General features: G+C 63.4%; 93 protein-coding genes and 9 tRNA genes. 27 read left to right on the plus strand and 75 right to left on the minus strand.

Annotation, left to right across the window (positions count from 1 at the left end; genetic code table 11):
• Positions 1-674: 674 nt before the first annotated feature.
• The 21 genes from BBIA_RS07285 to BBIA_RS07385 form a co-directional block, all read right to left on the minus strand.
• Entirely contained in the window at positions 675-2,450 is a 1,776-nt protein-coding gene (locus BBIA_RS07285; RefSeq protein ID WP_033492291.1) for a hypothetical protein, read from the minus strand.
• Between the two features lie 37 nt (positions 2,451-2,487).
• Positions 2,488-4,995: a DEAD/DEAH box helicase gene (locus tag BBIA_RS07290; RefSeq protein WP_033492290.1), complete on the minus strand. Its 2,508-nt coding sequence runs from the start codon at positions 4,993-4,995 to the stop codon at positions 2,488-2,490.
• Positions 4,988-6,517, minus strand: a complete 1,530-nt coding sequence (locus BBIA_RS07295) for an Eco57I restriction-modification methylase domain-containing protein (protein WP_033492286.1) — start codon at positions 6,515-6,517, stop codon at positions 4,988-4,990. The genes BBIA_RS07290 and BBIA_RS07295 overlap by 8 nt, the downstream gene beginning before the upstream one ends.
• Complete coding sequence (locus tag BBIA_RS07300; protein WP_033492285.1) at positions 6,510-7,166, minus strand: hypothetical protein; 657 nt, start codon at positions 7,164-7,166, stop codon at positions 6,510-6,512. The genes BBIA_RS07295 and BBIA_RS07300 overlap by 8 nt, the downstream gene beginning before the upstream one ends.
• 113 nt (positions 7,167-7,279) lie before the next feature.
• Positions 7,280-7,564, minus strand: coding sequence for a hypothetical protein (locus BBIA_RS07305; RefSeq protein WP_033492284.1), 285 nt, complete (start codon positions 7,562-7,564; stop codon positions 7,280-7,282).
• 82 nt (positions 7,565-7,646) lie between these two features.
• Positions 7,647-8,714, minus strand: coding sequence for a GH25 family lysozyme (locus BBIA_RS07310; protein ID WP_033492283.1), 1,068 nt, complete (start codon positions 8,712-8,714; stop codon positions 7,647-7,649).
• A 90-nt stretch (positions 8,715-8,804) separates the two neighbouring features.
• Positions 8,805-9,164 (minus strand): hypothetical protein, encoded by a 360-nt coding sequence (locus BBIA_RS07315; RefSeq protein ID WP_033492282.1) that lies wholly within the window; start codon positions 9,162-9,164, stop codon positions 8,805-8,807.
• Entirely contained in the window at positions 9,161-10,456 is a 1,296-nt protein-coding gene (locus BBIA_RS07320) for a hypothetical protein (protein ID WP_033492281.1), read from the minus strand. Before BBIA_RS07320 ends, BBIA_RS07315 begins: the two co-directional genes overlap by 4 nt.
• A 9-nt stretch (positions 10,457-10,465) precedes the next feature.
• Entirely contained in the window at positions 10,466-12,481 is a 2,016-nt protein-coding gene (locus BBIA_RS13385) for a phage tail spike protein (protein ID WP_051923887.1), read from the minus strand.
• A 16-nt stretch (positions 12,482-12,497) separates the two neighbouring features.
• A complete protein-coding gene (locus tag BBIA_RS07330) occupies positions 12,498-13,346 on the minus strand; it encodes a hypothetical protein (protein ID WP_152600467.1) in 849 nt (282 codons plus the stop codon).
• A complete protein-coding gene (locus tag BBIA_RS07335; protein ID WP_152600466.1) occupies positions 13,346-16,159 on the minus strand; it encodes a phage tail protein in 2,814 nt (937 codons plus the stop codon). Before BBIA_RS07335 ends, BBIA_RS07330 begins: the two co-directional genes overlap by 1 nt.
• Positions 16,160-16,196: 37 nt before the next feature.
• Positions 16,197-16,616 (minus strand): DUF5361 domain-containing protein, encoded by a 420-nt coding sequence (locus BBIA_RS07340; RefSeq protein WP_238548464.1) that lies wholly within the window; start codon positions 16,614-16,616, stop codon positions 16,197-16,199.
• The gene (locus BBIA_RS07345) at positions 16,592-16,846 is read right to left on the minus strand and encodes a hypothetical protein (protein ID WP_033492279.1); all 255 of its coding nucleotides are present in this window, start codon (positions 16,844-16,846) and stop codon (positions 16,592-16,594) included. The genes BBIA_RS07340 and BBIA_RS07345 overlap by 25 nt, the downstream gene beginning before the upstream one ends.
• 100 nt (positions 16,847-16,946) lie before the next feature.
• Positions 16,947-17,672, minus strand: coding sequence for a phage tail tube protein (locus tag BBIA_RS07350; protein WP_033492278.1), 726 nt, complete (start codon positions 17,670-17,672; stop codon positions 16,947-16,949).
• Positions 17,673-17,685: 13 nt separating this feature from the next.
• Positions 17,686-18,042, minus strand: coding sequence for a hypothetical protein (locus tag BBIA_RS07355; protein WP_033492275.1), 357 nt, complete (start codon positions 18,040-18,042; stop codon positions 17,686-17,688).
• A 5-nt stretch (positions 18,043-18,047) separates the two neighbouring features.
• Positions 18,048-18,308, minus strand: a complete 261-nt coding sequence (locus BBIA_RS07360; protein ID WP_033492274.1) for a hypothetical protein — start codon at positions 18,306-18,308, stop codon at positions 18,048-18,050.
• Positions 18,309-18,311: 3 nt separating this feature from the next.
• Complete coding sequence (locus BBIA_RS07365; protein ID WP_033492273.1) at positions 18,312-18,656, minus strand: hypothetical protein; 345 nt, start codon at positions 18,654-18,656, stop codon at positions 18,312-18,314.
• On the minus strand, positions 18,653-19,033 hold the full coding sequence (locus BBIA_RS07370) for a Gp19/Gp15/Gp42 family protein (protein WP_033492272.1): 381 nt from the start codon (positions 19,031-19,033) through the stop codon (positions 18,653-18,655). Before BBIA_RS07370 ends, BBIA_RS07365 begins: the two co-directional genes overlap by 4 nt.
• Positions 19,034-19,178: 145 nt before the next feature.
• A complete protein-coding gene (locus tag BBIA_RS13390) occupies positions 19,179-19,619 on the minus strand; it encodes a hypothetical protein (protein WP_033492271.1) in 441 nt (146 codons plus the stop codon).
• The gene (locus tag BBIA_RS07380) at positions 19,616-20,533 is read right to left on the minus strand and encodes a phage major capsid family protein (protein WP_033492267.1); all 918 of its coding nucleotides are present in this window, start codon (positions 20,531-20,533) and stop codon (positions 19,616-19,618) included. Before BBIA_RS07380 ends, BBIA_RS13390 begins: the two co-directional genes overlap by 4 nt.
• A 27-nt stretch (positions 20,534-20,560) precedes the next feature.
• Positions 20,561-21,040: a hypothetical protein gene (locus BBIA_RS07385; protein ID WP_051923889.1), complete on the minus strand. Its 480-nt coding sequence runs from the start codon at positions 21,038-21,040 to the stop codon at positions 20,561-20,563.
• Positions 21,041-21,131: 91 nt separating this feature from the next.
• Here BBIA_RS07385 and BBIA_RS07390 point away from each other — a divergent pair, with 91 nt between their 5' ends.
• Complete coding sequence (locus BBIA_RS07390; protein WP_051923890.1) at positions 21,132-21,413, plus strand: hypothetical protein; 282 nt, start codon at positions 21,132-21,134, stop codon at positions 21,411-21,413.
• On the opposite strand, the gene BBIA_RS07395 is transcribed toward BBIA_RS07390, so the two are convergent.
• The 9 genes from BBIA_RS07395 to BBIA_RS07430 form a co-directional block, all read right to left on the minus strand.
• Positions 21,414-21,686 (minus strand): hypothetical protein, encoded by a 273-nt coding sequence (locus BBIA_RS07395; protein ID WP_033492266.1) that lies wholly within the window; start codon positions 21,684-21,686, stop codon positions 21,414-21,416.
• Complete coding sequence (locus BBIA_RS13395; protein WP_051923891.1) at positions 21,676-23,355, minus strand: VG15 protein; 1,680 nt, start codon at positions 23,353-23,355, stop codon at positions 21,676-21,678. The genes BBIA_RS07395 and BBIA_RS13395 overlap by 11 nt, the downstream gene beginning before the upstream one ends.
• Positions 23,282-24,760, minus strand: coding sequence for a phage portal protein (locus BBIA_RS07405; RefSeq protein WP_033492265.1), 1,479 nt, complete (start codon positions 24,758-24,760; stop codon positions 23,282-23,284). The genes BBIA_RS13395 and BBIA_RS07405 overlap by 74 nt, the downstream gene beginning before the upstream one ends.
• A 5-nt stretch (positions 24,761-24,765) precedes the next feature.
• Positions 24,766-26,214: a terminase gene (locus BBIA_RS07410; RefSeq protein WP_033492264.1), complete on the minus strand. Its 1,449-nt coding sequence runs from the start codon at positions 26,212-26,214 to the stop codon at positions 24,766-24,768.
• Positions 26,186-26,422 (minus strand): hypothetical protein, encoded by a 237-nt coding sequence (locus BBIA_RS07415; protein ID WP_033492263.1) that lies wholly within the window; start codon positions 26,420-26,422, stop codon positions 26,186-26,188. The genes BBIA_RS07410 and BBIA_RS07415 overlap by 29 nt, the downstream gene beginning before the upstream one ends.
• 130 nt (positions 26,423-26,552) lie before the next feature.
• Entirely contained in the window at positions 26,553-27,023 is a 471-nt protein-coding gene (locus BBIA_RS07420; RefSeq protein ID WP_338010486.1) for an HNH endonuclease, read from the minus strand.
• Between the two features lie 264 nt (positions 27,024-27,287).
• The gene (locus BBIA_RS13840; RefSeq protein WP_238548465.1) at positions 27,288-27,722 is read right to left on the minus strand and encodes a hypothetical protein; all 435 of its coding nucleotides are present in this window, start codon (positions 27,720-27,722) and stop codon (positions 27,288-27,290) included.
• Positions 27,723-27,756: 34 nt separating this feature from the next.
• The gene (locus BBIA_RS13845) at positions 27,757-29,091 is read right to left on the minus strand and encodes a tyrosine-type recombinase/integrase (RefSeq protein ID WP_081892151.1); all 1,335 of its coding nucleotides are present in this window, start codon (positions 29,089-29,091) and stop codon (positions 27,757-27,759) included.
• 5 nt (positions 29,092-29,096) lie between these two features.
• A complete protein-coding gene (locus tag BBIA_RS07430; protein WP_033492259.1) occupies positions 29,097-29,636 on the minus strand; it encodes a hypothetical protein in 540 nt (179 codons plus the stop codon).
• 110 nt (positions 29,637-29,746) lie between these two features.
• Between BBIA_RS07430 and BBIA_RS07435 the strand changes: the two genes are divergently transcribed.
• The 12 genes from BBIA_RS07435 (at position 29,747) to BBIA_RS14905 (ending at position 37,710) form a co-directional block, all read left to right on the plus strand.
• Positions 29,747-30,097, plus strand: coding sequence for a helix-turn-helix domain-containing protein (locus BBIA_RS07435; RefSeq protein WP_033492258.1), 351 nt, complete (start codon positions 29,747-29,749; stop codon positions 30,095-30,097).
• A complete protein-coding gene (locus BBIA_RS07440; protein ID WP_033492256.1) occupies positions 30,075-30,425 on the plus strand; it encodes a hypothetical protein in 351 nt (116 codons plus the stop codon). The genes BBIA_RS07435 and BBIA_RS07440 overlap by 23 nt, the downstream gene beginning before the upstream one ends.
• Before the next feature lie 22 nt (positions 30,426-30,447).
• Entirely contained in the window at positions 30,448-30,867 is a 420-nt protein-coding gene (locus tag BBIA_RS07445) for a helix-turn-helix transcriptional regulator (RefSeq protein WP_033492245.1), read from the plus strand.
• A gap of 164 nt (positions 30,868-31,031) precedes the next feature.
• A complete protein-coding gene (locus BBIA_RS14900) occupies positions 31,032-31,439 on the plus strand; it encodes a hypothetical protein (RefSeq protein WP_033492243.1) in 408 nt (135 codons plus the stop codon).
• Positions 31,440-31,590: 151 nt separating this feature from the next.
• Positions 31,591-31,926, plus strand: a complete 336-nt coding sequence (locus BBIA_RS07455) for a hypothetical protein (RefSeq protein WP_051923892.1) — start codon at positions 31,591-31,593, stop codon at positions 31,924-31,926.
• Positions 31,923-32,870, plus strand: a complete 948-nt coding sequence (locus BBIA_RS07460; RefSeq protein ID WP_081892153.1) for a hypothetical protein — start codon at positions 31,923-31,925, stop codon at positions 32,868-32,870. The genes BBIA_RS07455 and BBIA_RS07460 overlap by 4 nt, the downstream gene beginning before the upstream one ends.
• 9 nt (positions 32,871-32,879) lie before the next feature.
• Complete coding sequence (locus tag BBIA_RS13400; protein WP_051923893.1) at positions 32,880-33,575, plus strand: hypothetical protein; 696 nt, start codon at positions 32,880-32,882, stop codon at positions 33,573-33,575.
• A gap of 106 nt (positions 33,576-33,681) precedes the next feature.
• Positions 33,682-36,015, plus strand: coding sequence for a bifunctional DNA primase/polymerase (locus tag BBIA_RS07470; RefSeq protein WP_033492241.1), 2,334 nt, complete (start codon positions 33,682-33,684; stop codon positions 36,013-36,015).
• On the plus strand, positions 36,008-36,427 hold the full coding sequence (locus BBIA_RS14440) for a hypothetical protein (RefSeq protein WP_051923894.1): 420 nt from the start codon (positions 36,008-36,010) through the stop codon (positions 36,425-36,427). Before BBIA_RS07470 ends, BBIA_RS14440 begins: the two co-directional genes overlap by 8 nt.
• Positions 36,424-36,834 carry a hypothetical protein gene (locus tag BBIA_RS14445; RefSeq protein WP_033492239.1) on the plus strand — a complete coding sequence of 137 codons (411 nt, stop codon included), beginning with the start codon at positions 36,424-36,426 and terminating at the stop codon, positions 36,832-36,834. Before BBIA_RS14440 ends, BBIA_RS14445 begins: the two co-directional genes overlap by 4 nt.
• Entirely contained in the window at positions 36,827-36,958 is a 132-nt protein-coding gene (locus BBIA_RS15065; RefSeq protein WP_274518580.1) for a hypothetical protein, read from the plus strand. Before BBIA_RS14445 ends, BBIA_RS15065 begins: the two co-directional genes overlap by 8 nt.
• Entirely contained in the window at positions 36,955-37,710 is a 756-nt protein-coding gene (locus BBIA_RS14905; RefSeq protein WP_238548466.1) for a hypothetical protein, read from the plus strand. Before BBIA_RS15065 ends, BBIA_RS14905 begins: the two co-directional genes overlap by 4 nt.
• 64 nt (positions 37,711-37,774) lie before the next feature.
• On the opposite strand, the gene BBIA_RS07495 is transcribed toward BBIA_RS14905, so the two are convergent.
• The 4 genes from BBIA_RS07495 to BBIA_RS07510 form a co-directional block, all read right to left on the minus strand.
• Positions 37,775-38,191 (minus strand): tautomerase family protein, encoded by a 417-nt coding sequence (locus BBIA_RS07495; protein ID WP_033492235.1) that lies wholly within the window; start codon positions 38,189-38,191, stop codon positions 37,775-37,777.
• Positions 38,192-38,481: 290 nt separating this feature from the next.
• Positions 38,482-38,555 (minus strand) — tRNA-Pro (locus BBIA_RS07500).
• Between the two features lie 403 nt (positions 38,556-38,958).
• A complete protein-coding gene (gene der / locus BBIA_RS07505) occupies positions 38,959-41,094 on the minus strand; it encodes a bifunctional cytidylate kinase/GTPase Der (RefSeq protein WP_033492233.1) in 2,136 nt (711 codons plus the stop codon).
• Positions 41,091-41,867: a pseudouridine synthase gene (locus BBIA_RS07510; RefSeq protein ID WP_033492231.1), complete on the minus strand. Its 777-nt coding sequence runs from the start codon at positions 41,865-41,867 to the stop codon at positions 41,091-41,093. The genes der and BBIA_RS07510 overlap by 4 nt, the downstream gene beginning before the upstream one ends.
• Before the next feature lie 451 nt (positions 41,868-42,318).
• Here BBIA_RS07510 and BBIA_RS07515 point away from each other — a divergent pair, with 451 nt between their 5' ends.
• Entirely contained in the window at positions 42,319-43,227 is a 909-nt protein-coding gene (locus BBIA_RS07515; protein WP_033492300.1) for an aquaporin, read from the plus strand.
• Here the strand turns inward: BBIA_RS07515 and BBIA_RS07520 are convergent.
• From BBIA_RS07520 to BBIA_RS07605, 18 genes are all read right to left on the minus strand, one after another.
• The gene (locus BBIA_RS07520; RefSeq protein WP_033492228.1) at positions 43,144-43,428 is read right to left on the minus strand and encodes a DUF3017 domain-containing protein; all 285 of its coding nucleotides are present in this window, start codon (positions 43,426-43,428) and stop codon (positions 43,144-43,146) included. The two genes, BBIA_RS07515 and BBIA_RS07520, sit on opposite strands and share 84 nt — an antisense overlap.
• 42 nt (positions 43,429-43,470) lie before the next feature.
• Positions 43,471-45,102 (minus strand): bifunctional phosphoribosylaminoimidazolecarboxamide formyltransferase/IMP cyclohydrolase, encoded by a 1,632-nt coding sequence (gene purH / locus BBIA_RS07525; protein ID WP_033492226.1) that lies wholly within the window; start codon positions 45,100-45,102, stop codon positions 43,471-43,473.
• Positions 45,050-46,450, minus strand: a complete 1,401-nt coding sequence (locus BBIA_RS07530) for a cell division protein PerM (protein WP_033492224.1) — start codon at positions 46,448-46,450, stop codon at positions 45,050-45,052. The genes purH and BBIA_RS07530 overlap by 53 nt, the downstream gene beginning before the upstream one ends.
• Positions 46,447-47,376, minus strand: coding sequence for a succinate--CoA ligase subunit alpha (sucD, locus tag BBIA_RS07535; RefSeq protein ID WP_033492223.1), 930 nt, complete (start codon positions 47,374-47,376; stop codon positions 46,447-46,449). The genes BBIA_RS07530 and sucD overlap by 4 nt, the downstream gene beginning before the upstream one ends.
• A complete protein-coding gene (sucC, locus tag BBIA_RS07540) occupies positions 47,376-48,569 on the minus strand; it encodes an ADP-forming succinate--CoA ligase subunit beta (RefSeq protein WP_033492220.1) in 1,194 nt (397 codons plus the stop codon). Before sucC ends, sucD begins: the two co-directional genes overlap by 1 nt.
• Positions 48,570-48,633: 64 nt before the next feature.
• Complete coding sequence (locus tag BBIA_RS07545; protein WP_033492218.1) at positions 48,634-49,215, minus strand: adenine phosphoribosyltransferase; 582 nt, start codon at positions 49,213-49,215, stop codon at positions 48,634-48,636.
• Between the two features lie 107 nt (positions 49,216-49,322).
• The gene (locus BBIA_RS07550; RefSeq protein WP_420796692.1) at positions 49,323-49,715 is read right to left on the minus strand and encodes a preprotein translocase subunit YajC; all 393 of its coding nucleotides are present in this window, start codon (positions 49,713-49,715) and stop codon (positions 49,323-49,325) included.
• A 105-nt stretch (positions 49,716-49,820) separates the two neighbouring features.
• Positions 49,821-50,876, minus strand: a complete 1,056-nt coding sequence (ruvB, locus tag BBIA_RS07555) for a Holliday junction branch migration DNA helicase RuvB (RefSeq protein ID WP_033492214.1) — start codon at positions 50,874-50,876, stop codon at positions 49,821-49,823.
• A gap of 7 nt (positions 50,877-50,883) precedes the next feature.
• The gene (ruvA, locus tag BBIA_RS07560; protein WP_033492212.1) at positions 50,884-51,507 is read right to left on the minus strand and encodes a Holliday junction branch migration protein RuvA; all 624 of its coding nucleotides are present in this window, start codon (positions 51,505-51,507) and stop codon (positions 50,884-50,886) included.
• A 69-nt stretch (positions 51,508-51,576) separates the two neighbouring features.
• Positions 51,577-52,164 (minus strand): crossover junction endodeoxyribonuclease RuvC, encoded by a 588-nt coding sequence (ruvC, locus tag BBIA_RS07565; RefSeq protein WP_033492210.1) that lies wholly within the window; start codon positions 52,162-52,164, stop codon positions 51,577-51,579.
• Positions 52,165-52,171: 7 nt separating this feature from the next.
• The gene (locus BBIA_RS07570) at positions 52,172-52,927 is read right to left on the minus strand and encodes a YebC/PmpR family DNA-binding transcriptional regulator (RefSeq protein WP_033492208.1); all 756 of its coding nucleotides are present in this window, start codon (positions 52,925-52,927) and stop codon (positions 52,172-52,174) included.
• 156 nt (positions 52,928-53,083) lie between these two features.
• Positions 53,084-55,129, minus strand: a complete 2,046-nt coding sequence (thrS, locus tag BBIA_RS07575; RefSeq protein ID WP_033492206.1) for a threonine--tRNA ligase — start codon at positions 55,127-55,129, stop codon at positions 53,084-53,086.
• A 159-nt stretch (positions 55,130-55,288) separates the two neighbouring features.
• Positions 55,289-55,361, minus strand: a tRNA-Gly gene (locus tag BBIA_RS07580).
• Positions 55,362-55,392: 31 nt separating this feature from the next.
• Positions 55,393-55,465 (minus strand) — tRNA-Ala (locus BBIA_RS07585).
• 18 nt (positions 55,466-55,483) lie between these two features.
• Positions 55,484-55,556 (minus strand) — tRNA-Val (locus BBIA_RS07590).
• Between the two features lie 32 nt (positions 55,557-55,588).
• Positions 55,589-55,660: transfer RNA gene (locus tag BBIA_RS07595), tRNA-Val, on the minus strand.
• 40 nt (positions 55,661-55,700) lie between these two features.
• Positions 55,701-55,771, minus strand: a tRNA-Cys gene (locus tag BBIA_RS07600).
• Positions 55,772-55,800: 29 nt separating this feature from the next.
• Positions 55,801-55,873, minus strand: a tRNA-Gly gene (locus BBIA_RS07605).
• A 172-nt stretch (positions 55,874-56,045) separates the two neighbouring features.
• On the opposite strand from BBIA_RS07605, the gene BBIA_RS07610 reads away from it, so the two are divergent.
• Complete coding sequence (locus tag BBIA_RS07610) at positions 56,046-56,876, plus strand: PAC2 family protein (RefSeq protein WP_033492204.1); 831 nt, start codon at positions 56,046-56,048, stop codon at positions 56,874-56,876.
• A 48-nt stretch (positions 56,877-56,924) separates the two neighbouring features.
• Here BBIA_RS07610 and uppP read toward each other — a convergent pair whose 3' ends face one another.
• The gene (gene uppP, locus BBIA_RS07615; RefSeq protein WP_033492202.1) at positions 56,925-57,839 is read right to left on the minus strand and encodes an undecaprenyl-diphosphatase UppP; all 915 of its coding nucleotides are present in this window, start codon (positions 57,837-57,839) and stop codon (positions 56,925-56,927) included.
• A 152-nt stretch (positions 57,840-57,991) separates the two neighbouring features.
• On the opposite strand from uppP, the gene BBIA_RS07620 reads away from it, so the two are divergent.
• Positions 57,992-58,783 (plus strand): fructosamine kinase family protein, encoded by a 792-nt coding sequence (locus BBIA_RS07620; protein WP_033492200.1) that lies wholly within the window; start codon positions 57,992-57,994, stop codon positions 58,781-58,783.
• A gap of 201 nt (positions 58,784-58,984) precedes the next feature.
• Here BBIA_RS07620 and dnaJ read toward each other — a convergent pair whose 3' ends face one another.
• Positions 58,985-60,136: a molecular chaperone DnaJ gene (gene dnaJ, locus BBIA_RS07625; RefSeq protein WP_033492198.1), complete on the minus strand. Its 1,152-nt coding sequence runs from the start codon at positions 60,134-60,136 to the stop codon at positions 58,985-58,987.
• A gap of 51 nt (positions 60,137-60,187) precedes the next feature.
• On the minus strand, positions 60,188-61,339 hold the full coding sequence (hrcA, locus tag BBIA_RS07630; protein WP_033492196.1) for a heat-inducible transcriptional repressor HrcA: 1,152 nt from the start codon (positions 61,337-61,339) through the stop codon (positions 60,188-60,190).
• Positions 61,340-61,679: 340 nt separating this feature from the next.
• Here hrcA and tkt point away from each other — a divergent pair, with 340 nt between their 5' ends.
• The 3 genes from tkt (at position 61,680) to brnQ (ending at position 66,491) form a co-directional block, all read left to right on the plus strand.
• Positions 61,680-63,782 carry a transketolase gene (tkt, locus tag BBIA_RS07635; RefSeq protein ID WP_033492194.1) on the plus strand — a complete coding sequence of 701 codons (2,103 nt, stop codon included), beginning with the start codon at positions 61,680-61,682 and terminating at the stop codon, positions 63,780-63,782.
• Positions 63,783-63,875: 93 nt separating this feature from the next.
• The gene (gene tal, locus BBIA_RS07640; RefSeq protein WP_033492192.1) at positions 63,876-64,979 is read left to right on the plus strand and encodes a transaldolase; all 1,104 of its coding nucleotides are present in this window, start codon (positions 63,876-63,878) and stop codon (positions 64,977-64,979) included.
• Positions 64,980-65,123: 144 nt separating this feature from the next.
• Entirely contained in the window at positions 65,124-66,491 is a 1,368-nt protein-coding gene (gene brnQ / locus BBIA_RS07645; RefSeq protein ID WP_033492298.1) for a branched-chain amino acid transport system II carrier protein, read from the plus strand.
• 86 nt (positions 66,492-66,577) lie between these two features.
• On the opposite strand, the gene BBIA_RS07650 is transcribed toward brnQ, so the two are convergent.
• The 13 genes from BBIA_RS07650 to BBIA_RS07710 form a co-directional block, all read right to left on the minus strand.
• On the minus strand, positions 66,578-67,951 hold the full coding sequence (locus BBIA_RS07650; protein WP_033492190.1) for an MATE family efflux transporter: 1,374 nt from the start codon (positions 67,949-67,951) through the stop codon (positions 66,578-66,580).
• A 101-nt stretch (positions 67,952-68,052) separates the two neighbouring features.
• Complete coding sequence (locus tag BBIA_RS07655) at positions 68,053-68,829, minus strand: hypothetical protein (RefSeq protein WP_033492188.1); 777 nt, start codon at positions 68,827-68,829, stop codon at positions 68,053-68,055.
• 94 nt (positions 68,830-68,923) lie between these two features.
• Positions 68,924-70,120 carry a dual-specificity RNA methyltransferase RlmN gene (rlmN, locus tag BBIA_RS07660; RefSeq protein ID WP_033492186.1) on the minus strand — a complete coding sequence of 399 codons (1,197 nt, stop codon included), beginning with the start codon at positions 70,118-70,120 and terminating at the stop codon, positions 68,924-68,926.
• A gap of 85 nt (positions 70,121-70,205) precedes the next feature.
• Positions 70,206-71,192, minus strand: a complete 987-nt coding sequence (locus tag BBIA_RS07665) for a phosphatidate cytidylyltransferase (RefSeq protein WP_033492184.1) — start codon at positions 71,190-71,192, stop codon at positions 70,206-70,208.
• 132 nt (positions 71,193-71,324) lie between these two features.
• Positions 71,325-71,879 carry a ribosome recycling factor gene (gene frr / locus BBIA_RS07670; RefSeq protein WP_033492182.1) on the minus strand — a complete coding sequence of 185 codons (555 nt, stop codon included), beginning with the start codon at positions 71,877-71,879 and terminating at the stop codon, positions 71,325-71,327.
• A 69-nt stretch (positions 71,880-71,948) separates the two neighbouring features.
• Positions 71,949-72,689 carry a UMP kinase gene (pyrH, locus tag BBIA_RS07675; protein ID WP_033492180.1) on the minus strand — a complete coding sequence of 247 codons (741 nt, stop codon included), beginning with the start codon at positions 72,687-72,689 and terminating at the stop codon, positions 71,949-71,951.
• Positions 72,690-72,850: 161 nt separating this feature from the next.
• A complete protein-coding gene (locus tag BBIA_RS07680) occupies positions 72,851-73,549 on the minus strand; it encodes an alpha/beta fold hydrolase (RefSeq protein ID WP_238548468.1) in 699 nt (232 codons plus the stop codon).
• A 227-nt stretch (positions 73,550-73,776) separates the two neighbouring features.
• On the minus strand, positions 73,777-74,634 hold the full coding sequence (gene tsf, locus BBIA_RS07685; RefSeq protein WP_033492178.1) for a translation elongation factor Ts: 858 nt from the start codon (positions 74,632-74,634) through the stop codon (positions 73,777-73,779).
• A 74-nt stretch (positions 74,635-74,708) separates the two neighbouring features.
• The gene (rpsB, locus tag BBIA_RS07690) at positions 74,709-75,545 is read right to left on the minus strand and encodes a 30S ribosomal protein S2 (RefSeq protein ID WP_033492176.1); all 837 of its coding nucleotides are present in this window, start codon (positions 75,543-75,545) and stop codon (positions 74,709-74,711) included.
• 284 nt (positions 75,546-75,829) lie between these two features.
• A complete protein-coding gene (gene def / locus BBIA_RS07695) occupies positions 75,830-76,318 on the minus strand; it encodes a peptide deformylase (protein WP_033492174.1) in 489 nt (162 codons plus the stop codon).
• Positions 76,319-76,320: 2 nt separating this feature from the next.
• The gene (locus BBIA_RS07700; RefSeq protein ID WP_033492172.1) at positions 76,321-78,408 is read right to left on the minus strand and encodes an AMP-dependent synthetase/ligase; all 2,088 of its coding nucleotides are present in this window, start codon (positions 78,406-78,408) and stop codon (positions 76,321-76,323) included.
• 45 nt (positions 78,409-78,453) lie between these two features.
• Positions 78,454-78,939 carry a hypothetical protein gene (locus BBIA_RS07705; protein WP_033492171.1) on the minus strand — a complete coding sequence of 162 codons (486 nt, stop codon included), beginning with the start codon at positions 78,937-78,939 and terminating at the stop codon, positions 78,454-78,456.
• 200 nt (positions 78,940-79,139) lie between these two features.
• Positions 79,140-80,261 carry a GuaB3 family IMP dehydrogenase-related protein gene (locus BBIA_RS07710; protein ID WP_033492169.1) on the minus strand — a complete coding sequence of 374 codons (1,122 nt, stop codon included), beginning with the start codon at positions 80,259-80,261 and terminating at the stop codon, positions 79,140-79,142.
• 113 nt (positions 80,262-80,374) lie between these two features.
• Here BBIA_RS07710 and BBIA_RS07715 point away from each other — a divergent pair, with 113 nt between their 5' ends.
• The 5 genes from BBIA_RS07715 (at position 80,375) to BBIA_RS07735 (ending at position 87,065) form a co-directional block, all read left to right on the plus strand.
• On the plus strand, positions 80,375-81,592 hold the full coding sequence (locus BBIA_RS07715; protein ID WP_033492167.1) for an NADP-dependent isocitrate dehydrogenase: 1,218 nt from the start codon (positions 80,375-80,377) through the stop codon (positions 81,590-81,592).
• Between the two features lie 204 nt (positions 81,593-81,796).
• Positions 81,797-83,362, plus strand: coding sequence for a substrate-binding domain-containing protein (locus tag BBIA_RS07720; protein WP_033492165.1), 1,566 nt, complete (start codon positions 81,797-81,799; stop codon positions 83,360-83,362).
• A 177-nt stretch (positions 83,363-83,539) separates the two neighbouring features.
• The gene (locus BBIA_RS07725; protein ID WP_081892155.1) at positions 83,540-84,055 is read left to right on the plus strand and encodes a YraN family protein; all 516 of its coding nucleotides are present in this window, start codon (positions 83,540-83,542) and stop codon (positions 84,053-84,055) included.
• Complete coding sequence (locus BBIA_RS07730) at positions 84,055-85,590, plus strand: YifB family Mg chelatase-like AAA ATPase (protein WP_035138225.1); 1,536 nt, start codon at positions 84,055-84,057, stop codon at positions 85,588-85,590. Before BBIA_RS07725 ends, BBIA_RS07730 begins: the two co-directional genes overlap by 1 nt.
• Complete coding sequence (locus tag BBIA_RS07735) at positions 85,587-87,065, plus strand: DNA-processing protein DprA (protein WP_033492116.1); 1,479 nt, start codon at positions 85,587-85,589, stop codon at positions 87,063-87,065. The genes BBIA_RS07730 and BBIA_RS07735 overlap by 4 nt, the downstream gene beginning before the upstream one ends.
• Before the next feature lie 42 nt (positions 87,066-87,107).
• On the opposite strand, the gene BBIA_RS07740 is transcribed toward BBIA_RS07735, so the two are convergent.
• Positions 87,108-87,452 (minus strand): MGMT family protein, encoded by a 345-nt coding sequence (locus tag BBIA_RS07740; RefSeq protein WP_193786498.1) that lies wholly within the window; start codon positions 87,450-87,452, stop codon positions 87,108-87,110.
• Between the two features lie 75 nt (positions 87,453-87,527).
• On the opposite strand from BBIA_RS07740, the gene BBIA_RS07745 reads away from it, so the two are divergent.
• The 3 genes from BBIA_RS07745 to BBIA_RS07755 all read left to right on the plus strand — a co-directional run bounded on the left by BBIA_RS07745 (position 87,528) and on the right by BBIA_RS07755 (position 91,241).
• A complete protein-coding gene (locus BBIA_RS07745; RefSeq protein ID WP_033492114.1) occupies positions 87,528-89,429 on the plus strand; it encodes an FAD-binding protein in 1,902 nt (633 codons plus the stop codon).
• A gap of 162 nt (positions 89,430-89,591) precedes the next feature.
• Entirely contained in the window at positions 89,592-90,524 is a 933-nt protein-coding gene (locus BBIA_RS07750; RefSeq protein ID WP_033492112.1) for a succinate dehydrogenase/fumarate reductase iron-sulfur subunit, read from the plus strand.
• Positions 90,525-90,569: 45 nt separating this feature from the next.
• Positions 90,570-91,241, plus strand: a complete 672-nt coding sequence (locus tag BBIA_RS07755) for an O-methyltransferase (protein ID WP_033492110.1) — start codon at positions 90,570-90,572, stop codon at positions 91,239-91,241.
• A 119-nt stretch (positions 91,242-91,360) separates the two neighbouring features.
• On the opposite strand, the gene BBIA_RS07760 is transcribed toward BBIA_RS07755, so the two are convergent.
• The 6 genes from BBIA_RS07760 to BBIA_RS07785 all read right to left on the minus strand — a co-directional run.
• Positions 91,361-92,074: an LOG family protein gene (locus BBIA_RS07760; RefSeq protein ID WP_033492161.1), complete on the minus strand. Its 714-nt coding sequence runs from the start codon at positions 92,072-92,074 to the stop codon at positions 91,361-91,363.
• 88 nt (positions 92,075-92,162) lie between these two features.
• Positions 92,163-93,428, minus strand: a complete 1,266-nt coding sequence (locus tag BBIA_RS07765) for a Na+/H+ antiporter NhaA (RefSeq protein WP_033492108.1) — start codon at positions 93,426-93,428, stop codon at positions 92,163-92,165.
• Between the two features lie 170 nt (positions 93,429-93,598).
• Positions 93,599-93,672 (minus strand) — tRNA-Arg (locus BBIA_RS07770).
• Positions 93,673-93,706: 34 nt separating this feature from the next.
• Positions 93,707-93,780: transfer RNA gene (locus BBIA_RS07775), tRNA-Arg, on the minus strand.
• A 148-nt stretch (positions 93,781-93,928) separates the two neighbouring features.
• Positions 93,929-95,257, minus strand: coding sequence for an ATP-dependent Clp protease ATP-binding subunit ClpX (gene clpX / locus BBIA_RS07780; protein ID WP_033492107.1), 1,329 nt, complete (start codon positions 95,255-95,257; stop codon positions 93,929-93,931).
• Positions 95,258-95,362: 105 nt separating this feature from the next.
• Positions 95,363-95,985 (minus strand): ATP-dependent Clp protease proteolytic subunit (locus BBIA_RS07785; RefSeq protein WP_035138232.1); only part of this gene is annotated, 623 nt, incomplete at its 5' end.

Consider the following 95,985-nt stretch of genomic DNA (forward strand, 5'->3'; position numbering starts at 1 on the left):
CCCGGATAATCGGAGTGACCCGCCAGCGCGCACACGCGTTCCCCAAGATAGACTCCTTCCCCAAGCCCGTGATCGAAACCGCACAGGGGCCCCTGTATTCGGAGGCTGCGGTCAGAACATGGGCCGAAACGCGGGACGCCAGACCCGGACGGCCGAAAATAAACGCCTGACAAGAAAAGCGCCCCGCCAGTCTTCCGCAACGGAGGCCGGCGGGGCGCTTTTGCGTTCCGGGACAACGGTTTACGCCGCATATTCTTGCCCACATTTTGCCCACATTTTTCCGGTAAACCCCTCCAAAACGAGGTAAACGCCGGTAAATAGAAAAGCCGCTCAGTCCTACTCCCGTAAGGCAAAGCGGCTATTTCCCAATCTTCCCAAAAGTCGGACCAGCGGGATTTGAACCCGCGACCCCTTGCTGGTTTGAAGGGTTGATTCGCTAGTTTTCGCAAGCTTCGTTAGGTGCATTTTCGTTGCAATGAAGCCGTTTTAGTGACGTTCGTGAGATTCGTTGATTGCCGCTAATTTCGCCATTCTCCGCGGTCATTGTGTCCCGGTTGTGTCCACCATGACGCGGGTGTTCCCCAGTCGAATGAGACGAAATGACTGAGGAACAGCGTTGCACCAATCAATTTGTCCGATTCTCTCCTATGACTCTTGAAGCGGGGCATGTTGGCTTACCTACCATCCTTGTGTTCGCTTTCGTCGAGCGGGATTAGAGTAATGTGCGAGAAATCTATTACATCGCCGAAGAATACTTGTGATTCGTATTCCCGGACCTTGGCAGTGGATGTGACAATTTTCTTAGCCACCATGCCATTGACTCCATCCATAGGCAGCAACCTGTATTCTCCGGTTTTCTCGGAAATAGTTTTGCAGCCAGAGACGTTTGCGTACCACTGATAGTGTCCAAGGAAGACTTTCCGCTTTCCCACATAGGCATTCAGACGGCTGACTCCATGAATGCAAGAAGGGAAACTCACCTTGCGTATCGACATGCCTGAATTAAGGGTGAAGGATAGTCCGTCCCACTTGTGGAAGATATAAGCGTCCTTATGTTCCAACAGAGCCAGAGCGATAATGTCATTCTGGATGTCGAAGTCTCTGATTTCTTTGAACTCCGGGAACAAGATCTCTGACGAGGAACGCCGTTGAAGATCACTGTACAGCTGGGCAATTTCTTGCAGCTGCGCAAAGTCGGGAAGCTCATTAGTCGGCAAGTTGTCAATAGACAGGAAGGCTTCACCGTCAGGCGAGTGAAGGTTGAACTCCGATCCCTGCGACAGCTCTTGGCAAACGGTTATGGCGTCTTTGACCTTATCAACGGGCTTGCCCACTATATTTTTGATGGTGAAATTCATCTTGACTGTTGTGGTCGCATCACCATCAAAAATAAGCTGGACTCGAAGGCACTTGCTTTCATCCTCGCCAGTCCATTGAGCACCACCTTCAATTCCGTGAGTTCGCTCAACCTGTTTAAGCGACACGGAAGCAGAAGGCGAAGTCAGGATAAGCTCTAATTCATTCCCCTCATTCTGCGGGAGAATGAACGCCCGGCAGGATTGTATCTGCGTATCGGGCAACGCGCTCTTCAGAAATGGGATATTGCTGACATCCGCAAGACGAACAGGGAAATCAGCAAGTGAGGTGCCGTATTTCTTGAACGACTCAAGCTGCTCACGTTGCTCTTGGTTCTGCGGCACGAACTGCACGGGGAAGGTTATTTTCGCGAATGACGTCGCTTCCTTGTACTTGGCGATTACATCAACAGTGATTGACGACCCATCGGGCCTCTTTTCCAAAAAAGAGAAAACGAGGTTCGGTCTCGTAATGAAATACGAATGCTCGTCGAACTTGCTGGCGATGTTCACGGTATAGGCATAGTTGGGATCACGACTTTCCAGCATGCCACAAATCGAGTGAAGTTTCGACAGTAACGCTTTATCATCATGCAGATCGTCCACGCGAGCGGCCTCGATAAATGTATGGACCAGTCGCTCCACTTCGCGTATGCCGTTACCAAGGAAATAGTCATAGACTTCAGGCATATCGGTAGCCCAAGATTGGATGTTGGATAGTCCGACCCAATCACAGTGATATGACAGTTCCTTCGTTATTTCCTTGAACCACTTCAGATTCTGCGGAGTCGGGTCCAAGGGCAGGACCAGATACCAGTTCGCCACCTTATAGCCGGTTTCCCGGATATAGTTGTTCAACGATTTCAGCGATTTCTTAATCTGACTCTTCTGGCTTGTTTTAAGAGTATGGGCGAACTTCTTCACCTGATAAACGTCATAGGTGCCATCTTCGTTCCTCACCTGAAGATCTATCCCATTGTCGCCGGATGAAGGGCGAACGCGGTTTGCCTCAGGACGCTGCTTACAAATGAATACAGCAAGCAGCGTCTCCATATCCTCGCCGGACAGATTCCCCCATGGAATAGGATCTACCATTTCGCCCTTTCGCTTATGATGGTGAGACCGACGGGTCTCACATCTCCTCGAACTCTTGCGCCGGGATGGCGGTGTCGAACAGGCCGACCTGCGTATCCTGCTGGTGCTTGTCGATGCCGGCGTACGAGAGGCTGTCGTCCTCGTAGCGCTTGAACTTGTACACGGCGTCGTTCATACGCGCCGGGTTGAACACGTTCAGGCTCAGCAGCAGCTCGAAATCGTCCTTGGTCAGGCCCGTGACCTTCTTGAACAGTTCCGGCTCCAGCTTCGTGATGACGTCCTTCAACGTCTGCTCGCGGTAGTCGGTCAGGTACATGAAGATCGGGATGCGAGTGGCGAACTTGATGAGCTTCTCCTGCACCTGCTTGCGAAGGCTCTTGGTCTCCTTCTCCGCGTCGCGCAGCTCCTTCTTCTCCTCCTTGGAGGGCTTCTCGTCCTTGCTCTTCATCTCCTTGATCTGCTCGGACTTGTTGATGATCTTCTCCAAGTCGTCGTTGAGCTTACGGAAGCCCTCGATGCTCATAAGCGCGTCCATGGCACGCTGATTGTTCATCAGTTTGCGCAGGGTCAGGTCGTCCACGTTCACGAGCAGCGCGCTCTCCCAACGCTTCGCCAACAGGGTGGCCGAAGTGCCGGAGGACGCGATGTCGAGCACGTCGGTGGCATTGACCTGCTTCATGCTGCTGCCGTCATAGGCCAGCACCGGCAGGAAGTGGATGAACTCGCCCACGCTCTGCTCCGGCGAAATGGTCTGATCTGGATGCAGCGAGCAGCTGTAGTCAGCGATCTGCCGCAAAGCTCGCGTCGGCGCGAAATCGAACACGTAGCACTCGCGCTTGAGGATCGCGGTCTCGTTGGGGTGAAGTCCGTCGGGGTTGTCGATGGTCCACGGCGACTGCACGCGGAACGCCGCCTGGAAATACGTCTCCGGGCTCTTGAGGTTGCGCAGCATGAGGATGCCGGTCCACGGCTTGACGGTCACGCCCGTGGTCAGCTTGCCACACGACAGGGTTATGGTCTTCGACTCCAACGGATCCGCCATCGACTCACGCACCGGGCCCAACGCATCAAGGCCGATGCCTGCGGCGGTGCCGGCGCACACGTTCACCGTGTAGTCGTGATAGAACACGTTCTGCCGCTGCGCCAGCATGTTCGCCATCGCATAGCACGAAGCGACCGAGGGCATGAACCAGAACGTGTGCGTCAGGATGTTCTTCAACCGGGAGTCCGAGTACGGCATGGGCGGCTTCTTCGCGCCCATCTTGAGCATGTCCACCGTGGTTTCAGCGAAACCGCCGCGCAGCAGATCAAGCCACTTCTGCACCTCGCTGGGATGCTTGAACTCGGCATCCTTCCCGTCGCCCTTCGCGGCGAAGAACTCGTTCAGATCGAACTCATCGAACTCGCCGCCCGACGCGATCTCGCGGATCTGATCGGGCATCTGATAGGTCATCAGCACCATGCGCGGCAGCGACTCGTAAGGGTTCCTGCCGTCCGCCGGCTTCCAGCGTTCCTTGGCCCGCTGCTCGTCGGAGTACGTCCAGTTGAAGATCTGCTCTTCGATGAACTCGCCGTTGGCGATAGCGCGGAACGGCGTGCCCGACAGGAACAGGTACGCGCCCGTGGTGATGGGCAGGAAGTCGGTGTCGCCCTGCTCGAAGCTCTCGTCGATGATCTGCGCGACCGAGTTCATGTTGTCGTTCTGCTCGCGCTTGTCCTCCTCCTCGAAGAGTTCGCGCGCGCTGTCTCGCCAGGCGCCGAAGTGATACTCGTCGAAGATGACCAGATCCCAGTTGACCTCGTGCACCCACTCGTTACGGGCTTTGATGCCGCCGGACTCGTTCTTACCCAAGTAGTCCTGGAACGAACCGAAGCACACGATGGGACGGCTCTTGTCCGCGTGCTCGTAGTCGAGCTCAGTCTCACGGGAGATGAACTGCCAGCCGGCGAAGTCCTTGTGAGATTCCAGATCCTCACGCCATGAGTTCTCCACGGCCGGCTTGAACGTCAGCACGAGCACACGCTTGTAGCCCTGCGCCTTGGCGAACTCATAACTGGTGAACGTCTTGCCGAAGCGCATCTTCGCATTCCACAGGAAACGCGGCGGAACCCCCGGATTGTCCTTCTCGAACCGGGTAAAGAACGCCTGCGTCTTCTCCACAGCCGCACGCTGCTCCGGCCTCATGCCGAAGCTCTGCGTGCGCTGCGTCATCGAATCACGACGTTCGCGCACTGCCGCGATGGCGTTCTTCACGTCCTTGACCGTGCAGCGGTACCACTCGCCGAACTCGCAGGGGAATTGCTGGGCAAGCATCTTGTGTACGGCGTTGTCATCGAAGGCGGACCCGTCGTCACGCATCGCGCTTTCCTCCAGCACGATCCTGTAGCTGACATGGGCCGTGCCCACCTGTTCCTTGACACGAGTGGGTACATCACGTCCGGTATATCCGACCTTCAATAGCCCCTTATGAGTCGGAGCATCAATCGTGTAGGCATAGATGGTCGGAGTGATGTCGGGACGCTGCGGGAAGAAGTTATCAGGCATTGTTGGCTCCGTTCATCGGGCGGATGCAACTGGCGATGAAGTCCTGCTCTTCCTGAGTGATGCCATACTTCTCGTACAGCTTTTCGTCAGTCCACTCCTCTTTGCAGTCCTGAATCGGCACGAAGGCGAACCGGTCCTTTGTAATGTCCTGAGAGACCATGAATTGAGAAACAAGGAATCGGAAGAAGCGAGTCTCCATGTACTCCTTCAAGTGCAAGGCTTCTTCTTCTGTATCGAAGGCGCCAGCGACGAGATATGTCTCGGTACATACAACGTTTGGCTGCAGGATGTTGATCTTGGTGAAGACCTTCCTCATGCCGTTTTTGTCAGGACTGCCGGCATGATCGTAAGCCGTCTTAGCACAAATGACTTTGTACTTCTTGATCCACTCGCGGCCATTGGTGACTTCAGTGCTGGGGAACTTGCCTTCGCCATTCTGCCAATACAGGATAATGTCGCCTTTTTGCCGTGGCCGCACGTTGGTTGCAAGCCCGAACGGTTTACGACTGGATACTTGCGTGTTCATGGTTGGTTCGTGTTTGGCAAGCACCTTGCGGATGATCGGTACGGCACGGCTGTTGCGCACGAAGATGCTGAACTCGTCGAGGTCACGGACGCTGCGGTACTTCTCGCCGTTGATGACACTGGTGACGGCACACTGTCCGGGATTGTCTCGATCCCAAAGGAAATAGCAGACACCGCCGGCAAGATCCACGCCGGGGAAGCATTCGTTGGCGTTCTCGAAATCGACGATGCGGCGGAGGCGCTTGTCCGCAAGCATGTTCGCGCGGAACTCGTTCAGGCCCTTGCCTCCGCCGAACCATCGGGAGGGGATAATCATCGAGATGTAGCGTGGATTCATCTTTTCGGCCTGCTCCACGAACTTCTGGTAGATGGGGGCAGCGCTCTTGCCGAAACCGCCGTCGCTGAGCTGGTAGGGCGGGTTGCCGACGATGACATCGAACTGCATGTTGTTGAAGATCCTCTCCGGGTGGAAGGTGTGAATGAACTCGTACGTGTAGCTTTCCAGCTCGCTGCTGCGGTCGTACTGCTGCTTGGCAGCTCCGCAGTAAACGCAGTTCTTGCCATCCCAAGTGTGCTCGATGGCCTTGTAACGGATATGCCCGTCCGGGTCGTCGAACAGCGAGTCGATGGAGTATTTGCCGTTGGCCTTCTTCGAGCAGTACAGGGTGCGGCGCGACAGCAGCGCGGTCAGCTCGGTGATGGCGATGCCCCACACCTGATAGTTCAGGATGTGGTTGATGCGTTCCTGCAAGTCCGGGAACTCCGGCTCCAAACCAATCAGCAGACGTCGGGTGATCTCGCGCAGGAACACGCCGGTCTTGGTGAACGGATCAAGGAATGTGACCGAACTATCCGTCCAGATCTCCTCTGGCAGTAGATCGAGCACCCTGTTCGCAAGCTGCGGCGGAGTGAACACCTCATCGTTCGACAGGTTCGCCAGACATGACAGCACGTCCGGGTTGTACGACTTCTCGCCGAAATTCAGTCGGCTACTCATACTTGGCCACCTCCAGGAAACTCGTCAGAGGGTACTCCTTGATGGGCTTGGGGATGATCTTGCCCATCTCGTCCTCGTCGATTTCGTCCAGCATGTCGAATGTCGGCTCCTGTGTCGAAACGTTCAGCAACGCGGCGAACGTGAAGTCACGGCGCTTGACCTTGCTACCCATCACCAGCGACCACTCGGGGAACACAATCGGTTCACCCTTGCTGTCGGTCAGGGTCAGCGCGTCACCGCACAGGACGTTCTTCGAGAGCAGATACCGGATGGAATCCAGCACTTCGGAACGGCAGTCGGTCTTGAAGCGCCGCTCGTACTCGGCCTTCACGATGCCGAACAGTCGCTCGCGGCATTCCTCCACATTGTCCGCCATGATGTCCACGCCGTAGATGGAAGACACGGCCACGAACGCGTACCGCTCGTACTCCAGCTGGCTCTTGCCGTAGCGTTCGCCGACCACGGCGAGCTTGCGGCGCAGGACTTCGGACAGGAAGTTGCCGTCGCCGCACGCGGGTTCGAGGAAGCGGCTGTCGATGCGTTCGGTCTCCTGTTTGACCATATCGAGCATGGCGTTGACCTCACGCTCGTTGGTGAAGACCTCGCCGTGCTCCTCGACGCGCTGTTTCGACTTGACCTGTGCTGCCACTGGAAACCTCCTTGAAGTTCCATACTACGGGCAAAACGGGATGTTTCAGGGAAATACAGAAAAAGCCGGCACCCGGCCGCCATAAGTGGCGACGGGTGCCGGCAATAGCGGTATCACGCTGCGGCGTTGTCTTTGCTGAGCTTGCCGCCGAACGCTTGGTTCACCAAGGTGTAGACGGCCTGTGCGACGCCGATGACGCCGGTGAGGACGATGCCCCAGCCGTAGCCATGGAAGCCGTTGGTGGCGGCGATGGCGATGACTCCGAGCAGGATGCTCACGCCGAGACTGGTCAGGCCCACGTAGTCGGCGGGAATGTACTTCTTGAACGCCTGCACAAGTGCGGGCGCGATGAGGGCGACGATGCCGGCGGCGAGGGTGGTCGCTGCGGAAATATCCATGAATCTTCTCCTTAGGTTGGTTTGAGTACAGAAGCGGCGGCCTCCGGCGCGATGCCGAAGGCCGCAGACGGACGGCACGCGTCTAGTAGCGCAGCTGCTGTCCGGGGTAGATCAGGTTCGGGTTCCTGAGGTTGTTAAGCTGTGCGACGCGCTGCCAGCCGGAAGCGCCGAAGATGCCGCTCAGCGTCTCGCCGCTTCTCACGACGTGGATCCGCGTACCGGTGCCAGCGCTCGCGGTCGGAGAGCTGTTGCCACGGTAGGTGACGGTCTGGCCGGGCCAAATGCGGTGAATGTTGCCGGACGGCACGCTCCACGCGGTCACGGGCCATAGTCCGGTTCGTGCGGCGATGCCGCTGATGGTGTCGCCGGAACGCACCACCACGCTGTACCCGTTGCCCGTGTTCGGCCGAGACGGCTGCGGTGCGGGCTGGGGCTGCGGCGTCGGTGCCGGAGTGACGGTGGTGTTGCCGGGGTTGGCGTACTTGTTCCACTGTGCGGTGGTGCCGCGGAAGTAGTTCAGATCCAGCGGGCCCGCATAACCTGCAATGCGGCCGTTGCTGGTGTACTGGCGCATTGCCTCGCCGTAACGCCCGTAGTTCCACGGTCGCGTCTGGTATCCGGTGGCGTTGTTGTTGGCATACTGTGCGACCCACAGTCCGCAGTGGCTGCGCACGTCGGCCGGGATCTGGTACAGGTAGGCGGCGGATGTGTAGACGAGCGGCCATACGCCGGTCCTCGCGTGCACCCTGTTGACGAAGACGCGCACCCAGTTGGAATCGCCCCACGCGGCGTTCTGATAGCCTTCCCAGTCGAGCACGAGGATCGCGCGGCCGATGTAGGGGCGCACGGTGTTCACGAAGTAATCGGCTTCCGCGGTGGCGTTGCCGCCGCCGGCGTAGTGGTAGAAGCCGAGGCTCTTGCCCCGCTGCTGCACGCAGCGCGCCTGACTGGTCATGTATCCGTTGGTGAAACCGGTGCCCTGCGTGGCCTTGACCACGGCGAAGTCGTAGTCGGCGGTGCACGTGACGGTCGGAGACTGCCAGCTGCTTACGTCGATGCCGCGCATGTCGGCCATCGCGCTGGGCGTGACGGTGAGCATGGCGAGCAGCAGCGCCACGGTCGCGAGTAGTCGGTGCTTGATCTTGGACATGCCTTTGTCCTCTCTTATGGGAAAGCCCCAGTGCGATTGGCGTCGCATGGGGCTTTCCGGTTTTGACTGATCGGTCTGTTCTGTTGTTCTTCAGTTATGTGGCGTGTGGTGTGGTTGGTAGTTCCAGTCATCGGTGTCGAGCCGGTGCCGGTAGTCGTCTTCGAGCTGCTGGCAACGCACGTGGCCGGGCCCGTTGCCGCCGCGCTCGATATAGGCCTTGCCGGCGTCGAGCTGATGCTCGTGCTGCATACGGCTCGTGGTCGGCAGAAACAGGGACTGCCGGTAGATCTCCAGTTCGAGCCGGCGGATGGTCGCGGACTCGGCTATCACCTGTTCAAGGTTCCTGCGCTGGTCGATGCGTCGCAGGAACCATGAGACGAACGCGGTAAAAGCACCGGAGCCAAGCACTGAACAAAAGATGGTGAGGCTGATGGCAATACCCGAGTTCATGTGCTCTTCCTATCGACGCCGGTAAGCATGAACGAAAAAGGCGGGGACAAAATCTGGTTATTACGATTCGTCGCACTGCATAAGTTGAAAGGCTTGAGCATGGTGGGGCTCGCCGGATCCGTGAATGCAATCGTCACCGTACCGCTGTCTCTGACACTGGTAATTTTGGGAACCGTCCAGATGGAAGATGCGCCGCTCTCGGAGGGAGATGCCAGACATTGGACCATCGGGCAACTGGAACGCAGGCTAGACGAGGAGCCAAAGACATATTCATCAGGTAGTACTTGAACGGTCACTTCGGAGATACTGAAGGATGAATACAACTCATTGGGGAATAGCGTGACCATAACGTCGTAATGGATTCCCCGACCTGGATACAGCAAAACCGAAGCCACCTCAAATGGCTCTTCGTAATAGCCTTTGCGAGAATAGAATCTTCCGCTTTCTTTCAAAGACAACGTTCCGTCCGCCCATACGTTGAAATCATCACCCGGCTTGACGATGCCCGCCTTATCGGCAGTTGCGATGCCGCCGGCATCACCGGGGTCGCCTTTGTCTCCCTTCTCGCCTTGCTTGCCGCGCGGCAGACCCAACGCGATGATGGTGTCGCCGTTCGCGTCCGTACTGGTGTTCACGGTCGGCGTCGCAGCATCGAGCGCCGTGGCGGTCACGCTGCTGATCTTGCTGCCACGTGGAATGCCGAGATTGAGCTGGCGCTTCAGTCCGATGCCGGTCAGAGCGCTTGTGGCATTCTTCGCCGGGGTGAGCGTGGTGACAGTGCCGATGTCGATGCTCGCTTCGGCGATCATCTGTTTAGCCTCGTCGATGGTGTCGTGAAGATCCTTGAGCGGATCCGCGATCTCAGGGGCCTTCGGATTCACACGCGCCGGTTCGACCATAACGGGAATGTTGCGGCTGGAGATGATGCCGCCGTCTGCGTCCTCGATGTCGATGCCGAGCACGGTGCGCTCGCCAGCGTCCTGCAGCAGAGAGCGCGGCACAGGCGCGGTGAAGCTGACACGGTACACGCCGGCGGGGTTGTCGGTGCCGGCGGTTTTGGTCATGTCGGTGAATCCGCCGCCACTGTTCGGATTGGTGGGATCCCGGTTCCATGTCAGTCGTGCTGATAGGCCGTTGAGGTCGTCCACGTCATTGCCGCCGTCGGTGATGTTGAACTTGAGGATGCGCCCGTCCAAGTCGCCTGCGTTGAGCCGGATCGGTGGCGCGTAGTCGTTGGCGAGGTCGAGCGTGGCTTCGATGGTGCGGTATTTCTCGATTTCATAGCGTGCCACGATGGCTCCTTACTCAATGGGTTCCGGTTCCTGTTTGACGAACGCGCCGTCCTTGAACGTCCATGTGCCCGAAGCGTCGGTGAGGCTGATGGCGTCGCCCAGGGTGATGGCGAGGTCTTCATAGTGGAAGGTGACGCCGCTGGTCGATTGCTGGATGGCTTGGGCATGGTTGGCGGTGATGATGGCCGCATCGTCCCACGTCTTAGCTTTCGCGTTCACGGTCGCCGCGGTCGCATCCCAGACAGGTTGCTTGGCGGCGAGGGTCGTACCGGTGTTGTCCCAGCTCGGGGCTTTCTGTTCGAGGGTCCCGGCTGCGGTATTCCATCTGCCGCTGTTGTCCACGACGGTCTGGGCTACCTGATCCCATTTGGATGCGTTCTGCGTGACCTGTTGGCTTGCGCTCTGCCATGTGGCGGTTCCGGCAATCACCCGGTCGAGCCGTTGCTCGGCGCTGCGACTGGATGCGGTGAAGCGTTCGATGATGTTGCCGACGGTGATGACCGTGAGTGCCGGTTCGAGCAGGTCCTCTTCCAGTTGGAGCACACGGCCGGCCAGTCTGAGGTCGGGCGTGAAGGTGGTGTCCACGAGCAGCACGCGGTCGCCCAATGCGACTCCGATGGTGTTCATGCCGGCTTGCGTGAAGGTGAGCACGTCGGCCTCGTAGCTGACGGTGGGCGTGCTGCGGCGTTTCAGCTCGGCTTTGGTCTCGGCGAGCAGCTGGGCCTTGTCCTCGCAGTCGCCGTTCTCGTAGATGCCTTCGGCCGGGTGGATCGCCGTGGTGGTGACTTCGGTGATGTTCACGTCGTCCACGTAGATGACGGCGGTGGGGTTCTCGATCCACAGGCGCACGGCGCTGCATAGCCGGTGGGTGGTGAACTGTCGTGTGGTCTTCGTCCATTGCCCGGTGTTCTTCACAGGGTCAAGGGTGATGGTGGAGGTCGGATACATGTTCACGTTCTGCGACACCTTCAGCGTGAGTGTGGAGCCAACGGGACCGTGCGTCCAGAGGGTGAGCTGATGTTCCTTGCCGCCCTTCACGTCGGTGTGGTCGCAAATCGCGGACGTGGCGCACGTGCTGGTGTCGGTGCCCATGCGCAGCATGACCTTGCCTTCATGCGGGGTGACGGCACCGTCCTTCTTCACGAGCGCGTCGAGGAACGCGGCGGTCGGGCTGAAGAGCCATCCGTCACCGTATTGCTTCTCGAATCCTCCACCCACGACGAGGTTCTTGCCCATGGTGCTCACATCCGGGCCGGGCAGTCCCCATAATGCGGTGGCTTCCGGGTCTTCGACGTAGGGCTTGCCGTTGTTGATGTCGCTGAAGTCGATGCGGCGTCCGTAGCCGCCGGTTTCGTTGCCGTCCTCGTCGGTGCTCGGCAGTCCTTTGCCGTATCCGTAGAGACGGGTTTTGACTCCGGTGGCATCCACGGTGCGGGTGATGCCTTTGAGGTCGTGCCCGTACTCGAAACGGCGCGGCGTCGCACTGGTCTGGTCGCCTTGTGCTTTGACGAGGCTGATGGCCCGGTCGGTGATTGTGGTGTGGTCGGCGTCCATGAGGTAGCTGGCCGTGATCTCCAGACCGAACGTGTCGGCGATGCTTTCAACGGCTTCCAGGGCGCTGATGTGGTAGAAGCTCAGGTCCGCGGTGCCGGTGCCTTCGACGGTGCCGACCGTCCAGCGTGTGCCTTCCAGTGCCTTGGTCAGGCATTGCGTGGCGGTGGCGCCGCGGTTGCGTTTGTCCTCGATGAATTTGTCGTCGAGTTCGTTGACGCTTCCTTTGCATACGAGGCTGGTGACGATGCGGGCTTCCTCGCGCCGGTGTTCCGGCGAGACGACGACGGCTTCCTGAAGTCGTCCGCGTGGATCCGTGAACACGAGTCGGTCGCCCTTGCCGATGCCGCTTTCGCCGATGGCGGTGACTTCCAACGTTCGGGTGCCGTCCACTCCGCTTGTCCATTTGGCCGAGGTGATGCCGGTCAGGTCGGGTTTGGGCTGGTCCCATCGGTCGAAGCACGCGAACCGCATGAGTGGTCTCCGTTCTCTAGAGCAGCCATCGCGGCGTGTAGGTGACGTGCTGCGTGTACTTCTTCACGTTGGTTTTCGGGCTTACGGTGCCGCTGAACGTGGCGGGGCCGGGCGGCACGGTGGGATAGTCGTCGTCGATGGCGATGGCCCTTGCCTCGCCTCGCCATGTGACGTTCCGGTTTTCGCAGTCGATGACGAGCGGGTGCGGGTCGTCCCAGAGGCCGGCGCCGGTGAGCGTGTTCGCCACACGCACCTGCACGCCGTTGGCGGTGAACGTGTGCGTGGTGGCGACCGGGGTCACGTCGTCCACTTTTTCATCGATGAGCTGGTGGAACACGGGCGGGGTCGGCCGGTTGCCGAGGATCCGCGCGTGCGTCGTCCTGTCGTCGAGATTCAGGTCGATGCGCTGCTCGGGCCCGTAGGCGTAGGGATCCGCATCCAAGGCGAGCGTGCAGGTGCTCCACTGGAGTGCGCCGCCGGCGTCATATCGGTCGGCCCATGCTCCGACGGCGAGCCGGCCCCGGTATTCGCCGAGGCTCGTCAGGCCGCCGATGCGGATGCTGCGGCCGTTGCGGCCGCCGATGAGAGCTTTGGCTTCCTCGATCTCCATGGGGTCGCCGGTCGCCGCCACGGTGATGGTGATCTCGCGGCGTTCCATCGCCGGATACCCGTGTGCGTCGTCCAAGGTCATGTCCCAGCCGCCGGAACGGCCGGGAGCGGATTGGAACGAGGTGACGGGCTTCGTCTCGCCGATGGTGATGCCGCCGGCCGTGGCGAACACGGCGTAGTCGGAGAGGTGTTGTCCGTCGATGGTGAGGCGGCTCTTGTCGAGCGCGAGGCCGCGTAGCCGGTTCGTGTTCATCACTAGTAGCCTCGTGCCTTCCTGTTGCCGAGCGCCTTGTCGATCGCGGGCGCGAGCTCGCCGGCCATCACCCCGCTGTCAAGCAGCAGCCGCATCGCCGGCATGGTCTGAAGCGCTTCGGCGACGGCGATGATGATGTCGTCCTTGGTCAGCGGCTTCACGATGTTGCCGGTATCGGTGCTGCGGCGGCTGGTGTCGTCGGCGACGGTTTGGATGCGGGTGGTGCGGGTCACGTCCGCATCGGTTTCCAGCTGGAACGGGTGGTCGCCGATCGTGGCGTCGAACGCGTTGTAGGCTTGCCCCGCGAGGTTGGTGGCGGCACGGCTGACGGTCTTGGTGCTCTCGATGATGCCGTTGGCCAGGCCGCGGCCGACCATGACGCCCACGGTGTCGCGCATGAGCTTGGACGGGGATGCGATGCCGAAGAAGCTTTTGACCGCGCTCCATGCGTTCTTCGCGAGTCCGACTATCGCGTCCTTGATGGCGCCGCCGGCGTTCATCAGGCCGTTCTTGATGCCTTCGATGACGTTGCGGCCAAGTCCGCCCCAGTCCACGTTCGTCAGTCCGTCCCAGATGGCCTTGATGATTTGCGGCAGGGCCGCGATGAGTTGCGGGATGGCCTTGATGACGCCGACCACGAGCTTGCCCAGCAGGGTCAGTCCGGTTTCGATGATGCGTGGCAGGTGCTTGCCGATGCCGTTGACGAATCCGCTGATGATCTGCGGCAGCGCGGCCACCAGTTGCGGTATCGCGTCGATGATGCCGGTGATGAACTTCAAGAGGAGTTCCACGCCGGTCGTCAGGATCTGCGGGAGCATGGCGAGGATGCCGTCCACGAACCCGGTGATGATCTTGGGCAATGCCTCGATGAGCTTGGGCAGCGCATTGAGGATGCCTTCGACGAACTTCGCCAGAAGGTTCAGACCGGAGTTGATGATCTTCGGCAGGTTGTCGATGATGCCCTGCACGAGTGTGAGGATCATCTCCAGCGCGATCGGCAGCAATGTGGGCAGGGCGTTGGCGATGCCGTCCACCAGCGAGGTGAGGATGTCCGCGGCGACGGTCAGGATCTGCGGCAGGTTCTGGGTGATGCCCTGCAATACCGAGGTGAGCAGCGTCAGGCCGGATTGCATGAGCGCCGGCAGCTGGGTCGTGACCCAGTTCTGGAACTCGGTGATGTAGCCGGGCAGTTTGACGGTCAGGAACTCGGTGACGTGCGTCTGCAACTGTCCGCCGAGGCTCTGGTTCAACGCGCCCAGGGCGACGACGAGCGCGCCGATGATGGCGGCGATGCCGAAGTATTTCAAAAAGTTGGCCGGGTTGAAGAAGTTCAGGAACATGGTCCCGATGCCGCTCAGCCCTGACTGTATCGGGCCGGCCAGCGTGCTGCCGAAGCCTTGGAACGCGGTGTCGAACGCCGATGTGACCGGTGAGAGGAATCCTCCGACCTTGGCGGCGAGGGCTTGGAACGGTGCGGCGATCTTCGAGCCGATGCCGCCGATGCCCTGTTGCAGGGGCACGTAGATCTTGCTGTCGAACATGCCGACGAGGGTCGAGCCCACGCCGCTCAGGCCACTCTTCACTCGGTTGGACATCATGCCGAAAATGCCGCCGAAGTTCGCATCCACGAGCCCCAAGGCGTTGCCCCAGCGGGTGCCGAGGTCGCTGAAGATTCCGCCCGCGCCGGACACGATGCCCTTGAGTTTGCCGAAGTTGCCTTTGACCGTGGAGACGAGCGCGCCCGCGCCGTCGCCGGCGAGGGTGAATACGTCGAGGATCTGCGGCGTGTACTGGCCTATCGCGGTGAATCCGGCGAACGCGCCCACCAACAGGCCCGCCTGTTCGGCGATGTCCTTGATGGTGATGCTACCGTCCGCGAGTCCGTCGGCGAATTTCTGGATCCACGGGGTGACGCGTTCCACGGCGCCGGCGAGCTTGCTGCCGAGCTGGTCGGCCAAGGGTTGTATGGCAGTGTTCACCTTGTCGATGGCCGGGGTGAGCACGTTGAACACGTCGCGCAACGCGTTTAGCGCGGGGGTCGCGGCCTTCTGGCCGAGACGGCTCAATGCGGCCTTGACGTTGGACAGCGCGCCGCTGAAGGTTTCGCCGGCCGCCAACGCTGCGCCGCCGAGGTACTTATCCATTGCGGTGGCGAATGTCTGGAAATCGACCTTGCCTTCCGACACCATGTCGGAGACGTCCTGCGTGGAGACGCCCAGCTGGTCGCTCAACGCCTGCAGGACGGGCACGCCACGCGAGGTGAGCTGGAGCATGTCGTCGCCTTGCAGCTTGCCGCGGGCCATGACGGACGTGAAGATCGCGCCCGCGTCACTGAAGCCCATGCCAGCGATCTGCGCGGTGTCGCCCACGGTCTTGAGGACCTTGGTGAGCTGTTCGCCCGGCTTGATGCCTGAGGCGACCGCGCTGGCGGCGACGGTGGCGGCTTCGTCGAGCCCGTAGGCGGTGCCCTTGACGGCCGCGTTCGCGTTCGCCATGATTTCCGCGATGGATTCCGCGCTGTGGCCGAGGCCCTTGAGCTTGGCCTGCGCGTTCTCGATGTTCAACGCTCTGGCGAAGCCGCCCTTGGCGGCCAATGCGGTGATGCCGCCGCCGATGGTGCTCAGGGCGCCGAGGCCGATTTTGCCGATGGTGGCGAAGCCCTTGCCGGATGCCTTGACGAGGCTGGTCGAAAGGTTGCCGCCGAGCTTCTGACCGGCGGGCTTGAGGCTGATGCCGCCGAGTTCGGCGGCGATCTTGTTCTGCGCGCCCTTCAACGTGGGGACGATGTTCACCCAGGCGGTCGCCAATGTGGCCAAGTTCGTCCCCTCTCCGTTGAAGGTGTGCGCTGTTCGGTTATGTGAGGGCCACGCGCGGCCGGTTGAGGTAGGCGCGCAACTGGGTCTTGCTCATGCCGGTCAGCTCCGGGTCGCGTCTGCGTGACGCGGTTTCGGCGGGTGCGGGCGTGGGTTTCGGCTTGCCGCGGTTCTTCTGACCGTCTTTGGTCTTGGCCCATACGAGCCAACGCAGCGAGTATTCGATGCTCCGCAGCCACCAGTCGGTCGGCGTCCATGCGTTGCGTTCGTCCAGTACTGCTGCGAGCCGGCTGCCGGCGGGCGCGTTGGCGGCGATGAGCCACACGTCACGCCACGTCAGCAGCGGCCCGCCGAGCCATCTGAGCCGGACACCGTTTCGGATGAGCTCGTATTCGAGCTCGTCCCTATGTGTGTCGATGAGCCATTGGACGGCGGCTAGTCTTTTGGGTTGCCCGTCCACGCGGTGATGAAGTCGTTGAGCTGCTGCGGATGCAGTTGGTCGAGCAGCGGATGCGCTTCCTCGGGGAAGAGCGTGTAGAAGCGTTCGATGTCGCCATTCGTGATGGCCCTGAGGTCGCCGATGGTCAGCGAGTCCGAGGTCTTGACCTTGTAGCGGGTCTTCGAGCCGGGGAACTGCACTTCCACGAAGTCGTCGCCCTTGGATTGGTAGTCGTTGATGATGATTGCCATGATTGCCGTGTCCTTCCATGCCGTGCCGTGTCAGTGGGAGTGGATCCGGTGGCGGCGGACACGGCATCGGCACCGCCACCGGACTGGGAACAATGGAAGGTCAGGCGGTCTTCGCGGCCGTCGTCTTCGTGGTGGTCTTGCGCTTCGTCGCGGCCTTGGTAGCGGCCTTGGCGAGTGTGGGCACTTCCGCATCGGACAGCGCTGCCGGTTCGTTCGCGGCCTCGTCGGCGGCGGTTTCTCCACCGGTGACGTAGGCGATGTACTCGTACGCGGTGTTGCCGTTCATGTCGGGGAACGCGTTGATGGTGGGCGTGTAGGTGATGGCCTCGCCGTCGGCATAGGTCACGTCGTCCACGTCGCCGGTCTTGCCGACCGGTACGACGATGCGCTTGACCCTGTTGCCCGTCATCGCGAACTCGAACACGTACACGAGCTCCGGCGGTTCGGCCGAATTGTGTTTGACGGTGATCTGGTCCTTGCCGCCCACGGTCTTGGTCTCCACGTTGTCGGGTCCGTAGGTCACGGCCAGGGTCTCCGGCGTGGTCTCCAACATGCCGAACTGGAAACTCTCCGCACGGCTTGTGGTCACACTGAGCACGCGGTCTCCGCCGAACGCGTTGATGTCCTCGCTGTCACGGTCGATGGTGTTCGTCACGCCATCCTCCGACAGGTAGCCGAGGTCGTGGAACTTGTCCGTGAGAGCGGTGGTAGCGTCGGTGGGCGGGGTCGCCTCACCTACCTTGCCGTACCATGCGCCGCCCGCGTAGCGTCCGCCGTCACCGTGCGGCTTGCCGACGGACACCATCTGAGCATTGGGTTTGCCCATAGTCGTTTTCTCCTTACGTGTGTTTGTGTACCGTCAGTTCGGCGGTGATCTGATAGCGTGGCGACCGTTCGTCGAGCGGATAGTTGAGCGTGGATTCGATGCGCACCCTCGCCACGGCCGGGATCCGCGTCGCCCGCTCCAGCAGCACCTTCACCCGTTGCGCGAGGAATGCCGCCTGCACGCGGCTTGTGTCCCAGCATTGGATGGCGAGCAATGGCCGGTCGGTGAACGGGGATTCATCGCCGCCCACGCGTTCGATGGTCACGAACTGTTCCGGCCGTTTCGCCGGCACATCCGTGGATACCGGGATGCCGGACAGTTCGGGTTGGTGGTTGAGGAACTGCACGAGTGTGGTTTCTATGCTCAACATGTTGTTCAATTCCTTCCGGCGTCGAGGGATTTCAACAACGTGTTGTGCTTGGCGTTCGACCGTTTCGCGTACCGGGTGGTGGCTCGCACGGCTCCGTGGGGACGGTCGGTCTTGATGACGTCGCCGACGTATCCCTTGGCGTTGTGCATTCGATTCGCCGCGGCCGTGATTGCCTCGGTGCGACGTTCGATGTCATTGCGCACACCCGCGCTGTTGAGCACGTCCAGCACGCCGGAACTGTGAAGCCTGACCTTGACCTTCGCCATGGTTCAACCTTCCGAATAGGTGGCTTCGACGCTCATGTTCCATGCGGTCGGCTTCATGCCGCCGTCGAGCGGTATGGGATGTCCGACCACGCAGTACGGGTGCGCTTCGTCGCCACGGATGATGATTCGGCACCCGTCAAGCGGGCCACCCGCATAGTCGCGTGGGAAACGGAACACGGCGTCCACGGTCATGCCGTCGGGCCGGGTGGAATCGTCGGCGTTCGCCGTGTTCGGTGAATCCACGAGCACGTTTTCGACGGTCTTGCGCTCCCATTCATAGACGGGGTTGTTGCCTTCGTCCACGCCCGATTGGATGCGGCGCAATACGGTGACGGTTTCGCCCTTCACCTGTTGCCTCCGCTCATGTCGAGGTGGAACGCTCGCGCCTTGCCGCCTCCCAATCGGGTCTTCTCAGCCTTGGTCAGGTAGAGGTCGCCCATGGGATTCGAGTAGGTGAACGATTCGCTGAAGCTGCCGGCGGTCTGCTGCGCGTTCGTCACGCCCAGCCGCTCGTCGCCCACGCTCATCTTGCGGATGACCATCGCGCACGCGATTGCGGTCAGCGTGCGTTCGGATGCCTGAGACCATCTGGGGCAGGTGTCCATGATGATCTGGGTGGCGTCCTCCAATAACGTGGCCGCGGTGTCGCGCTCCGGCCCGGTGAGCGTATGCCAGCGTTTCTCCACGTCCGCGTAGGTGGCGAACGGTTTGAACTCGTCGGCCATGCGCCCCGCCTTACTTGGCGATGACGCCGAACGTACGCAACGCGGCGAACGCCTTGTTCACCGCCGTCACGATCGCGGCGGCATCGGCGCCGGCGGCAAGATCCGCGATGGCCGCTGCCGCGGTGGGCTTGCCGGAGATGTTTGCCTATGTGGGAGCGGTCGGAATGGTGGGCTTGTTCGTCAGATCCGTGTAGGAACCCGTGAAGCTGGAGGTTCCCGCGCCGATGGCCTTGCGCGCGGTGGCCGCGTCCGTGGCGGCCATTACGGCCTTGCCGACCGTAGTCGCCCCGGACAGAGTGGAAGCGGTCGGCATCGTGGGAATGGTCGGCTTGCCGGTAAGGTCGCCGTACGCGCCACTGAAGTTGGACGTGCCCGCGCCGATGGCGGTGCGTGCCTCGGATGCGCTCAACACGCGCAACAGGGTCTTGCCGAGTGCAGTAGCGCCGCCCAGCGTATCCACATGCGCGGCAGCGGAACCGGTGAACGGCGTGCCATCCGGGTTAAGCAGTCTGACCGGCTCGGCGAGCACTGGCACTCCGTCGTCGCCGGTCTGAACGACAAGGGTCTTGACCGGGGCCACGCTCAACGCTTCACCGCCTTCGCACGCGTGCCGGCCACGGGGCTCGTGGCCTTGAGCACCGCGATGGCGGTCGGGTCGATGATCGCGTAGGAGAACACGGCCTCACTGCGGTAGGCGATCTGGTTGCTGCCGGCGAGGTCCACGCCGGTGTTGTCGGGGTCGCCGTACGGGATGACCTCGGCCGTGATCGGACGTACGAGACGCCATTTGATCGTGGAGAAGTCGCCCATGAACGCGAGCACGTCGGTGGAGCCGTTCACGTACTGGCCTTCCACGGTGGTGCTCGTGCACGCGCGGATGCCGTCCAGAGTGCCCGCGTTCAGGCTCAGCGGGATCTCCGGGAAGAGGCGCCCGCCGGTGTTGGAGACGCGCAGCTTGCGAAGCTCGTTCGCGAGCGTGCGGGACAGGGCCACGCCGTTGATGTTCACGCGCAGCAGCTGGTCGGTGAGCAGGTCGAGGTTGGCGAGCTGGTCGTCCGTGCCCTTGACCTGCGTGGCGATCTTCGCCAGCGCCTCGTAGCCGGTCATCGCCTCGCCGGAAGCGGGGTTCACGCCGTGGTAGATCACATAGTCGAGGGCTTCGCCCAACGCGGCGGCCTGATCGGCCTGAATCGCGTCGAGAATCTGGAGCTGGTTGTCCTCGTCGGCCCACTGGAGCTGCTTGCTGACGCGCGTGGTGCACTGGACCGTGAACCGCTTGCCTTCCTTCGGAGTGATCGGCTGCTCATAGCCGCTCTTCTTCGCGCCCTCGGCCACAACCTCGGCGCGCGCCTTGCCGGTGAACACGTTGTACTTGTCATCCATGAAGCCGAGCTTGTCCGCCGGGCTCAGCGTGGCGATCGTGCTGGTGTCGTGCGCCTTGCCCACCACCGCGAGGCTCACGGACGTGGGCAGCGTCACCTGATTGGTCTGCAAAACCATATGTTTCCTTAACTCTTAGGTTGATGCTTACTTGCCGCCGAACAGCTGTTTGAGCAGTCCGACGTTCGGATTCGCCGCAGCGTCCGGCGTGCCCGCCGGATCCGCGACCTTCGCTGCGGAAGGTTTGGTCTGCGCGGCCATGTAGGTCTTGATGGCCTGGGCGTGCGCGTTGATCTCCTCGGCCGTCTCGCCGCGCAGCAGATCGACCGGAACTCCGGTCTTCTTGGCGGCTTCGTCGCGCCATGTGAGCCGCTGCTGGGCGGTCTTCAGGTCGTTGAGCTCTTTCTCGGCGCGGGCAGCGCGGGCCTCCAGCTTCTGCGTCTCCGACAGCTGGGATTCCTTCAACGCGGCCAGCTCGTCGGCGGCCGACTTGTTCGCCTCGGCCTTGCCGCGCCAAGATTTCGACCGTTCGAGCTCCGCCTCGTATCGTGCCTTCCAGTCGATGTCTTCCGGCGGTGAACCCGACGAATCGTTTTCGGCGTTCGGGGCGCTGTTGTCTTCGGCCATGCGGCCTCCTTCCGCCCGAATCCGGGCATAAGAAAAGCCACCACGGAAAACCGTGATGGCATAATGTGCTAAATGATCGGAGAGGATTGAGATGGTTGACGTCGTGCCGGATGTGGAAGCCTTCCCCTTGTACAAGGAACTAAGGCCGTATTGCGATGCCCTTGACGAGGAGCTGCTATGGGGTTTGGACACGGGCTTCGAGGCCGGCGAATACTACTACGCGCTGAGCTGGCTAATCGCCGACGTCCTCGAACACGGGATCGATGTGCCACGTAACGTGTTGCTTAGGGCCTATCGCGTGTTGATGGACGAGGACAGCACCGAATACCGGCCGGCACTCGAAGAGTATCTTCATCGGAGAAACGGGCGCTGACTATTCGCCCTCAGTATCCCTGACGTCTTTGAAGTCGCGATAGTACATGTTGCCGGGGCCTGCGGGTGCGAACGGTGCGCTGAAGAGACGTTCGGCCTTGCCGGTCTTCTTGTTCACGAACCATGCGCAGTCATCGTCCTGAACGAAATCAGGGGCCATGGGAACGGCATAGTATTCGTTATCCTCGCCGCCTTCGGGACTGGTGGGCATGCCGTGTTCGAGTTTTTCGACGATGAGACGTGCCTGATGGTAGCTGGTGACTTTATCGGTCATGTTGTCCTCCTTGACTCGGTGGCGTGGATTCGGCCCAGTTGTCGTACTCGCTGGAGTGCTGCCGCCATGCGGTATCGTCGCGGTGGGTTCGCTGGAGTTTCCACTCGCTCCAGCTTCGCACGGTGTCGGGATCACCTACCCATGGTTTCGCATAGGCGGGCGCGCCCTTGAAGCTCGGCCGGCCGCCTTCGAGCAGCGAGTCGGTCGGCTGCATGTCGTCCACGCGCAGGAACCTGAGTTCGCCGTCCTTGATGTCGTCGGGATAATAGTCGGGGATCTTGCCGTTGGAATACCCGTACTGCCGGTAATCGCCGGGCTGGTAGTCGTACATCCTTAGGGATTTCCAGCCGCTGGGCGTCTCGATGATCTCGGCGTTCCAGATATGGGCGCCGCCGTTCTTCCATGGGCCGGCGACGAAGAAGCGGGTGCCGGGCGGGTATTCGCGCATCGCCTTGAGCGTCGCCTCGTTGGAGTACTTCCGGGTGAACTTGCGGTGGTTGCCGTTCGAGTCCACCCACATGTCGGCGATGTTCCAGTAGTAGCCGTCGGCCGAGTTCCGGTGGTTGCCGACCGCCTGCACGTCATAGCCACGCAATCGCAGTTCTGCGGCCTGGACGACGCGCTGGCAGTTGATGCCCCACGGGTTCTTCGAGAAGTTCGGCTTGTACCCGTTGTCGAGTTTCTTCTTCATCCACATGTCCCATAGCGGGTTCACCTCGTCGTGGGTGATCTCCTTAAGGGACGTGCGCGGCTTCATGGTCTTCAGCGCGCGGATCTTCTCGCCGGCCACGCCCTTGCAGCTCTTCTTCGCACCGGCTTCGATGAGCTTGTGACCTTGGCCCACCTTGTCGGGGTGCATGTGGCGCATGAGGTATGCAAGCGAGTTGACGTTGTTCGGGTCGTACGGCCCGTAGAAGCTCTGCCCGCGCTTGGGCTCACGGTAGGGTGCGATGTTCGCGAGCCCGGCCTTCAGGTCGGCGGGTATGACGCCGGTCTCCAGCGCGCGGCGGGCGGTCTCGTAGATTCGCAGGTATTCGTCGGGGTCGTAGCCTTCGATGCGGTTGCTGTCCTTGCCCCATTCGGGGATGATCTCGCATTTGCAGTTGCCGCCGTGGAAGGTGGTGCCGAAGTCGGCCGTATCCTCTGACGCGTACACGTAGCCGCGGGATGCGAGCATGATGCAGAACGCGCATGGCTGGCGTCCGTTCGGCACACGCGCGTACCGGGGCTTGTGCGGATCCCGGCGCGCGTTGCTGCGGATGGTCTGGCGGCAGGGGTTCTTGATCTCCCGGTCCATGAGGTTGTTCAGGTAGCGCAGCAGTTCGTCCGGGTTCGCCTTCTTTTCCGGTGAATCCCAGAGGACTCCGGCCTTCCAGCGGATGAGTTTTCTGATGGCCTCGTCGTTGTTGGGGTTCTCGACTTCGGCGGTGAACGCGTCGTCGAAGTGTTTGGCGTACACGCGTTCGTACCAGTCGGCTGCGGCAGTGCTGGATGCGTCGGCGTGCTTGTGGATGATGGCCGGCACGAGGTCGAGCAGAATGTCGCGCTGCTGCGCCGTCGGCAAGCCGCTGATTTCCCACCACAGTTCGCCGAGGTCAAGCCTCGCGAGTCTGACCGCCTCCTGTTGGCTCGTCCTCAGCTGGTTGAGATCCTTGGTCGTCACCGGCATTGGCGCTCCTTAGGATCATGTCCAACGTGTCACGCCCACGGTCACGCGACTGCTCCGAACGCAGCGAGCGAATCTCGCCGCCATCCAAACCGAGCCGGCGCAATCCGACTTCGCTGGTCGCATAGGATTGGTTGACCTGGCTGATCTTCACATACGCGTCGGCGCGCGCCCCGTCGCTGATCTCACGGGTAGGTGCCCATGCGGGTCGTACCTGTTTCAACTCGTCTGGCGGCTCCGTGAGCCCGTCCCTGAGACACACGGCCATGCGCGCGAGCTTGGTCAGCTGCATACCGAAGAGACGGTTCTGCCTGTCGGCGCGACGGGTGAGCTTGCGCTCGGCCGCGGCCATCGCCTCCGCAGATGACGGATTGTCCAACGTGATGCCGAGCGAGTCCACGGGCAGATCCGTGTCCGAAGCGACCACCAGCGCTATGGTCTTGAGCATGTCGGAATGCGGCTGCATCGACGCCTGACTGATCTGCTGGAGCGTGGGGTTGTCGCCGTCCTCGTCCTTGCTGATCGCGTTGATCGCGGAAACGAGCGAACTCCACGTGTCGGCGCTGAACGCGTCCTCGTCCATGCCGAGGAACCACAGCTTCGGTACGGCGTAGAACTCCGCGCTGGCCTCCATGCGCACGAGTGTTCTGAAGCCCATGTCGGTCAACGCCATCACGGGCCGTGTGATGCGCGAGCAGCCCAGCGGCTTCGACAGTTGCGGGTCGCTGATGAGGGGCACCACCGTCGGCTCGGGCCAGTAGGTCTCGTACCGTTCGGCGGTCCAACTGCCGTACAGGTCACGGGTGACTTGGTAGACGACGCCGGGAAGGAACACGTTGAACGCGGTGATGCGCCCCTTGCTCGTGGCGTCGTTGATGGTCAGCGCCGCCGCAAGCCGGTTGCGCCGACCGTCCCATATCGCCGCGGACCATTCGGCCGAACGCGGCGTCACCAATAGCTCGCCGGTATCGGGGTCGCTCGTCAAAGTGAGGAACGCGCAGCCATGCGTGTAGGCGGATACCACGGTCTGCGGTATCGCCAGTTCAAGGGCGTTCATGTCGGTGAGCTCGTCAAGCCCGTAACCATCCGTGCCGTTGGGGTAGGTCCAGCCGTCGAACACGGTCAGATCGGCCAATGAGCGGACGGCCTTGGCGGGCCAGCCGATGCACGCGCTCACGTTCGCCTTGATGCGGTCGGGAATCGAGATGCCGAAGTCCTTGAATCCTTCCTTCGCGCCGTAGTAGCCGGTGCGGATAAGGTTGCGCGGATACCGTTGCCGCCACACCTTCATCAACGCCCTGACCGTCGGCATGTCATCGTCGGCGACCCCGTTGATGCGGCTGGCGCCGAACGAAGTGACGTCCAATGGCCGTTTCAATGCGCTGGAGAAGATGCCTTCATCGGCCATATGGTTCACCTCATTACCCGTTGCTTGCGTCCCGGTTTGCGCCGGGTGATCCACGCGCCCTGCGTGGCGACGGTCACGGCCACCAAGGGACTGATGTCTATGTCGTTGCCGGTCTTGTTCCATCCGAACGCGCCGCTTCGCCCGATGGGCCTCGTGGTCACGTTCGCCACCGCCTTGCCCAGCTGCGGCTGGTCGCTGTCAGGCAAGTGGCGCAGCATCCCGGCCTGTATCAGGTCGAGCATCCTTCCGCACGCCTGACCCATCTCGTTCGCGGTCACGATCTTCACCGGCACATGCCGCGCCTTCAGCTCCGGCAGCAACACCATCGCAGGTGATTGAGCGTCGATCGCCACGCACGCGGTCCGCGCCCACCGGGCCTTGATCCAATCCGCCGCCCAAGCCACGCCGTCACGATGCGTGTCACGGTATTCCGCCAGTTCCACGTGCGCGGAACCATCCGGGTACTTCATGCACGCGCCGATGGCGAGCGCCGAACGGTCGGGCGGCATATCCAAGCCGAACGACATCACGCCGCCATCCATACGTTCCGTGACTTCGCCCTGTTTCCATAGTTCGGGGTTGATGACGCTCAGCGTCGTGGTTTCATCCCAGATGCCCAGGCCTTCGCGGCGGAATGAATCTTCGCCGAGGTTCTTCCTCATGCGCAGGATCGCGGTCTCGCCGGTACGCGCAGGATAGGAGGGATTCGCACGCCGCCATTGCTCGCGATCCTCGGGGTCTGCGTCACGGTCGGCGCTGAACTCCACATACAAGGTGTCGTCGCTCTCGCCATGCAGCGCGTCATGTCTTCGTGAGCTGAAGACCTCGCTGGGATCGCTCGGTTTCGGCGGGGTGCCCATGTAGATGATGAGCGGATTACGGGCGGCATTGGTGGCGGGGATCATGTCGTCCAGCGCGCGTTCGGAGAGGATCTGCGCCTCGTCGAACACCTCGATGTCCACGTTGTCGAAGCCGCGTCCGAACCCGTTCTCACGTGCGCCGAAGAGAATGCGCGAACCGTTCGTGAAGGCGATTTCCTGCTGCCCGTTCGCGCGTCTCGGTTCACCGTCAACGTAGCGGGCTATCGCGGGCTTCTTCGTCAGCGCGCACATGAACTTGAACGTCTCGTCGCTCGTGCGGCTCCGGTGCGCGGTCCACAAGACCTTCAACGGGTAGTCGCTGAGGATGCACAGCATGACGATCATCGTGCCGATGGTGAATGTCTTGCCCACCTGACGGCAAATCGAGATGACCACGCCGCCGATGCCGGCCGCATACAGGCCGCTGCGCTGTTTGCCCAACATGCAGCGGCCGAGCCCGTCCTGCCAGTCGTCGTACTCGATGCCGCACAACCGGGCCTGAGCCTTCACCCGCGGCCAGCCGGTAGAGACAATGCCCTTGGGCAGGACCACGTGCCGGGCTACGTCAGACAGCCTCCTCGTCGAACTCGGCATCCTCGACCTCCACCGCAACCGACGGCTTTCCTTCGCCGTCCCGGCCCTCCAGCCGCTCGATCTCCCGACTCACCTCAAGCAGACGCCTAGAAAGCGCCGCCAAGTCTCGCGGCGGCGTATCCAAGTCGAACACCGCCTGCTCAAGCCGCTTCAACGTGCGACGCAGCAAAGTCAGGTATTCGTCGCCGGTCGTGGTGTCGTCTGCCATGGTCGACCTCCTCATGTGCTGCGAGAAAGACGGTTTGGGAAAAATTTTCGGGGAGAGCGCGGCGCTATGACACTGGGGTGCGCCCGGCGTTGGCCGGCAGGGTACCTACCCCATAGGCCGGGCAGCGGCGTCACCATGTCGAGGTGCGGAACGGCACTGAAGTCGCTTTGATGCCGGCGTCTCCTCGCACGGCTTGTCTTGCCCATTCGATGCTCTTGTTGCTTCTCAGCTCGTTGCATGCGCGATGTGCCAGCTTGCAGTTCCTGAACTCGTACGGACTTCCGCCTTTGGATACCGGCAGCAGCTCGTCCACCTCGGCGCTCCACGGATCCCGTGCGGGCAATGTCTTGTCAACGGGTTTGCCGCAGATGTGGCATGTGTCGTAGGCGGCGAGGACGCGTCTGCGTATGGCCCGCCGGCGAGCGCCGTTGGCGTACCGGGGGTTGCCTCGTGGCTTGCCCATGGATCTCCGATGTGTGGGGTTGTGGATATGAGGAACCCCCACGGTGAAAGGAGGAAAGCCCGTGGGGGTGAATGACCTTTGTGGGGTCGTAAGTCTGGGGTTGCCTCTCGTGCTTCGAGTGATTGGCAACACTATCATTTTTCCTGCGTTTAGCGTTTTTCACAACCGGCGTAGCGTGGTACTAGATATTGCGGCCGGTCTTGTAACGGGGTGTATCGGATGGTTTGCAGTATCCGTTTCGCTGTGAATCCCGCCGTTCGTCTTGGTTTCCTCTTCTTCTGTAACGCCGTAACGGGTGTAACGGGTATTCCTATGGGGCGTGATGTTGGTGTGGGGTGTATCGATGCCGTTATACGTGTTACGCCGTTACACCCTGTGTGGGAACGTTGCGGTTCCAACGGTTTAGGGTGTAACGGCGTATTCGGGTTGTGGCGTTTCGGTCAGATGTAGCCTTTGGCGCTCCATTCGGCGTTGATCTTCTTGCGGCCTTCTCCGAAGAGGTGGTCGAAGAGAGCGTCGCCGGCTTCCTTCTCGTCGAGCACGCCCATTTCGTATTCGTCGAGGATGAGGCGTGCCGAGTGATTCCTGTATCTCGATGGGCATATGGTAGGCGCCTTCCGCTCCGTCACTGATCTGCATGGAGACGTTGAAGATTTCGAGGTCGCCGATGCCGTCGGGCATGGTGCCGTCCGGGTAGGAGACGACGATGTCCGTGCTTTCCGAACCGTCGAGTTCGCTGATTCGGCAGATGCCGGTGCCGTCCGCTTCCTCGATGTATTCACCCATGGTCGGTTCGCCGTTCTGAACGAACCGGCACATCCTGATGTGGTCTTCCATGACCATTCCTTTCCTTGCTTTGGAATTGTAGGCGTTATGCCGCCTGTTCGTATTCCTTGGGGTCCTTCTTGACCTCGGTCTTATCCTTCGCCTTGGTCTTGTGGCTTTCCCATGCCTGACTGACGGCGTGTGCCACGTTGTCGAGTCGGTCGGGCCATAGGGCGGCGTAGGTGTCGAGGGTCATGGTGGCGGTGGCGTGGCCGAGTTGTTTCTGGAGGGTCTTGACGTCGGCTCCGTTGGCGATGGCGATGCTCGCGTACGTGTGGCGCAGCGAGTGGATGGTTACGCCTTCGTCTTCCATGCCGAGGGCCTTGATGGCCTTGGTCCAGACGCGGGTACGCCAGTTGCCGTCATCGATGGCGCCGCCGCGAGGGGCGCGGAACACGTAGTCGTCCTTCGCGCAACCGGCAATCTGCTGTTCGAGCAGCGGGATCAGGAAGTCGGGTATGGCGACGGTTCGGGCCTCGCCGTTCTTCGGGGTGCCGAGTTCCATCTTGCCGTCAAGGTTGCGCGTCCATGTGCGGCGGATTCTTGCGGTGCCCTTCTTGAGGTTGAGGTCCTGCACCTGCAATGCCAGCGCCTCGTTGATGCGGGTGCCTACGGCCGCCTGGAAGCGGACGAGCAGTCCGTCAACGTCACGGCCGACGGATGCGGCGGCATTGGCGAGCGCTTCCACCTCCTTGATGGCGAGGAACACCATGTCGTCGTCCTTGACGAAGGCCTTGGGAACCTTGACGGCGCGCGCCGGGTTGTCGAGGATCCATTTGTTCTCTACGGCGTGGTCGAGGATTCCGGCCATGACGACCTTGACGATGTTGCGGATGGTGCGTGCGGCCAGCGGCTTCGGCTGACGCTTGCCGGGCAGCTTGGCGGGATAGTTGCCCACGGCAAGTCCCTTGACCCATCGTTGTAGGTCTCCGCGCGTGATTTCGCGTAGCATCTTCTTGCCCCACATGGGTAGGATGTAGACGCGCAGCTCGCGCTTGTACCGCAGCAGTGTGCTGTCCTTCACGTCGATCTTGGTTTCCTCCCATGATTCGGCGACCTTGGAGAACAGCTTGTCGCCGCCGTCGGGGTCGATGTAGCGGCCGCGTCGCACATCGTCCTCAAGGGCTGCGGCGAACTCTTCGGCGTCGGTCAGCAGGTCGAACATCTTGCTTTTCTGGCGCCTGACGCCTTCATCGTCGATGACGAGCCACCGGACGCGCCAGCGTTTGCCGACGCCATAGCGGCTGGAACGCCATTTCTCCGGCACCTTCGCCTTGAAGGGGTCGCGGGCGCTTGCCAGTGCACGTGCGGCCGCCGTGCTGGGAGGGGTGCCGTCGGCGGAGTCCTTAAGCCAACGGTCGTCGATGATGACCCTTGCCATGTGGTTTATCCTTCCATTCGTATTCGCGCGGTGAACGCGTAGGTCTTGCCGTCCCGGCCATATGTGCCGACCACCACGTCGTCGCCGGAGAGTTCCCGGATGATGTCGTCGCGTACTGGCGCGAGGCCGTATTCCCTGCGTTCGTTTTCGTCGAAGAGCGTGTACCGCTCGAAGTGGCGCATCCACTCGTTCAGCACGTCGTCACCCGGCTCTTCCGCCTTCCACAGGTTCCGCGACCTGTTCTCCAGACCGGTTATCCGGTAGAAGATCTCCAACGGCTCCTGACTGCACGCCCTGGCCATCGCGATGACCTCGGATACCTTGGCCGGGGCCTTCTGGCCGATGCAGATGTCGCGTACGCGGTTGTACTTGACCTCTCCATCAGTGGCACGCTCGACTGCCGTGTACCCGTGGCCGAAGTGCTTGACCATGCGCTGCAGGACAGCATGTGAGGCAAATCCAGCCGGGGTTGAATCCACCGGTCCCATGTAGTCAGAACCGAGGATGCTCTCTATGAACTGTTCTATATAGTTTGAATTTCCCATGCAACAACCTTAACAGAGAAACGCCGCAAACGCTAAATTTCTTTAGCATACGCCACAAAAAGACTACAATCCCATTGCGTACACAACATGAAAGCTGGTAAACATATTCCATGAACAACGCAAAAGCAACGGAGCTCGCAGCCGAAGTAACCCACAGCCTTCACATCAAGGTCGCCATGACCAAGGGGATGACGATGACCTCGTTGGCGAAAGTCATGCACATCGACCGCAACACCGTGAAGAACCGGCTCGAATCCGGCGACGTCAGTCTCAAGACGTTCTTCGTGATCGCCGCCGAAGCCGGCTGTGATCCGCTTGCCCTCATCGCGGAGGCGATAGAAGTCGTAGGCCGCAGGGCCATCGAACCCAAGCCGACCGATAACCGCCCCAAAACCAACAGGCCCCAACCGTCAACTCGAATCAAGAAAGGAAACCATCATGGATCCCACCTCTCTCGCTAACCCCACCGTACTCTCGAAGACGGCGCATATCCAAAGCATGCTCGCGCTTCACGACGCCGTGGAGAACGACGAACGCCCCATCCTCGTGCACGTCACCGCACACCGCGAAGGCGACGAACCGCGCGACTTCGGCACCGTAGCCGTAGGAGAACGAGAGGTCAGGGTCACGGCCGAACTCGACAGCAGCGAGACCGAGATGGCGCTCGCCGGCATGATCCTGAGCATGTACGGCGATGTGCTCGTGCTCACCGCGGCTTCTGCGCTTGCAACGCATATCGATTGCGGAAGCAATGACGACACGCGTCCACATACCGGAACGTTCGCCTAGGCCGGCCAAGGCAAGGACGCCCATGACCAGCAACGACACCGGCAACGCCGCCGACGCCACGGAACCCCTCGCGGAACTCACCGCGAACCTCAAGCCGATGAACACGCCCATCGAAGTCGCCCAATGCAGCGGCATCAAGGTCGGCACCCTCGCCCGATGGCGGTCGATGGGCATCGGGCCACGGTTCGTCAAAATCGGCCGCACCGTCCACTACCCGAAGGAGGAGATCGTCAGATGCCTCAGCGAGAACATCTACCAGTCGGCCGGCGAAGCCCGCGAGGGAACACGCCATGAGGACCCGGAAGACCTTCGTCTACGACGACGAGACCAGCGACGACGAGTTCATCGCCGCGTGCCGCGCCGGACTGACACCGGTACAAGCGCACCCACCGGCCCCGAAAACCGGCATGACACCGGAGGAACGCAAGGAACGCGCCCGTGAACGGCAACGCGTCTGACGCCTCGATCCCGACATCCGCGAGCGCGAGCGCGCATACGCCCGCGACCACTACGAACGCAACCGGGCCAAGCGTCTCGCCCAGATGAAGGCGTATCAGGAACGCCAGCCCAAGAACCGCCCGCAACCCAAACGGAAGGAGGCCCGCGATGACGAGGACCCTACGGACGGCCCGCCAGGCCGGCGCCCTGATGGAGACCAAGACGGCCGAATACCTCAACTGGGCGCTCAATACCGACACCATCGAACGGCGACGCCCCAACGGCGTCAACGACCGCGGCGACCTGAGCGGCATCCGCTACCAAGGCCACCGCGTCGTCGTCGAATGCAAGAACACGTCGAAGATGAACGTGAGCAAGCACCTCAACGAAGCGGAAACGGAACGCGGCAACGACGACGCCCTGTTCGGCGTGGTCGTGCAGAAACGCCCCGGCATCGGCATCACCACCCGCGAAGGCCAAGGCCGGCAGCTCGTGATGATGACCCTCGCCACGTTCGCCCTCATCCTCAACGACGGGCTTCCGCTCGGCCCCGACCCGTCAAGGGAAGCCGAATGAGACGCTACTTGCCGCGCTGCCGCACCTGCGGCCCATTGAACAAGCCCACCGACGCCGACACCGCCTACCGACTCTGCCGGGAACACCGCCACGACAGACGCTCCCACTCCACCGGAGTGGTCCCCATCATCACCGAGGAAAGGAACCAGCCATGACCGACAAGTACACGGCGCTCGCCGAACAGGCCCGGCGCATCATCGACCTGCAAGCCGAGATCGACGCCCGCAAGACCGAGATCGACGGCATCAAGAACGAGATCATCGAGGCATGGCCGGCCGGCACCTACGAGGCCGGCGACCTCAAAGTGCAGGTCAAGGCCGGCAGCCAACGCATCGACGCGAAGGCGTTCGAGGCCAAATACCCCGCGGCCACGCATCCCACGTTCTACGACGTGAAGCCCAACCTCGCCAAGGCCCGCAAGGAACTCGGCGAACTGGCAGTCGCACCACTGCTCAAAAGGGACAAGCCGGGAGTCGTGGTCAAATGAGCGCCGCCGACGTGCTCGCCGTCCTCAACGGCACCCCGCCCGCGCCGAAACCCGACGACGGCGCATATCGGGGGCTTCGCGAGGAACCGACGTTGTGGCCGGAGATCCGCGAGATCATCGAGACCGACATCGCCACCGCGCCGCGCTCGCTGCAACGCGAGGTCGGCCCCAGCGAGCTCGGCACCGACTGCCTGCGCTGTCTCGGCGCGAAGCTCGCCGGGTGGAAGCAGGACAAGGCTGCGGCATGGCTGCCGTTCATCGGCACCTGCGTGCACCAGCGTTTCGAGAAGACGTTTGACGGTCTCAACAAGCAGGGCTTCGACCCCGACGTGAGGCATCGCCGTTTCGAGACCGAGAAGCGAGTGACGGTCGGCAGCATCCACGGGCTCGCCGGAGGGTATGACGTGCACGGATCCATCGACCTGTACGACCGTGAGAACAAGTGCACCGCTGACTGGAAGATCGTGGGCTCCACCACGTTGAAGACGGTCAAAGCGCACGGCCCCTCCCAAACCTACCTGTGCCAGGCCAGTCTCTACGGCATCGGTCTGGAGCACGAGGGCGAGCAGGTGGAGCGCATGTGCATCTACTTCCTGCCCCGCAATGGTCTGAGTCTCAAGGACACGCTGCCGGTGCAGATGCGTTTCGACCCGAAGCCCGGCCTATGGGCGTTGACCCGCGCGCAGCTCATGGTCACGTTCATGGACGTCATCGAGCAATCCGACGGCATCCAAGCACGTGACGCATGGATCCGCTCGCTGCCCAAGTCCACGGGCCATTGCTTCGACTGCGGCACATGGACGGTCGACCGGTCGAACGCCATCCCCGAACTCGCCAAGCCACCGGCGGAAGCGCCGGAACGGTGGGCGAAGCTCACGCCGCTCATCGAGGCCCGCTACCCGCAACGCGACGTCATCGAGAACACCGAACAAGAGAACAGTTAGGAGAACCACATGTTCGCAGCACAACCCACGGCCGCATCCGGCTTCGCCCAGTCCACGGATCCGCTGCCGTCGCTCGCACAGGTCATGTCCGGCGGCACGCCGTCGGCGATCGGCAAGGACGATCCCATCGGCACTTCAGCTTCGGGCATCGTCAGGAGCATCGAGGCCCAGCAGCAGCACGACATCGACACCGGGGCGCCGAAGTTCTTCGACAACGGGCATCCCATGATGCAGATCGTCGTGCATATCGCCACCGAGCAGCGCGACCCCACGATTCCCGGTGATGACGGCGTGCGCGCGGTGTACGTCAAGGGCAAGAACATCGGCACGCTGCGCAACGCCAGCCGCAAGGCCATGCGGGATATGCCGCACATCGGCGACCGGTTCACCGTCACGTACAGCGCGAACGGCGAGGCCAAGAAGCGTGGCTGGAACCCGCCCAAGCTCTACAGCTACGAGCTCCAGCCCAACGCCGCCCAGCTCGCCGACGTCATGCAGGAACCCGCGCCGGCACCGCAGCCGGCCGCGTTCCAGCAGCCCGCTCCCGCCCAACCGCAGCAGCCGGTGTTCGCGCCGGCTCAGCCGCAGGTGAACGAGCAGCAGATCCGCCAGCTCGCCGCCACCGGACGCAGCGCCTCGGAGATCGCCGGATTCCTCGGACTGACCGTCGGCCAGGTCGAATCCGCGCTCGAACCCGAGTTCTGATTCCCGGTCCTGCCCGTACCGTAGCCAAGCGGTCGCCGCGTATGCGACAGACGCGGCGGGCACTGCCAACCCGTTTCCATTACCGCCCAATGAAGGGAGGCAAGCAGTGAACGTCCCCTACACGCACCAGTGTTCCGTCATCCCGAACGGCCCCAGCCACGTGGCACGCGTGCTCATGGGCATGAGAGTGACCGAGGACGATTGGAAGCACACGTTCTTCGACCGTCTCGGCCAGAGCGTCACCGTGCCGCGCAACGAGATGAACAACAACCGCGAGTACTTCGACGACGGGTATGCGAAGGCCCTGTGGGACTTCCGCAACGGCTCCATGCTGCTCGGCGAGGACGGGCGCACCATCTACGTGCGCGACGTGGACGAGAGCGGCGCGAACCGGCTCTTGGATTCGTGGCACGCGATCGGCAGCATCGAGGACGAGTACCACGTCAAGGGCGCGGGCAAGGTGTATCTGCCGTGGAACGTGCAGATGCGCGTCGAGTGCTCCAAGCTCAAGGGACGCGTGAGGCATGGGGTGAAGTTCGCGAACATGGCGTTCTACCGCATCGACGGGCATGTGCGCCGCGTGCTGCCCGGCGACCCGATGTTCACGGACCCGTTCGAGATCAGCCTCGGCGAGGACTACGACGAAGCGCTCGTGGCCGAGGCCGGCCGGTACCTTCGGTTCGTGACCGCCGACGAGCACAGCGCGCAGAACCTCGGCCGCATGTTCGCCACACCACTTCTGGAGGCATACAAGCACCTCTTCTACGTGCTCTACGGCGGCGGAGGCAACGGCAAGGGCATCCTTCTGGGCGCGCTGAACAAGTCGTTCCCCGGATTGTCGGCGGCGGTGAACGCGAAGACCCTGCTGGGCGGCGCGAAGGGCGCCGGAGGGTTCGCGACCGATCAGGAGATGCTCAAGCTCATCGGCGCCCTGTGGGCGTACGACGAGGACGCGGACATCATCACGTTGGAACAGGCCACCCTGTTGAAGAAGATCGGCACTGGCGACACTATGGCCGCCCGGCGCATCCAGGAGAACACGGTCAGCTTCCGCAACAAGGCCACGTTCATCATCGCGTCGAACAACCCCGTCATCATGGCGAACACCGAGGCGCTGAAACGGCGCCGCGTGTTCGTCCGTATGAGGGACAACCGCGCCGAACACGAGTTCAAGGACCTCTTGGCGTTCCGCGCGAAGCACGGGGCGGTGCCGTTCCTCATGGCCTCATGCCGCCTGTGGGAGCAGTCCGACAAGCCGTGGGACGATGTGGCGATCGGTTCGGGCGACGACCTGACCGAGCATGAGCAGTGGATCGTGGACCAGATCATCACGGTCGGCTACGCGGTCAGCGGCGACAACCCCTATTACGCGAGTTCGGCCACGCACCGCAACAGCGTGACCAAGCTCGGTTTGGAGTCCACGTGCAAGCGCATCGACGGCAAGGTCGCCCGCGTGCTGGTGGTGGCGGACGAGAAGGTATTCGCGGTCTACCGGGCCAAGAGCGAGCATGACATCAGCCAGGCCGTAGAGGAAACCGTAGCGGCGCCGCCGCAGCCCATCGAGGGCGATATGACGGTCACGCCGGACGAGCTCGGCTATCCGGTCAACTACGCCACCGTGTCGGACGGGAAGAAATCCTACGACTGGCAGAAGGTGAAGGATCTGCCCGCCGGCTCCACGCCGGTTCCCAACGGCGGCAGCGCGTACGCGGTCATCCCCGCCGACGGCATGGCGGTCATCGACCTCGACGTGGCGAAGGACAGGAACGGCAACGTTCTGCAGGATGCTCCCACCGGCTGGGACGTGTTCAGCCGCGAGATCGGCGCGTATGGGAGCGACGCGTTCCCGCGCACCTACTTGGTGTCCACGCCCACCGGCGAGCGCCACGGGTTGACGAGCGTGCACGCCTACTACCTGATTCCCGGCGAGCTGAAGGGCCGGTTGAAGAACGGCGTGCACTTGACGGGCGCGCCGGTTGACATCCGTTGCGAGGGCAAGGGGTACGTCATCGGCGCCGGCAGCGTGCTGGACGATGGCGGAACGTACAGGCTGCTGGATATGCCCGACGGCGAGCCGCCCGTGATGCCGGCCGGAATGGTCTCGTGGTTGAAGGCGCACGGCTACGTGGAAGGCGAAACTCCCACGACTGTGAAGCCCGATGGGGCGAGGCCGGTGATGATGCGCACGCGTTACCGTTCGACGCGCATGGCCGGCAAGAGCGTCAGGAACGAGCCCGACATGACCCCGGTGGCTCCCGGATCGCGCAATGACACGCTTCACCGGTGGGCGTACGGGCGGTTGGCGAATCATCCCGACAACGCCTCGCGGATCCGCGACGACCTCTACCAACGCGGCCACGCCAGCGGATTGAAGGACAACGAGCTGGAGACCATCTGGCGCAGCGTCACCCGGCAGCTGAACGGAGGTGGTCATGCCTAGACGCAAACCACCGTGGCTCAAACACCTGTGCGCCGGCCGGCTGAAGGCGAGGAAGTGCGAGGGGTGCCGCGAATGGGTGGCCGTGGACGAACAGGGTTCCGTATGGGAGAAATACGACCCCGGCATCCTCGACGCCCATGATCTTGCGACGGCCATCATCCTCAAGCGCGGGTTCACCCGCATCATCCGGCACGGCGCCGGCGGATTGTTCTCACTGCAGGATCCGTGCGGAGCCCGCGGCATCGACCCGGATGGCGAATACCTCGCCATCCACCAGTGCCACCGGATTCCGATCAGCGTGAAGCCGTTCAAACCACCCAGACGGCGGGCGGCGGAACGCTGGAACCCGAATATCCGCTTGTCGGACGAAGAGGTCCGACTGTTCACCCGACTTTGGAGGCGACCATTATGAACATCATCCACCCCAAACGCCACGCCAAGCCCCGGCCGCGCGTCATCCCCGTGCCGGAGACCACGCACCACCGGCTGCGCCGCGTCTACCCGGCCGCCATCCAGTTCCTCCGTCAGCCCGCCGTGACGAGCGGGTTCGGCACCGCGGCCGGCGAGACGCGCGAATGCACGTGCGGCTACAAGACCCGCAGCCCCCAGCAGTTCCTCAACCATCTCGAAGAGAAAGCCATCATCATGCCCGTAGCATCCTTCCAAGCGCCCCGCCCGTTGATGACCCATCGTCTCGTGGACACCGCCAAGCAAGGCAAGGTGTTCATCTGCTCGTGCGGCCACGACTTCACCAGCCTGAGCCTCATGCAGGAACACATCCGCTACGCCGACAAGATCGAGGTGAACGACCATGAGTGAACCGCATCTCATCGTCACCGAGTACGACGGCCGGTTCCACTGGTGGTGCTCATGCGGTTGGGACACCGGCAGCCGCGTCCAGCTCCACCAACACCTCGGCAACGTGAAAGGGGTGCGGCCATGACCCGATACTGCGCGAACCACGACGGCAACCATGCGGGTCGGCTCAACATATGCGCCTCGTGCGCCCGGAAGTTCCGCGAGGCGTTGAAGTCGATAGCCGTGGATACGCCAGCCCTGCTGCTGATCACCACACGCCAAGCCGGCACCGGAGGCAACGACCACACCGGCGTGCGCAGCAGGTCGGCGCACGCGCCGCTGCTGATACGCGAACAGGCGTGGGAACTCTACTGCCAAGTGGAGGAACTGGTACGGCTCGCGGCACTCCAATGTGGCTACCCGCCGGCCGCGAGACGAACGGCCAGCGTGCCCGAACTCGTGCGAGGCATCCTCAAGGGCGACGAGCCACTGCTCGCGGCATCGGACGCACGCGAATGGTGGCGTGACGTCGTGGATATGGCCGGCAGGGTGAACCGCATGGTGGATCCGCCGGCCACTCGGGTGGCGTTCGGCGCGTGCCCGTTCTGCAAGCACGGCGTCGTCTGGGGAGCACCGCGCGCTCACATGGGCGAATGCCGTTCCTGCGGCGCGCAGGTGAACCGCACCTACGTGGCCGACCGGCTGCTCGACAAGCTCGCCGAATCCGAGAAGAAGGGCACCCCGAAACAGCTGAGCCGTGAATGCGCCAAGGCCGGCATCCGCTTGCCCGCCGCGACCATCCGCACATGGATCCACCAGAAACGCCTCACGCCCGACCAACACGGCCACGTCACGCTCAGCGGCATCGTGCCGTTGCTGCGTCGAAGAGCCGGCTGAAACGACGAGACGGCCCCGTTCTCCACGATGGGAGAGCGGGGACGTGGCGTTTTTCGCGTGTCGGTCAGTCGCCGACCTCGGCGCTGATCTTGCCAGCGATGTACCGGTATTCCTGCGTAAGGCCGCCGAAGCCCCATGAGTCGGGTCGTACGTCCTGCACCACGACGTAGCTGGCCTCGGACACTTCGCCGAGGATGGCCTTCATGCCGTCGAACGTGCACTTGACGAACAGGGCCTTGTCGTTCTTCGTGTTGGTGCCCTCGGTGATCTTGATCTCCACGTAGAACGTGGCCTCATGCCATTGTTCGGCGGACTCGCCGCCGACGAACCAGTGGGCGGGGTTTGCGAAGTCCACGTCCACGGACACCACGTCGCGCTGCTTGCCGAGCGTGTCTACAGCCAGATCGGTGAGCAGCTGCGCGACCCGTGCGGCCGTTTGCGATGATTCGTCGCCCGCGATGCGGGCCCTGATGTACGGCATGACCGTCTCCTTCGGTAGGGGGATCTCGTTCCCTGTGGATTATACGGAGAAGGTCGCGACGGTACCCCTCGACAAAAACCGTGTGAAGAAATTGTGGGGTAGGGTTCGCGTCGGATAAACGCGGGCGGCGTTGCCGCGAGACGACACGCCTGCCATATGAGGCGTGTCGGGGTAGGGGCGTGTTCCGTTGTGTCCCGAATTGTGTCCGTAGTTGTGTCCAATCGGATAAAAACACGGCGTGTCGCAGGATACAAAAAAGCCCGGAATCGTTGAAATTCCGGGCTAAATCGTCGGACCAGCGGGATTTGAACCCGCGACCCCTTGACCCCCAGTCAAGTGCGCTACCAAACTGCGCTATGGTCCGATGACCGACACAAAGAGAGCAATCTGGGTACGAGGTTTCGTATTACATTGTGTCCAGTTGTGTCCATCTTCAATTATGCGTTGCGCGCCGTCGGCCCTTAGCCCAGTCAGCACAAGCCCTCAGGTCAGGTGCTACTCAGCTGGACTGAGTAACCCCTTGACCCCCAGTCAAGTGCGCTACCAAACTGCGCTATGGTCCGATCGGCGCGAAGCACCGAGTAGATAAACTACCATACGTCGAAGAAAAGGCAAAATCGCCGTGTCGCACACGGCGTGTTCCTTTGGAACAACGCGTATGCGACACGGCGATCACCGGTCAGCTGTTGCTAGACGATGAGCGGGGATCATCGGCACAAAAAGCGTCGGCACGACCGCGCTCCACTCATCCCACGAGCTTCCACGGGCTACTTGCGCTTTTTCTTCTCGCGGATGTTCACCGAAATCTGGATCGGCGAGCCTTCGAAGCCGAATTCCTCGCGCAGCGAACGTTCGATGAATCGGCGGTAGCCGTGCTCAAGGAAACCGGTGGCGAAGATCACGAACCGCGGCGGACGCGTGGACGCCTGAGTGGCGAACAGGATGCGGGGCTGCTTGCCGCCGCGCAGCGGGTGCGGATGCGCGGCCTGGATTTGGCCGAGGAACGCGTTGAGCTTGCCCGTGGGAATGCGCTTGTCCCACGAGTCGAGCGCCTCGCGCATGGCGCGTGCCAGACGGTTCGTGTGCCAACCAGTCTTGGCGGACAGGTTCACGCGGGTCGCCCAGGTGACGCGTTCGAACTCGGTCTTCCACAAACGCTCCATGCGCTGGCGGTCGAACTCGTCCATGAGATCCCACTTGTTGAACACGAGCACGATCGCGCGGCCCGCGTCCACGGCGGAGCTCATCACCTTGAGATCCTGGTCGGAGATCGGCTGCGACGCGTCGAACAGCACCAGGGCAAGTTCCGAACGTTCGATCGCGGCCTGCGTGCGCAGCGACGAATAGTATTCCGCGCCGGACAGCTTGTGCAGACGGCGCTTGATGCCGGCTGTGTCGATGAACAGCCAGTCTTCGCCGTCCACGCGCACGATCTCGTCGACCGGGTCGCGCGTGGTGCCGGCCAGATCATTGACGACCGTGCGTTCCTCGTGCGCAAGCTGATTGAGCAGCGACGACTTGCCGACGTTCGGACGTCCGACGAGCGCGACGCGACGCAGATTGGTCGGCGTAAGGAAGCCGGACGTCTTCTCCGCCTTCTTCAGCGAGTCGATCGCGACGTCGAGCAGGTCGCCCACTCCCCTACCGTGCATGGCGGAGATGGAGTACGGTTCGCCGAGGCCGAGCTTCCAGAATTCGGCGGCCATGTATTCGCTGGCGCCGTCGTCGATCTTGTTCACGGCGAGCGTGACGGGCTTGCCGGATGCGCGCAGCAGTTTGACGATGCGCTCGTCCGTATCGGTCAGGCCGACCGATCCGTCCACGACGAATATGACCGCATCCGACAGCTGCATGGCAATCTGCGCCTGCGACGCGATCGCCGAGTCGATGCCTTCGACGTCGGCCTCCCAGCCGCCGGTGTCGACGAGTTTGAAATCGGTGCCTGCCCATTCCGCGTCGTAGCTGACGCGGTCACGCGTGACTCCGGGCGTGTCTTCGACGACGGCGGCGCGACGGCCGAGAATGCGGTTGACGAGCGTGGACTTACCGACGTTCGGACGTCCGATCACGGCGAGCACGCCGACCTGCTTGGGACCGTTGCCCTGGCTGGCTGTGGCGGGTCCGCGGCGGGAGACGAGCGCTTCGTCCGCCTCATCGAGATCGTAATCGTCGAGGTTGGCGACATACTGCTCGTACTCCTGCTCTTCGATCGCGTCCTCGACCATGCCGATGAGCACATCAAGCGTCTGCTCGAAGTCGAGATCCGAATTGTCGAGCGTGGTGACGCCGTCCGCGGCGGTCATGAAGCTAGTGACCTTCGAATCGGCCTTGTCGCGCGCCGCAACATCGTCGGAACCGACCGCGCCCGCCGCAACGGCCTGTCCGGTCCGTCGGGCCTGTCGCACTTCCTCCCGGGCGGTGAGCAGCACGCGCACCTCGGCGTCGGGGGCGACGACCGTGGTGATGTCACGTCCCTCGGCGACGATGCCGCGTCCCTCGGAGAACGAATCAACTGCGGATTCACGCATGATGAACGCGCGCTGGGCGGCCACGAGCACGTGGCGTACCGGGACGATGCCGGAGACCTTCGACACGTGGGACGAGACTTCGGACGAACGGATCGCGTCGCTGATGTCCTCGCCGTCGGCGAACACACGTGCGTCGTCCGGATCGACGGAAATGTCGAAATGATCGTCGGTGAAGAATTCGCCCACGGTTTCGGTGACGAGACGCTCGTCGACCGTTTCCGCGTCAAGGTCGATGCCGCGGTGCAGGCACCACCACGCGCACGCGCGGTACATGGCACCCGTGTCGAGGTAGGCGAATCCGAAATACTTGGCCAGCGCCTTGGACGTGGAGGACTTGCCCACGCCGGCGGGGCCGTCGATGGCGACGCGGATCACAGTCCCACCGCCTTCGACAGGGAGCGGACTTCGGTCTGCGACAGCACGCGGTAGGAGCCGGGCTTGATCTCGCCGAGCTTGATCGGACCGATCTGCGTACGCACGAGGCGCTTGACCGGGAAACCGATCGAGCCGAAGATGCGGCGTACGATGCGGTTTTTGCCCGAGTGCAGCACGACCTTGACGATCGTGGTGTCGCGGTTCGAGTCGATGATCGCGCAGTGGTCGAGCTTGATCCAGCCGTCGTCGAGCTGCACGCCGGTGGTGACGAGACGACGGCACACGGTACCGCTGAGCTTGCCTTCGAGCGTGGCGATGTAGACTTTTTCGACTTCGTACTTGGGGTGCATGACGTGCTGACTGAGTTCGCCGTCGTTCGTCATGAGGATGAGGCCTTCCGAATCGTAGTCCAGACGGCCCATGTGGAAGATGCGCTCGTACTTGTCGCCGACGATGTCGCGCAGCGTGTATCGGCCCTTCGGGTCCTCCATCGCGCTGAGCACGCGCTTGGGCTTGTTGAGCGCCAGGGTGACGTGGTTCGGGTTGATGCGTACGCGCGAACCGTCGACACGCACCTGCTGGTGTTCGAGATCGACGCGGGTGCCGAGTTCGGTGACCAGTTCGCCATCGACTTCGACACGTCCGTCGGTGATCATTTCTTCGCATTTGCGGCGGGATCCGAAACCGGCCTGTGCAAGGATCTTCTGCAGACGGACGGCGTTGCGATCATCATGGGCATGCGCCTTCTCGGCGCGGGAATATGCGTTTGGCATCGTTCTCCCAACGTGGCCTTGCGTACTTGCGTACGCGCGTTACTGATTATTCCTGATTGCGACATCATGCGAACATCGGGTTGCATGATGGACATGGTTATGATAACGGCTCCCCTGGTCTGAATTGCTCCCGCCCGTGTTGCGATCGTTGTCTCTCCATCCGTCGAATCAGTGCCGGCCCCAAACGTCGATTGCTGCGGTTCGCTCCCCGTTGGTACCGGAGCCGTGCTCGCGTACCGTTCGTTCGCCATGGCTGGCACAGACGATGCTGGTACTATGACAGTCGTCCGGCGGGCCGGTCCCGCGACGACAGTATTTACAGAGGATTGGTATTATGACTGCTTTTGAAGCACAGGACGTTCACGAGGAACCGTCTGCAAACGACACGGCATGGCCCGTTCAGGACAGTGAGGCCTCGGCCGGAACCGCATCGGTCGCGCCGGCAGCGACGATGTCTCCGCTGGTCATGCGTACGTTGGCTGAATTGGTCGGCTCGTTTTTGGTTTGCTTCGCGTTGTATGCGATTGGATCATTCGGCACGTCCATCTACGGCGCGAACATGGCGTTCGTCGCCGTGGGCACGGCGTTGGCGTATGCCGGCGTGACGACACTACTGGCCGGCGTGTCCGACGTGCAGCTGAATCCCGCGGTGACGATCGCCGCCGTGCTGGTGTCCCGTACTCCGGTGGTTGACGCCGTTGCGTACGTAGTCGCCCAGGTCGTCGGAGCCATCGGCGCGGGAGCGCTGCTGCGATTCCTGCTGCCCACGTCCAGCTCGATCGCGGAGAAGGTGTGGCTGACGCCGGCGGTGAACGGCTACGCCGAAGGTTCTGTTTCGTATTCGACGGTGAATTCCGTGGGCATCAGCTTCGGCGTCACGATGGCCATTGCCGTCGAGGTCGTTGCGTCGCTGATCATCGTCGGCACCGCAATGCGCCTGTTCGCTGCGAAGGATGATGATCGTCGTCCCCGTGATTACGCACTGTTGATGGGCGTTGCGTACGGCGTCGGTGCGGCGATCACCTACCCGATCACGGGCGCCTCGCTCAATCCGGCCCGTGCCACCGGCATCGCGCTGTTCGCCCAAGGACAGGGTCTGACCGCTGAACCGCTTGGTCAACTGTGGGTGTTCTGGGTGTGCCCTGTGCTGGCCGCGGCGGTCGTGTCGCTGGTCATGATCGCCGCTCAGATGGCGAAGTCGGCCAAGCATGGAAAAACGGTCGCGTCGGAACACGACGCGACCGTTGAAGATGCAGCCGATGTGAACGACGATCGTTCAGATCAGCATGCGTATGGCGAGGTAGCTGGCGAGCAGGCCGACGCCCAACGCGATGCCGATGAAGGAATCGAACGCGACTGAGCGCACTTTCCAAGGGCTGCGTTCGCGCAGCACGAGACGCAGCAGCCCGGTGACGATGGCCGCAACCGCGATGATCACGGTTGCGGCCATCGTGTATCCGAGGGCGGCAACGATCACCGACACCGCCACGACGGCGCCGACAAGCCATTCAAACCATGGCTTGCCTTCGTGCGCTTCGGAGACGAACGGATGATCATGCATGATGCACTGCCTTTCTCGGATTTGCCGAACCTGGGATGACGATCAGTGGAAGAAGTGGCGGGTGCCGGTCAGGTACATGGTCACGCCGGCCTGCTTCGCGGCCTCGATGACCTCCTCGTCGCGGATGGAACCACCAGGCTGGACGATCGCCTTCACGCCGGCCTTGATAAGGATTTCAGCGCCGTCGGCGAACGGGAAGAACGCGTCGGACGCGGCCACGGAACCGGACGCGCGGTCCGCACCGTCCGCCAGCGTGTTGGCGCGTTCCACGGCCAAGTTGCAGGAGTCGACGCGGTTGACCTGGCCCATGCCGATGCCGACCGTCGCCTGATCATGCGCAAGCAGGATCGCGTTCGACTTGACGCAGCGAATCGCGCGCCATGCGAACAGCAGGTCATTGAGCGTCGCTGCATCGGCCGGTTCTCCGGACACAAGCTTCCAGCCGTTCGGATCGTCGCCCGGAGCGTCGATGAGATCGGTCGTCTGTACGAGCAGGCCGCCGTCGATCTGGCGGAACTGCTCATGGCCCTTCGGCGGCTCGGCCACCTTGAGGATGCGCAGGTTCTTCTTCTTGGTCTGCAGCAGTTCGAGAGCCTCCGGATCGTAGGCGGGGGCCACGATGACCTCGGTGAAGATCGGACGCACGCTCTCCGCCATCTCAAGGGTGACGGTGGTGTTGCACGCGATCACGCCACCGTACGCGCTCATCGGATCGCAGGCATGGGCCTTTTTGTGCGCTTCCGCGGCGGTAGCGCCGATGGCCAGGCCGCATGGATTGTTGTGCTTGACGACGGCGACGGCGATCTGCGGGGCGAAGTCCCACACGGCGCGCCACGCGGCGTCGGCGTCCACATAGTTGTTGTAACTCATCGGCTTGCCGCCCAGCTGCTCGGCATGGGCGAAACCGTCGCGGTGCAACGGGTCGATGTACAGCGCGGCCTGCTGATGCGGGTTCTCGCCATAGCGCAGCACGTGCGCGCGATCCCACGTGCGCGTGAACGCGGCGGGGAACTTAGCGTCGTCGACGGGGGCGTTCTGATCGTCATGGTCGGTTTCGTCGATGGTGTCGGGCTTCGGCCAGTGCTTCGACGTCCACTCGTTGATCGTCGCATCGTACGCGGCGGTGTGTGCGAACGCCTTGGCGGCGAGCCAGCGGCGTTCAGCAAGATCGAAGCCGCGGCCGTCGGCCACGCGCTCGGCGACCAGCGCATAGTCGGCCGGATCGGTGACGATGGCGACGGTGGCGCTGTTCTTGGCCGCGCCGCGAACCATGGACGGGCCTCCGATGTCAATCTTTTCGATCGTCGCAGCCTCATCCGCACCGGAACGCACGGTGTCGGCGAACGGGTAGAGGTTGACGACCACTAGGTCGAACGGCTTGATGCCGAGCTCTTCGAGCTGCGCGACGTGGTCGGGGTTGGTCATGTCGGCGAGGATACCCGCGTGGATATGCGGATCCAGCGTCTTGACACGGCCGTCGAGGCTTTCCGGGAAACCGGTGACCGAGGAGACTTCGGTCACGTTCACGCCGAGTTCGGCGAGCTTCTTCGCCGTGGATCCAGTGGACACCACTTCGACGCCGGCCTTGATGAAGGCCTGGGCGAGGACTTCGATGCCTTCCTTATGGAAGACGGATACCAGCGCCCGTCGTATTGGTCGGTTCGTGTTCGTCATCCTGTTCCTCCTTGGATGCTGGGGTTGTGGATTCCTGTTGTAGCCCGGTTGCGGGCACGTCTTGCGTCGCCGTTGCGGCCGTATCTGCACGGGGATCGTCAGTGTCGGACGCGCCGCGCCCGCGAACCCGTCGTGAGGCCCAGCGTATCCCGAAAACGGCCGCGACACCAACCAGCGACAGCAGCCATGCGGCAAGCAGCCCCAATGCGGTGGGACGGCCGACCGATTGCGTGGATTGAATCGCGTCGACGCCCATATGGGCGAGCCTGTCCTTGCCTATTCCTCCGTTCGAAACAACGAACAACAGTGAGGACGCAACGGACAGCAGCGCGCAGGAAATGCAGAATCCTCCCGCGGGATAGGCGAATGACATCACCAGTTCGGCGTCAGGCTGACTGTTCGCGCCGCCAACGCGCATCGCGAATCCACGCTTCGACCACATCGCGATCATGCCGACCAGAAGGCCGCAAGCCAACGGAATCGACACAAGTACGGCGCGGATCATCTGATCCCCCACCGCTTCGGGCAGCAGGCCGAACACCGGGATCGACGGCAGTGCTGTGGATTGGCCGATCCACAGCGTGAACGAGCCGAGATCCCCAATGGAGAATCCAGCGCCGAACAGCCAGGAAACGGCCCAAATACACAGATTCGGCAGCCACGCCATGCAGGCGACGGTCGTCAGGATACGCGAGCCGGTTCCCATCGCGAGCAGATCGAACAGCTTCGCCATGGCGGCGTGATTGCGCGCCGCCCACACGATCACCGTGATCAGGCCGGCCGACAGATAGCACAGTATCAGCAGCACAGCCGTCATCACGCCTGTACGAATCGTGGCACGCAGCCGCTGCGCGATCGACGCTCTAATCCACTGCGCGATTTTCGCGACCGTCAACGATACCGGCACGGCAGCCGACAGATATCCGATGGAAAACACAAGGGCACCTTTGCCCAGCGTCACCAACAGATCATCATGCAGTTCGACGCTTGTGCCACCGCGGAACAGCCCATCCAGCATCAACCATGCGATAAGACCGCCGACGTATCCCGGCGCGTCGCACGACATTCGCTGGGCGAACGCGCGCACCAGCGCGATCAGTAGCATGGTCAGCAGCAGCGGGATGAGCGTGAGCCGAACCGGGCCGACCGTGAAACCGGAGCCCTGGCTGAGCAACACCACGGCCGCCGTCAGCGACAGGGCATGGGAGGACAGGTTATCTCCGCCCTCCTCCATGGAGATGACCAACAGCATGAGGGCCATGAAGCAGCCGAGGGCGATGGCGAACACAGCCATCGCCGCGGCCGCGGTTCCCACACCCCTCAGCAGAGATTTCAGGCGTGCGATCATATCAGCGAGTGTTCGGCAAGCACCTCGCGCATGATATCGGCGGTCTGCCCCGGCGTCTTGCCGACACGGATGCCGACGGCCTCCAACGCTTCCTTCTTGTCCTTGGCCGTGCCCTTGCCGCCGGAAACGATGGCGCCGGCGTGTCCCATCTGCTTGCCTTCGGGAGCGGTGAAGCCGGCAATGTAGGCGACAACAGGCTTGGTCATGTGTTCGGCCGCCCACTGCGCGGCGTCCTGCTCGGCGGTGCCGCCGATCTCGCCGATCATGACGACGGCCTTGGTGGCCTCGTCCGCCTCGAACGCCTGCAGCGCCTCAAGCAGCGTGGTGCCGACGATCGGATCGCCGCCGGCGCCAAGGCATGCGGTGAAGCCGACGTCGGACAGCTCGCCCATCAGCTGATACGTCAGCGTGCCGGACTTGGACACGAGGCCGAGCGGGCCGCGGGAGACGATGCCGTCCGGGATGATGCCGAGGTTCACGCCGCGGGATTCCGGCGTGGAGGGCAGCGTCATCAGGCCCGGGCAGTTCGGGCCAACGATACGCACGCCCTTGCGCAGGGCGAGTTCAACGCAGTAGGCACTGTCCGCCACCGGAATGCCCTCGGTGATAACGACGATGAGTTCGATGCCGGCCTCGACAGCCTCGACGACGGCGCCCTTGGCGAATTTCGGCGGCACGAACACGACGCTAGCCTTGGCGCCGGTCTTTTCGCGCGCTTCGGCGCAGGTGGCGAACACCGGCACGTGCGCGTCGGAGCCGTCCACGTTCGCACCCGGGAAGTCGATGACCGTACCGGCCTTGCGCGGATTGGTGCCACCAACGATGTTGGTGCCGGCTTTGAGCATGCGGGCGGTGTGGGTCATGCCCTGATGGCCGGTCATGCCCTGGACGATGACCGGTGCTCCGTCTTCGATGAACAGTACCATCAGTTGTTCTCCTTTGCGTCCGCGGCGAAGCGTGCGGCCTTTTGCGCCGCTTCCTCCATGGTCTTAGCAACGTGCAGGTTCGGATTCTCCGCCTGGGCAAGGATGCTCAGGCCCTCCGCCGCCGCATTGCCGTCGAAGCGCACGACGATCGGCTTGGCGGCGTTGAGCTTGTCGAGCGCTTCGAGAATACCCTTGGCGACCTGCTCGCAGGAGGTGATGCCGCCGTACACGTTGACGAACACGGACTCGACCTGCGGATCGGACAGCACGATTTCGAGGCTGTCGCACATCACGGCCGCGGACGCACCGCCGCCGATGTCAAGGAAGTTGGCAGGTTTGATGCCAGTGCCCTGTTCCTCGCCAGCACCAGAGACAGCGTCAAGCGAACTCATCACCAGGCCGGCACCGTTGCCGATCACGCCGACCTCGCCGTGTAGATGCACGTAGTGGAGGCCGTGTTCGCGGGCCTTGGTCTCGTACGGATCGGCTTCGATGCTGTCGGCGAAGCGCGTCCAGCCGTCATGGCGGAAGGCGGCGTTGTCGTCAAGCGAGATTTTCGCGTCGAGCGCGCACAGCGACTTTGAGGATTCGTCGTCCGGATCACCGATCTTGGCGAGCGGGTTGATCTCCACGAGCGTGGCGTCGTTGTCCTTGAAGCAACGCCACATCTTGAGCAGAATGTCGGCAGCCTGATGCACGTCCGCATGGTAGAAACCGATGCTGTTGGACATGTCCACCGCCGCGGCCTCGTCGAAGTCGCCCAGCGCGTCGATGTGCAGGCGCTTGACCGCCTCCGGGTGTTCGCGGGCGATTTCCTCGACCTCGGTGCCGCCGTTGGCGGTGGCCAACACATCATAGTCGCGGGAGGTGCGATCGACGGAAATGGACACGTAGTACTCGTGCAGGATGTTCTTCGCCTCGGCGACCAGCACGCCGTTCACCTTGTGGCCGTGGATGGTCATCGGCAGGATGCTTTCGGCGAGCAGGATCGCCTCGTCGCGGTTGTGCGCGAGCTTGACGCCGCCGGCCTGTCCGCGATGGCCGATCTTGACCTGGGCCTTGATGACGCACGGATAGCCGAGCTTGTCGGCCGCCTCGGCGACTTCGTGCGAATTCTGGGCGAAAATCGCCTTCGGCGCGGGAATGTTCTGCTCTTCGAGCAATTCCCTTGCCTGATATTCATACAAATCCATGATATGCGTTCCTATCCTCTTGGAGGCCGTTCGATGTGGCTCCGGTCCAGATTTCAGCGGCCGGTCACGCCGGCATAGTGACCAGCGTGCTGCTGGGTACGTCCCCGAGCGGCGCAAGGCCGTTGAGACCGATGAGCTCCATCACAAAGCTGAATCCCGCGACCTCGCCGCCGGCGCGGCGAATGAGATCGGCCGCAGCCTTGGCGGTGCCGCCCGTGGCGATCAGGTCATCGACGATGAGCACGCGCTCTCCCGGCTGAACCATGTTCGCTTCGATTTCGATGCTTGCGGTGCCGTATTCGAGATCATACGATTCACCGATCGTCTCCGGAGGCAATTTGCCCGCTTTGCGGACTGCGATGAATCCCTTGCCGAGACGCGCCGCCAGCGCGGGGCCGAACAGGAATCCTCGAGCTTCCAGACCGGCGATTGCGTCGAACGAGTCCGCAGGAACCGGCAGTGCGGCTTCGAGGGCGTCAAGCATGAGGCCCAGCGCCTTCGGATCGGCAAGCACCGGCATGAAGTCACGGAAGTTGATGCCCGCCTTGGGGAAGCCTTCCACGGAACGGATGCGGGAGATGAGATAGTCCGCGTTGTCCTGACCGATTTCGGCCAGACGAGCGATGGTGATATCGGATTGCGACATGGTCTGCGCCTGCCTTATCTTGCTGTTGCTGTATTGGGGTCACGTTGCACGACGAATATCAGTGCGTGGTCGAGAGAGCGCACATTGTCGCCGAGAGCGTTCTGCGGTCAGTCCGCGTTCTCGCCAGTCTCGGCCACAGCGGTACCGGTCGCCGCCGCGGTGACGGCAGTTTCCACCGGCACCTGCGCCTTGTCGGCATCATCCTGCGGCAGCGGGTTGCCGTTTTCGTCGACCTCATCGTCGCTCACATACGCGGGACGCACGTACTCGCGGCTGATGGCGTTGAATCCGAAACGCAGCTTGGAGCCTTCGGAGTCAATGACGATTTCCTCGTACTGTGCGTCGACGGAGACGACCTTGCCAATCACTCCGCCGATGGTGATGATCTCGGTGCCAGGCTGCAGGTTGGCGCGGAAGTCCTGCTTCTCCTGCTGCTGCTTCTTGGCCTTCTTGGACTGCCACCACATGAGGGCGATCATGAAGACCAGGAAAACGATCATGATGAGATTCATGGACTCTGCGGGCAAAACGGTACTCCTAACGGTTATGAACAATGCTGGCACTAGCGCGCATCAGCATTCGGTCGTATGTCCAAGGCCAAAAGTTTAGAATAGCTTGCTGACATCATCCTTGGGCACCAAGCCCAAATGAGACCATGCCTTTTCGGTGGCGACGCGACCCTTGGGCGTGCGGATCAGGAATCCTTCGCGCACCAAATACGGCTCACAGACGGTCTCGACAGTTTCGGATTCCTCACCCACCATCGCCGAAAGCGTGTTCAAACCTACCGGTCCCCCGTTGAACTGGCTGACGATGGCGTTGAGCACGGCGATATCCAGCCGGTCCAATCCTTCCGCGTCGATCTGGTAGAGCGACAGCGCCTCCTTGACGTCGGCGGGGCCGACCACATCCAGATCGTGGACAATGGCCCAGTCGCGCACCCGTCGCAGCAGACGATTGGCGATGCGCGGCGTTCCCCGGGATCGCACGGCCATCTCATGTGCCGACTCCTCCCCCAGATTCACACCAAGCACCACGGCGGAACGTTCAATAAGCTTCTCCAGCTCCTCATGCGGGTAGAAATCCAGATGCGCGGTGAAGCCGAACCGGGCGCGCAGCGGCGAAGGCAGCATGCCCTCGCGCGTAGTGGCGCCGATGACGGTGAAGCGCGGCAGAGTGAGCGGGATCGACGTGGCTCCCGGTCCCTTGCCGACCATCACGTCGACACGAAAATCCTCCATCGCGATGTAGAGCAGCTCTTCGGCAGCCCTCGGCAGACGATGAATCTCGTCAATGAAAAGCACCTCACCGGAATCCAAGGAGCTCAGGATCGACGCGAGATCGCCGGCGTGCTGGATGGCCGGGCCGGAAGTCACGCGGATCGGCACATTCAGCTCATTGGCAACAATCATCGCCAACGTGGTCTTGCCAAGTCCGGGAGGACCGGCGAGCAGAATGTGATCCGGCGGCACGTCACGCTTGCGCGCCGCGTCAAGGAACAGCTGCAGTTGCGCCTTGAGCAGCGGCTGGCCGATGAAGCCCTCCAACGCGTGCGGGCGCAGTTCCTCGTCGCTAACCGGCTCGTTGCCGATCGGGGCGGCGGACACCATGCGCAGAGATTCCTCCTTTGCGCCGGTGTTGGTTTGGGCATCGTATTCCATATGGCGGTCACCTTCCACGGTCAAGGGAGGTCAGGGCAAGCTTGAGCACGCGGGGCACGTCGTCTTCGGATAGCGGCATGTCCACGCCGTTATCCCGGCAGGCGTTCTCGACCGCCGTCTGCGCGTCGTTCTGACGCCATCCGAGCGACATCAGCCCCTCCACCACCTGCAGCATATTGGCGTCAGAGCGGGACGCACGCGACGACGTGCCGGAACCGGACTCGATCGCGTCGAGATCGATGGAGCCCTTGAGTTCAAGAATGATCTTTTGGGCGCCTTTTTTGCCTAATCCCGGAGCCTTGGCCAGCGCCGTGGCGTCGCCGTCGGCAACCGCCCGAGCCAGTCGATCCGGCGGCAGCGTGGACAACAGCGACAACGCGACTTTCGGCCCGATGCCGCTGACTTTCTGCAGCTGCAGGAACATGCGCTTGGATGCCGGCGAGAGAAAACCGAACAGCGTGATGGCATCCTGGGAAACGTTCAGCGACGTGTAGACGCGCGTCTCCTGCCCCGCATGCAACGAGGCAAGATCCGCGGACGGCATGCGCGTCTCGTAGCCAACCCCAGACACTTCGATCAGGGCGTGGTCGGCGTTCACCTCCGCGACGCGTCCGTTGAGCATTCCGATCATGGCAATCCCCTATCGTTCACTATAGAACATCTGTTCGATAGTCTATATGGGGGACTCGACCGGCAGTCGTCACATGCCACGGTCCGCGTTGCGGCGCGTGCGTTTGGCCGATTGCTGCGCGGCCTGAGCCCACTGCCGCTGAGCGGGGGTCAGGTGCTGCTCCCGCTCTCCGCCCTGCAATGCGCCGGCGGGACGCAGCGCATGGCAGATAGCGATAGCCAATGCGTCGGCGGCGTCGGCGGGTGTTGGCGGTTCGTTGAGCCCGAGGATGCGGGCAACCATGCGCTCCATTTGCGGTTTGAGCGCATGTCCGTTGCCGGTGATCGCCAGCTTTGATTCGGTCGGCGTATGCAGGGCCACAGGAATGCCACGCTGGGCGGCGGCGAGCATGGCCATGCCGGCCGCCTGCGCGGTGCCGAGCACCGTGTTGCGGTTCTCCTGCGCAAACACGCGTTCGATGGACACTGTGTCGGGGGCGAATCGGTCAAGCTTGGCCGCAAGCCCGTTGTAGATCGCCAGCAGTCGCAGATCCTGCGACGTGTCGGGAGACGAGCGGACGACATCGACGTGAACAAAAGAAAGCCGGCGGTGTGCGCCGGCTTCGATCACGCCGACCCCGCAGCGTGTAAGCCCGGGGTCAACGCCAAGAATGATCACGTGAGGATTACTCCTCGTCGAGCTGGGCCATGACCTCGTCGGAGGCGGTCCAGTTGGAGTAGATGTTCTGCACGTCGTCCAGGTCGTCGAGGTTGTCGATGAGCTTGGACACCTTGCGGGCGTCCTCGAGGCTCAGCTCGACCTCGTTCTTCGGGCGCATCACCATATCGGCGGAATCGTAATCGAATCCGGCGTCCTGCAGGCTCTTGCGGACGGTATGCAGGTCGGACGGATCGGTGACCACGGTGAACACGTCGCCGTCGTCGATCACGTCCTCGGCACCGGCGTCGCCGGCCTTCTCGAACAGGTCGTCGAAGTCGACGCCCTCGCTCGGGACCTCAATCTGGCCCTTGCGCTCGAAGTTGAAGGACACGGAGCCGGAGGTGGCCAGCGAGCCGTTGCCCTTGGTCAGGGTGGAACGCACTTCGGCGGCCGCACGGTTGCGGTTGTCGGTCAGGCACTCGATGATGAGGCCGACGCCAGCGGGGGCGTAGCCCTCGTAAACGATGTCCTCGTAGTTGGCGCCGCCGGCTTCCTCACCGGAGCCGCGCTTGACGGCGCGCTTAATGTTGTCGGCCGGCATGGAGGCCTTCTTGGCCTTGTAGATGGCGTCGTACAGGGACGGGTTGCCGTCCGGATCGCCACCGCCCATACGGGCCGCGATCTCGATGTTCTTGATGAGCTTGGCGAACAGCTTGCCGCGCTTGGCGTCGATGGCGGCCTTCTTGTGCTTGGTGGTCGCCCACTTGGAATGACCTGACATAATGCTCCTAGCAGATCTACGAATAAAACTGGCAAACGTGATAAGTTTAGAGCGCTTTGCAGACAACTGCCAGCGGCGTCGGCAAAGCGCCGGACACAGGTGTTCCGTGGAACGCACTCACGCGCGCTCCACGGAACACCTCGGCAATGGTTTAAATCAGTCCTCGGCCGGAGCGGACACGGCGGCCTTGAAGTCGTCCACGGAGTTGACCTGGACACGCTTCTTGATCACATCGAGGATCTGCTCGCGCGCCTGGTCGACCGGCACACCGTTGAGCTGGCTGCCGTCGCGGAAGCGGAAGCTGACCGCGTTGTTCTTCATGTCCTCTTCGCCGACGATGAGAATGAACGGCGTCTTGGACTTGGAGGCGTTGCGGATCTTCTTGCCGAAGCGATCGTCGGAGTAGTCGATCTCGCAGCGGACCATCTCGTCCTCGAGGCTCTTGACGAAGCCGGCCAGATGCGGTGCGAACTCGTCGGCGACCGGGATGCCGAGCACCTGCACCGGGGCGAGCCACACCGGGAACGCGCCCGCGTAGTGCTCGAGCAGCACGGCGAAGAAGCGTTCGATGGAGCCGAACAGCGCGCGGTGGATCATCACCGGGCGCTGGTGCGTGCCGTCGGCCGCAATGTACTCGAGCTGGAAGCGCTCGGGCAGGTTGAAATCGAGCTGAATGGTCGAGACCTGCCAGGTGCGGCCGATCGCGTCGCGGGCCTGCACGGAGATCTTCGGGCCGTAGAACGCGGCGCCGCCCGGATCGGCCACGAGGTTGAGGCCAGAGTCCTTGGCGACCTCGGCGAGCGTGTTGGTCGCCTCCTCCCAGATCTCGTCGCTGCCGACGTACTTGTTCGGATCCTTGGTAGACAGCTCGAGGTAGAAGTCGTCCAGACCGAAGTCGCGCAGCACCTTGAGCACGAAGGTGAGCAGGTTGGTCAGCTCGCCCTTCATCTGCTCGCGCGTGCAGTAGATGTGGGAGTCGTCCTGCGTGAGGCCGCGCACGCGGGTCAAGCCATGGACCTCGCCGGACTTCTCGTAGCGGTAGACAGTGCCAAACTCGAACAGGCGCAGCGGCAGCTCCTTGTAGGAGCGCTGGCGGGACTTGAAGATGAGGTTGTGCATCGGGCAATTCATCGGCTTGAGGTAGTAGTCGAAGCCCTGCTTGGTGATGTTGCCGTCCGCGTCACGTTCCTCGTCCAGGCGCATGGCCGGGTACATGGAGTCCTTGTACCAGTGCAGGTGGCCAGAGGTCTCGTACAGGCCGCCCTTGGTGATGTGCGGGGTCTGCACGAAGCTGTAGTGGTACTTGCGGTGCATTTCGCGGGAGTAGTCCTCCATCGCGTTGATGACCGCAGCGCCCTTCGGATGGAACACGGCGAGGCCCGGTCCGATCTCCTCCGGGAAGGAGAACAGGTCCATTTCAGCGCCGAGCTTGCGGTGGTCGCGCTTGGCGGCCTCCTCGAGGCGGGTCTGATAGGCCTTGAGGTCTTCCTTGGTAGCCCACGCGGTGCCGTAGATGCGCTGCATGGTCGGGTTCTTCTCGCTACCGCGCCAGTAGGCCGCGGCGGAGCGCTCGATCTTGAACGCCTTGATGAAGTGCGTGTTCGGCAGGTGCGGCCCGCGGCACAGGTCCTTCCACACGACGTTGCCGTCGCGGTCGACGTTGTCGTAGAAGCTGAGCTCCTTGCCGGAGATCTCGGTGGCGGTGGACGGGTCGAGGTGCGCTTCCTTGTCCTGGATCAGCTCGATCTTGAACGGCTGGTCGGCTTCTTCCTTGAGCGCCTCCTCCTCGGTGACGACGCGGCGGCGGAAGGACTGCGCGGACTTGATGATCCGCTGCATGTGCTTCTCGATGTTCTTCAGATCGTCCGGCGTGAACGGCTGGTCGACCTGGAAGTCGTAGTAGAAGCCGTCCTTGATGATCGGGCCGACGCCGAGTTTGGCGTTCGGGAACAGTTCCTGCACGGCCTGGGCCATGACGTGCGTCGCCGAATGACGCATGATGCCGAGACCGTCCTCGCTGTCGAGCGCGACGGATTCGACCTCGTCGCCGTCGGAGAGCGGCGTGTACAGATCACGCAGTTCGCCGTTGAGACGGACCGCGATGATGTTCTTGTCGTCCGCGAACAGTTCGGTGCCGGTGGTAGTAGCTTCCACCTCCTTCGCTTCGCCGTTGACTGTAATGGAGATGGTAGCTTGCGCCATGATTTGTCCTTTGCTATCGGGGCCCGCGTTACCAATGGGCAGGCCTGGACTGGTTAATCAACATGGGACACGATAGGATCGAGCGCCGACATTGGCCGTGAACGCTCTCACGACGTGTCGGAAACACAAAAGGCTCCCGAATGGGAGCCTTTCAACCGGAGCGGACAACGGGACTCGGACCCGCGGTCTCAACCTTGGCAAGGTTGCGCTTTACCAACTAAGCTATGTCCGCGAAGGATTCCGCCGTGAGAAGCGGATTCCAGTGGAGCTAAGGGGATTCGAACCCCTGACCCTCTCCATGCCATGGAGATGCGCTACCAGCTGCGCTATAGCCCCGAAACACTGGCGTGTTCGTGGGTGATGTAGGAATCGAACCTACGACCCCTTCCGTGTGAAGGAAGTGCGCTAGCCGCTGCGCCAATCACCCGAACCTATGAAATTATGAATGCCAAGCACTCGTGGGCGATACAAGATTCGAACTTGTGACCCCTTCCGTGTCAGGGAAGTGCGCTACCTCTGCGCCAACCGCCCGGGTCTTACGCAACCGACCGGATCACTCCGGCCGACTGAGAGGTGGGTACGAGAGTCGAACTCGTCTATACGGCTTTGCAGGCCGCTGCCTAACCGCTTGGCTAACCCACCGCAAAGGTCGTCAACTCATCGGACCTTAGAGCGGACAACGGGACTCGAACCCGCGGTCTCAACCTTGGCAAGGTTGCGCTTTACCAACTAAGCTATGTCCGCGATGCTTCCCAGCGGCTTGCCGCCGCTTGAGCACGAGTGATTACTATACACGGATTCGAAGCTCGCGCAAACCTCGGCGTGTCGCACTGGTTCGACACCGTGCGCCACACCCCTCAATACGCCTCCGGCATAAGGAATTCCAAGGGGTTTCGAACCGGTTACATTAGAAGGCATGAAGGAAGAAGCTACGCCGAACGGCATGGTGATGATCGCCGCGTTCGAGGGATGGAACGATGCCTGCCAGGCCGCGACGAACGTCATCCGCCACCTGACCGCCGTCTACGAATCGCACGAGATCCGCCGCATCGGCTGCGACGGGTTCTACGACTATCAGCAGACGCGCCCGATCGTCTGCCACGCAACGGGCCGTCGGCGCATCGTCTGGCCACAGACCGCCTTCTACGACATCGAGATCGCCCCCGGACGTCACGTGATCGCGCAGCTTGCGCCCGAACCAAACTATCGCTGGCGTGAATACTGCGCCGAATCGCTGCGTATCGCCGACGAACTGGACGTGACGCATGTCGTCACGCTCGGTTCGATGTTCGCTGACTGCCCGCACACGCGACCGCTGCCAATAGACGTGAACTGCGAAAGCGCCGACGTCGATCCGGACCAGCGGTACAGCGGTCCGGTCGGTATCCCCACTATTCTTGACGACATCGCCGCGAAGGACGGATTCAACACGACGACGATGTGGGTGTCGATTCCCCAGTACTTGGGCGACGGCGACTGCGCGCAGGCCACGCTGGAACTGCTTGACCGCTGCTCCGATTTGCTGGGTGTCCGTCTCGACGTCGGAGATCTTCCGCACAAGGCCGAGGAGTGGAAGGCTGACGCCGAGATGCTGGTACGATGCAACGACGCGCTCGGCGACTACGTCCGCCATCTTGAAGCCAAATACGACAGGCACGACAAAGCCCGCCGAGAGGCATCCCTCGGCGGGCCACAATGCGAACAGCTGGTGCGAGAGGCTGAGGCATTTCTCAAAAACCTCGACTGACACTCCCAGCTGGCTTGTATTTGGTGCGGTTCAATCCGTCCATACCGGTCAAGCCGTGACGGCAAGCGCGGCCGCAGCGGCGGTCGTCGCCTCGAGCGGTTGCAGCACGCCGGTGATGAGCAGCAGGGCCACGATGACGGCGAGCGCGATGCGGTAGATCGCGAACGCCTTGTAGGAGAACGTGGAGACGAATTTCAGGAAGCCGATGATCACGATGTATCCGACGACGAAGGAGACGATGGTCGCGGCGATCGTCGGACCCCAGCCGGGGAACGGCGTGCCGGCGAGGTCGCCGGCGGCGTAGTCCTTGACGGCGGAGACGGCTTCGAGCAGGCCGGCGCCGAACACGGCGGGAATAGCCATCAGGAAGGCGACGCGCACGGCGGCTTCGCGAGTGTAGCCCATGGCGCGGCCGAAGGTGATGGTGCCGCCGGAACGGGAGACGCCCGGGATGAGCGCGAGCATCTGGCCGATGCCGAAGATGAGCGCCTCCTTGGCGTTCATGTCTTCGATGCGCTTGATCTGGCGGGCACGGTCGTCGACGATCCACAGCAGCACGCCAAAGATGAAGAGCACGGCGACGGTGATCCACAGGTTGCGCAGCGTCGATTCGATGGCGTGCTTGAATGCGAGGCCGGCGATGACGATCGGCAGCGTGCCGAGGATGATGTACCAGCCGAGCAGCGCGTCCTTGTCGCCTTGGCCCATGCGGTGCTTCCAGTCCTTGCCGTTGTGGCCGAACAGGCAGCCGAACCAGTGGCTCAGGATGCGGATAATGTCGTGGCGGAAGTACAGCAGCACGGCCAGTTCGGTGCCGATCTGGATGATGGCGGTGAATGCGGCGCCCGGGTCGGAGCCGATCATCAGGTCGCCGATGATGCGGATGTGCGCGCTGGACGATACGGGCAGGTATTCGGTCAATGCCTGTACGAGGCCCAGTATGATCGCCTGAAAGAAATTCATGATCCCCTCTTGATTCCGGTCATGTTTTCGTTTGCATCGACCAACGTTACTCACGGGTCTCTAAGAATGGGCACAGCCGGCGCATTGTCGCGTCAAATGCCCACAATCGGGATGGTATTGTCGGCGCTCCGCGAGGAGGGATTGGAGGAAGTATGGCAACGTATCGCAAGTCGCGCATGTGGGCTCCGGAGGGGTTCTTCGAATGCGAGGGCCGTGGCCTCGAATGGCTTGGCGAGGCGCATGCGTTGGGCGGCCCGCGCGTGGTGGACGTGTATGGCTGGGGCAAGGATTATTTGGACATCGAACGGGTGAACGCGTGTTCGCCGACCCCGAAGGCGGCGCACGAGTTCGGAGCCGCGCTGGCGCACATGCATGATGCGGGTGCCCCGCATTTCGGCTCGGCTCCCGCCGGCTATGAGGGCACGTGCTATTTCGGCCCGCTGCAGGATCCTGTGCCGATGGCGACCGGCGCGTGGGATGACGCGGCGACGTATTACGCGGAAGGCCGTCTGCTGCCGATGGTCGAGCTAGGCATTGCCCGCGGTGAGCTGACAAAGGCCGATCTGGAGCTGACGCAGCACGTGATCGACGCTCTGCCCGATCTGCTGGGGCGTGCCGCGTCTGATAAGCCGGCCCGCGTACATGGCGATCTGTGGAGCGGCAATGTGATGTGGAGCGCAGATTCCGGCCAGTGCGAGGCGGTGCTGATCGACCCGGCGGCGCACGGGGGCCACCGCGAGGAGGATCTGGCGATGCTGCACCTGTTCGGCATGAGCTATCTGACCGAGATTCTGGACGGATACCAGTCGGTGCATCCGCTCAAGGCCGGCTGGCAGGAGCGCACAACGCTGTGGCAGCTCTACCCGATTGCCGGGCACTGCGTGTTCTTCGGCGGCGGCTATGTGAGCGAATACCGCGCCATGTGCCGTTCGCTGCTCAAATAATCGTTGGGACCTGAAAACCGGTCAAAAACGACGAGACGGTCGCTTTCTCGCGTTTCACGATGACGGTTTGCCCCGCACCATGGGCACATTTTGAGCCCGCATTGCCGCGATTCCCATAATTTTGAGCGATATCCGAAGATAATAGAAAAGCCGCTCAGCCTTACTCCCGTAAGGCAAAGCGGCTATTTTTTCAGTAATTGATTAGCTCAGTGCGTCCTTCAATTTGCTGAAGAATCCTTTGCGCGCGCCGGCCGAGGCCGGCTTGGAGCCCTGCGCCACATGGGAGGCATCACTGTCGTGGCTGTCGGAGAACTCCTGGATGAGCTTGCGCTCATGCTCGCTGAGCTTGGTGGGCACGCGGACGGCGATGTGGGCGATGAGGTCGCCGCGCTCGCCCTGCTGGCGCATGCGCGAGACGCCGAGACCCTTGAGCGTGACCGTGTCCTCCTGCTGGCAGCCTTCGGGAATGGTCACCGTCTTCGCCCCATCGAACGTGTCGATGTCGACGTCGTGGCCAAGCACGGCCCAGCTCATTGGCACCTGAATCCAGCAGTGCAGATCGTCGCCGTCACGGGTGAATTGCTTGTCGGGCTTGACGCGCACGTCGATGTACAGGTCGCCGGCGGTGCCGCCGCCTTCGCCGACCTCGCCCTGTCCAGCCAGACGCAGGCGGGCGTTGTCGGAGATGCCCGCGGGGATGGTCACGCCCACCGAGCGCGTGGTGCGCACGCGGCCGTGGCCAAGGCAGGACGGGCACGGGTTTTCGATGATCGTGCCGTGTCCCTCGCAGCGTTCGCACGGCGCGGAGGTCATCATCTGGCCGAGCATGGTGCGCACGACCTTCTGAACGAAGCCCTGTCCGTGGCACTGGGGGCAGGTGACGGGCTGGGAGCCGTTCTGTGCGCCGGATCCGCCGCACTCCTGACACAGGCCGAACGTGTTGATCTTGACATGCGCGGTACCACCGAACACGGCGGTTTTCAAATCGATGGAGGTCGAGGCGAGCGCGTCGCGACCGGGCTGGGTGCGCGGTGTCGGCCCCTGCGAGCCTCCGAACGCGCCGCCGAAGAACTGGCCGAAGATGTCGCCCATGTCCCCCATGCCAGAGAACCCGCCAGGGAAGCCGCCCGCACCCGCGTTCGGGTTGTTCGGGTCGACGCCGGAATCGTACATGCGGCGCTTGTCCGGGTCGCTGAGCACTTCGTAGGCGTTGTTGACTTCCTTGAACTTGTCCTCGAACTCGGGTCCGGCGATGTCGGGATGGTATTTGCGGCTCATCTTGCGATAGGCCTTCTTGATCTCTTCCTCGCTCGCCGTGCGCTCGATGCCGAGCACCTCGTAGTAGTCTGCCACTGTCCGTCCTTTATTGTTGTTGGTCGCGTGTCATTGTGCCATAAGCCGGGGTCAGTCCCCGATCGGGCCGCCGTCAGCCGCTAGCGAGGCAGTCAGATAGCGGGCGACGGCCCTCACTGCCGCGATGGTCGCGGCGTAGTCCATGTGCGTCGGTCCTATCGATCCGACGAAGGCGAGCGGTTCGGCGAGTCCCGTCGAATCCGCATTCGCCGCGTCCGTGACCGCCGTGCGCGCATCTCCGGTTTTGCCGGGTTCGTCGGCGTTGCTTCCCGTCGTCTCGGCATCCGCCGTCGCGGTCCGGCCGTAGCCGCTGGTCACCACGGAGGCGTGCATGAGCCCGGGCGTGTGCGTTTCCGATCCGATGGCCACACCGACACCGTCCGGACCTGGTTCTTCGCTGAGCGTGCTCATCAACCGCATGATCACGACTTGTTCCTCAAGCGCGTCGAACAGCGGGGCCAGATCGGCGGGCGTGCGCTGGTGCGCGAGCTTGGACGCGCCGGCAACGTACATTTCGTTGGCGCGCTCATCGTCAGCCATCGTCGAGAACGCGGCGGCCAGCGATTCGCCGACGGACGACGCCGCACGCCACGCTGGATCGGCCGTGATCGCATGGAGCCGATCGACGGCGGCAGCGAAAGACAGGCCGGAGCACTGCTGGTTGACGACGTCGCAGAAACGTGACAGATCGTCGGCAGCAGGCATCGGACGCACGGCGAGCGTATGCTGCGCAACGCGTCCCGTATCGGTGATCACGACGGCGAGCAGCACGCTTGCGCCGACCGGCACGATTTCGACGTGCCGGAGCGTCGCCTTGGACAATGCCGGCGACGCGACGACGGCGACCTGACCGGTAATCTGCGAGAGCAGCCGGGCCGCACGCTGCAGCGTGTCCTGCAGGCTGACCGAGCCGGACAAGAACGTGGCGATGCCGCTGCGCTGCGCCGGCGAGAGTGGCATGACCGTCGCCAGACGGTCAACGAAATACCGGTACCCCTTTTCGGTGGGGATGCGGCCGGCGGATGTGTGCGGCTGGATCAGGTAGCCTTCGTCCTCCAGTGCGGCCATGTCGTTGCGCACGGTGGCGGAGCTTACGCCCAGATCGTGGGCCTTGGTCAGCGAGGTCGATCCGACGGGTTCCTGGGAGCGGATGTAGTCCTCCACGACGGCGCGCAGCACCAGCATGCGACGCGATTGCGTCATGACGCGCCTCCTTATATATGCATGATGCGGATATGTTCCGCTTCGTTCATATTGTATTAGCACTCCCGCGTGTCGAGTGCTAACGCGTTCGTTCTGGGAGTATTTTCAAATAGCCTTGCCCGCGATGTCCCGCGTTATCCCGCCGTTGTCCTGACATTCACACAACGTACCATCCACGTTCATTGTGAACGCTAACAGCACACAAACTCACAAAACACGCCAAAAACCACACCGCTTAGTCGGTTCGCACGGTTATTATGTAAGGGCAATGTGAGGGCATGCATGGCATGGCATAAGCCATGCGCGTGGTGTCCGAAGTATTGGAAGGAAAACTACAGACATGACCGAATTCAAGGAAACCGAACTGGACGAGCGCGCCATCAAGATGGCCAAGGTCCTTTCGGCTGATGCGGTCGAGAACGCAGGAAGCGGCCACCCCGGTTCCCCGGTCTCGCTGGCGCCGATCGCCTACACTCTCTACCAGCACTTCATCAAGCATGATCCGAACGACCCCAAGTGGGAAGGCCGCGATCGCTTCATCCTTTCCGGTGGCCACGCCTCCCTCACCCAGTACGTCCAGCTGTACTTCTCCGGCTACGGTCTGACCCTGGACGACCTCAAGCACTTCCGCGGCGGCGCCGACACCCGCACCCCGGGCCACCCGGAGTACGGCCTGACCCCGGGCATCGAAATGACCACCGGCCCGCTGGGCCAGGGCTTCGCCTCTGCTATCGGCTTCGCCTACGGCGAGCGTTTCCAGCGCGGCCTGCTTGATCCGGAGACCCCGAAGGAAGATTCTCCGTTCTACCACAAGATCTGGGTCATCTGCGGCGAAGGCGACATCGAGGAAGGCATCTCCGGCGAGGCCGCCTCGCTGGCCGCCAACCAGAAGCTCGGCAACATCACCGTGATCTTCGATGCCAACCGCATCCAGATCGAAGGCGACACCAACCTGGTGCTGGCCGAGGACGTGCTCAAGCGCTTCCAGGCCTACGGCTGGTACACCGACGAGTTCAGCTTCATCCAGCCCGACGGCTCCTACAAGGAGGACGTCGAGGGCCTGGCCGACGTGATCGCCAAGGCCGAGGCCGCGGCTCCGGACCAGCCGAAGCTCATCAAGGTCGACACCCTCATCGCGTGGCCGACCCCGGGCAAGACCAACGACCCGTCCTCCCACGGCTCCAAGCTGGGCGCCGAGGCCGTCGCCGGCCTCAAGAAGCTGCTCGGCTACGATCCGGAGCAGTCCTTCCAGGTCGACGAGGAAGCTCTCGCCCATGCCCGCAAGGTTGCCGAGCGCGGCCTCGAGGCCCACAAGGCTTGGGATGAGAAGTTCGAGGCTTGGCGCAAGGCCAACCCGGACAAGGCTGCCCTGTACGAGCGTCTGAAGGCCGGCGAGCTGCCAGAAGGCTTCGACAAGGCTCTCGACGATCTTGAGGCCACCTTCGAGGTCGGCAAGGGCGTCGCCACCCGTGGCGCCTCGGGCTCCGTCCTCAACGCCATCGCGGCCGTCATGCCGGAACTGTGGGGCGGCTCCGCCGACCTCGGCGGCTCCAACAAGACCGACCTCAAGGGTGCCGCCACCTTCGCCCCGGCGGAGTGCGCCACCAAGCAGTGGCCGGTGTGCAACGAGTTCGGCCGTCAGCTGCACTTCGGCGTGCGTGAGTTCACCATGGGCTGCATCACCAACGGCATCCTGCTGGGCTCCTACACCCGTCCGTTCGGCGGCACCTTCTTCATGTTCTCCGACTACGAGCGTTCCGCCGTCCGTCTGGCCGCCCTCATGGAGATCCCGAACCTGTACATCTGGTCCCACGACTCCGTCGCCGTCGGCGAGGATGGCCCGACCCACCAGCCGATCGAGCACCTGGCCTCCTTCCGCGCGATCCCGCAGCTCGAGGTCGTCCGCCCGGCCGACGCCTTCGAGACCGCCGAGGCCTACCGTTACTTCTTCGAGAAGAAGAACACGCTGCCGACCGCGATGGTCCTGACCCGTCAGGGCGTGCCGACCCTCGCCGAGACCGCTGCCAAGGCCAAGGACGGCGTCAAGAAGGGCGCCTACGTGCTCGTTGACACCGAGGGCACCCCGGACGTCATCATCATGGCCTCCGGCTCTGAGGTCCAGTGGGCTGTGGCCGCCGCCAAGACCCTGGCTGAGAAGGGCGTCAAGGCCCGCGTGGTCTCCTTCCCGTCCATGGAGTGGTTCGAGGAGCAGGACGCCGAGTACAAGGAGGCCGTGCTTCCGGCTTCCGTCAAGGCCCGCGTCTCCGTCGAGGCCGGTGTGGCCATGCCGTGGTACAAGTACCTCGGCACCTACGGCAAGCCGGTGTCCATCGAGCAGTTCGGCCTGCAGGGTAACGGCGCTCAGAACATGATCGACCTCGGCATCACCGCCGAGCACGTGGTCGAAGCCGCCGAGGCGTCCATCGCCGAGGCCAACGCCTGATCCATCAGGCGAAACGGGAGGGGCTCGCGCCCGCTCGCAGCCCCTCCCCTACCAAAAAATTTGATCCAACAGGTATCAAGGAGAAAAACAACAATGACTGAAGCAACTCAGCGTACGTCCGACAACGGCGTTTCCATCTGGCTGGACGACCTGTCCCGTTCCCGCATCGAGTCCGGCTCCCTGCAGGATCTCATCGCCAACAAGAACGTTGTCGGTGTGACCACCAACCCGTCCATCTTCCAGAAGGCCCTGAGCCAGGTCGGCCCGTACGACGAGCAGCTCAAGGAGCTCGGCAAGGTCGACGTTGAGACCGCCATCCGCGAGCTCACCACCACCGACGTGCGCAACGCCACCGACATCTTCCGCGAGATCGCCGAGAAGACCGACTTCGTCGACGGCCGCGTCTCCATCGAGGTGGATCCGCGCCTCGCCCACGAGACCGAGGCCACCGAGAAGCAGGCCGTCGAGCTGTGGGAGAAGGTCAACCGCCCGAACGCGATGATCAAGATTCCGGCGACCCTCGAGGGCCTGCCGGCCATTACCGCCACCCTGGCCAAGGGCATCTCCGTCAACGTCACCCTGATCTTCTCGCTCGAGCGCTACGAGCAGGTCATCGACGCCTACATCGAGGGCATCGCCCAGGCCGCCGCCAACGGCCACGACCTCAAGCACATCGGCTCCGTCGCCTCCTTCTTCGTCTCCCGCGTGGACACCGCGGTCGACAAGAAGCTCGAGGAGATCGGCACCGACGAGGCCAAGGCCCTCGAGGGCAAGGCCGCCGTCGCCAACGCTCGCCTCGCCTACGAACTCTTCGAGAAGAAGTTCGCCGAGGATCCGCGCTGGGCCGATCTGGCCGCCAAGGGCGCCAAGGTCCAGCGTCCGCTGTGGGCCTCCACCGGCACCAAGAACCCGGCCTACTCCGACTGCAAGTACGTTGACGAGCTCGTTGCCAAGCACATCGTCAACACCATGCCGGAGAAGACCCTGAACGCTCTGGCCGACCACGGCAACGGCGCTCCGTCCATCGAGGGCACCTACGAGGAGTCCCACGCCATCATCAACAAGCTCGCCGAGCTCGGCATCGACTTCAAGGCCGTCACCGACAAGCTTGAGGCCGACGGCGTGGCCGCCTTCATCAAGTCCTGGGATTCGGTCATCGCCGACGTGCAGTCCGGCATCGACCGCGTCAACGGCTGATTGCGTTCTTCGGCCCATCGGCTGAACTGAACTAAGCGAACGGGCTTCCGATCACACGATCGGAAGCCCGTTTTCTTATTCCCGTCCGTCCGGTATGGTGTTTCCTTGCGCGACCATGCACAGCAAGCCGTCCACGGAAAGGGAATCATGCAACTGACCGCACGCCAGCGTCTACTCATGACGTTCACGTTCTTCTCGATGTTCTTCGGCGCGGGCAACCTGATCTTCCCGCCGTTCGTCGGCGCACAGGCCGGTGCGGCGACGCCCGCGGCCGCCACCGGATTCATTGTGTCGGCCGTAGGCCTGCCGATTCTCGGCGTGCTGGCCGTCACGTTCGCCGGCGGCTTCGACCGGCTGGCCGGCCGCGTCTCCCCTCGTTTCGCGGCCTTGATGGGGCTTGCGATCATCCTGACCATCGGTCCGTGCTTCGCGATCCCGCGCACGGCGACCACGTCGTTCGAAATGATGGTCACCCCGTTCGTCGCCGATGCCGGCAGCTCCGCCGGCCGTACGCTTGCCCAGCTGGCGTATTCCCTGACGTTCTTTGCGCTGGCGTTCGTGTTCGCGCAGCATCCAGAACGACTGTCGAAGGTGCTTGGCCGGTTCATGGGACCGATCCTGCTCGCGCTCATCGCCGTGCTGTTCGTTGCCTGTCTCGTGCACGGCGTCGGCACGCCGGCGGCTCCGTCCGGAGACTACGCCGTGAACCAGACAGCCCGGGGCTTTCTGGACGGCTATCAGACGATGGATCTGCTCGCCGCACTGTATTTCGGCATCGTGATCTCGGCCAACGTGCGCGCGCAGGGCGTCGCAGATGAGGCGCAGGTGCGTCGCGAAACCGCGTTCGCCGGTCTCGGCACCGGCGTGCTGCTAGTCGTCGTCTATGGCGTGCTCAGCTACGTGGGCGTCGTGTCGGGCGCGTTCGCACGCATCGATCCGCGGACGGACACGGGTGCGACGGTGCTCACCAATCTCACGTCGTCGCTGTTCGGCCATGTCGGCACCGCGTTTCTGGGCGTCGTGTTCGTCATCGCCTGCCTGAACGTGTGCACCGGGCTGATCTGCACCTGCGCGACGTATTTCCACGAGCGGTTCCCGATCGTTGCGGGCCGTGCGGTGAGCTATCGCACGTGGCAGGCCGTCTTCACCGTGTTCAGTTTCAACGTGTCGAACGCGGGTCTGAGCGCGATCATCAAGGTGTCCGTGCCGGTGCTCGCCGCACTGTATCCGATCGCGATCGTGCTAGTGCTGCTGTCGCTCGCGCATCGCGCGTTCGGAGCGCGGTTCGGCCGCGTGTACGGCTGGACCGTGCTGCTGGTCGCGATCTCCTCATTCGCGACGTGCGTGGCCAGTCTGGCCGTCGTGTTCGGCGGGTCGGTTCCGTGGCTGGAGACCGTGCTCGCGTTGCTGCCGTTGCAGCGATATCAGCTCGGCTGGGTCGCGCCGGCCGCTATCGGCGTCGCCATCGGCGTCGTCGATTCGCTGCTGCGCGGATCGCGGCCGCGAGCGTGACGTGACGGGATGTGCGCGACGTCAGGGATGGCCAGTAACGAGCGCAATCCGTACACTCGTTACTCGCACTCGCCCAGCGATCACGCTCATTCCCGATCCACACCAAGTCGCGCGCGAATCCTGCGATACACAAAGAAAAACAGGATGCCGGCGACGATGCCAGACGTCGCGTCCGACACCGGCTCGGCGATGAAGATGCCGTCCACGCCGATCCAGTGCGGCAGCGCGATCGCGAGCGGCACGAGCAGAATGACCTTGCGCAGGATGGCAAGGAAAATCGCCGGTTTCGCCTGCCCCATGCCGACAAGCGAGCACTGCACGCCCATCTGGATGCCGAACACGCCCCAGCCGCACACGAAAATCGGCATCATTCGCGTGACAATCCCGATCACGTCCGGCTTGTCGGTGAACCAGCCGGCGAAGAATCCGGGGAACGCGGCGAGCAGCGACACGAGCGCCGTCGCTGACACGATCTGCGTGAGGAACGCCATGCGGATCGCCTGCCGCACACGGTTCATGTCGCGCGCGCCGAAATTGTAACCGATGATCGGCTGGATGCCCTGCTGAAAACCGGCGGTGAGCACGCTGACGATCTGCATGAGCGACGTGATGATGGTGATCGACGTGACGTAGTCGTCGCCGCCGTAGCGTTGCAGGCCGACGTTAAACACCACGTTGATCAGACATTCGGTGATCTGCATGATGAACGGCGCAAGTCCCAGCGCCACGGCCGGCAGGATCAGCCGGTTGAAACGGATGTTGGACAGGCGCAGGCGGATCGCGCTGCGTCCGGACGACAGGAACCAGACGATCCATATGGTGGAGATCATCTGGGCGATCACGTTCGCGGCGGCCGCACCGCGAACGCCCCAGCCGAACGCGAAGATGAACAGCGGGTCGAGGGCTATACTCACGCCGGTGCCGATGAGCACTGACACCATGGCGACCGTGGTCTTGCCTTGCGCGGAGATGAAATTGTTGAGGCCGAGCGTGAGCTGGACGAACAGCGTGCCGGCAAGGTAGACGGTGATGAAGTCGACGGCGTAGCCGAGTGTCGCCTCGCTGGCGCCGAATGCGACGAGAATCGGCCGTTTCGCCAGTTGCAGCATGACGGTGAGCGCGACGGCGAGGGCGATGAGGAACGCCGTACTGGTGCCGAGGATGCGTTCGGCTTTTCTGAAATTGCCGCGGCCGAGTTCGATGGACGCGCGCGGCGCGCCGCCGGCGCCGACGAGCGACGCGAACGCGGAGACGGCCAGCAGGATCGGGAAGCAGATGCCGACGCCGGTCATGGCCTCGTTGCCGACGTGCGGGATATGCCCGATGAACAATCGGTCGATGATCGTGTATGACGCGTTCGCGCCCTGTGCGACGATGGTCGGCACGGACATGGCGAGTGCGAGTCGTGGCACCGGCGTCGTGCCGAGTCCGGCGTCCGGCGCGTTCGTTCTTGTCGTCATGGGTTCCTCGTTCGGATCTTTTGCTGTTTTCGGGGACGGTTCCTATGGGCCCCGCGACGATACGATGGCGATTGCGCGAAAGGACGCCGAACGGCGTTCGATCAGCGTTCCAATGTCACCGATTCGGGCACGGACACGCCGTGGTCGCGGAAGATCTGTACGGCGGCCATGTAGTCGTCCGTCTCGGCTTGCGGATCGGACAGCGCACGATGGGCGGCATCGCCGGCCGCGGACTCGGCGTCGGGGAACAGCAGTGCGACGATCCTCGCTCGAATCGCCGTCTTGGCATCGTCCGTACCATCCGGCGTTTCCGCCGCGCCAGAAGCGGCATCCGACAGGACGTTCCGCAACGGTTCCAGCCCGCCCTTGGTCGCCTCGTCGATGTCGTCAAGCTGATCGTACAAGGCATACAGCCATGCACGGCGTGCGGCATCATCCGTGCCGGACAGGTGCTCCCGCGTGCGTTGCGCCAGTTCGTCGGCTGGGACTGCGGGCGTTTTTGCCGGATCGCGGTGTTCTCGATTGTCGGCGATGTCGCCCATGAGATGTTGGATCGTGATCTCGTCCTGCAGGATCGCGGACGCGGCGAATGCGTCGGCGATCGCGTCCGCGTCGACGAACTTGCCGCCCTCCGACTGGAAGCGCACGCGTTTCGGCTCGTTATAGTAGTGCGTCATGCCGTATGTCGCGTATTGCGGGAACTCGTCCTGCAGCTGCCTGACCGCATCGGCGACCTTGCGCATGTCAGCGAGCGGCTGGTGCACGGCGATCATCGCCAATGCCGTTTTGGCGTCGCGCAACGCCAGCGGCCTGCCGATCTTTACCGTATTCGGCGCGTCATGCGCGAACAAATGCTCCACCAGATCGATGAACCCCATTGTCGTTCCTTTCCGGATATCACCAAACTGCCGCATGACAGCATAGTCGCCTTGCTCCGGAACGTGCGGAGGATGTTCGGAAAAACGATCCGGGCTACGCCTGCTGGCCGAATGCCTCCTTGGTTTTGGCGGCGAGCTGGCCGCAGGCGCCGTCGATGTCCTGGCCACGCGTGTCGCGCAGCGTCGCGGTGATGCCGGCCGCGTGCAGAATGTCGAGGAAGCGCTTCTCGTCCTCCGGCTTGGAGGCGGTCCAACGGGAGCCTTCGATTGGGTTGAGCGGGATCGGGTTGACGTGCACCCAGTCGTCGCCGTAGTGGTTGAGTCGCTTGGCGAGCAGCTTAGCATGCTCGGCCTGGTCGTTGATGCCGCGCATGAGTGCGTATTCGATGCTGACGCGTCGCTTGGTGGCCAGATAGTAGTCATGCGCGGCGTCCAGCACCTGCGTGGTGTTGAATCGCTTGTTCATCGGCACGAGCTCGTCGCGCAACTCGTCGCTGGGCGCGTGCAGCGAGACGGCGAGGCGCACTGGGATGCCTTCGGCGGTGAGCTTCTTGATGCCGGGAACCACGCCCACAGTGGACACGGTGATGTTGCGCGCGGAAATGCCGAAGCCCTCCGGCGGCATGGCGCTGATCTGGCGCACGGCGGACAGTACGGAGTTGTAGTTACCCATCGGCTCACCCATGCCCATGAACACGATGTTGCTCAGTCGCCCCGGTCCGCCCGCGACTTCGCCGTCGCGCATCATGCGGGCGGCGACGCGCACCTGTTCGAGGATTTCGCCAGCCGACATGTTGCGGGTGAGGCCCAGCTTGCCGGTGGCGCAGAACGGGCATCCCATGCCGCAGCCGACTTGGCTGGAGATGCACAGTGTGGTGCGGGTCGGATAGCGCATGAGCACGGATTCGATGTGCGAGCCGTCGAACAGACGCCAGAGCGTTTTGATGGTCATGCCGTTGTCGGCCACCTGCCGGGTGACCTCGTGGATGAGTTCGGGGAAGAACGCCTGTGCGGCCTCGGCGCGCTTGGCGGCCGGAAAGTCGGTGAATTCGGCGGCGTTGACGTCGAAATGCCCGTAGTAGTGGTTGGCGAGCTGCTTGACACGGAATTTCGGCAGGCCTAGTTCGGCGGCCTTGGCGATGCGCTGTTCGGGCGTCATGTCGGCGAAGTGCAGCGGCGGCTTGCCGCGGCGCGCATGGTCCTTGGACAGCACGTCGCGGAACGCGCCGGTGGTACCGCCCGGCGTGATGCCGGTTTCTGGGGTTTCGAAAGTCTCGGTATGTTCGGTCATCTCACGTCCAATACTGCGATCATGGTTGTTGACAACGACAATGCTGCGGTGCGGCGGTAGCTGCTGATCCGGCCGCATGGCGCGGTCACAGGCCGGTGGCCCACAGCAGCAGGCAGGTGAACGGCGCGGACAGCAGGATCGAGTCGATGCGGTCCATCACGCCGCCGTGACCCTTGAGCAGGTGGCCCATGTCCTTGATGCCGATGTCGCGCTTAAGCATGGAAGCGCACAGGTCGCCAAACGTGCCTACGACGCCGATCATCACGCCGGCCACGACGGGTACCCACCAGCGGGTCGCCCACAGGGAAGCGTCGTACGTGCAGGCGAACACGGCGAACGCGCCGGCCATCGCGAACAGCATGGAGCCGACGAGTCCTTCTACGGATTTCTTCGGCGAAATGCGCGGGGACAGTTTGTGCCTGCCCAGCCAGGCGCCGGCGAACAGGCCGCCAGTGTCGCTCAGGGCCGGCAGGAAGACGAGCATGATGGCGTGCGCGACCGGATGTCCGTTGAACGTGAGCGGAATGATCAGGCACGATCCGAGCAGCGGAATGTACAGCACGGTGAACAGCGAGACGGCGACGTGGCTGAGTCTGCTGTGATGCTGCTCCCCGCCCTCGTGGTTGAAGGACGATTCGAGTCGCGCGCCCGCGTCGGTGTGTGCGAGCTTGGCAGCGACGGCGGTCGACAGCCGGTTGCCGACGCTCATTTTGGCGCTGGCCGCGACGGCGACCAGCACGGCGGACGCCGTGATGCACATGGCCATGGCGACGATGTGCCGAGGCGCGAGATACGTAGCCACGAGCGTGACCGTCGAGCACAGCCACAGCATGATGACGGGAATGTGCAGTCCGGCCGTGGCGAAGTCGACGCGCAGCTCCCACAGGGCAAGCACCATGAACACGACGATGAGCGCGACGAACAAATCGATACTGACCAGCAGGCAGGCGAGGATGATTGCGATGAGCACCACCGCCGTGCCGATGGCCTGGGGCATGTTGCGACCAGTCTTCTTGTTGATCGCGTCGATGGCCTCCTCGGCCTCTTTTTCACGCTGTTCTCGGCTTTCCATCGCGGTCCTCCATCGCTTGATCCGTGTTCCGGCACCGCGGTCGTCGCGGGGAATCGGATCATGCCGTGCCGGGCGGGATCTTGTGCGGCGGCCCGTCCGGTACGACACGATCCGAACGAAGGGGAAGGGAGGTCAGACCTCCATGATCTCCTTCTGCTTGGTTTCGAGCAGGGCGTCGAGCTCGTCGGTGACCTGCTTGGTGACCTTGTCGAGATCCTTGAGCAGACGATCGCCCTCGTCCTCGCCCATGTCGCCGTCCTTGACGGACTTGTCGATCGTTTCCTTGGTCTTGCGGCGGATGTTGCGCACGGCGACCTTGCCCTCCTCGGACTTGGTCTTGGCGAGCTTGACGTACTCCTTGCGGCGTTCCTCGGTGAGTTCCGGCATGGTCAGTCGGATCACGTTGCCGTCGCGGCGCGGGGAGGCACCGAGATCGGAGTCGCGCAGCGCCTTCTCGACGGCGTTGGCCTGGGACGGGTCGAACGGGGTGACGGACAGGGTACGCGGCTCCGGAACGCCGATGGTGGCGACGGACTTGAGCGGCATGGTCATGCCGTAGGACTCGACGGTGATGCCGTTGAGCAGAGCCGGGTTGGCGCGGCCTGTGCGGATGCCGGAGAAGTTCTCCTTGGTGTTTTCGACGGTCTTCTTCATCTGGTCCTTGGCCTGTTCGACGAGGTTAGCCATGATTGCTCCTTTGGTTGGTTTGGTTTGCTGGTGGATGCTTCGTTGGATGCGAGGCCGGCCGCCTGCCGGCTATTCGGCGAGCGTGGACTCGGCGTCGGAGACGAGCGTGCCGATCTTGTCGCCGAGCAGGGCGCTGGTCACGTTGCCCTCGCCTTCGAGTCCGAACACGCGGATGCACTGCTTGTTGTCTCGGGCCATCGACAGCGCGGAGGCGTCCATAACGGCCAGGTTGTCGACGAGCGCGCGATTGTAGTCGAGCGTGGCGAAGCGCTTGGCGTCCGCATGCTTGCGCGGGTCGGCGGTGTACACGCCGTCCACGCCGTTCTTGCCCATGAGCACCTCGTCGCAGTGGATTTCGAGCGAACGCTGGATGGACACGGTATCGGTGGAGAAGTAAGGCATGCCCGCACCGGCCCCGAAGATGACGACGCGGCCCTTCTCGAGGTGGCGGATGGCCTTGAGCGGAATGTACGGCTCGGCGACCTGGCCCATAGTGATGGCGGTCTGCACGCGGGTGGCCTGGCCTTCCTGCTCGAGGAAGTCCTGCAGGGCGAGGCAGTTCATCACCGTGCCGAGCATGCCCATGTAGTCGCCGCGGGAGCGGTCGATGCCGGCCTGCTGCAGTTCGGCGCCACGGAAGAAGTTGCCGCCGCCGGTCACGATGGCGACCTGCACGCCCTGCTGAACGGCGGGCACGATCTCTTCGGCGATGCGACGCACCACATGCGTGTCGATGCCGACCTTGCCACCGCCGAACGCTTCGCCGGACAGTTTGAGCAGCACTCTGCGAGGCTTGTTTTCTCCAGTCATACACAGCCTTTCCTTGCGAGCGGTGCGGCCTGACATTGCCGCGAAACCGCAAAATTTACCGTCTATCAGCCTATCTGCAAACGACGACAGTGGCGTGACGGACACGCGCCGCACCGGCAGGATGCATCGTCCCGCCGCATCGTGGACGGATCCTAGCCGGATCATGAAAGCACGGCAGCCGAAACGGCGGCCGATTCGGCGTATTCGACCACCGCGTCGGTCACGTCGCACAGATACGTCATGGACGTGCGCCAGTCGCCCGGAATCTCGATCGAATGGTTCGCTCCGGGGTATTCGTGGATCAGACTGCTCAGCCGGCGCGCACGGGACGGTTCGTACAGCGGGTCCGCGGTGCCCGCGCAGATCAGCGGCTTCGGAGCGTCGTTGTCGTGCCAGTCGTCGTCGCCGGGCACCGGGATGACCGAACGCGCCGGGTCGAAGTCAGCCGGGGAGAACACCGGGGTCAGTAGGGCCATGGGCAGGCCGAGATCGGCCACATGAGGCTGGATGAACGTAGACAGCGACTTGCCCACGACTAGCGTGCGCGGCGCGTCTGTCTCGCCGGCATCGGCGCGCACCTGTTCCAGCCAACGATCCACTGCATCGTCGAGCATCGCGAAAATCCGCTTGGCGGGCGTCTTGGACAGGTCGGCGTTCACGTCGAGCCGGTCCGCGTACCAGCCGTTTTCGATCAGCGCGGTCGCCGCATAGTACAGCAGCGGGCGATCGCAGTTGTATCCCGTGCCGGGCATGAGCAGCACGCGTTTCGTCGCCTGCCGCGGCGTCGTGCGGTTTTTGCGCCATGCGCTCATCCGGCAGGTCGGTGTGACGCCGCCCGCTCCCATCGTCGTTTCGATCATGCTTCGTCCTCTCTGTTCGCGGTTTCGCCTCGCGCGCTCCGCGTCGTAAGCCACCACACACTATAGTGCGCGATGCCGCGCGCGGTCGCACGGCGCGCGCCACGCCCTGTGAACGCAAAAAGGGACCGCACCCGCAATGGATGCGATCCCTCACATGATCGGTGTTCGATCAACGTCGGTCGGCGTGCCGGCGGCACGCCATCGTCACGGGCGATGCGCCCGATGGCTCACTCGGCGTCTTCTTCGCCCTTGCCGACCTCAATGCGCGCGAAAGCGGTGGCCTTACCACCGACTTCCTCGAACAGCTTGCCGACAGTCTTGGACGGGTCCTTGACGAACGGCTGCTCGAGCAGGACGACTTCCTTGTAGAAGGCGTTCAGACGGCCCTCGACGATCTTCGGAACGATCTTCTCCGGCTTGCCCTCGGCCAGGGACTTCTCGGTGGCCACGCGGCGCTCGGACTCGACGACCTCGGCCGGGACGTCCTCGCGGGTCAGCCACTTGGCACCCATGGCGGAGATCTGCAGGGCGGCCTCGTGGGCCACGGCGGCGCCGGCCTTGTCGGTGGCGATCATGGCGACGATGCTCGGCGGCATCTCGACGGACTTCTTGTGCGCGTAGATCTCGACGTGCTCGCCGGAGATCTTGGCGAACTGGCCGACCTTGACGTGCTCGCCGAACAGGGCGGCGGCCTCTTCGATGGCGACCTTGACGGTGCCGTCCTCGGCGTTGGCCTCGAGCAGTTCGGCGGCGCTGTTGGCGTCGGCGGCCACGGCGTAGCCGAGCACGGTGTCGGCGAACTCGACGAACTTCGGGGTCTTGGCCACAAAGTCGGTTTCGGAGTTCAGCTCGACGGCGTAGCCGGTCTCACCGTTCGCGGTCTCGACGACCTTGGAGGCGATGGTGCCTTCCTGGGCCTTGCGGCCCTCGCGCTTGCCGGCGGCCTGGATGCCCTTGGCGCGGATGATCTCCTTGGCGCGGGCGACGTCGCCTTCGGCCTCGGTCAGGGCCTTCTTGACGTCCATCATGCCGGCGCCGGTGTCTTCGCGCACCTGCTTGATCAGAGCTGCAGTGATTGCTGCCATTGGTTTGTCTCCTCTAAATCGATGATTCCCATATATGAATGGGAGGCGATGCCGCCTCCCATCATAACGGATACTCAGGCCTGGGCTTCGCCCTCGGCTTCAGCGGCGGCGGGAGCGGCTTCGGCCGGGGCGGCCTGCTCGGCGTTGCCCTCGGTCAGCAGTTCCTTCTCCCAAGCGGCCATCGGCTGCTCAGTCTCGCCCTCGGCCTTGGCGGCCTTGCCGGAACGCTCCAGCAGGCCCTCGGCCACGGCGTCGGCCATGAGGCTGGTCAGCAGCTCGATGCCGCGGATGGCGTCGTCATTGGCCGGGATCGGGTACTCGACAGCTTCCGGATCCGCGTTGGTGTCGACGAGGGCCACGACCGGGATGCCCAGCTTGTGGGCTTCCTCGACGGCCAGGGCTTCCTTGTTGATGTCGACGACGAACATCGCGGACGGGGTGCGGTTCATGTTGCGGATACCGCCCAGCTGCTTGTTGAGCTTGTCCTTCTCGCGCTCGAGCAGCAGCAGTTCCTTCTTGGTCAGGCCGGAGCCGTGCACGTCGGAGAAGTCCATCTCCTCAAGTTCCTTGAGGCGGTTGACGCGCTTGGACACGGTCTGGAAGTTGGTCAGCATGCCGCCGAGCCAACGCTCGGAGACATACGGCATGTTCACGCGGGTGGCCTGGGCGGTCACGGCTTCCTGGGCCTGCTTCTTGGTGCCAACGAACAGGACGGTGCCGTTGTGAGCAACGGTGGTCTTGATGAAGTCGTAGGCCTTGTCGATCATTTCGAGCGACTTGAACAGGTTGATGATATGGATGCCGTTGCGCTGGGTGAGGATGAACTGCTTCATCTTCGGGTTCCAACGACGGGTCTGGTGACCGAAGTGGAGGCCGGCCTTGAGCATTTCGCTCATCGTGATCTGTGCCATGATGCACTTACCTTTCTGTCGGTTATTGCCTGGCCATGCGCGCCCGAGTGCAGCCCCGGCCCTGGTTACAGGGCGTTGGCCGACCGACACGGGCCGTCGCGGACATGGCGCGATGTGGTGTGTGCCGGTTGACAATATCTGGTGGCTCCGGCCGTCTGCGACTACGGTCTTCGCCGGGGTGGCACACAAGTTTTCAGAATATGGCATGGCCTATACAAAAACGCCCGGCACTCCCCCTGGCGGGAAAGCCGGACGGTTCCGCGGGCGCAAGCCCGGGCTGCGGCCTACTTGGCCGCGTGGGCACGCATGTATCGGAGCGCTTCGCGACGCTCCTCCTTCTCCAGGCGGTCAAGGTACACATGCCCGTCGAGGTGGTCGCATTCGTGCTGCAGCATGCGTCCCATCAGGCCGCTGCCCTCGAGCACCACCTCGTTGCCGTCCAGATCGATGCCGCGCACGCGCGCGTAGTCGGCGCGACGCGTCTTGTACCACAGGCCAGGCACCGACAGGCAGCCCTCGTCGCCGTACTGTTCGCCGCTCTTCTCTTCCATCACGGGGTTAAGGATGTAGCCGATCTTGCCTTCGATGTTGTACGAGAACGCGCGCAGGCTCACGCCGATCTGATTGGCCGACAGGCCGGCGCGCCCCGGGTCGTCCACAGTTTCGAGCAGGTCCTCGACGAGCCGACGCACGGCCGGGGTGATGGACTTGATCTCGTCGCACGGGGTGCGCAGCACGGGGTCGGGCACGACCCTGATCTCACGGATTGCCAACGTTACTTCTCCTCGTTGTCGTTGCTGTCGTTCGTCTTGTCTTCAGCCGACACGCCGTCGGCTGGCGCCTCGTCCGCGTCCGCGTCGCCAGCGGATTCGGCCGATTGCCGGCGGATCCTGTCCTGCATGGTGTCCAGAGCTTCACGAACTTTCTTCGGAGCCGTTTCGGACACCTGCTTGACGTTCTCCGAGGCCTGCTTGACGCTTTCGGACGCCTGCTTGACTGTTTCCGTGGTCCTGTCGAGCAGCTGCACGGTCTTCGGCAGCGGACGGTTCGGCGACTTGGAAGTGTAGATCACGTTCTCGATCACGTCGGCGTACCGCTGCAGCACCTTGGGGCGCACGACTTTCAGGCTCGCCGTCAATGTGCCCTTGTCCTGGCTGAATTCCTCGTCGAGAATGGCGAACTTGCGGACGGACTCGGCGCGGGACACGTTGGAGTTCGCCTGGTCGACGTACTGCTGCACGTACGCACGGACCGCATCGGACTGAGCGACTTCGGCCATCGGCATGTTCGGGTCGAGGCCCTGCGAGGCGAGCCACGACCGGGTCATCTCCGGGTCGAGTTCGATGAGCGCGGAGACAAACGGCTTGCCGTCGCCGACCACGACCGCGTGCGACACGATCGGGCAGGTGCCGATCGTGTCCTCCATCGGGGCAGGGCTGATGTTCTTGCCGCCGGCGGTGATGATGATGTCCTTCTTGCGACCGGTGATGTAGATGAACCCGTCGTCGTCGATCGTCGCGAGATCGCCGGTGTGCAGCCAGCCGTCCGGTTCGAGGACCTCTTTGGTGAGCTCGGGCTGCTTGTAGTAGCCGAGAAACACGCTTTCGCCGCGGATGAGCAGCTCGTCGTCATCCGCGAGCTTCACCTCGGCGCAACCAGGGTGCCCGACGGAGCCGACGCGGTTGGAATCCTGGAAGTTGACCATGCACGGCGCGGCCGTTTCGGTCATGCCGTAGCCCTGGATGAACGTGATGCCGTCAAGGCCGTTGAAGAAGTGCGCGAGGTCGACGTTCAGCGGGGCGCCGCCGCAGGCGAGATACTTGAGGTTGGGACCGAGCGCGGAACGGATGGACGCGCCCACCGTCTTCATGAAGAACGCGTGTTCGATACGGGCCGACAGCGGGTGGCGGCCCGTATCCTGCTCGTCCTTCGACCACTGCACGAAATGCTTCACGGCCCGCGCGAACACGCGGCCCTGGATGCCGTTACCGGCCTTCTGCGAGGCGGCGTTGTACACCTTTTCGAACACGCGCGGCACGCCGAGCAGATAGGTGGGCTTGAAGCCGCGCAGGTCGGACAGCAGGTGCTTGGCGCCTGGAATGTAACCGACCACGCCGTGAGAGCCGACCGCCACATACTGGATGTAGCGGGCGAAGCAGTGCGCCAGCGGCAGGAACAGCAGCAGGCGGCTCGGCTGGTAGAGCATGTCGTTGAGCACCTCGTAGCCGTTGAGCACGGTGTGCGTGAAGTTGCGGTGCGAGAGCATCGCGCCCTTCGGCTTGCCAGTGGAGCCGGACGTGTACACGATCGTGGCCATGTCGTCGGCCTTGACGCGTGCGATGGCGCGATCCAGCTCCTCGTCCGCGACAGCTTCACCAAAGTCCGCCACGGCGTCGAGGCCGGCAGCCTTGAAGTTGAACACGTACTTGAGGTTCTCGCGGCCGGCGCGGATCTGGTCGAGCGTGAGCGCGTGGTCGTAGTCGCCGGCGAACGCGATGATCGGATCCACGTCAGCGACGATGTTCGCCGCCTGCTTGGGCGAGTCGGTTTCGTAGATCGGCACGCTGACCGCACCGATGGCGGCGCACGCGAAGTCGACGACGCCCCACTCGTAGCAAGTGGCCGAATAGATGACGACCATGCTGCCGGGCTTGACGCCCAGGCCCATCAGGCCCTTGGCGACCTGACGGACACGCTCGTTCATCTGGCCGGCGGTCACGTCGTGCCATTGGCGCGTCCCGTCGTCCTGCCATTGGGCGATCAGGTCGTCGGGGTCTCGGGCGACGCGGTGCGCCAGCAGCGAATATATGGTGTCCTCTTCCGTCGTCGGACGGATCGTTTTCACGGAGTATTCACGCAACATACCAGCTATGATAGCGCCGGCACGCCGCCATCGCGCGCGCCGCGTCTAGCCCACGTCGACCATCACGCACATCCATCGACTGCCGATTCGCCGCAGGATCACGTTCACCCAGTGATGTTCCGTGCCGATGGTCAGATGCGAGTGCATTTCGAGCTTGTCCGGCCTGACCAGCATGCCGTTGAGCGACTGCGGCACGACCGGCAGCGTGCCCATGCGGTGCCCGCGCAGCGGATGCTCCATCGCGTCGCGCCGCAGGATAATCGCCATGTTGTCAAGCTTGCGCAGTGCCTGTCCGGTGACGCTGCGTTGCAACCGCTCGAGCGGAAGCCGATCACGCACCGCGTCCGTGGCCATGCAGGAAATGCGGCAGGACGACATCGCCAGCGCACGGCACTGCACCGAGTCCACCTCTCCGACGAAGCACCGCGCGATGCGGTACGGCACCGGCCGGTTCGACGATTCCAGACGGAGGAGCCCCTCCTCCGCGGGTATGGGATCGCGCCTCCACGGTCGAAACGTCGTATCCTCCATGATCCACCTTCTCTCTGTGAGATGCCTCCGGCGTGCGCCGCCCGCTGCCTCGCGGGACGTGGACGCGCAGCCGGGGCGCCTGATTCGGCGCCTTGCACCACTCCAACATACGAAACAGGCCCCCGTCAATGGACGAAGGCCCGAATGTGGATATGTTGATGAATGTGGATAACTCGAAAATACCCGCTCAACCGTTGCAATCAGCGGCCGTACGGGGTGACGACCACGTTGCAGCGCTGGAAGTTCTTCACGTCCACATAGCCGGTGGAGGCCATGGCGCGTCGTAGTGCGCCGATGTAATTCACCTGGCCGTCGGCCTGGTGGCTCGGCCCGAACAGGATCTGTTCAAGAGAGCCGACCGTGCCCACGTTCGTGCGGAAGCCGCGCGGCAGCGTCTGATGACGGGCCTCGGACCCCCAGTGCATGCCACGGCCCGGAGCTTCGGTGGCACGGGCGAGCGGCGCGCCGAGCATCACCGCGTCGGCGCCCATGGCGAGCGCCTTGACGAAGCTGCCAGAGTCGCCCATGCCGCCGTCGGCGATGACCTGCACGTAGCGGCCGCCGGATTCGTCCATGTAGTCGCGGCGGGCTTCGGCCACGTCGGCGATGGCGGTGGCCATCGGCGCATGCACGCCGATCGTCTTGCGCGTCGCGGACACAGCTCCGCCGCCGAAGCCAACGAGCACGCCGGCCGCGCCGGTGCGCATCAGGTGCAGGGCCGCCGTGTAGTTGGCCGCACCGCCGACGATCACCGGCACGTCGAGGTCGTAGATGAACTTCTTGAGGTTCAGCGGCTCATGGTCGCGGCTGACGTGCTCGGCGGACACGACGGTGCCGCGGATCACGAACAGGTCGACGCCCGCGTCGACGACGGTCGAGTAGAACTGCTGGGTGCGCTGCGGGGACAGCGCGCCGGCTACGGTGACGCCCGCGTCGCGGATCTCATGCAGGCGGGCGGTGATCAGCTCGGGCTTGACCGGTTCGGCGTAGATCTGCTGGATACGGGTCGTGGCCTTGTCCGCGGGCAGGCCGGCGATCTCCTCGAACAGGGGTTCGGGGTTCTCGTAGCGGGTCCACAGGCCTTCGAGGTCGAGCACGCCGAGCGCACCCATCTTGCCCATCGCGATGGCGGTGGCGGGACTGGTGACCGAATCCATCGGCGCGCCGATGACCGGCACGTCGAACTCATAGGCGTCCACCTGCCACGAAGTGGAGACGTCCTCGGGGTCGCGCGTGCGACGGGAGGGGACGATGGCGACGTCGTCCAGCGAGTAGGCCAGACGGCCCTTCTTGCCCAAACCGATTTCAATTTCCTGAGACATGGTTGTAAGGCTAATGCCGGCTCGTGACAGTCCGCGTTTCGGATACGGCGCCCGCCCGCGTTACAAACATGCGCTAAGACTTGACCCATATTCCAATCACCCAAGGAGACAGCATGGCCAAAATCAAGGTCGAAGGCAAGGTCGTCGAACTCGACGGCGACGAGATGACGCGCGTCATCTGGAAGGACATCAAGGATCGTCTGATCCTGCCCTATCTGGACGTGGATCTCGACTATTACGATCTGGGCATCGAGAACCGCGATGCGACCGACGACCAGGTCACTGTTGACGCGGCGCATGCGATCCAGCGCGAGCACGTCGGCGTCAAGTGCGCCACGATCACGCCGGACGAGGCGCGCGTCAAGGAGTTCGGCCTCAAGAAGATGTGGAAGTCGCCGAACGGCACGATCCGCAACATCCTGGGCGGCACGATCTTCCGCGAGCCGATCGTCATGAGCAACGTGCCGCGTCTGGTGCCGGGCTGGACGAAGCCGATCGTCGTGGCCCGCCACGCGTTCGGCGACCAGTACAAGGCGACTGACTTCAAGGTTCCGGGCGCCGGGCGCCTGACCGTCACGTTCACGCCGGAGGATGGCTCCGAGCCGATCCAGCACGTCGTCTACGACTACGGCCCGGACGGCGGCGTGGCGCAGGTGCAGTACAACGTGAACGATTCGATCCGCGGCTTCGCGCGCGCGTGCTTCAACTACGGCTTGATGCGCCACTACCCCGTGTACCTGTCCACGAAGAACACGATTTTGAAGGCGTACGACGGCCAGTTCAAGGACATCTTCGCCGAAGTGTACGAGACGGAGTACAAGGATCGTTTCGAGGCCGAAGGCCTTACGTACGAGCACCGTCTGATCGACGACATGGTGGCCAGCTCGCTCAAGTGGCACGGCGGCTATATCTGGGCGTGCAAGAACTATGACGGCGATGTGCAGTCCGATTCGGTGGCGCAGGGCTTCGGCTCGCTGGGCCTGATGACCTCGGTGCTTATGACCCCGGACGGGCAGACCGTCGAGGCCGAGGCCGCGCACGGCACGGTGACGCGCCACTATCGCCGTTGGCAGAAGGGCGAGAAGACGTCGACGAATCCGATCGCCTCGATCTTCGCGTGGACGGGCGGGCTCAAGCACCGCGCCGACCTTGACGGCACGCCCGAGGTGCGCCACTTCGCCGAAACACTCGAAAAGGTGATCGTGGACACGGTCGAGGGAGGCCAGATGACCAAGGATCTCGCCATGCTCATCGGCCCCGACCAGCCGTGGCTCGACACGGACGGTTTCATGAACGCGCTCGACGAGAATCTCGCCAAGGCCCTCGCCTGACGACTCTCCTCGCCCATCCCCCGCGAGCTGATGATGATGGCCCGCCCGTGTCCTCGATCCGACGGACATGGGCGGGCCATCATCGTATCCGCCGTCCATGGTTCGCCGTGAGCCGCCCGAAGTTCGACGGCAGACAGTCCATCGACTAGAATCATCGGCGAATACGCACCTGCGCGAACCATCCAATCGACGGAGGATCTGACCATGGCTTTTCGGGACACACTCATCGCGCGCCGCCTGACCGCGCTGCTGGTCACGGTCGGCATGACGCTGTCCCTCGCCGCCTGCACCGCGCAGCCATCATCGGACAGTGATGCCACCGAGACGCACGATACCGGCAGCGTCGCCATCTTCACTCCATCCGACGGCATCACGCTGTCCGGCGACACACCGATCAACAAGTGGACGAAATTCGTTCCGGCGCTGACCGGCGCGCTCAAACAGGCTGGCGTCGCCAAAAAACGCATTTCGGCGACCGCGTCGGACAGCCTCGACAAGCAGAGCCGCGACGTGCAGGACTACGTCGTCGACCACGTGTCGGCGACCGCGTCATCCGACAATAACGCGGCAACGACCATCGTCATCGCGCCCGTGACCTCCCCCGACGACACGGTGCGGCAGTACGGCGACTACGTCGACCAGCCGGCCGGTGCGTCGAACAGCGGAACATCATCCAGCACGTCGGACGCAGACGACGACCAGACAGTGCAGGACGCCGCGGCTCGGCTCAAGTCCGCGCTGACGCTCGCCCGCGAAAACGGCATGCACGTGGTCATGCTGTCCGGCACGCTGGATGGCTTCCGACCGGACGTATACGTGCGCATGTCCACCGCGGAGGAGATCGGCCGCATCCAGGCCAGCAAGATGGTCGACAAGCTCGAACTGGCGAAGGCCAGCACCGACAATCCGAAGAACATCGAAATACTGCTGCCCTGCACTCCCGCTGACGGCGACACTGGCGACGGCGACGACACCTGCGCAGACGACGGAAACAGAGCGGAATTCGCGTCCGAGGCGTTCCGCGGGGCATGGTCCGTCCTGCAGCCATACTTCAAGTCCGGACAGGCAGTCAGCCCGTCCGGCACGCTCGACGCGGCCACCACGGCGGACGACTGGCAGACAGTCGCGTTCGCGTCCGGCAAGGACGACGCGGTGGCTGGGGAACTACGCGAACGGCTCGGCGCGAACGGCAAGGGCAAGCCCTCCACTCATACGCGCATCGACGGCATTCTCGCCATGAACGACCACACGGCCGCGCTCGCGGCCAAGGAGCTCGACGAACTGGGGTATACGGGATCCGCAGCCGACATTAACCCGTCGATCACCATTTCCGGCATCGTGGAAAACATCACCGGCAAGAAGGACCTGCAGCGCGACAAGGTGCCTGATCCGATCAAGGCGCCCGAGGACCAGGACGGTGAATCGGACGCGGACGAACAGAAGGCCGCCGACGAGGTCAACTCGCGTTGGCCGATCATCACCGGATACGGCGCCTACGTGGACTCCATGCCGCTGATCGTCTCCGGACAGCAGTGGATGACCGCGCTTGAGGATCGTGCGACGCTCGCGCAAAACACCGCCACGGTCTGCGTCCGGCTCAACGCCGGCAAAGCGGTGAACCGGAACACGCTGTCGTTCGTCTCCCCGGGCAAGGTCAATGGCGTCAACGTGCCCACGGTCAGCGCGGAGCTGCTTGCCGTAAGCGCGTCCAATCTCAAGGCCGCGCTCATCGATCCCGGATACATCACGCTGGCGGAGGCCGGGCTGTAAGGCGGCTGTTCGACCTTTTTTCGCCCCGATTCCGCCGATTGTGGATAACACGACGGTTTTTCCACATGGAGTTATCCACAACACGCCGAGAGATCGAGTCTGCGCCCACAATGCCCGGATGCGCTTGTGGACCGCGTCCGGTTCTGTTGCACTGGACGCATGGATACCACACGCAACATGTCATCGACGGATCTCCGGTACGCGGCCGGCGCTCCGGAGGAGTGCGCAACCTGCGCATCCGTCATCGCCAACGCCGCGACGCCGGGGTCCCCGGGCGACGCAGTCGGCTCGGCGTTCGACGATCTGGCTCTCCGGTTCTCCGACATCGGATTGTCTCCCAAACAGCTCGGCGCACTGGGCGAACGCTACGCCGCCGCTTGGCTGGAGCGGCGCGGCTGCACGATTCTCGACCGCAACTGGCGATCGCGATACGGCGAACTCGACGTGATCGCCATGACGCCGGAGCGCGTCATCCTGTTCGTCGAGGTCAAAACGCGACGCACCGCACGCTACGGCACACCGCAGGAAGCCGTGACCGCACGCAAGCGGCTTGCCCTGCGCCGAGCCGGCGTGCAATGGCTGTTGCAACCGGAACGGCGCGTCGCGCATCGGGGTGTCCGGTTCGACGTGATCGCGATTACCGCGCCACCTGACGGCCTGCCATCCGTCAACCACATCCGGGAGGCGTTCTGATGGCTATCGGCAGCGCATTATCGGTCGGCCTGCTCGGCCTCAAGGCATTCATCGTCCAGATTCAGGCGTTCATCTCCCCCGGATTGCCGTATTTCAGCGTGATCGGACTGCCGGACACGTCGTTGAGCGAATCGCGCGAGCGAGTCAAGTCCGCCTGTCAGGCGAGCGGTTTTCATTGGCCAGAAACACGCGTCACCGTGAACCTGTCCCCCGCGTCCATGCCCAAACACGGCTCCTCGCACGATCTGGCGATCGCGGCGAGCGTGCTGAGCGCGTCCGGGGCGATACCGCACGACTGTCTGGCGGAGACGATCGTGCTGGGCGAAGTGAATCTCGACGGCACAGTGCTGCCCATCCACGGTCTGCTGCCGATTCTGCTCCATGCCCGCGAGCGCGGCGTGCGGCGGCTGGTCGTGCCGAAAGCCAATGAGGACGAGGTGGCACTGATCGACGGGCTGGAGGTGACGTGCGTACGGCATGTCGGCGAACTGATCGAGCTGATGGGTGGGCGGGCGCGCTATGAGCTGCCGGACGGCGCTGCGGCGGCCGAGACGGCGCGGGCGGAGCCGTTCACGCCGCCGCCGGCGGGCGACATGAGCGAGGTGGTGGGCCAGCGCATGACGAAGTGGGCGTTGAAGGTCGCAGCGGCCGGTGGTCATCATCTGCTGATGACCGGTCCTCCGGGCTCAGGCAAGACGATGCTGGCCTCGCGCATGCCCGGAATCATGTGCCCGTTGAACGCGACGGAACAGCTGGAGGTCGCGTCCATTCGCTCGTTGTGCGGGGTATTGCCCGGATACGGTATTTCCGACGTGCCGCCGTTCGAGGCGCCGCATCATACGTCGTCAACGGCCGCTCTGGTGGGCGGCGGCAGCGGGATCGCGACGCCGGGCGCGATCACGCGGGCGCATCGCGGCGTGCTGTTCATGGACGAGGCACCGGAGTTCGCGTCGCGCACGTTGCAGACGCTGCGCGAGCCGTTGGAATCGGGGTACGTCGCGTTGTCCCGTTCGAAGGGGTCGACGTATTATCCGGCGCGGTTCCAGTTGGTGATGGCGGCGAATCCGTGCCCGTGCGGGTTCGCGTACGGTAACGGCGAGCGCTGCACGTGCCGGGAGCGGGATCGCGTACGGTATTTTTCCCGTTTGTCGGGGCCGATTCTCGACCGCATCGACATTCAGGTGGAGGTGCCGCCGGTAGAGCGCATCGTTGGGCGCGGCGGTGACGGAGAGGCGGGCGAGACGAGCCGTGACATGCGGCGGTCGGTGGTGCTCGCCCGGCTGACGGCGCGGGAGCGGTTTGCGCGGCAGGGCTGGTCGTGCAATGCGCAGGCGTCGGGCGAGTGGTTGCATGCGCACACGTCGGCGAAGGCGTTGGCGTTGGTGAATCGGGCGTTGGAATCGCAGCGGCTGAGTTTGCGCGGTGCGGATCGGGCGATGCGTTTGGCGTGGACGCTGTCCGATCTGGCGGGGCGCACGTCTCCGGGATACGAGGAGATGAACCAGGGCATCATGCTGCGCACGAGGGTGTCATGAACGGCCGGGCTGGCGCTGGCTTGGCGCTTGATGACGATACGCTGGCGCGTGCCGTGCTCACGTGTTGCGTGGATGGCGCGGATGCGATCATGTTCGCGACGATCAAGGGCGCCGAGAGCGGCGCGCGCGAGGTGCTGTCGGTGCTGATCGGATCGTTGCCGGACGCACACGGTACAACGGATGGGTTTGCGTCGACGGTGTCCTCCGACGCAGCCCGATCGGCGTTGGAGGAGTGGTTCGCCCGCGGTCTGATCCGTTGGGGACGCAAGCCGACGCAGTCGACGCTGGCCGCGTTTCGCGTCGCCGCGGATGGGTGGCGGCGACGCTTGAACCGGCTTCCCACGTTGGACGCCGCGAATCTTGCCGAAATGCTCACCGGCAATGGCGAACGGTGGATCATTGGGCCGGGGCATCCCTGTTGGCCGGAGAGGCTTGCCGACCTGTCAATCCGCAAGGATTGGGCGGCACCCCTATGCCTGTGGGGGTTGGGCGACCCGCGTGCGCTGGCCAGTTGCGCCAGGCCGGTCGCCGTGGTGGGATCGCGCGGGGCGAACGAGTATGGGCGTTCCGTCGCGCGCGAGATCGGCCGCCGGGCTGCGGCGGATGGTCATTTGGTGGTTTCTGGCGGGGCGATGGGTGCGGATGCGGCCGCGCATTGGGGTGCGCTCGCCCCATTGGACGAGGGGTACGAGCCGGCGGCCACGGGGCGAACCGTCGCCGTGTTCGCCGGTGGCCTCAACCATGTGGGACCGCACTGCAACCGGCCGTTGTTCGAACGGATCGTCGCGTGCGGCGGCGCCTTGGTGAGCGAGCTCAGCCCGGACACGGTTCCCGAAGCCCGCCGTTTTCTGCTGCGCAACCGGATCATCGCCGCGTTAGCGTCCACGGTGGTCGTTGTACAGGCTCGTCTTCGATCGGGCGCGCTCAACACGGCGAATTGGGCGGCCGAACTCGGGCGCGAAGTGTATGCGGTTCCCGGCGACATCGACGCACCGCACAATGCGGGATGCAACCGGATCATCCACGACAATCAGGCGATTCTGTTCCCGTCGGCCCGCAACATCGGCGAATACTGTCATCCTCCGCACATGCCGGACATGACGGACATGCCGATCGTACAGGTTCCTCCCGCGATCGGAACCGGCACGGAGAACGCCACCGCTCCGGCCGATGCGCCGCCGTCGCAACCGCCGCCGTCGCCATCATCGCGGCAGCAGTCAGCGCCGGATACGGACACTGCGGTGAACGGAAGCGAGACCGCGGCAACGGCCGATTCCGAACCGTCCGGCTACGCTGCGGTGCGCAGGGCCGTGCTCCGCTGCCGGCGGGCGCGCATCCCACCTACTGTCGAAGCGGTCGCCGCACATATGGACGGTGGCCCGGAGCTCGCCGAAGTTCTGGCGCTGCTCGGCGATCTGGAACTCAACGGCGCGATCGACATGCGGAACGGCCTGGTATCCGTCGCTTCACGATAAGCCGGGCGGGATGGTCGTGCCGCGAGCTGATCCGCCGGAACGTCACGCCCGCCACTGGCATCGATCCAGATCGACACGCCAACCGCCTGCGCCGGCATTCTCGGAACCGTCGTCCGGAGGCACGAACGCGACTCCTTCGGCTTCGAGCAGACGCCGCTGCTCGTCCGGTCCGCCGAACGCGAAGCCGGGCGCGAGCGAACCGTCGCGAAACACGACGCGATGGCACGGGATCACGCCCGGCTCGGGATTGGCGTGCAATGCGAACCCCACGAACCGGGCGGCGCGCGGACGGCCGGCGAGCGCCGCCACCTGCCCGTATGTAGCCACCGTGCCGCGCGGAATCCGCCGCACCACGTCGTACACCTGCCTGTTGAACGTTCCGGTCATGCGTCCCATTATCGCCGATTCGCCGTGCCGCGCATACGAGGGCGTTCGTCCCGACGTGTCCCGACAATCAGGGGTATGAGTCCGAAGCATATCGAAGACATGTACGATGCGGTGATCGTCGGCGCGGGAGCGGCCGGCCTGTCCGCCGCGCTGGGAGCGCTGCGATCCGACGCTGTGAAGGGCCTGCGCGAGGCGGGTATCGAACCGAAGATCCTAGTGATTTCGAAGCTGCAGCCGTTGCGCTCGCACACCGGTTCGGCCGAGGGCGGTATCGCCGCGAGCCTTGGCAACGTGGAGGCCGACGACTGGCATTGGCATTACTATGACACGGTCAAGGGCGGTGACTGGCTGGTTGACCAGGATGCGGCGAAGCTGCTGGCCGAGTACGCGCCGCAGACGGTGATCAATCTGGAGCGCGGCGGCGTCGCGTTTTCGCGCACCGACGACGGCCATATCGCGCAGCGGCGCTTCGGCGGCCATACGCGGGACTTCGGCGGCGAACCGGTGCGTCGCGCGGCCTATGCGGCCGATCGTGTGGGCCATCAGATCCTGCACACGCTGTGGCAGGAATGCGTGGGCGCGGGCGTCGAATTCGCTGAGGAATGGTATGTGACCGACCTTGTGCTGGATGAGCAGGGCGATCGTGTCGCCGGTGTGGTCGCCTACGACACGCATGCGGGCGCGACGCATGCGATTCATGCGCGCAACGTGCTGCTCGCCACTGGAGGCGCCGGCCGCTTATTCCATACCACGTCGAACTCGTGGGATCTGACCGGCGACGGCATGGCGCTCGCATTGGCCGCGGGATTGCAGTTGGAGGACGCCGAGTTCGTGCAGTTTCATCCGACCGGGCTCGCTCACACGGGCATTCTGCTGTCCGAGGCGGCGCGCGCCGAAGGTGGCGTGCTGCGCAACGCGGACGGCAGGGCGTTCATGGCGGACTATGCGCCGGAACACCGTGATCTTGCCGCTCGCGACGTGGTGAGCCGTTCGATCATGGCTGAAATCGACGCGGGACGAGGCGTGGCCGATCCGAAGGATCCGGACGGCCCGAGGGACTGCGTGTGGCTGGACATGACCGGTATTGACAAGGATCATATGGAAGCCGTGCTGCCGCAGGTCGTCGAAACGGTGCGCAAATACGCGAACATCGATCCGGCCGTGGATTGGGTACCGGTCAAGCCGACCGCGCACTACACGATGGGAGGTATTCCGATCACCACGGACGGCGAAGTCTACCGTTGGATTGACGGCGGCGACGCCGACGCGGCCGACAGCCATCGTTCGATCGTCGCCGGTCTGTTCGCGGCGGGCGAATGCTCGTGCGTGTCCGTGCATGGCGCGAACCGTCTCGGCGGCAATTCGCTGCTTGACGCATGCCTGTTCGGCACGCGGGCCGGTCAGACGCTGGCCGCGCGCATCGCGGAACATCCCGTGGACGATCCGATGGACGACGGTGCCGCCGATGCGGACGAATCCGCCGTGGAGGCGGTTGATGCCGCAGCGGTTGCCCGAGGTGACGCGCTCGCCGCGCTGCTCTCCCCCGTTCCCGCCGATGATGACGAGACCGGTGCCGCCGACGACAATCCGTATCGTCTGCTCGCCGATCTCGGCCGCGTCATGGAACGGGCCGTGGCAGTCCGTTGCAGCGCGCAGACCATCGCCGACGCGCTCTGCACGCTGCGCCACGAATTCGAGCCGCGTGCGGCCGCATTGCACGCGCACAGCGACACTGCGGCATTCAATCAGGAAGTCACCGCGATCTGGGAAGCACAGCATCTTGTGACGCTTGCCAACGCCGTGCTCCGCGCGTCCGACGCGCGCCACGAGTCACGCGGCTCGCTCAAACGGCTCGATTTCCCCGAGCGCGACGATGAACGGTTCCTCGCCCATTCGATGATCGACGCGTCATCCGACGGCGTTCGCTGGCAGCCGGTGCATATCGCCGATTATCCGCCGCAGGCGCGGGCGTACTGATCCGCACGCCCGTTACGTCTGGCCGTGAGCGTCGCCCGCGTGCGGTTTGCCAAGCATAGGCGGCGCTCGCGGTCGGGTTCGGGTTTCAGCCAAGCAGTGGTCCGTGTCCGGCCACGGCTTATGGCACAATATGATGTCGATTCTTGTGTTGAGGGAGGCAGTATGAGCGGCATGGACGATGCGTTGACCACGGTGACGCTGAAGGTGAACAGGTTCACGCCGCGTCCGGAACGCGACCGCGGAGCGCGCGGAGGCTCCCCGTTCGCAAAGAAAAGCGGCTCCCCGTTCGGCGGCAGTTCGTCGCGCAACCGTCGCCCCCACGGCAAGCAGTGGGTGCAGGAGTACACGCTGCGGGTCCGTCCCGAGGACACGGTGCTCGACTGCCTGCTGACGGTCAAGCGCACGGTGGATCCGACGCTGGCGTTCCGCTATTCGTGCGGTCATGGCATGTGCGGTTCGGACGCGGTGTCGATCAACGGCACGCCGACGCTGCTGTGCACAGCCACCGTCGCCGATTGGGCCGTACGACCGAATCCGCTCGCCCAAGCCGACGACGAGGGATTCCGCCATACCGGCGATGCGGATGACGCTGCGGCGAATGCTCACGAGGACGATTCCGGGCTCGGCGTGATCGAGCTCGCTCCCCTGCCCGGATTCCCTGTGCAGCGTGATCTGATCGCCGACATCGACCCGATGCTCGACCAGATTCGCAAGCTCAAGCCGTATCTGCAGGCCGACGGCGTGCTCGCCACCACCAGCGAAGGCAAGGTGGACGTGTTCGAATACCTGCAGAATCCGCAGCAGCTTGCCAAATACGAAATGCTCACGAACTGCATCGCCTGCGGCGTGTGCGAAGGCAGCTGCCCTGTGTTCGCCGGCGGCGATGCGTTCATCGGCCCGGCCGCGCTGATCGCGGCGTCCCGGTTCGTCAATGATTCGCGGGATACGGCGACCGCATCACGTCTCGACGCAATCGACACGGCGGATGGCGTGGCCGCCTGTCAGTCGGTGCGCGCATGCTCGCGGCAGTGCCCGCGCGGCATTGACGTCGGCGAGGAGATGTGGCAGATCGTCGCTCGGGTGAAGGAACGCTGATCACGCCCGTTCGACGTGATTCGTTGCTCGTTACAGTAGGTGGTTATGGACAGGACATCGTATACGAATCTCGCCAAGGCTTGGGAGTTCGCGGAGGATCATGCGTTCACCCTGCAGCCGGAGGCGCTGGCTTCGGCCCGCGTACAGGCCGAGGAGGCGGGGTTCCCGCAGAGTTCGGCGGCTCAGGCCGCATGGCTGGCGATGCTGGTGAAGCTCACCGGCGCCACGTCAGTGATTTCGGTGGGCACCGGTTCCGTGGTGGAAACCCTGCAGCTGGTCAACGGACTCGGCAATGCCGGCCAGTTGACCGCCGTCGACTCGTCCGCGCAGGGCATTGCGCTGCTGCGCTCGCTGTTCGGCAAACTGTCCGATCGGACCGCGACCCGTCTGCGCGCGGTCAATGCGCCTGCCGGCGTGTTTTTGCCGCGGTTGAACGGCGCCGATTATGATCTGATCGTTGTCTCCGGAGACGTGGAGAACTACGCGTCCACGTTCGAGCAGGCGCCGCGACTGCTGCGCGGTCATGGCGTGGTCGCGTTCACCGACGTGTTCGCGCTGGAGACGCCGAACGCGAACGGCGGCCTGCTCAATCCGGCAGATCGTGGGCCCAAGGCCGTTGCCATGCGCGAATTCATTTCGCTGGTTGAATCGGACGAACAGTTCGACTCGTCGCTGACTCCGACCGGCACTGGACTGCTCGTCGCGGTCAAGCGCTGACGGTTTCCACGTCTTCAAAGTACTTTGCTGTCCGAGGCGGTCTCATCGGTTTTCCACACGATGAGACCGCCTCGTCGCATTATCAGCACACACTCTGCGTAATCGCTGCGTAATTACCGTCACACGCCGCTGGTGGCGATGAGGGCGGCTTCGTCCGCGTCGTCGGTGACGCGCACGAGATCAGGGTCGAGCGGCGAGATCATGCCATGATCCATCACTGGACCGTTCAGCCAGTCGAACAGGCCCTGCCAATAGGCGGAACCGTAGAGCACCACCGGCATTTTCGTGGCCTTGTGGGTTTGCACGAGGGTGAGCAGCTCGAACATTTCGTCGAGCGTGCCGAAACCGCCCGGGCAGACGATCACGCCGGACGAATACTTGCAAAACATGGTTTTGCGCACAAAGAAGTAGCGGAAGCTCAAGCCAAGATTCACGTAGCCGTTGAGTCCCTGTTCGCGAGGCAGTTCGATGCCGAGGCCAACCGATTTGCCGCCCGCTTCGGCCGCTCCTCTGTTGGCCGCCTCCATGATGCCGGGACCGCCTCCGGTAATGACGGCGATGCCCCGTTCGGCGATGAGCCGGCCCATGCGCCGCGCCGCCTGATATGCAGGTTCGTCCGGCTTGGTGCGGGCCGAGCCGAACACGCCGACTGCCGGGCCCAGATCGGCGAGCGTGTCGAAGCCTTCGACGAATTCGGATTGGATGCGCAGCACGCGCCACGGGTCCATGTCGAGCCAATCGTGGTCGTGGTCGTCGCTGAGCAGTCGTGCGGCGCTGCTGTCAGAGGGGATCATGTTGCCGCGCATGATGGCCGGGCCGCTCTGATAGGTCATGCCGAGCGGAGACGCCCCGTGATGCCCGCTCGGCGCGGCGGCGGTACTCGCCCAGTTGAGGGTTTCGCTATCGTCCACGTGATCGTGTTCAGTGCTGGCCATGATGCTCCTTCCAATGCCGTGATTGATGACTGAGCAGAATACCCGACAGCGTCGCCGCCACCAACGACCCAACGAGCACGCCGAAGCGCGCTTCCGCGGAGAGCTCCGCGTTCGCATAGGCGAGGGACGCGATGAGGAACGATACGGTGAATCCGATGCCGCAGGCGCAGGCGGCGGGAATCATGTCGCGCACGCGCAATCCCCTCGCCATGTTCAGCCCGGCCACATGGGTGGAAATCCATGCCGTGGCGAGAATGCCGAGCGGCTTGCCCACGACCAGCGCGACGATCAGCGCGATGACCAGCGGCGAGAGCAGCAGCATGGGGCTAAGCGATTCGAAATGCACGCCCGTGGCGAACAGGGCGAATACCGGCAGCGCCAGCAGAGCGGAAAACGGCTGCAGTTTGCCGGCGTAACGCTCGGCACGGGGAGTGTCCTCCCCGAACATCTCACGGGACGGGGTGAGCAGGCCGACCAGCACGCCGGCGAGCGTCGGGTGCACGCCAGCCTCGAACATCATCACCCATGCGAGGACGCCAACGATGCCGACCGCGATCCACGGCACGCGTTTCAGCCGCACCAGCAGGTACCAGACGGCAGCGCAGGCGGCGATGCCAATGAACCAGTACCACGCGTTGAGCGATGTGAAGAACACGGCGATGAGGATGATCGCCAGCAGGTCGTCAACGGTGGCGAGCGTCATCAGGAACGCGCGGATGGAACCAGGTAATCCTTTGGCGAACAAGGCCAGCACGGCGAGCGAGAACGCGATGTCCGTGGCGGTGGGCACGGCCCAGCCGTGTGCCATTTCGCCGAACGGGATGGAGCTGCCCGTAGTGGTGAGCACGAGGCTGCCCATCTCCCCCGGGCCGAACCGGGAGAACAGCGCGATGACGGCGGTGAACAGCACCGGCGGCATGATCATGCCGCCGACCGCGCACAGCATGGGCACGGCGGCCGCCTTGGGATTGGCAAGCGAGCCGGTGGTGAGCTCCTGCTTGAGATCAAGGCCGACAGTCAGGAAGAAAATGGTGAGCAGGCCATCCTGCGCCCAGTGGCCGATGGGCAGGTCGATATTGGTGTGCGGCACCGCGACGTGTGTTTCCGCGACCGTTTCGAACAGGTGCGCTGTGGCCGGCAGGTTCGCGAGCACAAGTCCGAGCAGCGCGAATCCAAGCATGATGAGACCGGACAGCCGGTCAGAGGCTGCGATGCGGCGCATCGTCGCCCATACTCCATGATTGCTGGCCATGTTGCCTCCGTGGTCTGCGCCGCGTAACGGATCGTCGCGGGGTGTGCGGTATATCTGCCATCCATCATACCGAACATATGTTCGCATGTTCAGCCGGAGGCGCAAGCGTCTCACCAGCATGCCCGGATATTGGAAAAGCCCTTGGGAGCATTCGCTCGCAAGGGCTCATGTGCGCCAGACAGGATTCGAACCTGCGACCTGCTGATCCGTAGTCAGCTGCTCTAATCCGCTGGGCTACTGGCGCAACACCACTCTTTTACCTCTTGTGGCCAGAGGCGTGCGCCAGACAGGATTCGAACCTGCGACCTGCTGATCCGTAGTCAGCTGCTCTAATCCGCTGGGCTACTGGCGCATGTTGTCTTGTTTTTGGCAACTCGAAGAGGATACAACAGCATCAGGCATGACGCAAATGGGCGTGTCGCGCCGGTCGCGCAATCCGACGATTGTACGCAACCGGCAGAATTCCGCGGAAACGGAACAGAACGTCCACGACGCATCCATCACCCAGCAATCCTGCGCAGCTGGGCCGTGTCGGCCCGCACGTACTTCGGCCGACCCTCCCCGCTCACCGCGGCGGCGTCGACAATCACCTGATCGACGTCGTCGAGGCTCGGCAGCTCGAACATCGTCTCCTCCAACGTCCGTTCGATGATCGAACGCAAGCCACGCGCACCGGTGCCCTGCCGTATCGCAGTCGCGGCGACCGCGCGCACGGCCTCTTCGGTGAACGCGAGATCCACGCCGTCCGCCGCGAACATCTTGCGGTACTGTTTGACCAGCGCATTGCGCGGCTCGACGAGAATGCGCGCCAGATCGTCCTCGGTCAGCTCGTCCAGCACGCTCAAGACCGGCAGTCGGCCGATGAATTCGGGCAGCAGGCCGAAATCGGCCAGATCGTCGGCATTGACCTGCGCGAGCAGCTCCTCCGGTCTGACCTCGCGGTCGTGCCACGCCGTGCCGAAACCACTGGATCGCGTGCCGAGACGACGGCCGATGATGTCCGTAAGGCCGACGAACGCGCCGCCGCAGATGAACAGAATGCCACGCGTGTCGATCTGCACGGTCTCCTGGTCCCGGTGCTTGCGCGTGCCCTCGATCGGCACGGAGGCGAGAGTGCCCTCGAGGATCTTGAGCAGCGCCTGCTGCACTCCCTCGCCGGACACGTCGCGCGTGATGGACGTGTTCTCGCCCGACTTGCGCGCGATCTTGTCGATTTCGTCGATGTACACGATGCCGTGCTGCGCGCGCTCGACGTCGCCGTCGGCGGCCTCGATGAGCCGCTGGAGCACGGTTTCCACGTCGTCGCCCACGTAGCCGGCCTCGGTAAGCGTGGTGGCATCGGTGATGACGAACGGCACGTTCATGACGCGCGCGAGCGTCTGTGCAAGATACGTTTTGCCCACGCCCGTGGGACCGAGCAGCAGGATGTTCGACTTGGCGACCTCGACGTCGTCGAGCGGGTCGGTGCTGCGACCGTGGCGCGAGGAACGGATGTCCCCGTCGCCCAGCTGCGACGCCGATTCGCGCAGTTCCAGATTGACGCGCTTGTAATGGTTGTAGACTGCCACCGACAGCGTGCGCTTGGCCGCCTGCTGGCCGACGACGTACCGGTCGAGATAGGCGCTGATCTCGGCCGGCTTGGGCAGGGACAGCGCGTTCACGTCAGCACCGCGCCGCCGCTCCTCGGAGATGATCTCGACGCACAGTTCGATGCACTCGTCGCATATCGCGGCGGTCGGCCCGGCCACCAGCTTGTGCACCTGATGCTCGGTTTTGCCGCAGAACGCGCAGCGCGGCACGTCCTCGTTGTAGCTCACCACACGTCCCATGTCGCTCTCCTGTCGCGCTCTGATCTTTTCGGTTGCGCCGCATACCGCGTCGCATACGAAGATACCCTCGGCCGGAACCCGGCTGAGGGTATCTCATGACGGAACTCACGAACGGTGCTCGAGCACCTCATCGACGATGCCGTACGCCTTGGCCTCCTGAGCGGTCAAGAACGTGTCGACCTCGATGTCCTTGCGGATCTTCTCGATGTCCTGTCCGGTGTGCTTGGCAAGCGTGTCCTCCAGCCATGCGCGCATGCGCAGCATCTCCTTGGCCTGGATTTCGATTTCGGTGGCCTTGCCGAAGCCCTGGTCAATGGCTGGCTGGTGGATGAGCACTCGCGCGTTCGGCAGGATCAGGCGCTTGCCTTTGGCACCGGCGGCAAGCAGGATCGCAGCGGCGGACGCGGCCTGGCCGAGGCACACGGTCTGCACGTCGGGCTTGATGTACTGCATGGTGTCGTAGATCGCGGTCATCGCGGTCATGGAACCGCCGGGCGAATTGATGTACATCATCACGTCGCGGTTCGGGTCCATGCTTTCGAGCACGAGCAGCTGGGCCATGATGTCGTCGGCCGACGTGTCATCCACCTGCACGCCCATGAAAATGATGCGGTCCTCGAACAGCTTGGTGTACGGATCCTGCGTCTTCATGCCGTACGGCGTCTTCTCGCTGAACTGCGGCAGGATGTAGCGGTCCTGCGGCACGGCGGCGGCCACGCGACCTGCGA

The organism is Bifidobacterium biavatii DSM 23969 (genome assembly GCF_000741165.1).
Lineage (GTDB): Bacteria > Actinomycetota > Actinomycetes > Actinomycetales > Bifidobacteriaceae > Bifidobacterium > Bifidobacterium biavatii.

Coding starts and splice junctions, on each gene's coding strand:
- BBIA_RS07285 (WP_033492291.1), bottom strand. CDS start 2,450: ATGGTAGATCCTATTCCATGGGGGAATCTGTCCGGCGAGGATATGGAG.
- BBIA_RS07290 (WP_033492290.1), bottom strand. CDS start 4,995: ATGCCTGATAACTTCTTCCCGCAGCGTCCCGACATCACTCCGACCATC.
- BBIA_RS07295 (WP_033492286.1), bottom strand. CDS start 6,517: ATGAGTAGCCGACTGAATTTCGGCGAGAAGTCGTACAACCCGGACGTG.
- BBIA_RS07305 (WP_033492284.1), bottom strand. CDS start 7,564: ATGGATATTTCCGCAGCGACCACCCTCGCCGCCGGCATCGTCGCCCTC.
- BBIA_RS07310 (WP_033492283.1), bottom strand. CDS start 8,714: ATGTCCAAGATCAAGCACCGACTACTCGCGACCGTGGCGCTGCTGCTC.
- BBIA_RS07315 (WP_033492282.1), bottom strand. CDS start 9,164: ATGAACTCGGGTATTGCCATCAGCCTCACCATCTTTTGTTCAGTGCTT.
- BBIA_RS13385 (WP_051923887.1), bottom strand. CDS start 12,481: ATGCGGTTCGCGTGCTTCGACCGATGGGACCAGCCCAAACCCGACCTG.
- BBIA_RS07345 (WP_033492279.1), bottom strand. CDS start 16,846: ATGGCAATCATCATCAACGACTACCAATCCAAGGGCGACGACTTCGTG.
- BBIA_RS07350 (WP_033492278.1), bottom strand. CDS start 17,672: ATGGGCAAACCCAATGCTCAGATGGTGTCCGTCGGCAAGCCGCACGGT.
- BBIA_RS07355 (WP_033492275.1), bottom strand. CDS start 18,042: ATGTTGAGCATAGAAACCACACTCGTGCAGTTCCTCAACCACCAACCC.
- BBIA_RS07360 (WP_033492274.1), bottom strand. CDS start 18,308: ATGGCGAAGGTCAAGGTCAGGCTTCACAGTTCCGGCGTGCTGGACGTG.
- BBIA_RS07370 (WP_033492272.1), bottom strand. CDS start 19,033: ATGGCCGACGAGTTCAAACCGTTCGCCACCTACGCGGACGTGGAGAAA.
- BBIA_RS07380 (WP_033492267.1), bottom strand. CDS start 20,533: ATGGTTTTGCAGACCAATCAGGTGACGCTGCCCACGTCCGTGAGCCTC.
- BBIA_RS07385 (WP_051923889.1), bottom strand. CDS start 21,040: ATGGCCGAAGACAACAGCGCCCCGAACGCCGAAAACGATTCGTCGGGT.
- BBIA_RS07390 (WP_051923890.1), top strand. CDS start 21,132: ATGGTTGACGTCGTGCCGGATGTGGAAGCCTTCCCCTTGTACAAGGAA.
- BBIA_RS07395 (WP_033492266.1), bottom strand. CDS start 21,686: ATGACCGATAAAGTCACCAGCTACCATCAGGCACGTCTCATCGTCGAA.
- BBIA_RS13395 (WP_051923891.1), bottom strand. CDS start 23,355: ATGCCGGTGACGACCAAGGATCTCAACCAGCTGAGGACGAGCCAACAG.
- BBIA_RS07405 (WP_033492265.1), bottom strand. CDS start 24,760: ATGGCCGATGAAGGCATCTTCTCCAGCGCATTGAAACGGCCATTGGAC.
- BBIA_RS07410 (WP_033492264.1), bottom strand. CDS start 26,214: ATGCCGAGTTCGACGAGGAGGCTGTCTGACGTAGCCCGGCACGTGGTC.
- BBIA_RS07415 (WP_033492263.1), bottom strand. CDS start 26,422: ATGGCAGACGACACCACGACCGGCGACGAATACCTGACTTTGCTGCGT.
- BBIA_RS07420 (WP_338010486.1), bottom strand. CDS start 27,023: ATGATAGTGTTGCCAATCACTCGAAGCACGAGAGGCAACCCCAGACTT.
- BBIA_RS13840 (WP_238548465.1), bottom strand. CDS start 27,722: ATGGAAGACCACATCAGGATGTGCCGGTTCGTTCAGAACGGCGAACCG.
- BBIA_RS13845 (WP_081892151.1), bottom strand. CDS start 29,091: ATGGCAAGGGTCATCATCGACGACCGTTGGCTTAAGGACTCCGCCGAC.
- BBIA_RS07430 (WP_033492259.1), bottom strand. CDS start 29,636: ATGGGAAATTCAAACTATATAGAACAGTTCATAGAGAGCATCCTCGGT.
- BBIA_RS07435 (WP_033492258.1), top strand. CDS start 29,747: ATGAACAACGCAAAAGCAACGGAGCTCGCAGCCGAAGTAACCCACAGC.
- BBIA_RS07440 (WP_033492256.1), top strand. CDS start 30,075: ATGGATCCCACCTCTCTCGCTAACCCCACCGTACTCTCGAAGACGGCG.
- BBIA_RS07445 (WP_033492245.1), top strand. CDS start 30,448: ATGACCAGCAACGACACCGGCAACGCCGCCGACGCCACGGAACCCCTC.
- BBIA_RS14900 (WP_033492243.1), top strand. CDS start 31,032: ATGACGAGGACCCTACGGACGGCCCGCCAGGCCGGCGCCCTGATGGAG.
- BBIA_RS07455 (WP_051923892.1), top strand. CDS start 31,591: ATGACCGACAAGTACACGGCGCTCGCCGAACAGGCCCGGCGCATCATC.
- BBIA_RS07460 (WP_081892153.1), top strand. CDS start 31,923: ATGAGCGCCGCCGACGTGCTCGCCGTCCTCAACGGCACCCCGCCCGCG.
- BBIA_RS13400 (WP_051923893.1), top strand. CDS start 32,880: ATGTTCGCAGCACAACCCACGGCCGCATCCGGCTTCGCCCAGTCCACG.
- BBIA_RS14440 (WP_051923894.1), top strand. CDS start 36,008: ATGCCTAGACGCAAACCACCGTGGCTCAAACACCTGTGCGCCGGCCGG.
- BBIA_RS14445 (WP_033492239.1), top strand. CDS start 36,424: ATGAACATCATCCACCCCAAACGCCACGCCAAGCCCCGGCCGCGCGTC.
- BBIA_RS15065 (WP_274518580.1), top strand. CDS start 36,827: ATGAGTGAACCGCATCTCATCGTCACCGAGTACGACGGCCGGTTCCAC.
- BBIA_RS14905 (WP_238548466.1), top strand. CDS start 36,955: ATGACCCGATACTGCGCGAACCACGACGGCAACCATGCGGGTCGGCTC.
- BBIA_RS07495 (WP_033492235.1), bottom strand. CDS start 38,191: ATGCCGTACATCAGGGCCCGCATCGCGGGCGACGAATCATCGCAAACG.
- BBIA_RS07510 (WP_033492231.1), bottom strand. CDS start 41,867: ATGCCAAACGCATATTCCCGCGCCGAGAAGGCGCATGCCCATGATGAT.
- BBIA_RS07515 (WP_033492300.1), top strand. CDS start 42,319: ATGTCTCCGCTGGTCATGCGTACGTTGGCTGAATTGGTCGGCTCGTTT.
- BBIA_RS07520 (WP_033492228.1), bottom strand. CDS start 43,428: ATGCATGATCATCCGTTCGTCTCCGAAGCGCACGAAGGCAAGCCATGG.
- purH (WP_033492226.1), bottom strand. CDS start 45,102: ATGACGAACACGAACCGACCAATACGACGGGCGCTGGTATCCGTCTTC.
- BBIA_RS07530 (WP_033492224.1), bottom strand. CDS start 46,450: ATGATCGCACGCCTGAAATCTCTGCTGAGGGGTGTGGGAACCGCGGCC.
- sucD (WP_033492223.1), bottom strand. CDS start 47,376: ATGGTACTGTTCATCGAAGACGGAGCACCGGTCATCGTCCAGGGCATG.
- sucC (WP_033492220.1), bottom strand. CDS start 48,569: ATGGATTTGTATGAATATCAGGCAAGGGAATTGCTCGAAGAGCAGAAC.
- BBIA_RS07545 (WP_033492218.1), bottom strand. CDS start 49,215: ATGTCGCAATCCGATATCACCATCGCTCGTCTGGCCGAAATCGGTCAG.
- BBIA_RS07550 (WP_420796692.1), bottom strand. CDS start 49,715: ATGATCGTTTTCCTGGTCTTCATGATCGCCCTCATGTGGTGGCAGTCC.
- ruvB (WP_033492214.1), bottom strand. CDS start 50,876: ATGGAATACGATGCCCAAACCAACACCGGCGCAAAGGAGGAATCTCTG.
- ruvA (WP_033492212.1), bottom strand. CDS start 51,507: ATGATCGGAATGCTCAACGGACGCGTCGCGGAGGTGAACGCCGACCAC.
- BBIA_RS07570 (WP_033492208.1), bottom strand. CDS start 52,927: ATGTCAGGTCATTCCAAGTGGGCGACCACCAAGCACAAGAAGGCCGCC.
- thrS (WP_033492206.1), bottom strand. CDS start 55,129: ATGGCGCAAGCTACCATCTCCATTACAGTCAACGGCGAAGCGAAGGAG.
- BBIA_RS07610 (WP_033492204.1), top strand. CDS start 56,046: ATGAAGGAAGAAGCTACGCCGAACGGCATGGTGATGATCGCCGCGTTC.
- uppP (WP_033492202.1), bottom strand. CDS start 57,839: ATGAATTTCTTTCAGGCGATCATACTGGGCCTCGTACAGGCATTGACC.
- BBIA_RS07620 (WP_033492200.1), top strand. CDS start 57,992: ATGGCAACGTATCGCAAGTCGCGCATGTGGGCTCCGGAGGGGTTCTTC.
- hrcA (WP_033492196.1), bottom strand. CDS start 61,339: ATGACGCAATCGCGTCGCATGCTGGTGCTGCGCGCCGTCGTGGAGGAC.
- tkt (WP_033492194.1), top strand. CDS start 61,680: ATGACCGAATTCAAGGAAACCGAACTGGACGAGCGCGCCATCAAGATG.
- tal (WP_033492192.1), top strand. CDS start 63,876: ATGACTGAAGCAACTCAGCGTACGTCCGACAACGGCGTTTCCATCTGG.
- BBIA_RS07650 (WP_033492190.1), bottom strand. CDS start 67,951: ATGACGACAAGAACGAACGCGCCGGACGCCGGACTCGGCACGACGCCG.
- BBIA_RS07655 (WP_033492188.1), bottom strand. CDS start 68,829: ATGGGGTTCATCGATCTGGTGGAGCATTTGTTCGCGCATGACGCGCCG.
- rlmN (WP_033492186.1), bottom strand. CDS start 70,120: ATGACCGAACATACCGAGACTTTCGAAACCCCAGAAACCGGCATCACG.
- BBIA_RS07665 (WP_033492184.1), bottom strand. CDS start 71,192: ATGGAAAGCCGAGAACAGCGTGAAAAAGAGGCCGAGGAGGCCATCGAC.
- frr (WP_033492182.1), bottom strand. CDS start 71,879: ATGGCTAACCTCGTCGAACAGGCCAAGGACCAGATGAAGAAGACCGTC.
- pyrH (WP_033492180.1), bottom strand. CDS start 72,689: ATGACTGGAGAAAACAAGCCTCGCAGAGTGCTGCTCAAACTGTCCGGC.
- BBIA_RS07680 (WP_238548468.1), bottom strand. CDS start 73,549: ATGATCGAAACGACGATGGGAGCGGGCGGCGTCACACCGACCTGCCGG.
- tsf (WP_033492178.1), bottom strand. CDS start 74,634: ATGGCAGCAATCACTGCAGCTCTGATCAAGCAGGTGCGCGAAGACACC.
- rpsB (WP_033492176.1), bottom strand. CDS start 75,545: ATGGCACAGATCACGATGAGCGAAATGCTCAAGGCCGGCCTCCACTTC.
- BBIA_RS07700 (WP_033492172.1), bottom strand. CDS start 78,408: ATGTTGCGTGAATACTCCGTGAAAACGATCCGTCCGACGACGGAAGAG.
- BBIA_RS07705 (WP_033492171.1), bottom strand. CDS start 78,939: ATGGAGGATACGACGTTTCGACCGTGGAGGCGCGATCCCATACCCGCG.
- BBIA_RS07710 (WP_033492169.1), bottom strand. CDS start 80,261: ATGTCTCAGGAAATTGAAATCGGTTTGGGCAAGAAGGGCCGTCTGGCC.
- BBIA_RS07715 (WP_033492167.1), top strand. CDS start 80,375: ATGGCCAAAATCAAGGTCGAAGGCAAGGTCGTCGAACTCGACGGCGAC.
- BBIA_RS07720 (WP_033492165.1), top strand. CDS start 81,797: ATGGCTTTTCGGGACACACTCATCGCGCGCCGCCTGACCGCGCTGCTG.
- BBIA_RS07725 (WP_081892155.1), top strand. CDS start 83,540: ATGTCATCGACGGATCTCCGGTACGCGGCCGGCGCTCCGGAGGAGTGC.
- BBIA_RS07730 (WP_035138225.1), top strand. CDS start 84,055: ATGGCTATCGGCAGCGCATTATCGGTCGGCCTGCTCGGCCTCAAGGCA.
- BBIA_RS07735 (WP_033492116.1), top strand. CDS start 85,587: ATGAACGGCCGGGCTGGCGCTGGCTTGGCGCTTGATGACGATACGCTG.
- BBIA_RS07740 (WP_193786498.1), bottom strand. CDS start 87,452: ATGACCGGAACGTTCAACAGGCAGGTGTACGACGTGGTGCGGCGGATT.
- BBIA_RS07745 (WP_033492114.1), top strand. CDS start 87,528: ATGAGTCCGAAGCATATCGAAGACATGTACGATGCGGTGATCGTCGGC.
- BBIA_RS07750 (WP_033492112.1), top strand. CDS start 89,592: ATGAGCGGCATGGACGATGCGTTGACCACGGTGACGCTGAAGGTGAAC.
- BBIA_RS07755 (WP_033492110.1), top strand. CDS start 90,570: ATGGACAGGACATCGTATACGAATCTCGCCAAGGCTTGGGAGTTCGCG.
- BBIA_RS07760 (WP_033492161.1), bottom strand. CDS start 92,074: ATGACCTATCAGAGCGGCCCGGCCATCATGCGCGGCAACATGATCCCC.
- BBIA_RS07765 (WP_033492108.1), bottom strand. CDS start 93,428: ATGGCCAGCAATCATGGAGTATGGGCGACGATGCGCCGCATCGCAGCC.
- clpX (WP_033492107.1), bottom strand. CDS start 95,257: ATGGGACGTGTGGTGAGCTACAACGAGGACGTGCCGCGCTGCGCGTTC.